The 89187-nt window shown below is 69.7% G+C and carries 83 protein-coding genes, 2 tRNA genes and 2 pseudogenes; 61 read left to right on the top strand and 26 right to left on the bottom strand.

What is annotated here, in order from left to right; all coding sequences use genetic code 11:
* The first annotated feature begins 358 nt into the window (after nucleotides 1–358).
* Complete coding sequence (locus JD276_RS06815; RefSeq protein ID WP_200114909.1) at nucleotides 359–817, top strand: helix-turn-helix domain-containing protein; 459 nt, start codon at nucleotides 359–361, stop codon at nucleotides 815–817.
* 34 nt (nucleotides 818–851) lie between these two features.
* On the opposite strand, the pseudogene JD276_RS06810 reads toward JD276_RS06815, so the two are convergent.
* From JD276_RS06810 to dnaA, 13 genes and pseudogenes are all read right to left on the bottom strand, one after another.
* A pseudogene (locus tag JD276_RS06810) lies at nucleotides 852–1118 on the bottom strand (integrase core domain-containing protein); the annotation flags it as partial.
* A 127-nt stretch (nucleotides 1119–1245) separates the two neighbouring features.
* Nucleotides 1246–2211, bottom strand: a pseudogene (locus tag JD276_RS06805) (IS256 family transposase); the annotation flags it as partial.
* 113 nt (nucleotides 2212–2324) lie between these two features.
* Nucleotides 2325–2987, bottom strand: a complete 663-nt coding sequence (locus JD276_RS06800) for an IS3 family transposase (RefSeq protein ID WP_200114908.1) — start codon at nucleotides 2985–2987, stop codon at nucleotides 2325–2327.
* Complete coding sequence (locus JD276_RS06795) at nucleotides 2984–3298, bottom strand: transposase (protein WP_200114907.1); 315 nt, start codon at nucleotides 3296–3298, stop codon at nucleotides 2984–2986. Before JD276_RS06795 ends, JD276_RS06800 begins: the two co-directional genes overlap by 4 nt.
* Nucleotides 3299–3906: 608 nt before the next feature.
* Nucleotides 3907–3979: transfer RNA gene (locus JD276_RS06790), tRNA-Ala, on the bottom strand.
* 40 nt (nucleotides 3980–4019) lie between these two features.
* Nucleotides 4020–4093 (bottom strand) — tRNA-Ile (locus JD276_RS06785).
* A gap of 72 nt (nucleotides 4094–4165) precedes the next feature.
* The gene (locus tag JD276_RS06780; RefSeq protein WP_200114906.1) at nucleotides 4166–4573 is read right to left on the bottom strand and encodes a DUF3566 domain-containing protein; all 408 of its coding nucleotides are present in this window, start codon (nucleotides 4571–4573) and stop codon (nucleotides 4166–4168) included.
* A complete protein-coding gene (gene gyrA / locus JD276_RS06775) occupies nucleotides 4566–7097 on the bottom strand; it encodes a DNA gyrase subunit A (RefSeq protein ID WP_200114918.1) in 2532 nt (843 codons plus the stop codon). The genes JD276_RS06780 and gyrA overlap by 8 nt, the downstream gene beginning before the upstream one ends.
* Before the next feature lie 25 nt (nucleotides 7098–7122).
* Nucleotides 7123–9120, bottom strand: a complete 1998-nt coding sequence (gene gyrB, locus JD276_RS06770; protein WP_200114905.1) for a DNA topoisomerase (ATP-hydrolyzing) subunit B — start codon at nucleotides 9118–9120, stop codon at nucleotides 7123–7125.
* Nucleotides 9121–10319: 1199 nt separating this feature from the next.
* The gene (locus tag JD276_RS06765) at nucleotides 10320–10661 is read right to left on the bottom strand and encodes a DciA family protein (protein ID WP_233615429.1); all 342 of its coding nucleotides are present in this window, start codon (nucleotides 10659–10661) and stop codon (nucleotides 10320–10322) included.
* Between the two features lie 146 nt (nucleotides 10662–10807).
* Nucleotides 10808–12010, bottom strand: a complete 1203-nt coding sequence (recF, locus tag JD276_RS06760; RefSeq protein ID WP_200114903.1) for a DNA replication/repair protein RecF — start codon at nucleotides 12008–12010, stop codon at nucleotides 10808–10810.
* Nucleotides 12011–12017: 7 nt separating this feature from the next.
* Complete coding sequence (gene dnaN / locus JD276_RS06755; protein ID WP_200114902.1) at nucleotides 12018–13160, bottom strand: DNA polymerase III subunit beta; 1143 nt, start codon at nucleotides 13158–13160, stop codon at nucleotides 12018–12020.
* 446 nt (nucleotides 13161–13606) lie between these two features.
* The gene (dnaA, locus tag JD276_RS06750) at nucleotides 13607–15043 is read right to left on the bottom strand and encodes a chromosomal replication initiator protein DnaA (protein WP_200114901.1); all 1437 of its coding nucleotides are present in this window, start codon (nucleotides 15041–15043) and stop codon (nucleotides 13607–13609) included.
* Between the two features lie 498 nt (nucleotides 15044–15541).
* Between dnaA and rpmH the strand changes: the two genes are divergently transcribed.
* The 10 genes from rpmH (at nucleotide 15542) to JD276_RS06700 (ending at nucleotide 22116) form a co-directional block, all read left to right on the top strand.
* On the top strand, nucleotides 15542–15679 hold the full coding sequence (rpmH, locus tag JD276_RS06745) for a 50S ribosomal protein L34 (RefSeq protein WP_200114900.1): 138 nt from the start codon (nucleotides 15542–15544) through the stop codon (nucleotides 15677–15679).
* Nucleotides 15680–15696: 17 nt separating this feature from the next.
* Entirely contained in the window at nucleotides 15697–16059 is a 363-nt protein-coding gene (gene rnpA / locus JD276_RS06740; protein WP_200114899.1) for a ribonuclease P protein component, read from the top strand.
* Nucleotides 16056–16418: a membrane protein insertion efficiency factor YidD gene (gene yidD, locus JD276_RS06735; protein ID WP_200114898.1), complete on the top strand. Its 363-nt coding sequence runs from the start codon at nucleotides 16056–16058 to the stop codon at nucleotides 16416–16418. Before rnpA ends, yidD begins: the two co-directional genes overlap by 4 nt.
* 8 nt (nucleotides 16419–16426) lie before the next feature.
* A complete protein-coding gene (gene yidC / locus JD276_RS06730) occupies nucleotides 16427–17377 on the top strand; it encodes a membrane protein insertase YidC (protein ID WP_200114917.1) in 951 nt (316 codons plus the stop codon).
* 7 nt (nucleotides 17378–17384) lie between these two features.
* On the top strand, nucleotides 17385–17888 hold the full coding sequence (locus JD276_RS06725; RefSeq protein ID WP_307866492.1) for a Jag family protein: 504 nt from the start codon (nucleotides 17385–17387) through the stop codon (nucleotides 17886–17888).
* A gap of 63 nt (nucleotides 17889–17951) precedes the next feature.
* On the top strand, nucleotides 17952–18596 hold the full coding sequence (gene rsmG / locus JD276_RS06720) for a 16S rRNA (guanine(527)-N(7))-methyltransferase RsmG (protein ID WP_200114896.1): 645 nt from the start codon (nucleotides 17952–17954) through the stop codon (nucleotides 18594–18596).
* Between the two features lie 146 nt (nucleotides 18597–18742).
* Nucleotides 18743–19699: a ParA family protein gene (locus JD276_RS06715; protein WP_200114895.1), complete on the top strand. Its 957-nt coding sequence runs from the start codon at nucleotides 18743–18745 to the stop codon at nucleotides 19697–19699.
* A gap of 2 nt (nucleotides 19700–19701) precedes the next feature.
* Complete coding sequence (locus JD276_RS06710; protein ID WP_200114894.1) at nucleotides 19702–20781, top strand: ParB/RepB/Spo0J family partition protein; 1080 nt, start codon at nucleotides 19702–19704, stop codon at nucleotides 20779–20781.
* A 172-nt stretch (nucleotides 20782–20953) separates the two neighbouring features.
* Entirely contained in the window at nucleotides 20954–21598 is a 645-nt protein-coding gene (locus JD276_RS06705; protein ID WP_200114893.1) for a hypothetical protein, read from the top strand.
* Between the two features lie 68 nt (nucleotides 21599–21666).
* Nucleotides 21667–22116: an SRPBCC family protein gene (locus tag JD276_RS06700; protein ID WP_200114892.1), complete on the top strand. Its 450-nt coding sequence runs from the start codon at nucleotides 21667–21669 to the stop codon at nucleotides 22114–22116.
* A gap of 162 nt (nucleotides 22117–22278) precedes the next feature.
* Here the strand turns inward: JD276_RS06700 and trxA are convergent, their stop codons facing one another.
* The 3 genes from trxA to JD276_RS06685 form a co-directional block, all read right to left on the bottom strand.
* Nucleotides 22279–22680, bottom strand: coding sequence for a thioredoxin (gene trxA / locus JD276_RS06695; RefSeq protein ID WP_200114916.1), 402 nt, complete (start codon nucleotides 22678–22680; stop codon nucleotides 22279–22281).
* Complete coding sequence (gene trxB / locus JD276_RS06690; RefSeq protein WP_200114891.1) at nucleotides 22677–23633, bottom strand: thioredoxin-disulfide reductase; 957 nt, start codon at nucleotides 23631–23633, stop codon at nucleotides 22677–22679. Before trxB ends, trxA begins: the two co-directional genes overlap by 4 nt.
* 125 nt (nucleotides 23634–23758) lie before the next feature.
* Nucleotides 23759–26140: a DUF6049 family protein gene (locus tag JD276_RS06685; protein WP_200114890.1), complete on the bottom strand. Its 2382-nt coding sequence runs from the start codon at nucleotides 26138–26140 to the stop codon at nucleotides 23759–23761.
* Nucleotides 26141–26181: 41 nt separating this feature from the next.
* On the opposite strand from JD276_RS06685, the gene JD276_RS06680 reads away from it, so the two are divergent.
* From JD276_RS06680 to JD276_RS06640, 9 genes are all read left to right on the top strand, one after another.
* The gene (locus JD276_RS06680) at nucleotides 26182–27690 is read left to right on the top strand and encodes a CCA tRNA nucleotidyltransferase (RefSeq protein ID WP_200114889.1); all 1509 of its coding nucleotides are present in this window, start codon (nucleotides 26182–26184) and stop codon (nucleotides 27688–27690) included.
* Between the two features lie 210 nt (nucleotides 27691–27900).
* A complete protein-coding gene (locus tag JD276_RS06675) occupies nucleotides 27901–28692 on the top strand; it encodes a PIG-L family deacetylase (RefSeq protein ID WP_200114915.1) in 792 nt (263 codons plus the stop codon).
* A gap of 281 nt (nucleotides 28693–28973) precedes the next feature.
* Nucleotides 28974–29336 (top strand): 30S ribosomal protein S6, encoded by a 363-nt coding sequence (gene rpsF / locus JD276_RS06670; protein WP_200114888.1) that lies wholly within the window; start codon nucleotides 28974–28976, stop codon nucleotides 29334–29336.
* Between the two features lie 3 nt (nucleotides 29337–29339).
* Nucleotides 29340–29876 (top strand): single-stranded DNA-binding protein, encoded by a 537-nt coding sequence (gene ssb, locus JD276_RS06665; protein ID WP_200114887.1) that lies wholly within the window; start codon nucleotides 29340–29342, stop codon nucleotides 29874–29876.
* Between the two features lie 53 nt (nucleotides 29877–29929).
* On the top strand, nucleotides 29930–30190 hold the full coding sequence (rpsR, locus tag JD276_RS06660) for a 30S ribosomal protein S18 (RefSeq protein ID WP_200114886.1): 261 nt from the start codon (nucleotides 29930–29932) through the stop codon (nucleotides 30188–30190).
* 14 nt (nucleotides 30191–30204) lie between these two features.
* The gene (gene rplI / locus JD276_RS06655; protein ID WP_200114885.1) at nucleotides 30205–30654 is read left to right on the top strand and encodes a 50S ribosomal protein L9; all 450 of its coding nucleotides are present in this window, start codon (nucleotides 30205–30207) and stop codon (nucleotides 30652–30654) included.
* Nucleotides 30655–31134: 480 nt separating this feature from the next.
* Complete coding sequence (dnaB, locus tag JD276_RS06650; protein ID WP_200114884.1) at nucleotides 31135–32511, top strand: replicative DNA helicase; 1377 nt, start codon at nucleotides 31135–31137, stop codon at nucleotides 32509–32511.
* A gap of 100 nt (nucleotides 32512–32611) precedes the next feature.
* The gene (locus JD276_RS06645; protein ID WP_200114883.1) at nucleotides 32612–33208 is read left to right on the top strand and encodes a hypothetical protein; all 597 of its coding nucleotides are present in this window, start codon (nucleotides 32612–32614) and stop codon (nucleotides 33206–33208) included.
* Nucleotides 33209–33242: 34 nt separating this feature from the next.
* On the top strand, nucleotides 33243–33539 hold the full coding sequence (locus JD276_RS06640) for an ABC transporter ATP-binding protein (RefSeq protein ID WP_200114882.1): 297 nt from the start codon (nucleotides 33243–33245) through the stop codon (nucleotides 33537–33539).
* A gap of 24 nt (nucleotides 33540–33563) precedes the next feature.
* Here JD276_RS06640 and JD276_RS06635 read toward each other — a convergent pair whose 3' ends face one another.
* The 3 genes from JD276_RS06635 to JD276_RS06625 form a co-directional block, all read right to left on the bottom strand.
* Nucleotides 33564–34421, bottom strand: a complete 858-nt coding sequence (locus tag JD276_RS06635) for a siderophore-interacting protein (protein ID WP_200114881.1) — start codon at nucleotides 34419–34421, stop codon at nucleotides 33564–33566.
* A gap of 131 nt (nucleotides 34422–34552) precedes the next feature.
* Entirely contained in the window at nucleotides 34553–35938 is a 1386-nt protein-coding gene (gene purB, locus JD276_RS06630) for an adenylosuccinate lyase (protein WP_200114880.1), read from the bottom strand.
* A gap of 88 nt (nucleotides 35939–36026) precedes the next feature.
* Nucleotides 36027–36920: an Lrp/AsnC family transcriptional regulator gene (locus tag JD276_RS06625; RefSeq protein WP_200114879.1), complete on the bottom strand. Its 894-nt coding sequence runs from the start codon at nucleotides 36918–36920 to the stop codon at nucleotides 36027–36029.
* 239 nt (nucleotides 36921–37159) lie between these two features.
* Here JD276_RS06625 and JD276_RS06620 point away from each other — a divergent pair, with 239 nt between their 5' ends.
* The 7 genes from JD276_RS06620 (at nucleotide 37160) to JD276_RS06590 (ending at nucleotide 43032) form a co-directional block, all read left to right on the top strand.
* Nucleotides 37160–37939, top strand: a complete 780-nt coding sequence (locus JD276_RS06620; RefSeq protein WP_307866491.1) for an amino acid ABC transporter ATP-binding protein — start codon at nucleotides 37160–37162, stop codon at nucleotides 37937–37939.
* Entirely contained in the window at nucleotides 37929–39077 is a 1149-nt protein-coding gene (locus tag JD276_RS06615) for a TIM barrel protein (RefSeq protein WP_200114878.1), read from the top strand. Before JD276_RS06620 ends, JD276_RS06615 begins: the two co-directional genes overlap by 11 nt.
* Nucleotides 39078–39176: 99 nt before the next feature.
* Complete coding sequence (locus JD276_RS06610) at nucleotides 39177–40034, top strand: transporter substrate-binding domain-containing protein (RefSeq protein WP_200114877.1); 858 nt, start codon at nucleotides 39177–39179, stop codon at nucleotides 40032–40034.
* A 52-nt stretch (nucleotides 40035–40086) separates the two neighbouring features.
* Nucleotides 40087–40815 carry an amino acid ABC transporter permease gene (locus JD276_RS06605; protein ID WP_200114876.1) on the top strand — a complete coding sequence of 243 codons (729 nt, stop codon included), beginning with the start codon at nucleotides 40087–40089 and terminating at the stop codon, nucleotides 40813–40815.
* Nucleotides 40812–41588 carry a BtpA/SgcQ family protein gene (locus JD276_RS06600; protein ID WP_200114875.1) on the top strand — a complete coding sequence of 259 codons (777 nt, stop codon included), beginning with the start codon at nucleotides 40812–40814 and terminating at the stop codon, nucleotides 41586–41588. Before JD276_RS06605 ends, JD276_RS06600 begins: the two co-directional genes overlap by 4 nt.
* Nucleotides 41585–42088, top strand: coding sequence for an ureidoglycolate lyase (locus JD276_RS16315; RefSeq protein ID WP_200114874.1), 504 nt, complete (start codon nucleotides 41585–41587; stop codon nucleotides 42086–42088). The genes JD276_RS06600 and JD276_RS16315 overlap by 4 nt, the downstream gene beginning before the upstream one ends.
* Nucleotides 42085–43032, top strand: a complete 948-nt coding sequence (locus JD276_RS06590; protein WP_200114873.1) for a carbohydrate kinase family protein — start codon at nucleotides 42085–42087, stop codon at nucleotides 43030–43032. The genes JD276_RS16315 and JD276_RS06590 overlap by 4 nt, the downstream gene beginning before the upstream one ends.
* A 45-nt stretch (nucleotides 43033–43077) precedes the next feature.
* On the opposite strand, the gene JD276_RS06585 is transcribed toward JD276_RS06590, so the two are convergent.
* Nucleotides 43078–43512, bottom strand: a complete 435-nt coding sequence (locus tag JD276_RS06585; RefSeq protein WP_200114872.1) for a phage holin family protein — start codon at nucleotides 43510–43512, stop codon at nucleotides 43078–43080.
* Between the two features lie 472 nt (nucleotides 43513–43984).
* On the opposite strand from JD276_RS06585, the gene JD276_RS06580 reads away from it, so the two are divergent.
* The 10 genes from JD276_RS06580 to JD276_RS06535 all read left to right on the top strand — a co-directional run bounded on the left by JD276_RS06580 (nucleotide 43985) and on the right by JD276_RS06535 (nucleotide 55620).
* Nucleotides 43985–44974: a hypothetical protein gene (locus JD276_RS06580; RefSeq protein WP_200114871.1), complete on the top strand. Its 990-nt coding sequence runs from the start codon at nucleotides 43985–43987 to the stop codon at nucleotides 44972–44974.
* A gap of 132 nt (nucleotides 44975–45106) precedes the next feature.
* Nucleotides 45107–46252, top strand: a complete 1146-nt coding sequence (locus JD276_RS06575) for a histidinol-phosphate transaminase (protein WP_200114870.1) — start codon at nucleotides 45107–45109, stop codon at nucleotides 46250–46252.
* 107 nt (nucleotides 46253–46359) lie between these two features.
* On the top strand, nucleotides 46360–47559 hold the full coding sequence (locus tag JD276_RS06570; protein ID WP_200114869.1) for a thiamine pyrophosphate-dependent enzyme: 1200 nt from the start codon (nucleotides 46360–46362) through the stop codon (nucleotides 47557–47559).
* Nucleotides 47560–47561: 2 nt separating this feature from the next.
* Nucleotides 47562–48689, top strand: coding sequence for an alpha-ketoacid dehydrogenase subunit beta (locus JD276_RS06565; protein WP_200114868.1), 1128 nt, complete (start codon nucleotides 47562–47564; stop codon nucleotides 48687–48689).
* 27 nt (nucleotides 48690–48716) lie between these two features.
* Entirely contained in the window at nucleotides 48717–50060 is a 1344-nt protein-coding gene (locus JD276_RS06560; RefSeq protein WP_200114867.1) for a dihydrolipoamide acetyltransferase family protein, read from the top strand.
* A gap of 120 nt (nucleotides 50061–50180) precedes the next feature.
* On the top strand, nucleotides 50181–50819 hold the full coding sequence (locus JD276_RS06555) for a GntR family transcriptional regulator (RefSeq protein WP_200114866.1): 639 nt from the start codon (nucleotides 50181–50183) through the stop codon (nucleotides 50817–50819).
* Nucleotides 50816–52354 (top strand): MmgE/PrpD family protein, encoded by a 1539-nt coding sequence (locus JD276_RS06550; protein ID WP_200114865.1) that lies wholly within the window; start codon nucleotides 50816–50818, stop codon nucleotides 52352–52354. The genes JD276_RS06555 and JD276_RS06550 overlap by 4 nt, the downstream gene beginning before the upstream one ends.
* Before the next feature lie 93 nt (nucleotides 52355–52447).
* Entirely contained in the window at nucleotides 52448–53347 is a 900-nt protein-coding gene (gene prpB / locus JD276_RS06545) for a methylisocitrate lyase (RefSeq protein WP_200114864.1), read from the top strand.
* Nucleotides 53348–53397: 50 nt separating this feature from the next.
* Complete coding sequence (locus JD276_RS06540; protein WP_200114863.1) at nucleotides 53398–54585, top strand: bifunctional 2-methylcitrate synthase/citrate synthase; 1188 nt, start codon at nucleotides 53398–53400, stop codon at nucleotides 54583–54585.
* A 39-nt stretch (nucleotides 54586–54624) separates the two neighbouring features.
* Nucleotides 54625–55620, top strand: coding sequence for an MBL fold metallo-hydrolase (locus tag JD276_RS06535; protein ID WP_200114862.1), 996 nt, complete (start codon nucleotides 54625–54627; stop codon nucleotides 55618–55620).
* Between the two features lie 99 nt (nucleotides 55621–55719).
* On the opposite strand, the gene JD276_RS06530 is transcribed toward JD276_RS06535, so the two are convergent.
* On the bottom strand, nucleotides 55720–56793 hold the full coding sequence (locus JD276_RS06530) for a cation diffusion facilitator family transporter (RefSeq protein ID WP_200114861.1): 1074 nt from the start codon (nucleotides 56791–56793) through the stop codon (nucleotides 55720–55722).
* A 398-nt stretch (nucleotides 56794–57191) separates the two neighbouring features.
* On the opposite strand from JD276_RS06530, the gene JD276_RS06525 reads away from it, so the two are divergent.
* From JD276_RS06525 to JD276_RS06475, 11 genes are all read left to right on the top strand, one after another.
* Nucleotides 57192–58202 carry an SIS domain-containing protein gene (locus tag JD276_RS06525; RefSeq protein ID WP_200114860.1) on the top strand — a complete coding sequence of 337 codons (1011 nt, stop codon included), beginning with the start codon at nucleotides 57192–57194 and terminating at the stop codon, nucleotides 58200–58202.
* The gene (locus JD276_RS06520) at nucleotides 58202–59134 is read left to right on the top strand and encodes a PfkB family carbohydrate kinase (protein ID WP_200114859.1); all 933 of its coding nucleotides are present in this window, start codon (nucleotides 58202–58204) and stop codon (nucleotides 59132–59134) included. The genes JD276_RS06525 and JD276_RS06520 overlap by 1 nt, the downstream gene beginning before the upstream one ends.
* Nucleotides 59131–60765 (top strand): Na+/H+ antiporter NhaC family protein, encoded by a 1635-nt coding sequence (locus JD276_RS06515; protein WP_200114858.1) that lies wholly within the window; start codon nucleotides 59131–59133, stop codon nucleotides 60763–60765. The genes JD276_RS06520 and JD276_RS06515 overlap by 4 nt, the downstream gene beginning before the upstream one ends.
* Before the next feature lie 59 nt (nucleotides 60766–60824).
* Nucleotides 60825–61913 (top strand): LacI family DNA-binding transcriptional regulator, encoded by a 1089-nt coding sequence (locus JD276_RS06510; protein ID WP_200114857.1) that lies wholly within the window; start codon nucleotides 60825–60827, stop codon nucleotides 61911–61913.
* 22 nt (nucleotides 61914–61935) lie between these two features.
* Nucleotides 61936–63168, top strand: a complete 1233-nt coding sequence (locus tag JD276_RS06505; RefSeq protein ID WP_200114856.1) for a glycosyltransferase — start codon at nucleotides 61936–61938, stop codon at nucleotides 63166–63168.
* Nucleotides 63169–63376: 208 nt separating this feature from the next.
* Nucleotides 63377–64630, top strand: a complete 1254-nt coding sequence (locus tag JD276_RS06500) for a cupin domain-containing protein (protein ID WP_200114855.1) — start codon at nucleotides 63377–63379, stop codon at nucleotides 64628–64630.
* A gap of 2 nt (nucleotides 64631–64632) precedes the next feature.
* Nucleotides 64633–65685 carry an aldose 1-epimerase family protein gene (locus JD276_RS06495; protein ID WP_200114854.1) on the top strand — a complete coding sequence of 351 codons (1053 nt, stop codon included), beginning with the start codon at nucleotides 64633–64635 and terminating at the stop codon, nucleotides 65683–65685.
* The gene (locus JD276_RS06490; protein WP_200114853.1) at nucleotides 65682–67175 is read left to right on the top strand and encodes a sugar ABC transporter ATP-binding protein; all 1494 of its coding nucleotides are present in this window, start codon (nucleotides 65682–65684) and stop codon (nucleotides 67173–67175) included. The genes JD276_RS06495 and JD276_RS06490 overlap by 4 nt, the downstream gene beginning before the upstream one ends.
* On the top strand, nucleotides 67172–68179 hold the full coding sequence (locus JD276_RS06485; protein ID WP_200114852.1) for an ABC transporter permease: 1008 nt from the start codon (nucleotides 67172–67174) through the stop codon (nucleotides 68177–68179). The genes JD276_RS06490 and JD276_RS06485 overlap by 4 nt, the downstream gene beginning before the upstream one ends.
* The gene (locus JD276_RS06480; RefSeq protein ID WP_200114851.1) at nucleotides 68176–69231 is read left to right on the top strand and encodes an ABC transporter permease; all 1056 of its coding nucleotides are present in this window, start codon (nucleotides 68176–68178) and stop codon (nucleotides 69229–69231) included. The genes JD276_RS06485 and JD276_RS06480 overlap by 4 nt, the downstream gene beginning before the upstream one ends.
* Nucleotides 69228–70214: a sugar ABC transporter substrate-binding protein gene (locus tag JD276_RS06475; protein ID WP_200114850.1), complete on the top strand. Its 987-nt coding sequence runs from the start codon at nucleotides 69228–69230 to the stop codon at nucleotides 70212–70214. The genes JD276_RS06480 and JD276_RS06475 overlap by 4 nt, the downstream gene beginning before the upstream one ends.
* 88 nt (nucleotides 70215–70302) lie before the next feature.
* On the opposite strand, the gene JD276_RS06470 is transcribed toward JD276_RS06475, so the two are convergent.
* Nucleotides 70303–71304, bottom strand: coding sequence for a LacI family DNA-binding transcriptional regulator (locus JD276_RS06470; protein ID WP_200114849.1), 1002 nt, complete (start codon nucleotides 71302–71304; stop codon nucleotides 70303–70305).
* Nucleotides 71305–71307: 3 nt separating this feature from the next.
* Nucleotides 71308–72756 (bottom strand): amidase, encoded by a 1449-nt coding sequence (locus JD276_RS06465; protein WP_200114848.1) that lies wholly within the window; start codon nucleotides 72754–72756, stop codon nucleotides 71308–71310.
* A gap of 194 nt (nucleotides 72757–72950) precedes the next feature.
* On the opposite strand from JD276_RS06465, the gene JD276_RS06460 reads away from it, so the two are divergent.
* From JD276_RS06460 to JD276_RS06440, 5 genes are read left to right on the top strand one after another with little or no spacing between them, the layout of a single operon-like run.
* On the top strand, nucleotides 72951–74294 hold the full coding sequence (locus JD276_RS06460; RefSeq protein ID WP_233615427.1) for a metal ABC transporter substrate-binding protein: 1344 nt from the start codon (nucleotides 72951–72953) through the stop codon (nucleotides 74292–74294).
* A 60-nt stretch (nucleotides 74295–74354) separates the two neighbouring features.
* The gene (locus tag JD276_RS06455) at nucleotides 74355–75164 is read left to right on the top strand and encodes a metal ABC transporter ATP-binding protein (protein WP_307866490.1); all 810 of its coding nucleotides are present in this window, start codon (nucleotides 74355–74357) and stop codon (nucleotides 75162–75164) included.
* A 2-nt stretch (nucleotides 75165–75166) separates the two neighbouring features.
* On the top strand, nucleotides 75167–76054 hold the full coding sequence (locus tag JD276_RS06450) for a metal ABC transporter permease (RefSeq protein WP_307866489.1): 888 nt from the start codon (nucleotides 75167–75169) through the stop codon (nucleotides 76052–76054).
* A complete protein-coding gene (locus tag JD276_RS06445; protein ID WP_200114847.1) occupies nucleotides 76051–76902 on the top strand; it encodes a metal ABC transporter permease in 852 nt (283 codons plus the stop codon). The genes JD276_RS06450 and JD276_RS06445 overlap by 4 nt, the downstream gene beginning before the upstream one ends.
* Nucleotides 76899–77309, top strand: a complete 411-nt coding sequence (locus JD276_RS06440; RefSeq protein WP_200114846.1) for a Fur family transcriptional regulator — start codon at nucleotides 76899–76901, stop codon at nucleotides 77307–77309. Before JD276_RS06445 ends, JD276_RS06440 begins: the two co-directional genes overlap by 4 nt.
* Nucleotides 77310–77392: 83 nt before the next feature.
* Here JD276_RS06440 and JD276_RS06435 read toward each other — a convergent pair whose 3' ends face one another.
* Entirely contained in the window at nucleotides 77393–78046 is a 654-nt protein-coding gene (locus JD276_RS06435; protein ID WP_200114845.1) for an HAD family hydrolase, read from the bottom strand.
* Nucleotides 78047–78303: 257 nt separating this feature from the next.
* Here JD276_RS06435 and JD276_RS06430 point away from each other — a divergent pair, with 257 nt between their 5' ends.
* The 5 genes from JD276_RS06430 to JD276_RS06410 are packed head-to-tail and all read left to right on the top strand — an operon-like array spanning nucleotide 78304 to nucleotide 83172.
* The gene (locus JD276_RS06430) at nucleotides 78304–79443 is read left to right on the top strand and encodes an extracellular solute-binding protein (protein ID WP_200114844.1); all 1140 of its coding nucleotides are present in this window, start codon (nucleotides 78304–78306) and stop codon (nucleotides 79441–79443) included.
* Nucleotides 79444–79450: 7 nt separating this feature from the next.
* Nucleotides 79451–80416 (top strand): ABC transporter permease, encoded by a 966-nt coding sequence (locus JD276_RS06425; protein ID WP_200114843.1) that lies wholly within the window; start codon nucleotides 79451–79453, stop codon nucleotides 80414–80416.
* On the top strand, nucleotides 80413–81198 hold the full coding sequence (locus tag JD276_RS06420; protein ID WP_200114842.1) for an ABC transporter permease: 786 nt from the start codon (nucleotides 80413–80415) through the stop codon (nucleotides 81196–81198). The genes JD276_RS06425 and JD276_RS06420 overlap by 4 nt, the downstream gene beginning before the upstream one ends.
* Before the next feature lie 40 nt (nucleotides 81199–81238).
* Nucleotides 81239–82339 (top strand): ABC transporter ATP-binding protein, encoded by a 1101-nt coding sequence (locus tag JD276_RS06415; protein ID WP_200114841.1) that lies wholly within the window; start codon nucleotides 81239–81241, stop codon nucleotides 82337–82339.
* Nucleotides 82336–83172 carry an alkaline phosphatase family protein gene (locus JD276_RS06410; RefSeq protein WP_200114840.1) on the top strand — a complete coding sequence of 279 codons (837 nt, stop codon included), beginning with the start codon at nucleotides 82336–82338 and terminating at the stop codon, nucleotides 83170–83172. The genes JD276_RS06415 and JD276_RS06410 overlap by 4 nt, the downstream gene beginning before the upstream one ends.
* 135 nt (nucleotides 83173–83307) lie before the next feature.
* Here JD276_RS06410 and JD276_RS06405 read toward each other — a convergent pair whose 3' ends face one another.
* Both JD276_RS06405 and JD276_RS06400 read right to left on the bottom strand, forming a co-directional pair.
* On the bottom strand, nucleotides 83308–87168 hold the full coding sequence (locus JD276_RS06405; RefSeq protein ID WP_200114839.1) for an efflux RND transporter permease subunit: 3861 nt from the start codon (nucleotides 87166–87168) through the stop codon (nucleotides 83308–83310).
* A gap of 170 nt (nucleotides 87169–87338) precedes the next feature.
* Nucleotides 87339–88151 (bottom strand): SGNH/GDSL hydrolase family protein, encoded by an 813-nt coding sequence (locus tag JD276_RS06400; RefSeq protein WP_307866488.1) that lies wholly within the window; start codon nucleotides 88149–88151, stop codon nucleotides 87339–87341.
* 251 nt (nucleotides 88152–88402) lie between these two features.
* Between JD276_RS06400 and rpmB the strand changes: the two genes are divergently transcribed.
* From rpmB to rpsN, 3 genes are read left to right on the top strand one after another with little or no spacing between them, the layout of a single operon-like run.
* Nucleotides 88403–88639 (top strand): 50S ribosomal protein L28, encoded by a 237-nt coding sequence (gene rpmB, locus JD276_RS06395; protein WP_200114838.1) that lies wholly within the window; start codon nucleotides 88403–88405, stop codon nucleotides 88637–88639.
* Entirely contained in the window at nucleotides 88639–88806 is a 168-nt protein-coding gene (rpmG, locus tag JD276_RS06390) for a 50S ribosomal protein L33 (protein WP_200114837.1), read from the top strand. Before rpmB ends, rpmG begins: the two co-directional genes overlap by 1 nt.
* A 2-nt stretch (nucleotides 88807–88808) precedes the next feature.
* Nucleotides 88809–89114 carry a 30S ribosomal protein S14 gene (gene rpsN, locus JD276_RS06385; RefSeq protein WP_200114836.1) on the top strand — a complete coding sequence of 102 codons (306 nt, stop codon included), beginning with the start codon at nucleotides 88809–88811 and terminating at the stop codon, nucleotides 89112–89114.
* Nucleotides 89115–89187 lie beyond the last annotated feature (73 nt).

Genomic DNA, 89187 nt, shown 5'->3' with positions numbered 1-89187 from the left:
ACCGGGCGCGGTCGGGCACGCTGGGCGACGAGGTGGAAGCCGGCGCTGAACGCGTTCGCGATAGCCTTCGAAGGCCGAATCAACTAACGATGCGCTCGGCCAGATCCACCGTTAATCGGACACACCCTCCTGGGTGCATCATGCAGCTTATCCTGGGCGGGTTCAGGGGGTCGTGTGAACACCCTGAACTGCGAGGAGTACGGTCATGGGTGGTCAGCGACGCGTACGGAAAACGTTTCGGGCCCAGGAAGTCGTGTTCTGGGAGAGGATCCGGACGGGTGATTCCACGATGGGTGCGGCCGGGCATGCTGGGTTTCATGCATCTCATGGGGATCGGGTGTTCGCGCATGCTGGTGGGATGGCGCCGAAACAGTCTGCTGAGATCCATCCCCGGTATCTGTCCCTGCAGGAACGCGAACGCATCCTCGTGGGGGTCTCTCGCGGGGATTCGCTCCGGCAGATCGCGAGAGATCTGGGCCGGTCTTCGTCGACGGTGTGGAACGAGTTGCGGCGCAACCGGGGTGCTGGGCCGATGTATCGAGCGAAGCGGCGCACCCGTCCGCCGCGGTCGACCCAGTGGTACTCGCCGTCGTATGCGCAGCGACGGGCCGAGCAACGCCTGACGCGTCCGAAACCGGGGAAGCTGCAGGAGAATCCGCGGCTCGCGTTCGTGGTGACGGCACGGTTGAGGCTCGGGCATTCCCCGGTCCAGATCATGCGACGATTGCGTATGGACTTTCCCGACGACTCGTCGATGCATATCTCGCATGAAGCGATCTACCGGTCGATCTACGTGCAGGGCAAAGGCGAGCTCTGAAGCGCTCTGGGTTTAGTTCCGTCCTGGGTTCTGGTCAGTGCTCCGCGAGCGCGGGCTGACCGTTCATAGCGTAGTAGTTCTCCTCCGTCTCGATCGGGGTCTGGTAGCCGAGGCCTTCGTGCAGACGGCGGTTGTTCCACCACCACACGTATTCGAGCGTCGCGAGTTCGACTTCCCGAGTCGTGCGCCAAGGCCCATGTCGACGGATGAGCTCGGCTTTGTAGAGCCCGTTGACGGTCTCCGCGAGCGCGTTGTCGTAGCTATCGCCGACAGAACCGGTCGAGGGCATCGCACCGACGTCAAGTCCCTGGTGGTGGTGTAGCGGTTGGTGATCCTTCTGTTGACGGGCTATGTCAGGCGCTGAGCTCGAGCGCGATGTCGGCCATCACCTCTTGACCATTGTCGATAGCGAGGGTGAGGCGGCTCTTGGCGAGGATGTCCGCCCTGGCGGTGTCGAGGTGCTCGTGCGCGTCGGGCAGCTTCTCCTTGACGTAGTCGAGCAGCCGGTCGAACTGAGCGTGAACAGCATCGGCGTCGAGTTGGTCGTAGACCGAGTGGAGCATCGCTTTGACCGCTGGCCACATGGTCTTCGGGGTCACGGACATCAGGTTCGCCGCGTAATGCGTGCGGCAGCGTTACCAGACAGCCCCGGGCAGGTTCGCCGCGATCGCCTCTACGAGGCCATGGTGGGCGTCGCTGGTGACCAGGCGCACCCCGCCCAGGCCGCGGGCGAGGAGGTTGGCGAAGAAGCTGTTCCACGCCGCCCCGGTCTCGCTCGTCGCGTCCCGCAGGCCGAGGACCTCGCGGCGCCCGTCTACGTTCACACCGGTCGCGGTCAGCACGACGGCGTTGATGACGCGGCCGCCCTCGCGGACCTTCATGGTGAGCGCATCGGCGGCGACGAACGTGAACGGGCCGGCCTCATCCAGTGGCCGGTGCCGGAACTGGTCGACGTGCTCGTCGAGCTCGGATGCCATCCGGGAGACCTGCGATTTTGAGAGGGAGTGGATCCCGAGGGTCTTCACCAGCTTGTCCATTCGACGGGTGGAGACGCCGGCGAGGTAGCAGTCGGCGACGACGGTGATCAGCGCGGACTCGGCACGCTTGCGACGTTCGAGCAACCACTCCGGAAAGTAGGTGCCCTGCCGGAGTTTCGGGACGGCGACGTCGATGGTGCCGACGCGGGTATCGAGGTCGCGGTGCCGGTAGCCGTTACGCTGCGTCAGTCGGTCGGGCGAGGGCTTGCCCCATTCGGCGCCGATCACGGCGTCCGCGTCGGCGGACAGCAGCGCGTTGATCATCGTTTGCAGCAAAGAACGCATCAGATCGGGCGACGCGTCGGTCAGGGCTTCGCCGAGCAGGCCGGCAGGGTCGACAATATGAGGAGCGGTCATCGTGTTGATGCCTTTCGAGTGGGATGTGAGAGTCTCCTCGAAGGACCACATGGTGACCGCGCCTACATCGACGACGGGGCTGGCCACCGGGTGGTTACACCACACTACGGGCACTACTTCGCGCCGAGTTCACGCACGCGTTCGCTGTACACAATCGACATGTAGTTCGACCCATGGACCGAGTGATGCCTCACCCCGGCAAGATCCCCATCGGCTCCCCACGCCGCCATCTCGAGCGCCTGCAGCGGCAGCACCTCCGCTTTCAGCGTGGCTGCGACGCTCCAGCCCACGATCTTGCGGGAGAACACATCGGTGATGAACGCGACGTACGCAAATCCCGACCACGTCGCGACATAGGTGATGTCCGCTACCCAGAGGCAGCGTGGCGCGGGTGCGGTGAACACGCGATTCACGAGGTCGCCCGGGAGTTCCTGCCCGCGGCCAGAGCGCGTCGTGTAGACCTTTGCTCGGCGCGTGATCCCCTGGACTCCTGCGAGTCGCATCAGACGGGCGGTCTGATCCCGGCCGATCTCCCATCCCTCGCGCTGCAGCAGGGCGTGCATCTTCCGAACCCCGTAAACGCCATAGTTCTCAGCGTGCAGACGCTGGATCTCAGGCACCAGCAACTCGTCGCGCAACTGCCTGACCGAAGCCGGCCTGGTCTTCGCCGCCCGATAGCCACGTGAGGTGAGAAACCGACGAACCGCCGCGCCCAGGACACGGCAGATGAACTCGACCCCGAAACGATCACGATGCTCGTCGATGAACGTGATCATTTCGTTCGTGGGTGGTCGAGTTCCTTCGCGAAAAATATCGACGCGGCTTTCAAGACCTCGTTCGCTTTCCGCAGTTCCGCGTTCTCGCGACGCAGGCGCCGATTCTCCTCAGCGATATCGGTCGTGATGCCGGGCTTCGCCCCGGCATCCATCTGAGCCTGTCGGTACCAGGTGCGGAGCGCTTCGACACCGACACCGAGCAGACCGGCGACGTGCCGGACCGCGCTGGTCGGGTTCGGGTGATCAGGCAGAGCTTCGGTCACCATCCGGACCGCGCGGACCTTCACCTCAGGGTCGTATTTCTTGGGCATCTTGTTCCTATCCTCGTATAGAGATCGGAACTAAACCCAGAGCGCTTCAGTGGTGGCGTGCATTCGGGCACCTCACCAAAGAGCGCACCTTGCTGCGCAACGGGAACTTCGGGTTCACCCATGACCGGCTCCGCAAAGCCTGGCTCCTGGTCCGCACCGTGGTCCGGAAAGACTTGCTCTTTACCTACATCGTCTACGGGAACCCGCGCACCACCTCCCCGCTCGAGGGCGGAGTGAACTCGCAGCTGCGTGATCTCCTCAAACACCATCGCGGAATGAGCGAAGAACACCGCAGGCGGGCAGCGGAATGGTTCCTCACCCTCCACGAGCTCCCACTGGAAGACGCTCTCAACACAGCAGCTCCGGTGCCCCGGAGACCGCGGCCACCGGCCCCGGAAGAGCCCGACGGGCCGACCCTCTACAGCACCGGGCTCGACGCTGGTGAAGGACTCTGGACCCGTGCTGGCTGGGCCGGCCGAGGGTAAACACGCGCGGGGCTATCCACTATTTCTGGCCGGTAACCCGCGAGAGCCCGGCCGATGGCCGGGCTCTCACATGTGACAGATGACGCGACTCAGGTGAGACCTATGTCACGACTCATCACAGGGTGGATCCTGGGAGAATCGAACTCCCGACATCCTGCTTGCAAAGCAGGCGCTCTACCAACTGAGCTAAGGACCCGTGTGCTGTTGTGAAAGAAACCCTCTTGCGAGGGTTTCGGTGGGGCTACCAGGACTTGAACCTGGGACCTCTTCATTATCAGTGAAGCGCTCTAACCGCCTGAGCTATAGCCCCTTGACCAAGAAATGACTCTACCGGATGCGCGGCGAAAACCGAAATCGACGCCGCGCACCGGCGAGCCGCACCTCAGTTGCTGGTGAACCCGAGCTGGAACCCGCCCAGCACGCGCACCAGCAGGTTGTAGACGAGCGAGCCGATGGCGCCCAGCGCAGTGCCCACGATGGTGTTCAGGATCGCGACGACCACCGCGAAGCCGAGCACCTGGGGGAAGCCGAGGAAGTTCATCAGGCTGTTCTCTTCGCCCACGATGTCCATGAAGAGCTCGTCGACCTTGCCGAGCACGCCGGTCTGCAGCAGCACCGTGTAGATCAGGACCGTCGCGACGACGCTCACCACCGCCAGGCAGATCGACACCAGGAAGGAGAACTTCACAGCCGACCAGAAGTCGATGTAGACGAGCTTCAGACGCACCTGCTTCGAGGGCGCCTTCTTGCGGGTCTTGCTGGCCAGCTTGTCGGCGACAGTGTTACTCATTCACGTCTTCCTTGTTCTCTGCGTGCTCGTCCTGGAGCTCGGACTCCGCGTCGTCGAGACCGCGCTCCGAGTTTCGCGCGATGCCAATGATACGGTCACCCTCTGGGAATCGCGCGAAGACCACTCCCATGGTGTTCCGTCCCTTGGCGGGAACCTCTGCGACATTGGACCGCACGACCTTGCCGCTGGCGAGCACGACGAGCACCTCGTCGGTCTCCCCCACGATCAGCCCGCCGACCAGGTCTCCCCTCGCCTCGTCGAGCTTCGCCACCTTGATGCCGTAGCCGCCGCGCTGCTGCACACGGTACTCGTTCACGGAGGTGCGCTTCGCATAGCCGCCCTCGGTGACGACGAAGACGTAGCCGTCCTCCGTGATCCGCGAAGCGCGGAGCAGGCTGTCGCCCTCGCGGAAGTTCATGCCCCGCACTCCGCTCGTGGAGCGACCCATGGGGCGCAGCGCCTGATCCGACGCCGTGAACCGCACCGACATGCCCTGCTTCGAGATGAGCAGCACGTCGTCGGTGGCCTCCGCGATGAATGCGGAGACGAGCTCATCGCCCTCGCGCAGCTTGATCGCGATGATGCCGCCGGTGCGGTTGGTGTCGTACTCGCCGAGCGCGGTCTTCTTCACGAGACCATCGCGCGTGGCGAGCACGAGGAACCAGCCCTCGGCGAAGTCGCGGACGTCGAGGATCTGCGTGATCGTCTCATCGGGTGCGAGCGCGAGCAGATTGGCGAGGTGCTGCCCCTTCGAGTCGCGCCCGCCCTCGGGGATCTCGTAGGTCTTCGCGCGGTAGACGCGGCCCGTGTTTGTGAAGAAGAGCAGCCAGTGGTGGGTGGTCGTCACGAAGAAGTGCTGCACGATGTCATCGGCCCGCAGCTGCGCGCCCCTGACGCCCTTCCCCCCGCGGTGCTGGGACCGGTAGTTGTCGATCCTGGTGCGCTTGACGTACCCGCCGCGCGTCACCGTGACGACCATCTCCTCCTCGGGGATCAGGTCCTCCATCGACATGTCGCCGTCGAACCCGTGCAGGATGTTCGTGCGACGCTCATCCCCGTAGCGGTGGACGATCTCGTCGAGCTCCTCGACGACGATGCTGCGCTGCTCGGAGGGCGACGCGAGGATGCCCTCGTATTCCTTGATCTGAGCCTCGAGCTTCGCGGCGAGATCCAGGATCTTCTGCCGCTCGAGAGCCGCGAGCCGGCGCAGCTGCAGGCCCAGGATCGCGTCGGCCTGCAGCTGGTCGACGTCGAGCAGTCCCATGAGCCCCTCGCGGGCCTCGTCGACGGTCGGAGAGCGGCGGATCAGCGCGATGACCTCGTCGAGGGCGTCCAGCGCCTTGAGGTAGCCGCGCTGGATGTGCGCCTCCGCCTCCGCCTTCTTCAGACGGAACTCGGTGCGGCGGACGATGACCTCGACCTGGTGCTTGCTCCACGCGGTGATGAAGCCGTCGAGGGCGAGGGTTCGGGGCACGCCGTCGACGATCGCGATCATGTTCGCGCCGAAGTTCTCCTGCAGCTGAGTGTGCTTGTAGAGGTTGTTCAGCACGACCTTCGGGATTGCGTCTCGCTTGAGCACGATGACGAGCCGCTGACCGGTGCGGCCGCTCGTCTCGTCGCGGATGTCGGCGATCCCCTGAACCTTGTTCTCCTTGACGAGGTCGGCGATCTTCACGGCGAGGTTGTCGGGGTTGACCTGGTACGGCAGCTCGGTGACGACCAGACAGGTGCGGCCCTGCAGCTCCTCGATACTGACGACGGCGCGCATCGTGATCGAGCCGCGTCCGGTGCGGTACGCCTCCTTGATCCCCTTCGTGCCGAGGATCTGCGCGCCCGTCGGGAAGTCGGGGCCCTTGATGCGCTCCATGAGCGCCTCGAGGAGCTCCTCCTTGTTCGCATCGGGGTGCTCGAGGTGCCACTTCGCCCCCTCGGCGACCTCGCGGAGGTTGTGCGGGGGGATGTTGGTCGCCATGCCGACCGCGATGCCGACCGATCCGTTCACCAGCAGGTTCGGGAACCGGCTCGTGAGGACCGCCGGCTCCTGCGTGCGGCCGTCGTAGTTGTCGTGGAAGTCGACCGTGTCCTCGTCGATGTCGCGCACCATCTCCATGGCGAGCGGGGACATCTTCGTCTCGGTATACCGGTGAGCGGCGGCGCCGTCGTTGCCCGGGGATCCGAAGTTGCCCTGGCCCAGCGCGAGCGGGTACCGCATCGCCCACGGCTGCACCAGGCGCACGAGCGAGTCGTACACCGCGCCGTCGCCGTGCGGGTGGAACTGGCCCATGACGTCGCCGATGACGCGGGTGCACTTCGAGAACGCCTTGTCGGGACGGTAGCCGCCGTCGTACATCGTGTAGATCACACGGCGATGCACCGGCTTCAGACCGTCCCGGACGTCGGGTAGCGCGCGCCCCACGATGACGCTCATCGCGTAGTCGAGATAGGAGCGCTGCATCTCGAGCTGCAGATCGACCTGGTCGATCTTGCCGTGCACCGCCTCCCCCGGCTGCTCCGCCGCGTTCAGCTCTTCGGGCTCGGGGTTCTGGTTCTCAGATGTCAAGGAAACGCACGTCCTTCGCGTTCTGCTGGATGAAGGTGCGGCGCGCGTCGACGTCCTCCCCCATGAGGGTGGCGAAGATCTCGTCGGCGGTCGCCGCGTCGTCCATGGTGATCTGCCGCAGGGTGCGGGTCTCGGGGTTCATCGTGGTGTCCCACAGCTCTTCGTGGTTCATCTCGCCGAGGCCCTTGTACCGCTGCACTCCGCTCTCCTTCTGCAGACGACGGCCGTTCTCGGCGCCCGCGGACAGGCGGAGATCCCGCTCCCCGTCGCTGAACACGTACTCGTGATCCGCGTTGGTCCACTTGATCCGGTACAGCGGCGGCTGCGCGAGGTATACGTAGCCGAGATCGATGAGCGGGCGCATGTAGCGGAACAGGAGCGTCAGCAGCAGCGTCGTGATGTGCTGCCCGTCGACGTCCGCGTCGGCCATGAGCACGATCTTGTGGTACCGCGCCTTCTCGGGGTCGAAGTCCTCGCCGATGCCGGCGCCGAAGGCAGTGATCATCGCCTGCACCTCGGCGTTGTTCAGAGCGCGGTCGAGGCGGGCCTTCTCCACGTTCAGGATCTTCCCGCGCAGCGGCAGGATCGCCTGTGTCTCGGGATTGCGCCCCTGCACGGCGGAGCCGCCGGCCGAGTCGCCCTCGACGATGAAGATCTCCGAGATCGAGGGGTCCTTCGAGGAGCAGTCCTTGAGCTTGCCGGGCATGCCGCCCGACTCGAGCAGCCCCTTGCGGCGCGCGGTCTCGCGTGCCTTGCGTGCCGCGAGGCGCGCGGTCGCCGCCTGGATCGACTTCCTGATGATCTCCTTGGCCGAGGCTGGGTTGCGCTCGAACCAGTCGCCGAGCTGGTCGCCGACGACCTTCTGCACGAAGGCCTTCGCCTCCGTGTTGCCGAGTTTCGTCTTGGTCTGCCCCTCGAACTGGGGCTCTCCGAGCTTCACCGACACCACGGCGGTCAGTCCCTCGCGCACGTCATCGCCGGAGAGGTTGTCGTCCTTGTCGCGGAGCAGGTTCTTGTCCCGCGCATACCGATTGACGAGTGTGGTCAGTGCGGCCCGGAAGCCCTCCTCGTGCGTACCGCCCTCGTGCGTGTTGATGGTGTTGGCGTAGGTGTGCACGCTCTCCGAGTAGGAGGTGGTCCACTGCATCGCGACCTCTGCGGCGATCTTTCGCTCGGTGTCCTCGGCCTCGAAGGAGATGATCTCGTCGTGCACGAGATCCGCCTTCTTGGCCGCGTTGAGGTGCTGCACGTAGTCCTCGATACCGCGCTCGTAGAGGAACTCCTCATGCGGCGCCGGAGGCGCGACGAGTTCGCCTTCATCATTCTCGACGGGCTCCTGGGGGCGCTCATCGGTGATCGTGATCCTGAGGCCCTTGTTGAGGAAGGCCATCTGCTGGAAGCGCGTGCGCAGCGTCGTGTAGTCGAAGTCGACGGTCTCGAAGATCTCCGGGCTCGGCCAGAAGGTGATCGTCGTGCCCGACTCGTCGCTGGGCTCCCCCTGGGCGAGAGGCGCGTCGGGAACGCTGTCGGTGAACGACATGTTCCACGTGAAACCTTGACGCCTCACGCAGACTTCGAAGCGGGTGGAGAGCGCATTGACCACGGAGGAACCGACACCGTGCAGTCCGCCGGAGACCGCGTACCCGCCGCCGCCGAACTTTCCGCCCGCGTGGAGCACCGTGAGCACGACCTCCACGGTCGACTTGCTGGGATCGCTCGAGTGAGGGTCGACGGGAATGCCGCGGCCGTTGTCGACCACGCGCACTCCCCCGTCCTCGAGGATCGTCACGTGGATCGTGTCGCAGTAGCCCGCCAGCGCCTCGTCCACCGAGTTGTCGACGATCTCGTAGACGAGATGATGCAGACCCCGCGGCCCCGTCGAACCGATGTACATGCCGGGCCGCTTGCGAACCGCTTCGAGCCCCTCGAGCACCTGAATGGCGCCGGCGCCGTACTCTTCCGCAGCCGCGGCCTCTTCTGAACTCATGCCTTGATTAATCTCTCTGCCGTCGTCTCAGAGCGCAAATTCCACCCCGGATACTTCCGCCGTCCAGCTTATCAATGACAAGCCGTGAAAACGGCTTTTCCGGGCGGTTGAGGGGCATTCTTATCGGAGGGTCGTCCCCCGGGATGATCTCGTCTCCCGCAACTCCCCTTCGAGACGTCGGCATCGAAGCATCCGCTTCTGCCCGTACCGCCCGCCCCGCAGGACGTGCCCAGCGCTTCTCGACCCCGTGATCGGAGCACCCTCGGCCGCCCCCGTGCCCTGGTCGGAACCCGGATGCCCCTCGATGCGGTCACCACCCTCGGTGGCGCGTGTCACCGGCGATCGCGTGAGCTCGGCGCCGCACGAGCTCGGGATCCGAAGACCTCGAACTCCCGCATCCGCAGCCGGCGAGTCCACTGCCGGTACGTGGCGGACACCCCCCGAACCCGCCGCACGAGCCCGCTCCTGCGGCGTTCCTCCGACGGCGGTTCCCGATCCGAGCACTCCTTCGACCCTATCAGCGACGTGCTCGTCGTGACCCTTCCGGTGCGGCCGCCGAGGGCCCGTCGATGGCCACCGAAGCTGCTCCCCGCGCCCGGCAGCATCGATGGGCTCGCATCGAGGACCTCCGCTCATCATGGGCGACGGGAAGAGCCCGAACCGAGGATACGATCGGCACTCCCCTGAGATCGTGCCTGGAAGGGGCGGCCGAGAGTCTCGGCCCGAGCACGAGACGCGAGCTCCAAGTCGAAGTACGACGCCGGCGCGAGGCAGGCCTGCAGGAGCGGAACACCAAGTCGGACTGCAGGACCGGAACAGGAGATCGGACCGCAAGACCGAAGCACGCAGTCGGAGCGCGAGTCCGGAGCACCCGTTCCTCCCGAGTCGAGCCGGCCGCTCGAACGCCACCGGAACTCGCACGCACCGAATGCTCAGCCGAACTCTCCGACCTCGCGTCGTGCACCAGCACCTCCGTCGACCGACGCACCGGACACTCAGACCCACCGGACCCACGGCATCCACCGACACCCGCGGACCGCCGGACCCACGAGGCTTCCCGCGCCCGCCGAACCAACGTATCCGCCGCACCCACCGACACCACCGCACCCACCGACACCACCAGACCTACCGGTTGCACCGGCCACACGACAGACGCCACCAGAAAACACCAGGTCAGACGCCAGGAAACGTGGGCGCGTCTATCCGTAGGTGTCGCGGGGACCTCGCCCCTGAACGGATCGCGGTCCATGCCGCCAGCTGGGTGCGCCCGGCGCGAGAAAGCGCAGATCACGGATCCCCGTGTCGGGATACTCCTCCAGCACCCGTGTCAGCATCTCCGCCCGCAGTCGCCTGAGCTCCGTGGCCCACGCCGTCGAGTCACACTGGATCTGCAGAATCCCGTCCTTGAAGCCCACCACGGTCGTGTGCTCGGCCGTCGGGCTTCCCACGAACTCGTCCCACTCGGTGACGAGTCTCGCCTGATCCAACTCCCGGGTCCACCCCATATCGGCGGCCGTGCTCTCGAGAATGGAACCGAGCATTCGGGGATCCCGGCCGGCGCCGAACGCTCTCCCTCCGCTCCCCTCGCCATGCCGTCGCCGTTGCCGACGGCCGAACGGTATGCCCTTCCAGACGGATTTCGCATGCAGATAGGCTTCGCTCGCGAACCCGGGCTCACCGTGAGCGATCATTCCGCACCGCCCTCCGAGATCGGCGTCGTACGCACGCGACCTCCGTCGATGTATGTGCGATGCCAGAATACGTCGTCAGGAACGTCTCCCTCGACGGCCGCGGTGACGATCACCTGCTCGAACTCGCTCACCGCAGCCATCAGACTTCTGCGGCGACTGGAGTCGAGCTCCGCGAAGACATCGTCGAGGATGATGACGGGATCCCCTCCGGGAGACTCCTCACGGAGCAACAACGCGGTGGCCAGGCGAAGCGACAGGATGAACGACCACGACTCGCCGTGACTCGCGTACCCCTTCACCGGAAGGCCGTTGAGCATGAAGAGAGCATCGTCGCGGTGCGGCCCCACGAGGGTGACTCCCCGATCCAGTTCCTGCGATCGCACCGCCCGGAGTGCAGAGGCGAACTGCTCGGCGATCGTTTCACGTGAAACATCCACGAGCGCAGCAGCTCCCCCATCGAGTGCATCGGCCGCTGTTTCACGTGAAACGTCCGACCGGAGGGTGTTCGTCGTGGACTCACTCAACCCGATGGTCGGTCGATGATCCTGATCGACCAGCACTGAGTAGCTCCGCCTCAGGGGCTCCCCCAATTCGGCGACGAGCCCGCGTCTGGCGTGCATGATCCAACTGCCGTACTCGATGAGCTGAGCATCCCAGACATCCAGTGTGGCATCCACGGCAGCACGCCCGCCACCCCGGGCGGACTTCAAGAGTGAGGTGCGCTGTCGCAGAACACGCTCGTAATCCGCGATCACGCCCGCCGCAGCTGGAGACCGTGAGATCAGCGCATCATCGAGGAACCTCCGTCGACCAGAGGGGTCGCCTCGGACGATGGTGAGATCCTCAGGGGCGAAGAGCACCGTCCGAAACCACCGCGTCAACTCACGCGGGCGCACGGCGTTGCGATTGACCTGTGCGCGGTTCGGGCGGTCTCGATTGAGCTGCAGCTCGAGCAGCACATCCCGACCGGAGGCCTCCACCCGCATTCGCGCGACTGCAGCCTCCGCCCCGGCGCGGATGAGCGCGGCATCTCCGGTCACCCGATGCGAACGGAGCGTGGCGAAGTATCCGATCGCCTCGACGAGATTGGTCTTCCCCTGACCGTTCCGCCCCACGAGCAGGTTCGGGCCGGGCTGCAGCTCGAGCTCCGCTGCTCGATAGTTTCGATAGTCGGCGAGCGAGAGATGGGCCACCCGCATCTGATCCCTACCTCAGCAGCAGGTTCGGCTGCAGCAGATAGCGGAAGCTCTCCTCGTCGGCTTCGTCCTTGCTCCGCTGGCTGGTGATGAGCACCGGCCCGGGCTTACCGGGGTTGTCGGTGCGGGTGAAGGCGATGCGGGCGAACTCGGAGTGGGTCGACCGAAGCCCGTCGAGCAGGAACTGGGGCTTCAGCGAGACCACCATCTCGTCGCCGACGAGGTGCGCGTCCACGGTCTCGACCGCCTGGGCGCTTTCGGTGCCGGCGGCCTCGAGCGTCACGGTCCCCTCGGCGAAGGAGAAGCGCAGCGCCGCCTCACGCTCGAGGACGAGCCCCACGCGGCCGACCGCCTCGATCAGATCAGCGGTGCTGACGACGGCGTAGTTGTCGACGCTCTCGGGGAACAGGCGGCCCACCGGCGGATAGTTGCCCTTGATGAGCAGCGATGTGACGGTCTTCCGTCCACCGGAGAATGCGACGAGCTCTCGCTCGCCGTCCTTCACGATCGCGAGCTGCACCTGACCGTCGCCGGAGAAGGTCTTGCCGACCTCGGTCACGATCTTCGAGGGGACGAGAGCCGTGAGCGACTCCTCCCCTGCACGGTTCTCCCAATCGATTCCGCGCGTGGCGACGCGATACCGGTCGGTCGCCGTCAGCGTGAGCGAGTTCTCATCGACTTCGAACTGCACACCGGTGATGACCGGCGTGACGTCGTCCTTCGAAGCTGCGAGGGAGACCTGGCCCACGGCCTCCGCGAACACATCAGCCGGCACCTCGCCCGATACCGTGTCGATCCGCGGGATCTGCGGGTACTCCTCGACCGGCATCGCAGGAAGGCTGAACGAGGCCGAACCGCAGCGCACCTGCACGCGGTTCTCCAGGAGCGACAGCTCGACGTCGGCGTGCGGGAGGCGCTGCGCGATCTCACCCAGCAGGCGACCCGAGACGAGGGCACGACCGGGCTCGGAGACCTGAGCGGTCACGCTGGTGCGGGCCGAGACCTCGTAGTCGAAAGAGGAGATCGTCAACTCATCGTCGGAGGCTTCGATGAGCGCACCGCTGAGCAGCGGCTGCGTGGGACGCTGCGGAAGCAACTTGACCGCAAACGACACGGCCTCATTGAACACGTCTCGATTGACGGTGAAACGCATCGCAACTCCTCGAGCTGATGGCGTCCCGCGCGCACGGAACGCCCGGACTGGGCCTGACAATCTTTGCATATTCCCGGGAGCGAAGCATCCGGAGACTTGTCAGCCGCTCGAACGATCCGTTCCGTCGGGCCCGGTTTCGCTTCGGTGCATCGCGTGATGGAATGCCAGATTTTTGTCAGAGAACTGTTAACGGTGTTAACAGTTGTGGACACTGTGGATAACTCGGCCGATCTCATGCTGCGTAAGGGAACTACACACCTGTGAGTTGTTGGCCGAACGTGAATTGATGAGGATCGTTGGAATGACGCGAAAGTTGTGAGGTCCAGCGGTCTCCACAGGCCCGCCCTCGTCATCCACAACTCGGGTCGAGTTGTCCCCAGTTATCCACAGATCCACCAGGAGTTGTGGAGAATGTCCACGCCCGGCGCGCCGACTTCCGGTGGGCCCTAGCGGGAGCCCTGCTTGATGCGGGTGGTCAACTCGGTGACCTGGTTGTAGATCGAACGCCTCTCGGCGATGAGCTGCGCGATCTTCTTGTGCGCGTACATCACGGTGGTGTGATCCCGACCGCCGAACAGCTGACCGATCTTCGGCAGCGAGAGAGGGGTGAGCTCCCGGCAGAGATACATCGCGATCTGGCGGGCCGTGGCGATCTGCTGAGCGCGGGACGGCCCGTAGAGCTCGTCGATCGAGAGGTCGAAGTAGTCGGCCGTGCGGCTGATGATGTCCGAGGGCTGCACCTCGTTGTCCTCGTCGAGCGTGATGAGATCCTTGAGCACCGTCTGCACGAGCGTCATGTCGATGCGCTGCTGATTCAGGCTCGCGAAGGCCGTCACGCGGATGAGGGTGCCCTCGAGCTCCCGGATGTTGGAGGTGAACTTCGAGGCGATGAACTCCAGGATGCTGTCGTCGATCTCGAGGCTCTCCCGCTGGGCCTTCTTGCGCAGGATCGCGATCCTGGTCTCGAGGTCGGGAACCTGGATGTCGGTGAGCAGCCCCCACTCGAAGCGCGAGAGCATGCGCTCCTCGAATCCGCGCAGCTGCTTCGGCTGCACGTCGCTCGTGATCACGACCTGCTTGTTGTGGTCGTGCAGGGTGTTGAAGGTGTGGAAGAACGCCTCCTGCGTCTCCGCCTTGCCCTCCAGGAACTGGATGTCGTCGACGAGCAGCAGATCGACGCTGCGATACCGCGTGTGAAAGGCCGCACCCTGGTTGTTGGCGATCGAGTTGATGAAGTCGTTCGTGAAGTCCTCGGAGCTTACGTAGCGGACCCGGATCTCGGAGAAGAGCTCCCGGGCGTAGTGGCCGATCGCGTGCAGCAGGTGGGTCTTGCCGAGACCGGAATCGCCGTAGATGAAGAGCGGGTTGTAGGCGCGGGCCGGGGCCTCCGCGACCGCCACGGCGGCCGCGTGGGCGAAGCGGTTCGACTGACCGATGACGAAGCTGTCGAACCGGTACTTCTCGTTCAGGCGGCTGTCGGCCTCGTCCGAGGCGCGATGGCGAGCGAGAGGCTCGTTGACCGGCCGGACCGCCTCGGCGTGGAGCGGCTCGTGCACCGGCGCATGCTGCGCGGGCGACGACTTCAGGTCGCCGGGGTCGGGATCGATCGAGGGCTGCACGTCGGGATCCACGAGGACGATGAAGTTCTCGATCTCCTGGGCTTCCGGGATCTGCGCGATGGCGGACATGATCGACGGACGCAGCTGACCCTCGAGGAGCTTGAGCGTGAACTCGTTCTGCACGGCGAGGTACAGCATGCCGGCTCCCACGCCGCGCGGGACGGCGAGAGCGAGCTGGGCGCCCTTCGCCGGGCCGACAGCCGGGTTCGCCATCACGGCCCGGGTGGCCTCTGCCCACACCCGCTCTACTTCGTCCTCGGTCAATTGCCCATCCCGGCTTCGTTCTGCGTGGTCGTCTTCGAGATGTTATCCCCAACCTCATCCACAGAGAAAATCGCCGAAACGCCTGTGTTTACCAGCGATCTCCGAGCCGAGGGGAACCTCTGCGCCCACGTTAGCCACAGTTTTGTCCACAGGCAAGTCCCACGATTCGAAGCGGCTGGGCGACCACGAGGCGCCCACCGCATACACGGCGAGACGCGGCGTGACGCGGCGTGGCGGAGCAGGCGGGAGCGCGGATCCGCCCATCGCGCTGCGGCGTGCGGACCCGTGCGCTGCGGCGCTCGTACATTGACGAGAAGCCGTTTTGCGCGTAGAGTAAATACCTTGTATGGGCGGCAGCCGCTCTGGTGCACCGCATCAGCGCGCGCTGCGGGACGGCGCGGGGCGTTGTTCCTCGTGCAACACACGCTGCCCAGATCCGACTTCCCTGGTCGCCCCGAGCGTCAGGGATCAATTCCCATAAGTCACGGAGTCATCACTATGAGCAAGCGCACGTTCCAGCCCAACAACCGCCGTCGCGCCAAGGTGCACGGTTTCCGCGCCCGCATGCGCACCCGCGCCGGCCGCGCCATCATCGCTGCGCGTCGCGGCAAGGGCCGCTCGAAGCTCACCGCGTAATCCTCCCGGATCCCGTCGTGCCCGCGAGGCAGCATCGAGTCACGCGGGGTGACGACTACCGGCGCATCGTGCGAACCGGACGCCGCGTGGGCGGTGCGTACTGCATCACCCACGCGGTTTCGCGTATCCAGGGCGAGCCCGCCAGGTTCGGGTTCATCGTCTCCAAGGCGATCGGCAACGCCGTGACCCGCAACCTGATCCGGCGCAGGATGAAGACCGTCGCCGATCGCCGGCTCGCCGACGGGCTGAGCGGGGTCGACATCGTCTTCCGGGCCCTCCCCGCCATCGCAGACGCCCCGTTCGGCGAACTCGAGCGCGAACTGAACCGCGCGATCGACCGGGCCTGCCGCCCCTCGGCCGAGGGGCGGTCGTCGCGATGAGGCCCGCAGCCGGAGCCGCTCCCGCCGCGGTGCGCGCGCCTCGGGGGATCCTCGAGGGCCTAGCTCTGGAGGCCTGGCTGCTTCCGCGCAACGCGGCCATCGCGGTGATGCTGGTCTACCGACGTGTGATCTCACCGCTCTACGGCCAGGTGTGCAGGTATCATCCATCGTGTTCCCGGTACTCTCTAGAGGCGTACCAGCAGCGAGGTCTCGTCCTCGGTCTCGTCCTGACCGCGTGGCGACTGCTGCGCTGCAATCCCTTCAGCGCCGGCGGTGTGGATGACGTGCCGCCTCAGCGCCGCCCGCGTTTCATGATCAACTCCCGCGGTTTCGTCCGCCCCGTCCCCCGAAAGGCCTGACCGCCATGATGGCATTCTTCGAGACCATACTCTGGCCGCTGCGCTGGCTCGTCGAGCTCGTGCTGTGGGCGTGGCACTGGCTCTTCACCACGCTGGGGATGGACGCGGACTCCGGCCTCACCTGGGTGCTCTCGATCATCGGCCTGGTGATCGTGGTGCGCTCCGCCCTCATCCCGGTCACCGTGCGGCAGATCAAGTCGCAGCGCCGCATGATGGATCTCGCGCCCGAGATGAAGAAGATCCAGGCGAAGTACAAGGGCAAGAGCGACCAGTTCTCGCGCGAGGCGATGAGCCGCGAGACCATGGCGCTCTACAAGAAGCACGGCACCAACCCGTTCGCCTCGTGCCTGCCGATCCTGATCCAGATGCCCATCTTCTTCTCGCTGTTCTACGTGCTGCGCCACGCGGCGGAGAACACCACGGGCATCGGCTTCATGACGGCGGATCTGACGCAGAGCTTCAACGCCGCCTCGCTCTTCGGCGCGCCGCTGAAGATGACCTTCACCCAGGGCTGGGAGTCGGGTCAGTGGACGGTCGTGATCCTGCTCGGGATCATCGTGGTGCTGATGATCGGGTCGCAGTTCTTCACGCAGCTGCAGATCATGTCGAAGAACGTGTCGGACGAGACGAAGAACTCGCCGATGTACCGTCAGCAGAAGATCCTGCTCTACATCATCCCCTTCGCCTTCCTCTTCTCGGGCGTCGCCTTCCCCCTCGCGCTCAACATCTACTGGTTCACCTCGAACCTCTGGACCATGGGACAGCAGTTCATCGTCATCCAGAACATGCCGACCCCCGGCAGCGAGGCGTGGCGGGCGCGCCAGGCCAGGCTGAAGGCCAAGGGTAAGCTGACCGATGAAGAAGAGGCCGAGATCGACCGGATCGAGGGCAAGAAGGCCCAGCAGGGTCAGCGGCAGCAGCCCGTCAGCGCGAAGCGCGCCAAGAAGAAGAAAAAGTGAGGATGCCGTGAGCACCGAACGCGTTGTGACGAACCAGGCGACCGAGGAGCTGACGCTCGAGGAGCTCGAGGCGGAGGGCGACCTCGCCGCGGACTACATCGAGGGGCTCCTCGACATCGCCGATCTCGACGGGGATCTCGACATCGACGTGGCCAACGGCCGCGCCTACGTCTCCATCACCGGCGGCGGCGAGGATCTCGACCGCCTCGCGGCTCCCGATACCGTGCAGGCGATGCAGGATCTGACCCGTCTGGCGGTGCAGGGCAAGACGGGCCGTTTCTCCCGCCTCATCCTGGACGTCGCGGGATCCCGGGACGCTCGCGCCGCGCAGCTGCGGCAGATGGTCGACTCCGCGGTCGCTCAGATCGCAGCGGGCCGCGATCGCGTCGCCCTCGAGCCGATGTCCTCCTACGAGCGCAAGCTCGTGCACGATCTGGTGGCCGAGCGCGGTTACCACTCCGAGTCGACCGGCGAGGGTCGGGATCGGCGTCTGGTCATCAGCCAGGCCTGATCCAGCCGCGCCTCACCGACGCGCTGTTTCACGTGAAACGTCCTCGCTCGAAAGGGAAGCCTCGTGGTTGAATCCACCGCCGCCGTGGAGGCGGAGCCCGCGGCCGCGGCCGAGCTCGCGGGGCCGAGGATCGACGTGCTGCGGAGTTTCGCCGACGATCTCGGTCGGCGCGGTGAAGAGCTCGGCCTCATCGGTCCGTTGGAGCCGCCGCGTCTCTGGACGAGGCATCTCCTCAACAGCGCCGTTCTCGCCCCGCTGATCCGCGACGGAGCGAGGGTGGCCGACATCGGCACCGGCGGGGGAATGCCGGGGTTGGTGCTCGCGATCGTGCGGCCCGACGCGCGTTTCCTGCTGATCGAGCCGATGGAACGCCGATGCAACTGGCTGAACGAGCAGATCGAGCGGCTGCGGCTCGACAACGTCGAGGTGCGTCGAGGCCGTGCGGAGGAATTCCACGGGGCGTTCGAGGTCGACCAGGTGACCGCGCGAGCGGTCACGGCCCTCCGCAAGCTGCTGCCGCTCACCGCTCCCCTGCTCCGGGACGGCGGCGAGATGCTGTTCCTCAAGGGAACCTCCGTCGAGAACGAGATCGCCGCCGCGGAGAAGACGCTGCGGAAGCACCGGGTCAGCGACGTCTCGGTCGAAGAGCTCGGCGGCGGTCTGCTCTCCGAGACCACCCGAGTGCTCCGGGCCAGGGTGCGCGCCTAGCCCCAGGGCCTCAGGGTGTGCCGTGTCGGTGGTCAGGTCGTAAAGTAGAACGAGGTCCGGACGATGTCGCGGACCAGCGCGGCGACCCGAGCGGCCGCCGCGGCGAGAGCACGTGAGAAGACACCGAGTACAGGCACGAGGAGCCCATGACTGAAGCCGAGAAGACGCTGGTGGGCGACCACCTGGCGGACAAGGTCCGCCGTCGTCGCCGGCTCGAACAGACGGTCTCCAGCCTCCCCGAGCAGACCCGGATCATCACGGTCTCCAATCAGAAGGGCGGCGTCGGCAAGACCACGACCACCGTCAATCTCGCGTCGGCGCTCGCGCGCCGCGGCGCCACGGTGCTCGTGATCGACCTCGACCCCCAGGGCAACGCCTCGACCGCGCTCGGCGTCATGCACCGACCGGAGGTGACGAGCGTCTACGACGTTCTGCTCGGCGACAGCAGTCTCGAGGACGCCCTCCAGCCGACGACGGATCACGAGCGCCTCTTCTGCGTGCCCTCCACGATCAACCTCGCCGGTGCGGAGATCGAGCTCGTCTCGCTCGTCGCCCGCGAGCAGCGGCTCCGTACGGCGGTCGAGACCTTCCTGCGCGAGTCCGATCGCACGTACCACTACGTCTTCATCGACTGCCCTCCCTCCCTCGGCCTTCTCACGGTGAACGCGTTCGTGGCCGCGCAAGAGGTGCTGATCCCGATCCAGTGCGAGTACTACGCCCTCGAGGGCCTGAGTCAGCTGCTCGGCAACATCCAGCTGATCCAGAAGCACCTCAACCCGACGCTGCGAGTCTCGACGATCATGCTGACCATGTACGACGCGCGCACCAATCTCGCGCAGGAGGTGGCGCACGAGGTGCGTGCCCACTTCCCCACAGAGGTGCTGAACGCCGTGATCCCGAGATCCGTCCGGATCTCCGAGGCGCCGAGCTACGGCCAGACCGTGCACGCCTACGACGCCGCCTCGATCGGCGCCCTCGCCTATCTCGAGGCGGCAGCCGAGATCGCCGAGCGCAGCCCCGACGGCGCGGAATCGCCGGAGAAGGCCGAGGCGGCCGGCGGCTTCGCGACCGCGACCGACACCCCCACCACTGAAGGAGCATGACGATGGCGACGAAGAAGCGGAGCGGCCTCGGGCGCGGCATCGGAGCGCTCATCCCTCAGACCTCCACGAGCGGCGAGCGCCCGGTCGACGTGTTCTTCCCGGCGAACGGCGGCGCCCCCGCAACCGGGGCGGCGGCATCGGTCGTGGCCGAGGCGGAGGCGGAGGCCGCCGCGGCGGGCGTCGCCGACGCTGCTGAGACGCGGGCCGCCGGATCGGGACCGGCCGAAGACGCCGATGCCGGCGGCGACGAGGAGCTCCGCGAGGTTCCCGGCGCGACGCTGACCCGGCTCGACGTGGACGACATCGTTCCCAACCGCGTGCAGCCGCGCACCGAGTTCGACGAGGAGGCGCTCGAGGAGCTCACGCACAGTGTGCGGGAGTTCGGCGTGTTCCAGCCGATCGTCGTCCGCCCGCTGGAACCCGCTCCGGCCGAGGGAGAGCCGCGCTACGAGCTGATCATGGGCGAGCGCCGCCTCCGGGCGAGCAAGCGCGCGGGCCTCGAGACGATCCCCGCGATCGTCCGCAGCACCGCTGACGAGAACATGCTCCGCGACGCGCTGCTCGAGAACCTGCACCGGGCCGAGCTCAACCCCCTCGAAGAGGCGTCCGCCTACCAGCAGCTCCTCTCCGACTTCGGCATCACCCAGGAGCAGCTCGCGGCCCGCATCGGACGTTCGCGTCCCCAGATCTCCAACACGATCCGCCTGCTCCGTCTGCCCGAGCCCGTCCAGGCCCGCGTGGCCGCCGGCGTGCTCTCGGCGGGGCACGCGCGCGCGATCCTGTCGCTCGACGGCGATGTCGAGGCCATGCAGGGCCTCGCCGAGAAGATCGTCAACGAGGGGCTCTCGGTGCGCGCTGCGGAGGCCGCCGCGAACGAGGCGCCGAAGCGCAAGCTGCCCAGGCCCCGCGCCGGCGGTCGGCAGGCGCAGCTCAACGAGATCGCCGAGCGCCTCGGCGATCGCTTCGACACCCGGGTCAACGTCAAGCTCGGAGCGAAGAAGGGGCAGATCATCATCGACTTCGCGACCATCCAGGATCTCAAGCGGATCCTCGCCGAGCTCGACGACCCCGGTTTCGCGTAGGTCGAAGGTCCCGAGAGGGGCGCGTTCCTCGAGAGGCCGCGTTCCTCGAAATCGATCGTTGGTCGCCGAGGCCGACCGCTTCGGCGTCACCGAAGCGGTCGGCCTCGGCGCCGCGATGGCGTGCGGCTCTCCGCGCAGGCCCCTCTTCCACAGCTGTGGTTGAATGAGCACCATGGATCAGGGCACCGTGGCTCGGAGAACGCTGGCGTTCACGCCGATACTCCTCCTGCTCGGAGGATGCTCGGTCGCCCCGGCCCCAGACGTCGAGCCGGCCGAGCGAGATGCGGGAGCCGCCCAGGAGAGCCTCGACACCACCTCACCGGAGACGCGGGTCGAGCCGAGGGGAGAGTTCCCGGAAGGCCCAGCCCCCGCCCCCTGGCAACCGGGGGATCCCGCCCCGGCTTCGATCCCGCAGCGTCTGTTCGAGGAGAGCGATGTGGACCCTGCCTCGCTGCATCGTGTGGGTCACGCCTCGGGTGTCGAGGTGTGGGCCGCGACACGAGCGGTCGATGGCAGTCCGTGCGGGATCTGGGTTCCCACGGGAGGATACGGGACCGCGTTCAGGTGTCAGGATGCCGACGACTTCGCGGCGCACGGCATGGGACTCGTCGGCAATCTGCGGGACGAGACGCGCGGCGAGTATTCGGTCGACGTCTATCTGCTGCCGGAGGACGCGAGGGCCGGCGGTATGGAGATCAGCGGGTTCCACAGCGTCGGAGAGCGGCTGCTCATCAGGAGAGCACCGGCGGTCACCTCGCGAATCGAGGTACCCGTGCGGGATGGATCCCGAACGATCGTGGTGCAGGTCATGGGATGAGACCGGCGCTCTGCCGGCGGCCGGGTCCGACGTTCGACGGGCCGGTGGTTTCGTGATTGACTGGCGTCATGGACGATGAGGTGAAGGTGGTTTCCGCCGAACGAGTGATCGCAGCGAGCCCGGAGGCCGTCTTCGAGCTCATCGCGGATCCCGAGCAGCAGCCGCGCTGGGACGGGAACGACAATCTGGCGGCCGCGGAACCGGGGCAGCGCGTGCGCGGAGTCGGCGACGTCTTCACGATGCGGCTCACGATGGGCGAGGACCGCGAGAACCACGTCGTCGAGTTCGAGGAGGGCCGGCGCATCGCGTGGCTTCCGGCGCCGGCGGGGGCGGAGACGCCCGGGCACCTGTGGAGATGGGAGCTCGCCCCCCTCGCCGACGGCCGCACCCTCGTCAGGCACACCTACGACTGGCGCGGGCTCACCGATCCCGACCGCGTGAGCACGGCGCGGGCGACCACGGAGTCATCGCTCCACGCCTCGATCGATCGTCTCGCCGCCCTCGCCGAGCAGGGGTGAGGCTCCGCTTTCGCTCGGGACGATCTTCCCGAGCCAAAGCGGCGGGGTGCTCCGGGCCGGGCGCGCATCGGGGCCGCGTGGCGCGACGCAGGAGCGACGCGCGAGGGTCCCCGTCTCAGCGCCCCGCCGGATGCACCCCGCCGCGGGAGGGAGACGAACGGACTAGATGATCCCGTTCAGGTGCTCCTCGATCATGGGCTTCGGCATCGCGCCGATGATCTCGCGCACCTCTTCCCCGTTCTTGAAGACCTTCATGGCGGGGATCGACGTGATGCGGTACTGAGCGGCGAGGCCGGGGTTCTCATCGACGTTGACCTTCGCGATGCGGAGCTTGCCCTGCTGCTCGGCGGCGATCTGGTCGAGCACGGGCGCGACGGCGCGGCACGGACCGCACCAGGCGGCCCAGAAATCGACGAGCACGGGCACGTCGCTCTGCAGCACCTCCTGGGCGAAGGTGTCCTCGGTGACGATGGTGGCTTCTGACATGGTGTTCACTCCTTGGGGATGTTGCCCGGTCGCGGCCGGGACGTAGCGGTTCGGGGCGCCCTCCGAGAGGGCGGTCAGACGCCAACGGCGACGGCCGCGTTCCGGCGCTCTGCGGCTGCGGCGAGGTAGTGCTCGGCGTCGAGGGCTGCGACGGTGCCCGAGCCGGCGGCCGTGATCGCCTGCCGGTAGGTGGGGTCGACGACGTCCCCGGCGGCGAACACGCCCGGCACCGAGGTGCGCGACGAGCGCCCCTCGACGGCCACGGTCCCCTCCTCGGTGAGGTCGAGGATGCCGTGGACGAGGTGCGTGCGGGGGTCGTTGCCGATGGCGATGAAGAGCCCCTCGATCCCGAGCTCGCTCTCGGCGCCGTCGACGGTGCTGCGCAGCGTCAGCCCGGTGACCTCGTTCTCACCGTGGATCGCGGCGACCTCCGAGTTCCAGACGAACTCGATCTTCTCGTTGTCGAAGGCGCGCTGCTGCATGATCTTCGACGCCTTGAGCTCGTCGCGGCGGTGGATCACGTACACCTTCGAGGCGAAGCGCGTGAGGAACGTCGCCTCCTCCATCGCCGAGTCGCCGCCGCCGACGACGGCGATCGTCTTGTCGCGGAAGAAGAAGCCGTCGCAGGTGGCGCACCACGAGACGCCGTGGCCCGACAGGCGATCCTCGTCCGGGATCCCGAGCTTGCGGTAGGCGGAGCCCGTGGCGAAGATCACGGCGTGCGCCTCGTGCACTCTGCCGTCGCCCGTGGTGACGCGCTTCACGTCGCCCTCGAGGTCGAGTGCGGTGACGTCGTCGTAGACGACCTTCGTGCCGAAGCGCTCGGCCTGCGCCTGGATCTTCTCCATCAGCTCGGGCCCCTGGATCCCCTCGGGGAATCCGGGGAAGTTCTCCACGTCGGTCGTGTTCATCAGCTCGCCGCCCGGCTCGACCGAGCTGGCGAACAGCACCGGTTCGAGGCCGGCGCGCGCGGCGTAGATACCGGCGGTGAGGGCCGCGGGGCCGGAGCCGATGATGATGATCTGATGCATGTCACTCCTTGAGGACGGGCGCGTCGGCGATTGGGTACGGAGGCTACAACCCATCCTAGGGTCGGCTCATTCCCGTTCCCTCGGCGTCCGCGGCTGGTCCGGCGGGCTCTCGGAGGCGCCGCGAGCTAGCCCGCGGCGGTCGCGGGGTCGCGCGGGGATGCGGGATCCTCCGGAGACGGCGGATCCTCCTCCGTGTGCCCCGTGCGGCCGCGGTGCCTGATGCTGCGCCAGATGCCGAAGCCGAGCAGGAGGGCCGCAGCGCCGCCGAGGGTCCACAGCGCGATCGACTCGACCGCGCTGCTGATCGAAAGGGGCACGAGCGCCGATGCGAAGCGGTGCTCGCCCGATGCGTCGGCGAGCGAGATGAGCAGACCGGAGTCGCCCGAGGAGACGCGGCTGTGCACCGGCACGAGCACGGTCTGGCTGCCGTCGGCCGGCACACGGGTCGCCTCGACGCTCGGCTCCTGCACGGTGACGGCCGCGGATGCGGGCGCGACCTCGGCGGTCACGATCGCGTCGAAGGGCAGCGAGTTGCGCACCTGCACGGGCACGTGCGACGAGGTGCCCACGAGCTGCGTGTGCTCGGTGCTGATGACGCGCACCCCCTCGAGGAGCTCGTCGTCCCGGTTGCCGAACCGCTCGGCGACGCGCGAGAAGTCGACGTCGGCGTAGCGCGTGGACAGCAGCTGGAGCAGGCGCGCCCGCTGGTACCCGGTGAGATACGAGGGCTCCTCGAGCACCGGTGCGAGATCCGCGACCTGCTGCTCGCGGCCGAGCGCGCTGCGCAGCAGCTCTCGGCGGTCCTCCAGGGTGGCGCCGGATTTCAGAGAGGCGGTCCCCTCGCTCTGATCCGCCGCGGCGACGGGCTCCACCCAGTCGAAGGAGCCGAGCTGGGTGAGGATGAGCGCGGGGTCCTCCGCCTCGGCGATGGCGGCGCGGTCGATCGACACCGCGAGTCCCGGCACGCGCTCCTCGGCGGCCAGTGCGAGCCGTGCGGAGGCCTCGGCGAGCCCCGCCTCGCGCTCCGCCTCCGTCGGCGCCTCGACGGCGATGCGGATCGCGTCGTCGACGACGGCGTCGGTGATGAGGCCGTCGAAGCCGTTCACGCGCGCCCGGGGGCCGCCGGCGTGGGTCACGTTCTCCGAGCTCAGCACGACCGCCTCGGTGCCACTGTCGCGCAGCAGCTGCAGCGTGGCGTCGTCGACCTCCCCGGCGGCGGGCCAGGCGGTGGGCGTGCCCGTCGGCCAGTCGAGGAGCTCCTCGAGGGAGGGGAGCGCCTCGTCGGGATCCGGGCTCTCGCCGCCCTCGTCGGTCGGCTCCTCCGCGGTCCCCTCCCCGTCGGCGCCCGGCGCATCGGCCTCGCCGGCGCTCTCGGAGCCGTCCGAGCCCTCGCGCGAGCGCTCTCCGGATCCGGTGCCCTCGGACCCGGCGCCCTCCGAGCGGGTCTCCTCGTCCGGTCCGGTCTCTCCGGAATCAACCCCCTCGCCCGCACCGTCGCCGGTCTCCGACTCCGCCGCGGGGAACGATCCGAAGCGGGTGACGAAGTCGAGGTTCTCCGGCTGCAGCAGCTCGTCGAGGCCGAGCGCGGCCTGGGCTGCGGGATCGGCGTCGGCGAACTGCAGGAGGAAGACGGGGAGCCGGCTCTCCCGGAGGCGCTCGAGCAGGCGGGTGGCGGATTCCGGGGCCTCGGCGCCGTAGGCGCGGACGCCGGCGATGATGCGCGGGTCGAGCGCGATCGTGGAGCGCTCCCTGATGGCGGCGTCGAGCAGCGAGTCGAGGCGCGGCGCCAGATCCTCGAGCTGGGGCCGCGTCGGCATCGTGCGCACCTCCTCGGGCAGCACGAACGGGACAACGCTGCTGAGACGGAGCCGGTCGTCGGTGCCGGGGCCCCGCCAGACCAGCGGCGAGACGGCCTGGGCGAGCATCTCGGGGGCGGCCTCGTCCGCGTCGTCGCCCGGCGCCGGAGTCACGCCCGGATCCTGCCCCTCGGACGCGGCCGAGAGGGTGGCGCGCATTAGATACACGCCCGCCGGGTCGCTGATGGTGAGGGGCAGATCCTCGCGGGAGACGGGCAGCGTGAGGTGCTGCTCCTCCCCCGCCTCGATCTCGCGGATCTCCACGCTGCCGACCCGTCGCACCATGTCGGGGAACTCGGCGTCCAGTTCGTCGGCGCCGGTGATGCGCTGGGGCCGGATCTCGATGTCCACCGTGCCGGCCGGCAGCGCCTCCTCGCCGGCGTTGCGCACCAGGACGTTGAACTCGTAGTCGTCGGCGCCCTCCTCGAGCACGGCGTCCGCCGGGGAGACGACGAGCTGGGGCGCACCCTCCGCGGCCGCATCGACCTCTGCGGCCTCGGCGATCCGCGGGGTCTGCGCGGCGACCGCCTCGCCCGCGCCCGCGTGGTCCGCGGCGAGCAGCACGCCGGCCACGAGCGCCGCGAGTGCGGTACGGCCGAATCGGCGCGCGATCTGCGGCGCCGGACGACGGCGTGCGGACGGACGGGGCATGGGGCCAGTTTAGGAGCCCGGCGGGCCGCTACCCTGGAAGGATGCGTCCGATCGCCGAGTCCATGGCCGCCCTCGCCGCCATCGCCGAGTCCCCCGCCGTGCACTCGCTCGCCGAGGCCTTCGCGGCTGAGGGGCACGAGTTCGCCCTGGTCGGCGGCCCCGTGCGCGACGCCCTGCTCGGCCGCGCCGTCACGGACCTTGACTTCACGACCTCGGCGAGGCCCGACGAGACGCGGGAGATCCTGGACCGCCTGACGAAGAACGTGTGGGACGTGGGCCGCGACTTCGGCACCATCGCGGCCAGGCTGCACGACGAGACCGTCGAGATCACCACATACCGCGCCGAGGTCTACCGTGAGCACTCCCGGAAGCCCGAGGTCAGCTACGGCGACACGATCGAGGGGGATCTCGTGCGCCGCGACTTCACCATCAACGCGCTCGCCCTGATGCTGCCCGAGATGCGACTCGTCGACGTCGGTTCGGCGTCGGGCAACGGCGGCGGCGTCGACGACCTGCTGGCCGGCCGCATCCGGACGCCCGGGTCGGCGGAGAGCTCCTTCACCGACGACCCGCTGCGCATGCTGCGCGCCGCGCGGTTCGCGGCGCAGCTCGGCTTCGCGGTGGTCCCCGAGACGCAGGAGGCGATGGTCGAGTTCGCCGACAGGCTCGGGATCGTCTCCGCCGAGCGGATCCGCGACGAGTTCGTGAAGCTGCTCTCGGCGGACGACCCGGTGCCGGGGATCCGGCTGCTCGTCGAGACGGGCCTCGCTGAGCTCTTCCTGCCGGAGCTCACGGCGCTGGTCGCCACGCAGGACGACCACGGCCGCCACAAGGACGTCTACGAGCACAGCCTGACGGTGCTGCAGCAGGCCATCGCGCTCGAGCGCTCGAGGCGCCCGGGCGAGGCGCCCGACGTGGTGCTGAGGATCGCGGCCCTGCTGCACGACATCGGCAAGCCGGCGACCCGGCGCTTCGAGCGCGGCGGCGTCACCTTCCACCACCACGACGTGGTCGGCGCGAAGCTCGCCAAGAAGCGCCTGCGCGAGCTGCGCTTCGACAACGACACGGTGAAGCGCGTCGCGCGCCTCATCGAGCTGCACCTTCGCTTCTTCGGGTACAGCGACCAGCAGTGGACGGACTCGGCGGTGCGGCGCTACGTGCGCGACGCCGGTTCCGAGCTCGAGCGCCTGCACATCCTCACGCGAGCCGACGTCACGACCCGCAACCGCCGCAAGGCCGAGCGGCTCGAGCACGCGTACGACGACATCGAGCGCAGGATCGCAGAGCTCTCCGAGGCCGAGGAGCTCGCGGCGGTGCGGCCCGAGCTCGACGGCCAGCGGATCATGGAGCTGCTCGGCATCGGCCCAGGGCCGGAGGTGGGCCGGGCCTACCGGTTCCTGCTGGAGCTGCGGCTCGACGAGGGGCCGATCGGCGAGGAGGCCGCCGTCGAGCGCCTGCGGGAGTGGTGGGCGAGCGAAGGCGGAGGCGGAGCCTCTGCCGCGAGCCCAGCGCCGCCACTGCGGCGGCCCACGGAGCGAAGCGAGGGGTAGGGCGAGCGGAGGCGGAGGCGGAGCCTCTGCCGCGAGCCCAGCGCCGCCACTGCGGCGGCCCACGGAGCGAAGCGAGGGGTAGGGCGAGCGGAGGCGGAGTGCCCTCCGTATTCGGATGAGAGCCGTGTTTCGGATGATTTCGGGTGAATTCATCCGAAATACGGGAGAGAGCCGAATCATGGGACGGTGAGAGGAAGGCGAGTGACAGATATGAGCGGTCGGGATCCTGAGACCTGGTTCGGCGGTGCGCCGCGTGTGCTGTTCGTGCATGCGCATCCGGACGACGAGACGATCGCGACGGGGGGCACGCTCGCGGCGCTCGCCGCCGCGGGCCGGGAACCGCTGCTCGTGACGCTGACCCGCGGCGAGCGGGGCGAGGTCGTGGCGGGGCCGCTCTCCGCCCTCGCCGGCGCGCACGGGCTTCCGGTGGTGCGCCAGAACGAGCTGAAGACCGCGCTCGGCATGCTCGGCGTGGAGCGCCACGCGTTCCTCGGGGCCCCGCCCGCGCGCGTCGAGGGGCTGCCGCCCACCATCTACGAGGACTCGGGGATGGCGTGGGGCGAGGACGGCCGCGCGACCGCGGGAGACGACGCGGGCGAGGACGCGCTCACCCGTGTGCCCGCCGTCGAGGCGCTGAACGATCTGCTGGCCGCAGCGAACGAGGCCGGGGCCGGGGCGGTGGTCAGCTATGACGACGGGGGCGGCTACGGCCACCCTGATCACGTTCACGCGCACCGCCTGGCTCGCGCCGTCGCGCACGCGCTCGATCTCCCCTTCTGGGCGATCGTGCCCTCGGGCGGGTCCGCGGAATCCGCGGGACCTGCGGGAGCCGAGGGGTACGAGGCGCACGACGTCGAGCCCTGGCTCGACCGGAAGGTGGCGGCGCTGCGCGCTCACGGCACGCAGCTCGTGGTCGACGGGGACGACATCGTCCACGTCGGCGGGCAGCGGGAGCCCGTCGGCCGGGTGGAGGCGTTCCGCCTGCTCGATCCCGCCGCCTGATCCCCTCACCCGCTCTCCGCCCGCATCCGTCGCGAACCTCCGTGGCTGCATCGAAACTGCGCGGGTTTCGATGCCATCACGGAGGTTCGGTGCGACGGAGCATCTCCGGGTCGCGGCGGTCGTCGATATGCCCGGCGCCTCTCGCGGAATCGCGCGGAGATGTTAGTATGGACAGGTTGTCCGGGCTCAGCGCACTCTGCGCGCGGTGCGGGCACGATGCACAAACACCCTCCTGCCACAGAAATCCTGTGGCCGTGAAGTCCGAAGGAGGTGGGTCAGTAATGCATCCGTACGAACTCATGGTCATCCTCGATCCCGGTATCGACGAGCGCACGGTGGCCCCCAGCATGGACAAGTTCCTCGGGGTCATCCGCAACGCGGGCGGCGAGATCGAGAACGTGGACATCTGGGGCAAGCGCCGTCTCGCCTACGAGATCAAGAAGCAGTCCGAGGGCATCTACGTCGTGGTGAACTTCACGGCGAGCTCCGAGGCCACCGACGAGCTCGACCGCCAGCTGGGCCTCAGCGAGGCCGTGCTGCGCACGAAGGTGCTCCGCGCCGACGAGCTCATCGCCCAGCGCGCCGCTCAGTCGAAGCGCGACCAGGCCAAGGCCGCCCGCGCGGCCGCGAAGCAGGGCGCCTAGTCCATGGCCGGCGAGCCGCTCATCACCGTGGTCGGCAACCTCGTTGCCGACCCCGAGCCGCGTGTCAGCCAGGCGGGCAAGTCGTGGGTGACCTTTAGGATCGCCTCGACGCCGCGCGTGCGCGACCGTCAGTCCGGTGATTGGTCGGACGGCGAGGCGCTCTTCCTCGGCTGCCGCGCCTTCGGCGAGTACGCCGACAACATCGCGAGCTCCCTCACCAAGGGGATGCGCGTGATCGTGCAGGGCCGGCTGACGCAGCGCAGCTACACCGACAACCAGGGCCAGCAGCGCACCTCCCTCGACCTCGAGGTCGAAGAGGTCGGGCCGACCCTCCGCTGGGCCTCCGCCCAGGTGACCCGCGGTCAGTCGCGCGGTCAGGTCGGCGGCTTCGGCGGCTCGGGAGCTCCCGCAGGCCAGTCCAGCTGGGGTCAGCCCGCAGCTCCTCAGGGGAACCGGGGGAACGACAACCCCTGGACGAACTCCGGGCAGGGCGCGGGCAACGACTTCGGCGGCGGTTTCGACGACGAGCAACCCTTCTAGACAACTTCTCGCCCTCGTCTGCACGGGGGCACATCACGAAAAGAGACCAGTAAATGGCAGGCAAGTCCAGCGGCGCAGGCCGCAAGCCGGGCCGCGGCAAGAACGCGAAGGCCGCCGCGCCCGCGAAGAAGCAGACCGTCGGCGTCATCGACTACAAGGATGTCGCGACGCTCCGCAAGTTCATCTCTGAGCGCGGCAAGATCCGCGCCCGCCGCATCACCGGCGTGTCAGTGCAGGAGCAGCGACTGATCGCGAAGGCCGTGAAGAACGCCCGCGAGATGGCTCTCCTCCCCTACGCCGGTTCCGGCCGCTAAGGAGTTAGAGAATCATGGCGAAGGTAATTCTCACGAATGAGGTTCAGGGCCTCGGTTCCGCGGGCGACGTGGTCGATGTCAAGAACGGCTACGCGCGCAACTACCTGGTCCCCCAGGGCTACGGCGTGCACTGGACCCGCGGCGGCGAGGCCCAGGTGGCCCAGCTCCGCGCGGCTCGCGAGGCTCGCGCCCTGGCTTCGGCCGAGGACGCGCAGGCGCTGAAGGCGAAGCTGCAGGAGGGCAAGATCCGCGTGTTCGCGAAGACCGGCAACGGCGGGCGCCTCTTCGGCTCCATCAAGCCGGCCAGCGTCGCCGCCGCGGTCTCCGAGGCGGGCATCGGCGAGATCGACAAGCGCAAGATCACGCTCCCGGCCATCAAGTCGACGGGCGAGTACACCGCGACGATCCACCTGCACGAGGGTGTCGACGCAGAGGTCACCCTCCAGGTGATCGCCCAGCGCTAGTCGCTACCGCTCGCGGGGCGGTGGTTCCTTCGGGAGCCACCGCCCTTTTGCGTGTTCCGACGCGCTTCGCCCGTCGTTCACGCGCCGGGCGCCTCGCAACGGCTCTGAGCGGGCGTTTCCCGGCCCTGCGACGGTGGATAACCGGCCCGGTCGGAGGGATTTCACGGGTGTAGTTCTCCACAGGAGTCGCCTGGGAGGGAGCTTCAACCCTCACCTTAAGGTTGAATAACTTCACAAGCAGAATCCCGATAAAGGCCTGGTCAGGGCGCATTTCCCACTTCAGTTTCCACTTCTGTCCACACGTTATCCCCAGTTTTGTGAATAACTCGCCGGATGAATCCACGAGTTTTCCACCAAGTTATCCACAGGCTGATTTGACGACGTTTGGCGAGGTCGCCAGACGGCCCTACCGTGAATGTCAGTAGTCGGGTGTCTGATCGGTGAACGACCCCGTCGCACCCCTCGAGAAGGAGTTACCGAGTGTCCATCGCTCACCTGGGCATCCCCGATCTGCAGGCCGAGGATCCCGCGCGCGGCCACGAGCGCACCCCGCCGTACGATCTGCTCGCCGAGCAGAGCGCCCTGGGCGGCATGCTCCTGTCGAAGGACGCCGTGGCCGACGTCACCGGCCTCCTCAAGGGCAACGACTTCTACGTGCCGAAGCACGAGGTGATCTACGAGGCGGTGCTCGCGCTCTACTCCCGCGGCGAGCCCACGGACGTCATCACCGTCACCGACGAGCTGACGAAGACGGGCGATCTCCAGCGGGCCGGCGGCGCGGAGTACCTGCACACCGTCACGAGCATCGTGCCGACGGCGGCCAATGCCAGCTTCTACGCGGAGATCGTCGCCGAGAAGGCGCTGCTGCGCCGCCTCGTCGAGGCGGGCACGCGCATCGTGCAGATGGGCTACGCGGGCGAGGGCGAGGCGATCGACCTCGTGAACGTGGCCCAGTCCGAGATCTACGGCGTCACGGGCGCGGCCCAGACCGAGGACTACGTGCCGCTGGTCGACGCGGTCGGCGCCGCCGTGCAGGAGATCGAGAAGGCCCAGATGTCGCAGGACGGCATGATGGGCGTGCCCACCGGCTTCTCGGAGCTCGACGAGAAGACGAACGGCTTCGCGGGCGGCCAGATGATCATCGTCGCGGCGCGTCCCGCGATGGGCAAGTCGACGCTCGCCCTCGACATCGCGCGGCACGCCTCGGTGCACGCGGAGGCCGCGACCGTGTTCTTCTCGCTCGAGATGGGTCGGGCCGAGATCGCGATGCGCCTGCTCGCGGCCGAGGCCACGATCCCGATGCAGACGCTGCGCAAGGGTGCACTGGATCAGCGCGACTGGGCGAAGCTCGCGGCCACGACCAACCGCGTCAACGAGGCGCCCCTGTTCATCGACGACAGCCCGAACCTGACGCTGGTGGAGATCCGCGCGAAGTGCCGGCGGCTGAAGCAGCAGCACAACCTCCGCATGGTCGTGATCGACTACCTGCAGCTGCTCTCGAGCGGCAAGAAGTCCGAGAGCCGCCAGCAGGAGGTCAGCGAGTTCTCGCGCGCGCTCAAGCTGCTCTCGAAGGAGCTCGACGTGCCCGTGGTTGCGCTCTCGCAGCTGAACCGAGCCTCCGAGCAGCGCGCCGACAAGATGCCGGCCATCAGCGACCTCCGCGAGTCGGGCTCGCTCGAGCAGGACGCCGACATGGTGATCCTGCTGCACCGCGAGGCGGCGGGCGACCGCGACAATCCGCGGGCCGGCGAGGCCGATCTGATCCTCGCGAAGCAGCGCAACGGCCCCACCGGCACCGTGACGGTCGCCTTCCAGGGCCACTACTCGCGCTTCCAGGACATGCCGAGCGGCATGTAGCCGAGCGGCGCGCGGGCGGGGCGCTCCGGCTCGCCCCGGTGAGCGAGTTCGCAGCGGCGAAGGGTAGACTCGGAGAGGCGAAGAAAGGGGTTCGGACGTCATGGTGTCTTCCGAGAGCACTGCAGGGCGTTCGACGCACCCGGATTCCCCTCGCGGCGCGAAGCTTACCCGCGCCCTCCTCCTCCTCGCGGCGGGCCTCGTCATCGCCTTCACCGCGACCATGCACGAGCAGGTCGGCTTCGACCGGGCCATCGTCGGGATCTCCCTCGGCGCGATCGCCGCCGCGCACCTGCACGCCTGGATCGTGGCGGGCAGCGGTCGGCGCGACGCCGTGACCCTGCTGCTCGCCCTCGCCGCCCTCGTCTCGGCCCTGATGCTCACGACGCTGCAGACGCCCATCGCCTTCGCCGTGCTGGTCGCGGCCTGGGCGCTGTGCAGCGGGGTGCTCGAGTTCCTCGGCACGACGCTGCAGCTGCGGGATCGCCGCGACTCGATCCTCATGGGCGCCACCGGTCTCCTGCTGGCGCTCCTCGTGATCCTGGTCCGCGAAGACCAGGTCGCCGTGGTCGGCTTCTTCGGCGCGTACGGGATCGTCGCGGGCGTGTTCCTCGGCATCTCGGCCTTCGACGGCCGCGCCGTCCGCGCGGAGCAGCGAGCGGACGAGGCGATCGATCCCGCCGCCGCTCCGCAGAGCTGACCCAGACTTCAATCCGATCCGACGAGAGCACAACATGACCGAGCCCACACCGCCCGCCGACGCCGAGCAGAACCCCGTGACGCCGTCGCGCCGGGATCGCCTGCGCCCGCTCGAGCTGCTCGGCTTCTCGGGCGTGCTCGCCGTGTTCGCGGGCCTGGTCGTGCTCATGACCACGCGGGACATCGTGCTGGCCGCCGTGTTCGCTGGAGCGGGCTTCATCGTGAGCGTCATGATGGTCGCGCTCGTGGGTCTCGGCAAGAAGCCCAGCGCAGAGGACCTCGAGGCTCGGAAGGATCTCCGGGGGCCCGACGACGGCACGAACTGGCACTGACCGGATCGAGCCCGGCGCGCCCGCTCAGTCGTCGGGGTCGGCGGGATCGATGGGTGCGTGGTGGTCGAAGGCGACCATGCCCCGCTTCCAGTAGCCGCTGATCGCGTACTGCTCACGGGGCAGCCCGAGTTCGTACTTCAGCAGCTTCCGCAGCGGGATCAAGCGCCCCGCCTCGCCCGAGGCGACCACGAAGGTGCCCTCGTCGACGCCGAAGTCGCGCACCGCCCCTCCCAGATCGCCGAAGACCTCGTACACCTCGGCCGCCCGGCCGCTCAGCTCCCTCAGATAGGCGTCGGCCCAATCGAGGTCGGCCGGGTGGAGGTCGGCGAGCACCTCCACGGTCGTACCCTCCGGCGCCTGCGCGATCCAGCGAGCCGCCGAGGGCAGGGCACTCGCGTCGGCCACGCACAGGATCCGGTCGGCCGCCGCCGGCACGCCGCGCGAGCCGCGGGGGCCCACCGCGACGAGTCGGTCGCCGGCCGCTGCGGCCTCGGCCCACGCGGACGCGGGGCCGGGATCCGGGTGCCGCAGGAAGTCGACGTCGACGAGGGTGCCGTCGCTCTCGGGGTCCACCCGCACGTTCAGCGGCGTGAAGTCACGGGCGAACATGGGCGCCTCGGGCCTCACGATGCCGTCCTCGCCCGGCCCCGCCGGAGCGGGCGCGACGAGTTCCCCCGTGATGGGGTGCGGGAAGAAGAGGCGCACGTGATCGCCCGGCCCGGTGGAGACGAAGTCGTGCAGCTCCGGACCGGAGAAGGTGACGCGGATGAACGCGTCGACCGGCCGGGCGGTCTCGGCCACGTGCACCTCGCGCGCGGTGAAGCGGTGGCGACGCCCGGCCCGCGCGAAGCGGTCGCGGGGCTGCGGATCCTGCTCGGACATGGGACGTCCTCTCTTCGGTGTTGTCAGTCTCGTGGGCGATCGCGGTGCGGCCGGGCGGGGGCGCGTCGCGCGGATCCGGCACGGTCGAGATCTCGCGACGCGGCCCCCTGCGCGGCGATGACGCCCCGGACCTAACGCTTGAGGTAGTCGACGAGCCGCACGGCGTCGCCGATGTACGTCGAGGGGGTGAGGGCGAGCAGCCGACGCTTCGCCTCTTCCCCGATCTCGAGGCCGCCCACGAACTCGACGAGCTCGGCCTGGCCGATCCGGCGATCCCGGGTCAGCTCCTTGAGCACGGCGTACGGATCGGCGATGGTCGAGCGGCCCGCCGTCACCTCGGCGCGGATGACGGTCTGGATCGCCTCCCCCAGCACCTCCCAGTTGGCGTCGAGGTCCGCGGCGAGCACCTCGGGCGCCGCGTCGATCTGGCCGAGCCCGCGGCGGATGTTGTCGAGCGCGAGCACCGAGTGGCCCAGGCCGACGCCGATGTTGCGCTGCGCCGAGGAGTCGGTGAGGTCGCGCTGCCAGCGGCTCGTCACGAGCGTGGCCGCGAGGGAGTCGAGGATCGCGTTCGAGAGCTCGAGGTTGGCCTCGGCGTTCTCGAAGCGGATCGGGTTGACCTTGTGCGGCATGGTCGAGGAGCCCGTGGCGCCCTTGACGGGGATCTGGCGGAAGTAGCCGATGGAGATGTAGCTCCAGATGTCGGTCGCCAGATTGTGCAGGATCCGGTTGGCGTGGGCGACGCGGGTGTAGAGCTCCGCCTGCCAGTCGTGCGACTCGATCTGGGTGGTGAGCGGATTCCAGTCGAGGCCGAGGCCCTCGACGAACTCCTGGGACACCCGCGTCCAGTCGGTGTCGGGATCGGCCGCGAGGTGCGCGGCGAAGGTGCCGGTCGCCCCCGAGAACTTGCCGAGGTACTCGATATCGTCGATCTGGTTCAGCTGGCGCTCGAGGCGGTGCACGAACACCGCGAGCTCCTTGCCGAGCGTGGTCGGCGTGGCGGGCTGGCCGTGCGTGCGGCTCATCATCGGCAGCTCGCGGTACTGCTCGGCCTGGCGCGCGATCTCGGAGATCACGGTCTCGAAGGCCGGTCGCCAGACCTGCTGGATCGCCTGCTTGACGGTGAGGGCGTACGAGAGGTTGTTGATGTCTTCGCTGGTGCAGCAGACGTGCGTGAGCTCGGAGACGGCGTCGAGACCCTGCCGCGACAGCTGCTCGCGCACGAGGTACTCGACGGCCTTCACATCGTGCTGCGTCGTCGCCTCGATCTCGGCGAGCCGGTCGATCTCGGCCTGCCCGAACCCGGCCGCCCAGGCGCGGAGCTCGGCGAGCTGCGACTGGTCGAGGGGCGTCGCCCCCAGCAGCGAGTGGGAGGTCAGGTAGGCGAGCCACTCGACCTCGACGTGCACGCGAGCCTTGTTGAGCCCCGCCTCCGAGAGGAAGTCGCCGAGGGGCGAGACGGGGGCGCGGTAGCGTCCGTCGAGGGGGCTGATGGGCTGCGGGGGCAGTGTCGTCATGTGCGGGTCTCCGGAGTGTCGGGGGCGGATCGCGGGCCGCTGTCCATTCTCCCATGCTCCCGCCCGGGCAGGCCGGGGGCGGGAGACGTTACTCGTAGCTCTCCCGGAACACCTCGAGATGCATCCACGAGGTCACGCTGCCGACGTCGTCGAGCATCCGGATCTCATCCAGCACGGTGTGGAGCGCGTGCGGTGTCGCCCCCGAGAGCGTCATCACGATGTCGAAGTGCCCCACCGAACGGGCGACGAACTCGACCGCGGGGATCGCGCACAGCGCCTCGACGAGTCCGTGGCCCTCGCCGCACAGTCTGAGGCTGGCTCCGAGCTGCATGCGCGGGGTGACCCCCGGCTCCTGCAGCTCGCAGGTGATCCGAAGCCTTCCGCTGTCCGTCAGCCGTTTCACCCGCGCACGGATCGCGCCGATCGACAGCCCGACCTCGCGGCTGAGCTCGCGGTAGGGCATCCTGCCGTCGGTGCGCAGCAGCGAGATGATGCGGGTGTCGTGGTCATCGGGGGTGTGAAAGGCGCTTGCGTCGGTGTCTCCGCCCGTGCCTCCGCCCGTGTCGAACCGGCTCTTATGGATCTGGAGCAGCTGCGAGTTCACGGTCTCGCGCACGCCGGGCAGCGCGCGGATGCGCATCAGGAGGTCTGACAGATGGTCGTCGTCCTCCGCGCTCACCTCGACGACGACGTCGCAGTTGCCGGCCACCGAGGTGATGAACGTCGTCTCGCGGAAGGCGCGCAGCCCCTCGATCACCGGGGCCACCGAGCCGTCGACCCAGATGAGCACGTCGCAGAATGTTCGGATGCCGAGCAGCGCCGGATGGACATTGGCGATGATGCGCATCTCCCCGCTGTCCAGCAGCGCGTGCATGCGCTCCTGCACGCGGCGGCGCGGCAGCTGCAGGCGGCGGGCCAGCTCGCTGACGGAGAGGCGCCCATTGTCGCGCAGTGCATTGATGAGTGCTCCGTCGAACTCCATCGTCATCGCCCTTCGTCACCGATTCGTTATAAAGAATCTTCAGTTGGGAAGTGAGCAGTTTTACAGTATAGGAGCCTGTGAAGCACGTCAATTGTGTTCTATCTGGTCCATTCTGCGAAAAATGACGCGACTGAGCCAGGATCACTGCATCTATGCTCTCGACGGCGGTGTCCTCCGCCTCTACTGTTGAGTCGTCGCCCCGGTCCTGCTCGGGGCGATCGATACCCGAAGGAGGGCCCGTGGACGTCACCGCCGAATCACCGCCCCTGCTCGACGCGCGGAATCTGCACAAGAGCTACGGCGACAAGGCCGTGCTGCGCGGCGTCGATCTCTCCATCCGACCGGGCCAGGTCAAGGCGATGCTCGGCCCCAGCGGTTCGGGGAAGTCGACGACCCTGCGACTCATCAACCTGCTCGAGCGGGCCGATGCGGGCACCATCGAGATCGACGGAAAGCAGCTGGGCTTCACGGGAAGAGCCGACGCGCCCCGCCCCGCGCCCGAGCGCATCCTCGCCAAGCAGCGTCAGGTCGTCGGCATGGTGTTCCAGCAGTTCAACCTGTTCCCGCACCTGAACGCGGTCAGGAACGTCATGAGCGGGCTCACCACCGTGCGCCGCGCCTCGCACAAGGAGGCCGAGGAGCGAGCGGTGATGATGCTCGAGCGCGTGGGTCTCGGCGCCCACGCCCACAAGTACCCCTCGGAGCTCTCGGGCGGTCAGCAGCAGCGTGTCGCGATCGCCCGCGCTCTCGTGATGGATCCGAAGCTCATGCTCTTCGACGAGCCGACCAGCGCGCTCGATCCGGAGCTCGTCGGCGAGGTGCTCCGGGTGATGGAGGATCTCGCCCGCGAGGGCATGACCATGCTCGTGGTCACCCATGAGACCCGTTTCGCGCGGCGGGTGGCCGACGAGGTGGTGCTCTTCGACGAGGGCGTCATCGTCGAGCAGCAGGAGCCCGAGGGCTTCTTCGAGAACCCGCGGAACAAGCGCACGAAGGAGTTCCTCCGCCATGTGCACTGATCTGCCCGGCGTCGCCGAGTACGTCACCTGCCGACCGGACGACCTCACCGCCGCAGGAGAGGCCATCCGGATCCGCGGCATACGAGGTTCCGAGGTCTTCATGGCCGACCTCAAAACGCGGACGCTGCCGCTCGCCGACGACGAGGAGGAGCGCGCCGAGCTGCTCGCGCGACTCCGCGCCGCGAAGACCCGCCGGATCCACGCCTCGTACTGGGCCGCACCGACGGCCTTCGTCGGCAACGTCGGATTCGGCGAGCTGGTGGGACGGTTCGCCGGACTCGAGCAGCTGCGCGAGTACTTCGGCGATCTCACCGGCGAGCACATGTTCTCGCGCTGGCGCGACGAGTACGCGCTCGCCCGCGATCTCGGAGCCGACGCCTACGTCTTCCACCTCATCGACTACATGCCGGTCGACGGGGCCTGGGAGTTCACGGTCGACCGCCGGGTCGTCCTCGACGCCATGATCGTCCTCGTGCAGCGGTTCCTGCGAGTGCTGGACGATCACGGGCTCGTCGACGAGGATTCGCCGATCATCGAGCTCGAGAACGCAGGTTGGGGCCTCGAGTTCGGCGCCCAGACCGCCGACGACTTCGCTGAGGTGCTCGCGCGGGTCTACGACCGGACGGGGCGTCTGCGCATCGGGTGGGATCTCAACCATCTGCTGCACGCGACGGGCACCTCCGGCGGACGCGGGGCGTTCCTCCTGCCCGAGGCCGAGCTGACCCCCTCGATGCGCGAGATCGAGGAGCAGGCGGATGGCGACATCGAGGTGCTCTCCGCCATGTGGATCAGGCGGAACGTGCTCGATGCGCGACTCGTCGACCGGGTCTCGGCGATCCACCTCTCCGACTGCACCCCCAAGGATTTCGAGTACTTCCGCAACGGCGTGCTCGATGAGGCGTACGCGGTGGAGGGCGGCCGGGAGGCCCAGCAGGAGGAGGGGCTCCGCATCGTCCTCGACCACTACGACAACCATGTGCCGCTGGGGGACGGGGTGCTCGGCGGTTCCGACGTCCGCGACATGCTCGCGAGCATCGCCGAGCGGCACGAGCTCATGCTGCTGCACGAGCTGAAGAACTCGAGCGATGTGTGGGCCGAGCTGGACCGTCAGCGAGCCGGGCTGCTCGGCTCCGGCTGAAGGCGGCGCCGGGTGGGCCGCGCCGACCGACGCGCTCGTTGCCCGGCAGCACGAGAGGCGCTCACCGCACTGAAACCAGAAGGAATCGAAGGAGATACCATGCAACACCGCAAGAAGGCACTGCTCGGCATCGCCGCGGTCTCCGCGCTGACCGCCACCCTGGTGGCCTGCAGCTCGGGAGCTGACGAGGCCGGCGATGGAGAGGGCCCTGCCGGGCTCAACAACCCCGAAGTGCTCAACGCCTGCGTCGCACTGAGCTACGAACCGCTCGAGTACTACGAGAACGGGACGAGCGGCGAGGTGATCGGCTGGGACGTCGACGGCGTGCGCGAGGTCGGGAAGCTGCTCGGAGTCGAGACCAAGGTCAACGTCATGGACTTCGACGGCCTGATCCCGGGGCTGCAGGCCGGCAAGTGCGACGTCGCCTGGTCGGGCATGTACGTCAACGAGGAGCGCACGCAGGTCGCCGACGCCGTTCCGGTGCTGCGGACGGGCACCCAGGCGGTGCTGCGGAACGAGATCGCCGAGAAGGTCGCGGAGCCCCTCGACCTCTGCGGTCTCAAGCTCGCCGCGCAGACCGGGACCGAGGACGAATCCCACGTGAAGGAGGTCAGCGAGCAGTGCGTCGCTGAGGGGAAGCCGGAGATCGAGGTCACCGGCTACCCGGGATCGGTCGATGCGATTCCCGCGATCCGCAGCGGCAAGCTCGACGGGCTCGTGGACACCACGGTGCTCGCCGCCACGCTCGGTATGAAGAACGACGACCTCACCCCGGTCCCGGGGCTCTTCCCCGCCGACTACTGGTTCGGGGCCTACACCGACAAGGGCAGCGAGTTCTCGCCCGTGTTCGAGGAGGCCGTTCACACGCTCATCGAGAACGGAACCCTCCAGGAGCTCGCCGAGGAGTACGGACTGAACCCCGACGACGTCGCCGAGGTGGACACCCAGGCGCTGTAACCGATCGGGTGCCCCGTGCGGAAGCGCGGGGCACCCCCCGAGTGAGGTTGAAATGAGCTTCGATCCGTCCACCTTCTGGGAGCAGTTGAGCTCCCCGGTCTACCTGCAGGGAGCCCTCATCGCGGCCCTGGTCGCGCTCGGCAGTCTCGTGCTGGCGGTCGCCATCGGCCTCGTCATGGCGCTCCTGAAACGATCGCAGAGCAAGGTCGCTCTCGCCTCGGCGAACACGTACCTGTGGTTCTTCCGGGCGATGCCCTCGATGCTGCTGCTCGTCATCTGCTGGAACGCGCTGCCGCAGCTCTTCCCCCTGTTCCGGGGCGAGTGGTACACCCCGTTCGTCGCGGCGATCCTCGCCCTCGGCGTGAGCGAGGCGGCCTACGTCGCCGAGATGCTCCGCTCGGCGCTCATGGCGGTCGATGACGGACAGCGCCTCGCGGCCCGGGCCCTCGGCATGACGCCGATCCAGGCCTTCTTCAAGGTCGTCGTGCCGCAGGCCACTCGGATCGCGATCCCTTCGCTCGGCAACGAACTCGTGGCGCTCTTGAAGCTCACCGCGATCGCGAGCGTCATCTCGCTCCAGGAGCTCATGCGGGTCGCGACCATCGGCGTGCAGGCGACCTTCCGGTACGCCGAGTACTACGCCGTCGCGATCATCTACTACCTGGTCATCGTCTCGCTCATCATGCTCGCGCAGAGCGTGCTCGAGAAGCGCTTCAGGTGGACCTCGCAGCAGGCGAGGGCGAGGGCGACGGTCAAGGCGAAGGAAGGGGTCGGACTGTGAACGAGGTCGTGCGAGCCGAGACCGCGCGCGCCGCGTGGGAGGAGCTGTTCCCGACGCCGAAGGCCGTCCTCGCGATGCTCCACCTCGGCGGCGACGACGCCGCGGACCGTCTGCACCGCGCGCGCGAGGAGGCGAGGATCCTCGCCCACGGCGGAGTCGATGCGGTGATCGTCGAGAACTACTTCGGCGATGCGGACGATGCGAGGCGCGCGCTCGAGGCGCTCTCGACGGCATCGGAGCTCGGGGGCACGGTCATCGGCCTCAACGTGCTGCGGGATCACCGTCTCGCCTTCGCGCTCGCCGCCGAGTTCCCCGTCGGCTTCGTGCAGATCGACTCGGTCGCGGGACATCTCGCCGCCGATGCGGACCTCGAGTACGCGGCTGAGCTCGCCGAACTCCGCGTCGCGAGCCCGGCGCTCGTGTTCGGAGGAGTCCGCTTCAAGTACCAGCCGGTCGAATCCGGTCGCTCGGAGGAGGAGGATCTCATGCTCGGCGCGAGGCGCTCCGACGCGATCGTGGTGACCGGGGAGGGGACGGGCGTAGAGACCGATCTCTCGAAGATCCGGCGCTTCCGGAGCGTCCTGCCCGAGGAGTTCCCGCTGATCGTCGGCGCGGGCGTCACGGACGGGAACGCGGCGGAGCAGTTCCGCTACGCCGACGGTGCGATCGTCGGGAGCTTCTTCAAGGACAGCTACCGCGACACGGGCGTCGTCGACGCCGAGCACGTCGCGCGATTCATGACCGCGGTCGACGCGGTGAGGGCCTCGCTGTGAGCGCGGCCCGGAGCGTCTCCGCAACCATCCCCGATGCGGAGTCGTTCGCGCCGTACGGCCGCGTCCACGTGCTCGACGCGGGAGAGGGCCCGGGACTGGTGCTGACGGAGGGCGACGGCTGGGTCGACGCATACACCCGGGATCCGCTCACTCGAGAGGTGCCGAGCCTCGGTATGACCAGGGCGCCGGGCATGCCCTTCGCGAGCGCCCGCATGGAACGCCACCGCAACGTCGAGGAGGCGCTCGTGCCGGCGGGCTCGCCGCTCGTGCTCGCGGTGGCGGAGCCGACCGGCACCGCTGCTCCGCGCGCCGAGAACGTGCGCGCCTTCGTCATCCCGTGCGGAACCGTCGTCGTGCTCGACCCTGGGGTGTGGCACGACGCGTGCCGGGGTCTCGACGGGCCGACCGGCTACTTCTGGCTCGCATCGTGCGTCGACTCGGGCTCCTCGCCCTGGACCGCGATCGAGGGCGGGCCCGTCGCCGTGCGGGTGGATTCATGAGGCGCGATGCGCCGGCCGTGTTCGTCGGCGACGTGGCCCTCGACGAGTACTTCGAGGCGGACACCTGGGTGATGCCCGGCAACAAGGCGCTCATCCGGACCCTGGACAGCTATGTCGGCGGCAGCATCGCGAACGCCGCACGGGTGCACGCCGGCTTCGGCGGAGCGACGGAGTTCGTCTCCCTGCTCAACCGCGGGGAGCTGACCGCGCGAATGCTCGCAGCGCTGGAGCGCGGCGGGGTCGGGGTGCCGCGCATGCTGTACGACGAGACGATCGGGGATCCGCGGAACCTGATCTTCCTGGTGGAAGGGGAGCACATCGTGTTCACCCCGGACGTCGATGACCGGCCCATGCGGATTCCGGCGGAATCGCTCGGCGAACTCGCCCGGCCCGGCTACCTGTACACGACCCTCAACCGGGCCGAACGGCTCCGCTGCGGGGCCGCCGACGCCGTCTCGGTGCTGCAGACGCTTCGCGGCTCCGGACGTCGGCTCGTGTTCGACCTCGACGTCGAGGGTCTCGAGGACGGGGATCTCGCCCTGCTCCGCGGTGCGCATCTCGTGATGATGAACGACCGAGGCTTCGAGAAGTCCTTCGGCGCCGACGGTGCAGAGGCCGATGTCCGGGCGTGGTTGGACGACAACGAGGTGGAGGTGCTGCTGCGCTCGCAGGCGGCGGCCGGCGCCACGGGGTACACGCGCGAGGGGACCCACGTCGTGTCGGGCTATCGCGTTCCCGTCGTCGACGTGACCGGAGCCGGGGACACCCTGGGCGGAGCCCTGGTGTTCGCGCTGGGAGAGGGCTGGCCGCTGCAGCGCGCGATGGCGTTCGCGGTGGCCGCGGCGTCCCGTTCCGTCATGCACATGGGACCGAACGGCGGCATCGCGACCGTCGACCAGGTGCAGAGGTTCGCCGAGGAGTTCGGCGTGCAGCCGTCGGTCTGACGGTCGAGCGCCCGGCCGGTGTCGACTGGCCGCGCCGCGCGGGGCTCAGTCGCGATCCCGGCGCTTGCCGGTGCCGAGCAGGGCGTTCATCAGGCCCGAGAGCACCGACATCACGAGGGCCGCGAGCACGCCCCACCAGAAGCCGTCGACGACGAGACCGAAGCCCGCGAGGTCCGAGAGCCACGCGACGACCGCGAACATGAGCCCGTTCACGATGAGGCCGAACAGCCCCAGCGTGATGATGTAGAGCGGGATCGAGACGAATCGCACGACCTTGCCCAGGGTGCCGTTCACCAGACCGAACACGAGGGCCACCAGGATGAGGGTGACGATGTAGCCGAAGCGGTAGTCGGCGGTCGGATCGAGCGGGTCGTCGCTGATCGGCCGGATCCAGACGCCGTTCTCGCCGCTGCCGCCGACGATGAGCGTGGTGAGCCACAGCGCGAACGCGCTGACGAGGACACGGATGAGTGAGCGCATACCACCAGTCTGGCACCGGAGGCGGCGAGAACCCAGGGCCGGCGCGCTGCTTGCTAGGCTGACGCGTGTTCGAGCCCTGCCGAGATCGCCCGCGCAGGTGCGGTTCGAGAAGGGAAGCCCGTCAGCGATGGACCAGTCGACACCCTCCTCCTCGGGCGAGCGTCCGCTGCCGGCCGCACCCCCGCCCCCTCCGGAGGAGCCGCGGCCGCAGCCCTCGACGGCGCCCGGCTCGGCGCCTCCCCCTCCGCCGGTATCCGCGCCGAGCCCGGTCTCTGCGCCGAGCCCGGTACCTGCGTCGAGCCCGGCGTCCGTTGCGAGCGCGACCCATGCCGGTGCGGCCGGTGCACCTGCCGCGCCCGGTGCGCCTGCCCTGCCCGGTGCGCCGACCCCGGTCGACGCGTGGTCCCCGGGTTCCGGGTCAGGCGGCTCGCCCCCCGCGACGCCGATGATCCCCCAGGGGGAACGGCGGCCGATGACGCGCAGATCCAAGACGGCGCTGATCGTGGTCCTCGCCCTCATCGGTCTGCTCGCGCTGGTCGGCGGCGGCGGCGCCCTGGTGCTGAGCACGATGAACCAGTCGCGGGATCCCGCTGCGGCGGTCGAGGAGTACCTCTTCCATCTGGAGCAGGGCGAGGCCGAGCGCGCAAGCCGGCTCGTCGATCCGGGCCTCTCGAAGACCGAGCGCGCGCTGCTCGCCGACGACGTGCTCGGCGGCGCGATCGAACGGATCGAGGTGGAGTCGGTGGAGACCGTCTCGCGGGACGGCGACGGTGCGCGGGTGCGGGCCTCGATGAGGCTCGGCGACGAGCGGTTCGAGCACACCTTCGACGTCGAGCACGGCCCCAAGGAGCTCCTCTTCCTGGACACCTGGGTGCTCGAGGAGCCGCTGCTCGCCGAGGTGGGGGTCGAACTCGCGGTCCCCTCGGGATCGCCTGACCTCGGCGCTGCGACGATCGCTCTGGGCGGCGCCGACCTCGGCGTCTCCGAGACGGGGGCCGCGACCGCGCACGTCTACCCCGGCGTCTACGAAGTCTCCGCGGAGGCCGGGGAGTACGCGCAGATCGTCGTCGACGGCGAGACCGTGACCGCGCTCCCCGAAGAGACCGCCCGGGTCGAGGCGACCGTCGAGCCGAGCGCGGCCCTGGGAGAGGCGATCCTGACCCAGGTGCAGGATCTCGCGGATCGCTGCGTGACGGTGATCACGAACATGGAGCCCGAGTGCCCGTCGCTCGTGCAGAACACGCGCCTCGACGAGATGACCGTGACGCACCGGGCGGCGGGGTTCGAGCACCTGGACTTCACGCGGTTCTCGACCGAGGAGATGGAGTTCGGCGTGCGCGACGTGCCGAGCGGCTCGGGGTCGAGCGCGGAGCTGCGCACCCGGAGCTACTCCCTCGAGGGGTGGATCGAGTGGGAGGACGGCGAGCCGCGGATGGTCGACCCCTGGTTCTCCGGTCGATAGCGCACTCTGCGTCTGCCCCTGCTCCGTCCTGTCCGTCCTGCCCTGTCCGTCCTGTAGCGGAAGATCTGCCGTCAGCGGAACCGAGATCGCGGTTCCGGAGCCGCATCCGCCGCCCGGATACACTGAGCTGCGATGAGCGACTCAGCAACTCCCCCCGTCCGGCTGCGCCCCGAGGTGCTGGCCGTGCCCGCCTACCGGCAGGGCGCGGCGCCCACGAAGCCCGGGTTCAAGCTGTCGAGCAACGAGAACCCGTTCGACCCCCTGCCGAGCGTGCTCGCGGCGCTCCAGGGCCGGGGCGACGTGAACCGCTACGCGGGTGCGGCCATGCCCGAGCTCCGCGAGCTGATCGCCCGGCGCTTCGAGGTGAGACCCGACCGCGTGCACCTCGGGGCGGGATCCGTGGCGATCCTCTACCAGCTCGTGCACGCGGCAGCCGGTCATGGCGACGCCTACCTGCACGCCTGGCCGAGCTTCGAGGCGTATCCCGCGCTCGGCCTCGCCTCGGGCGCCGAGGCGATCCGCGTGCCGCTGAACGCGCGCGCCGAGCACGACCTCGACGCCATGGCCGAGGCCATCACGCCGAGCACGCGCGTGATCCTGCTCTGCACCCCCAACAACCCGACGGGCCCCGCGATCCGCCGCGACGCCTTCGACCGCTTCATGGCGCGCGTGCCCTCCGACACCCTGGTGGTGCTCGACGAGGCCTACCGGGAGTTCGTCACCGACCCCGAGGCGGTGCGCGGCGAGGACGTGCTCGCACTGCACGAGAACCTCGTCGTGCTGCGCACCTTCTCGAAGGCGTACGGGCTCGCCGGCCTCCGCATCGGCTACGGGATCGGGCACCCCGCGATCCTGTCGGCGGCCGCGACCGCCGCGATCCCCCTGTCGGTCACCGGCCTCGCCGAGACCGCCGCCCTCGCCTCCCTCTCCCCCGACGCCCAGGCCGAGAGCGCCACCAGGATCGCCGAGATCGCCGAGCGCCGCGACGAGCTGGTGCGCGGGCTGCGAGGCCTCGGGCTCGACGTCCCGGACGCGCAGGGCAACTTCGTCTGGATCCCCGAGGTCGCCGGTGCCGCCGGCGATTCCGGTGCCGCCGGTGCCGCGACCGCCGGATCCGCGCGGAGGATCGACACCCTGGCGCTCGCCGCCGCGTTCGCGGAGGCCGGCACGCTCGTGCGCCCCTTCCCCGGTGAGGGTGTGCGCATCTCGGTGGGCGAGACCGAGAGCCTCGCCGAGGTGCTGCGCATCGTGCGCGGCTTCCTCTCCGCAGCGGGCTAGGGGGCGCGGGGGCGACCCGCGGGCGGGAGCCGGGGCGGCGACTCGCATCGCGGGCGGGCGCGCGCATATCCCCTGAACGACGGACGCGCTCATTACACTTGATCGGGATGAGCGAGCAAATCATTGACACCCCGCTGCCCGGCGACGGCCTGCGCGGCGCGGATCCCGACCCGATACGCTTCCTCGACGACGAGGGCGGGTACGCGCCGTCCGCCACCGCGGCCGAGTACGCGGCCGAGCTCGACGGCATCGGCGCTGAGGAGTTCAAGCAGTGGTACCGCGACATGGTCGCGACCCGGGCCTTCGACACCGAGTGCACGCACCTGCAGCGGCAGGGGCAGCTCGCGCTCTGGGTGCCGAGCGTCGGGCAGGAGGGCTGCCAGGTCGGCCTCGGTCGCGCCGCAGAACCGCAGGACCACATCTTCCCCGCCTACCGGGAGCACGCGATCGCGCGCATCCGCGGCGTCGGCTTCCTGAACGTGGCCGCGCAGTTCCGCGGCCTCACCCACGGCGGCTGGGACGTGACCGACCCCGCGAACGGCAACTTCCACCTCTACACCCTCGTGCTCGGCGCCCAGACGCAGCACGCGACGGGCTTCGCGCTCAGCCAGGTGCTCGACGCGAAGCGGCGCGCGGGCGACACGGCCCTCGACGCGGGCGAGGCGGGCACCGCGACCGGAGAGGCCACCATGGTCTTCTACGGCGACGGCACCACCAGCCAGGGCGACGCGAACGAGGCGCTCATCTTCGCCGCGAGCTACCAGACCCCCGAGGTCTTCGTCGTGCAGAACAACGGCTGGGCGATCTCCGTGCCCGTGGCCCGGCAGTCGCGCACCCCTCTGTACCGCCGGGCGCTCGGGTTCGGGCTGCGCAGCGTGCAGATCGACGGCAACGACCCGCTCGCGGCCTACGCCGTGGGCCGGCGTTTCCTGCGCCTCGCCCGCGAGGGGCACGGCCCGGGCTACATCGAGGCCCTCACCTACCGCATCGGCGCGCACACGACGAGCGACGACCCCACCCGCTACCGCGAGAACGCGGAGCTCGAGGCGTGGCAGCGGCGCGACCCCATCGCGAGGCTCGAGGGCCACCTGCGCTCGCTCGGCGTCGAGGACGCGTTCTTCGAGGAGGTGCGCGCCGAGGCCGACGCCGAGGCCAAGCGGGTGCGCGACGCGATCCTGCACCTGCCGGTTCCCGAGCCCGACTCGATGTTCGCGCACGTCTACTCGGAGCCGCACCCCCGCATCGAGGAGCAGCGCGAGTGGCTCGACCGCTACGAGTCGTCGTTCGCGGAGACCGAAGGAGCATGAGCATGAGCACGGAACAGAGCGTCCAGGCCCCTCGGCAGGCTCAGGATTCGGCCGCGGATCCGGTCGCGGAGTCGGTCGAGCGTGCCGCGCAGCGCATCGGCCCCGTCGCCGAGCCCGCGTCCGTCGAAGCGACGCCCGTGAACCTGCTGACCGAGCGCACCACCCTGCCGATCGCACGGGCGATCAACGAGGGGCTGCGGGCGGCGATGGCGGCGGACGAGCGTGTGATCCTGATGGGCGAGGATATCGGCCCGCTCGGCGGCGTGTTCCGCGTCACCGACCGGCTGCAGGCCGACTTCGGCTCGGCCCGGGTGCTCGACACGCCGCTGGCCGAGGCGGGGATCATCGGCAGTGCGATCGGCCTCGCGATGAACGGCTACCGCCCGGTCTGCGAGATTCAGTTCGACGGCTTCATCTTCCCCGGCTTCAACCAGATCGTCACCCAGCTGGCGAAGATCACGAGCCGGCACGACGGCAAGGTGCCGATGCCCGTCGTGATCCGGGTGCCCTACGGCGGTCACATCGGCGCCGTCGAGCACCACCAGGAGAGCCCCGAGGCGTACTTCGCCCACACCCCCGGCCTGCGCGTGGTCGCGCCCTCGACGGCGAACGACGCGTACTGGATGATCCAGCAGGCGATCCAGTCGCCGGATCCTGTGCTGTTCTTCGAGCCGAAGGCGAAGTACTGGCAGAAGGGCGAGGTCGATCCGGCCGCCGCTTCCGCGCCGCTGCACGCCACGAGGATCGCGCGGACGGGCAGCGACGTGACGGTCGTCGGCTACGGCGCGATGGTGACGACGCTGCTGCAGGCCGCGGAGATCGCCGGCGGCGAGGGCACCAGCCTCGAGGTCGTGGATCTGCGCAGCGTCTCCCCCATCGACTACGAGCCGCTGCTCGCCTCGGTGCGCAAGACCGGCCGTCTCGTCGTCGCCCAGGAGGCGCAGGGCGGAGCCAGCGTGGGCAGCGAGATCGCGGCCCACGTCGCCGAGGAGGCGTTCTACTCCCTGCAGGCCCCCGTGCTGCGGGTCTCCGGCTACGACGTGCCCTTCCCTCCCGCGAAGCTCGAGGGCGTCTACCTGCCCGACGCCGACCGCGTGCTCGAGGCCGTCGACCGCACGATGCACTACTGATCCCCCCGCCACGAGCTTGGAGCAACGATGAGCGACATGACCTTCCCCCTCCCCGACGTCGGCGAGGGGCTGACCGAGGCGGAGATCGTCACCTGGATGGTCGCGCCAGGCGACACCGTCTCGCTCAATCAGGTGATCTGCGAGATCGAGACCGCGAAGTCCCTCGTCGAGCTCCCGTCGCCGTTCACGGGCGTGGTCACCGAGCTGCTGGCGGAGATCGGCGACACCGTGCCCGTGGGCGAGCCGATCCTGCGCGTGCGCACCGAGGACGCGACGCAGGACGCGGGCACGGGGGGCGACGCCGGCACGACGACCGGCGATTCCGAGGAGACCCGCGACGCCGTGGCCGACGCGGCCGCGAGCGTGGAGCACGAGGACTCCGACGAGGGCGGGGCCGTGCTGGTCGGCTACGGCACGGCGGGCGCGGTGCGCTCGCGCCGACGGCGCGGCGGTGAGCCGCTGCTGGCGGGATCGCCCATCCACCGGGCTCCGATCCCGGTGGCCGAGGCCTCTCCCATCATCGCGAAGCCGCCGATCCGCAAGCTGGCGAAGGATCTCGGCGTCGACCTCGCCCAGATGGCCGGATCCGGGATCGCGGGAGAGATCCTGCGCGACGACGTGGTGCGGCAGGCCTCGCAGGCCAGCCTGTTCCGCAACATCGCCACGCCGGAGCCGTCGGAGGCGCGCGAGGAGCGGATCCCGCTCAAGGGCGTGCGCAAGATGACCGCGCAGGCGATGGTCGCGAGCTCCAACGACGCGCCCCACGTCAGCGTCTTCACCGAGGTCGACGCCACCCGCACCATGGAGTTCGTCAAGCGGCTCAAGAGCTCCACCGACTTCGCGGGCGTCAAGGTGTCGCCGCTGCTTATCTTCGCGAAGGCGATGCTGTGGGCGATCCGGCGCAACCCCGAGATCAACTCGACCTTCACCGAGACGGAGATCATCCGGCACAACTTCGTCAACCTCGGCATCGCCGCGGCGACCCCCAGGGGGCTCATCGTGCCGAACGTCAAGGAGGCGCAGGATCTCAGCCTGCTCGAGCTCGCGAAGGCGATCGAGCGGCTGACCATCACCGCGCGCGACGGGCGCACTCCCCCGGCCGACATGCAGAACGGCACGATCACGATCACCAACATCGGCGTGTTCGGCATGGACTTCGGCACGCCGATCCTGAACCCGGGCGAGTGCGCGATCATGGCGATGGGCACCATCCGCGAGAAGCCGTGGGTGGTCGACGGCGAGGTGCGGCCCCGCATGGTGACCACGGTGGGCGGATCCTTCGACCACCGCATCGTCGACGGTGACGTCATCTCCCGCTTCGTCGCCGACGTCGCCTCGGTGCTCGAGGAGCCCGCACTGCTGCTCGACTGAGAGTTGCGGGCCGCCCGTGCGCCCTGTGATTGTATACGGTGCCGGGATCATCACCTCGCCTCTTGGGTTTTTCCTCTCGGTGTGTATACACTGAGGGGGAAGAGGTGAGGAGGCCAGCCGATGCGCGCCAGTGACCGCGCCTATGTGACGCTCCTCGACGAGATCCAGAGCGGAGCGCTCGCGCCCGGCACGGTGCTCGGCGAGGTCGAGCAGGCGACCCGGCTCGGCGTCAGCCGCACCCCGCTGCGCGAGGCGATCGGCAGGCTCGTCGCCGACGGACTCGTGACCCAGCAGTCGCCGCGCGTGACCGTCGTCACCGACTTCGATGCCGACGACATTCGCGCGCTCTTCGAGGCGCGACGCGCCCTCGAGACGATGATGGCGAGGCTCGCCTCGGCCCGCGGCGACCGTTCCGCGTTCCGCGCCCTCTCCGAGGAGTTCACGCGGGCGCACCTCGACAGCGATGAGGCCATCGAGGCCTACTACGCCCTGATCGCCCGGTTCGACGCGGCCCTCGACGCCGCCGTCGACAACGCGTACCTCACCTCGGCCCTGCGCACGATCCGCACCCATCTCGTGCGCGCGCGGCGCCTGACCAGCGACAATCGCGGTCGCATGCAGGCCTCGGCAGACGAGCACGCGCTCATCGCCTCGGCGGTCGCTGACGGGGACGCGGAGCTCGCCGCCCACGCCACCCACGTACATCTGCACAACGCACTGACCGCCATTCTCACGTCTCTCCCGGAAGGAAACCGATGACCGTCAATCACCACGTCCGCGTCTACAAGAGCGAAGAGGATCTGCCCCGCGAGGAGCAGCTGGCCTGGAAGATCGCGGAGGTCGCGACCGACCCGGTGGAGGTCGAGGCCGACGTCGTCGACATGATCATCAACCGCATCATCGACAACGCGTCGGTCGCCGCGGCGTCGCTGGGCCGCGGTCCGATCGTCGCCGCCCGCGCGCAGGCCCTCTCGCACCCGGTGTCCAACGGGGGCGACGGATCCGCGATCTTCGGTCTGCCGAGCACGGGGGAGGGCGCCCGGAAGTCGAGCCCCGAGTGGGCCGCCTGGGCCAACGGCGTCGCCGTGCGAGAGCTCGACTACCACGACACCTTCCTCGCGGCCGAGTACTCGCACCCGGGCGACAACATCCCGCCGATCCTCGCCGTCGCCCAGCACGTCGGCAAGGACGGCGCCGCGCTGATCCGCGGCATCGCGACCGGCTACGAGATCCAGATGGACCTCGTGCGCTCCATCTGCCTGCACAAGCACAAGATCGACCACGTCGCCCACATCGGCCCCTCGGCGGCGGCCGGCATCGGTACGCTGCTCGGCCTCGACACCGAGACCATCTACCAGGCCGTCGCGCAGGGCCTGCACACCACCACCGCCACCCGCCAGAGCCGCAAGGGCGAGATCTCGACGTGGAAGGCGCACGCTCCCGCGTTCGCCGGCAAGATGGCGGTCGAGGCCGTCGACCGCGCGATGCGCGGCCAGACCTCGCCGAGCCCGATCTACGAGGGCGAGGACGGCGTCATCGCGTGGATGCTCGACGGCCCCGACGCCTCCTACCAGGTGCCGCTGCCCGCACCGGGCGAGGCGAAGCGCGCGATCCTCGACTCCTACACCAAGGAGCACTCGGCCGAGTACCAGGCCCAGGCCTGGATCGACCTGGCCCGCAAGCTGCACAACGAGCGCCCCGAGCTCGCGGATCCCGCCAACATCGCGGCGATCGTGCTGCACACGAGCCACCACACGCACTACGTGATCGGCTCGGGCGCGAACGACCCGCAGAAGTACGACCCGAAGGCCTCGCGCGAGACGCTCGACCACTCGATCCCGTACATCTTCGCGGTCGCGCTGCAGGACGGCGGCTGGCACCACGTCGACTCGTACGCCCCGGAGCGCGCCGGCCGCGCCGACACGGTCGAGCTGTGGCACAAGATCACCACGGCCGAGGACGCCGAGTGGACGCGCCGCTACCACTCCGAGGATCCCGACGAGAAGTCGTTCGGCGGCCGCGTGGAGATCGAGCTCGCCGACGGCACGAAGCTCGTCGACGAGATCGCCGTCGCCGACGCCCACCCGCTCGGCGCGCGCCCCTTCGCCCGCGAGCAGTACATCGCCAAGTTCCGCACCCTCGCCGAGCCAGTGCTCGAGGAGGCGGAGATCGAGCGCTTCCTCGACCTCGTGCAGCGCCTGCCCGAGCTCACCGCGGACGAGGTGCGCGAGCTGAACATCGTCGCGAAGGCCGGCGCGATCGATCTCGCCGCAGCGCCGCAGGGCCTCTTCTGATGCGCGGCTCCCCGGGCCCGCCGGCGGGGGAGCGCCGCTCCTCCTCCCGGCCGGCCCGGGGAGCGAACACCCCTCCATCGAAAGGACGAACCGATGCTCTACAGTAAGACCTCGGCCGCCGACAAGCGCCGGAACCTGCGCGAGCGGCTCGCCGGCGGGGAGCTGCTGCGCTTCCCCGGCGCCTTCAACCCGCTTTCGGCGCGCCTGATCGAGCGCAAGGGCTTCGACGGCGTCTACATCTCCGGCGCCGTGCTCGCCGCCGACCTCGGCCTGCCCGACATCGGGCTCACCACGCTCAGCGAGGTCGCCGGTCGCGGCAAGCAGATCGCCCGCATGACCGAGCTGCCGGCGATCATCGACGCGGACACGGGGTTCGGCGAGCCGATGAACGTGGCGCGCACCATCCAGGAGCTCGAGGACGCCGGCCTCGCCGGCTGCCACATCGAGGACCAGGTGAACCCGAAGCGCTGCGGCCACCTCGACGGTAAGGCCGTCGTGGACGAGAGCACCGCGGTCAAGCGCATCCGCGCCGCCGTCGACGCCCGCCGCGACGAGAACTTCCTGATCATGGCCCGCACCGACATCCGCGCCGCCGACGGCATGGACGCGGCGGTGGACCGGGCGAAGGCGCTCGTGGACGCGGGCGCGGACGCGATCTTCCCGGAGGCGATGCGCACGCTGGAGGAGTTCGAGCGGATGCGGCAGGCCGTCGATGTGCCGCTGCTCGCGAACATGACCGAGTTCGGCAAGAGCGAGCTGTTCTCCTCGCAGCAGCTGGCCGACGTGGGCATGAACATCGTGATCTGGCCCGTGTCGATGCTGCGGATCTCCATGGGCGCGACCGGCCGGGCGCTGGATACGCTGAACGAGGAGGGGCGTCTGACCTCGAAGCTCGAGGAGATGCAGCACCGGGCGGATCTGTACGAGCTGATCGACTACGAGGACTACAACCACTTCGACACGAGCGTGTTCAATTTCACGGTCGAACGCTAGCGTCGGATCCCGGACACGGACTTCACGCGCAGCCAGCAAAGGAGCGAATCATGGCGGAAGCAGACATCAAGAAGGGCCTCGCGGGCGTCGTCGTCGACTACACGGCCGTCTCCAAGGTCAACCCCGAGACGAACAGCCTGCTGTACCGCGGGTATCCGGTGCAGGAGCTCGCGGCGACGCAGCCCTTCGAGGCCGTGGCCTATCTGCTGTGGCACGGGGAGCTGCCGACCGACGAGCAGCTGGCCGAGCTGCGGGCCGAGGAGCGCAGGCACCGGGCGCTCGCCGACAACGTGAGGGCCGCGATCGATCTGCTGCCGCTCGACGCGCACCCGATGGACGAGGTGCGCACCGCGGTCAGCGTGATCGGGGCGTCCGACAACTCGGGTTCGGGATCGGTGCTCGACGCCGCCGGCAGCCCTGAGGAGAACCTGGAGCGCAGCATCCGCCTCTACGCGGCGCTGCCCTCGATCGTGGCGTACGGCCAGCGCCGTCGCCGCGGGCAGGAGATCGTCGAGCCGCGCGACGATCTCGACTACTCGGCGAACTTCCTCTGGATGACGTTCGGCGAGGAGGCCGACGAGGTCGTCGTCGACGCGTTCAACCGCTCGATGATCCTGTACGCGGAGCACTCCTTCAACGCCTCCACCTTCACGGCGCGGGTCATCACCTCGACGCTCTCCGACCTGTACTCCGCCGTCGTCGGCGCGATCGGCGCCCTCAAGGGCCCGCTGCACGGCGGCGCGAACGAGGCGGTGCTGCACATCATGAGCGAGATCGGCTCGGCCGACAACGTGGTGCCGTGGCTCGACCAGGCGCTCGCGGAGAAGCGGAAGATCATGGGCTTCGGGCACCGCGTCTACAAGCGCGGCGACTCGCGCGTGCCGACCATGAAGGCGGCGCTCGACACGCTGATCGAGCACTACGACCGCCCCGACGTGGCGGAGCTGTACGCGAAGCTCGAGAGCGAGTTCGTCTCGCGCAAGGGCATCTACCCGAACCTCGACTACCCCTCCGGCCCCGCGTACAACCTGATCGGCTTCGACACGCTCACGTTCACGCCGCTCTTCATCGCCTCGCGCGTGACGGGGTGGACGGCGCACATCATGGAGCAGACGGCGTCGAACGCGCTGATCCGCCCTCTGTCGGCCTACAACGGCGCCGACGAGCGCCACATCGAGGGGTACGTGCCCGACGCGGCCGAGCTCGAGGCGCAGGAGCGTCCGGAGGAGTCGGCGTAAGCGGACGCGGAGCGTTCGCGCCGGCGGACGGAGGGCACGATGCGGGTGACGAGTGAGGCGCAGCGCGCCGCCTTCGTGCGCGGCGAGATCCCCGCGCCGGAGGAGGTGCGGCCCGGGATCCTCGCCGTGGCCCTGCCGATGCCGGGGGAGACGCTGCACTACTCGCTCGTGTACGCCGTGGACGGCGGCGACGGGTCGGCGCACCTGATCGATGCGGGCAGCGACTCGGAGGAGAACCTGCTGCTGCTGGGCGCCGCGCTGCGCTCGGCGGGCTTCGGGATCGAGGACATCGCCTCGATCACGCTCACGCACCTGCACCACGACCACTCGGGACTGACCGCTCGGCTGGTCGAGGCCTCCGGCGCCCGGGTGCGCATGCATCGGACCGACGTCGAGGCGATCCGGTCGGGCGCGGCGCTGATGGAGCCGGATCTGCTCGAGGCGGCGCTGCGGAGGTGGCGGGTGCCCGCGGATCGCCGGGGGGAGCTGCGCGAGGCGGCGGGACGCGGCGTGGTGGACGTGCCCGCATTCGAGGTGTCGCAGGCGTTGACCGGGGGAGAGGAGGTGCGCCTCGGCCGGAGGAGGCTCCGCGTCCTGCACACCCCGGGCCACACGCCGGGGCACGTCTCCCTCGTCGACGACGCCTCGGGGGTCGTCTTCACGGGCGACCACGTGCTGCCGGCCATCAACCCGGGCATCGGCCTCGGGGGCCGCGCGCTCGGGGACGATCCGCTGGGCGACTACTCCGCGTCGCTCGCCTCGGTCGCCGCCCTCGGCGAGGTCGAGGTGTGCCCCGGCCACGGCTTCCGGTTCGCGGGAGCGCGGGAGCGGGCGATCGAGATCGCCGAGCACCATCGCTCGCGCGGGGCGGCGGTCGCCGAGGTGGTCGCGGGGGAGTCGGACCTGCCGGTGTGGGAGGTCGCGTCGCGCCTCACCTGGAGCTACGGCTGGGAGAACCTGCGGGGGAGCAGCCTGCTCTCGGCCCTCGGGCAGACCGAGATGCACCTCCAGCGGGTGCGACGCGCCGGGCGCTGATCGCAGATCGGTCCGTCCTTCCGAGACCGGCCGTTCCGATACCACGACAGCGGTCGGTCCCGGGGTGCGGGCGGTCTCAACGGTCGCGGCCGGCGCCCTCTACGCGTGCAGCTCGTCCTCGTGCCGCGCGTGCCGCGCCGGCTCGAGCTGCAGCGTCACGTGCGAGGTGTCGAAGTGCTCGCCCAGGCAGGCGCGCAGCTCGTCGAGGATCGCGTGGTGGCCGAGCCGGTCCCACGCCTCGTCCGAGACGGTGACGTGCGCCGAGAACGCCGGCACCCCCGAGGTGATGGTCCAGGCGTGCACGTCGTGGATCTCGACGACCCCCGGCACGGCGAGCATGTGATCCCGGGCCTCGTCGACGTCGATGTGCTTCGGCGCCGCCTCGAGCAGCACGTCCACGACGTCGCGCAGCAGGCTGACGGCTCGCGGGAAGATCAGCACGGCGATGAGGAGCGACGCGATCTGATCGACGACGTTCCAGCCGGTGAGCAGGATGATCACGCCCGCGACGATGACCGCCACCGAGCCGAGCAGGTCGCCGAGCACCTCGAGGTAGGCGCCGCGCACGTTCAGGCTCTCCTTCTGCCCCGACTGCAGGATCAGCAGCGACGCGAGGTTCGCGATGGCGCCGATCACCGCCGCGACGAGCATCGGCACCGATTGGATCTCGACCTCGCTGCCGAAGCGCCGGATCGCCTCGACGAAGATCACGACGGCGATGACGCCGAGCACGATCCCGTTGGCGAGCGCCGCCAGCACCTCGACGCGGAGGTAGCCGAAGGTGCGCTTCGAGGTCGCGGGCAGACCCGCGATGAGGCTCGCGACGAGCGCGATCGCCACGCCGGTGGCGTCGGTGAGCATGTGCCCGGCGTCGGCGAGCAGCGACAGCGATCTCGAGACGAGCGCGCCGGCCACCTGCACGAGGAAGATCCCGAGGGTGATGCACAGCACCAGGATCAGGCGCGTGCGATGCTTCCCCGTGGCGGTCGCCGCGCCGTCGAGGCCGTGACTGTGCGAGTGCCCGCCTCCGTGGCCCTGTCCGCCGGATCCCGAGCGGCCGCCCGCAGGCCCGGCCACCGCGGGCCCCTCGGGGTGGCCCTCGCTGAAGTCGGTCTCGCAGGCCGAATCGGCGGGCTCGGGCGTCTCGTCCGGTCGATCGTCTGCTGTGGGCATTCTCCGCACTCTACTTCGCTCTTCCCCGTCCGTCTCCGCCGTTCGTGGCCTCGGAGCCGACGAGGGACGGGATCCACGTCGGGGATCCTCCTGCACCCACCTTATACCTGAGGGGGGTATCGAGCGCAAGACCCGCGCCCGCGCCGTCTCTCGACGCCGTCCCACCCGCGCCCGCGCCGCCCCTCGGCCCTGGCCCGTCGCCTCCCGACCCCGGTCCGTCGCCTTTCAGCAGCGTCCGCCCGCACCCCCGCTCGGGGCACTGCCTCCGCGCTTGTGGCGAGCACGTCTTCGTGACACTATTGGTACCGGTTCCAAATTGGGACCGGTACCAAACTTGAATTGCGATTCCAGGCAGCGCTGCCGAGCCCGAGGGCGGACGGCGCGATGAAAGGACCAGAATGCTCGGCTTCGACGCAGACCTCTACCAGCGCGTGATCGGCGGGGCGGCTGCGCTGCGCCCCCGGATCGACGCGATCGTCGACGAGGTCACCGCCCAGGGCTACGACTCGATCTTCCTCATCGGCTCCGGAGGCTCCTACGCCGCCATGTGGCCGTATGAGCACGTGATCACCCGGCTGTCGACCGTGCCGGTGCGATCCGCGATCGCGGCGGAGCTGGTGGTCACGGGCGATCCGCGACTCACGGAGCGCTCGATCGCCGTGTTCTCCTCCCTGTCGGGCACGACCCGGGAGACCGTCGCCGCGCTCGAGTACTGCCGTGAGCGCGGCGTCACCACCATCGCGCTCACCGGCTACGCCGACTCGCCGATCGCCGCGGCCGATCACGTGCTGGTGAACTGGGCCGACGACGAGACCGCGAGCGAGTCGGTCGACATCCAGATGCTGCTGCTCACGGCGGCCCTGCTGAACCGCCGGGGGGAGTTCGACGAGTACGAGCGGCTGGCCGATGAGCTCTCGGACCCGACCCCGCTGCTCACCGCCGTCCAGCGGCAGGCCGACCCGATCGCGGAGGCCTTCGCGAAGCGGCACGCCGAGACCGGGTACCACTTCCTCGTCGGAGCCGGCAACCTGTGGGGGTTCACCTACAACTACTCGATGTGCATCCTCGAGGAGATGCAGTGGCTGCACACCACGCGGGTGCACGGCGCCGAGTTCTTCCACGGGTCCCTCGAGCTGATCGAGCGCGACACGAGTCTGATGCTCTTCGTGGGCGAGGACGAGACGCGGCCGATCATGGACCGCGTGCGCAGGTTCGCCGAGACCTACAACGACGAGACCACCGTGATCGACACCGCCGACTATCCGCTCGAGGGAATCTCCCCGCAGTTCCGCGGCCTCGTCGCGCCGATCGTCGTCGACGCGATCACGATCCGCTTCAGCAAGCACCTCGAGGCCGCCCGCAACCACGATCTCACCACTCGCCGTTACTACCGCAAGGTCGAGTACTGATGCCCTCGGCAGGGCGCGCCGCCGTTCCGGCCGCCCGCGCCGGTACGTCGGCCGACCGCGCCGGTAGGCCGGCCGGTCGCCGCGTCGTCGGCTTCGGCGACAACGTCGTCGACCGCTTCGTCGACCGCGGCGTGCTCTACCCGGGCGGGAACTGCGTCAACTTCGCGGTGTTCGCCCGCCGGATGGGCGTCGAATCCGCCTACCTGGGCGTGTTCGGCACCGACGACGCGGCAGCGCATATCAGGGCGGCGCTCGCCGATCTCGGCGTCGCCACCGACCGCTGCGCCGTGCGGGAGGGCGAGACGGGCTGGTGCGACGTGCGCGTCGTCGACGGGGATCGCATCTTCGGCGACTGGGCCGGAGGGGTCGTGCTCGACCGCCCGTTCGAACCCGATCCCGCCGACCTCGACTACCTCGCGGAGTTCGACCTCGTGCACCTGGGCCCCTACGCCGCACTCGAGGGATCCCTCCCGGCCCTTCGGGAGCGCTGTCCGCTCGTGTCCTTCGACCTCTCCGACGAGCCCGAGCAGCGGGATCCCGCGTACCTGGATGCCGTCGCCCCGCACGTCGACCTCGCGATCGTGTCGGCGGCGGAGCTCGCCTGGGACGAGGCGGAGCGGCTCGCGCGGGACGTCCACGCCCGCGGTGCCGCGCTCTGCCTCGTGACGCGCGGGGTCGAGGGCTCCGGGCTCTTCGACGGCGAGACGCTGCATCGCGCGGACGCGGTGCGGGTCGAGGCGCTCGACACCATGGGGGCGGGCGACGCCTTCATCACCGCCTTCGCGCTCACCCTGCTCGACCAGGGCTGGGCCAGGGGCCTCATTCCCGAGGCGGAGACCATCAACCGAGCGCTCGCCGCAGCCGCGGCGTTCGCCGCCGAGCAGTGCTCCGCCGAGGGAGCGTTCGGCTACGCAAAGGAGATCGTGCAATGACGCAACTCGCCGACACCGCCGCGGAGGCCGCCGCGCCCACCGCTACGGACACCGCACCCGCCGGGACCGCCACCGCCGCCGCCGAGGCGACCGGCGCGGAAACCGCCCCCGGTCGCACGGAGGATCACGAGGCGCCTGCGGGAGGCGCCGGCTCGGGGTTCACGCCGCGCATGCGCACGATCGCGGGATACTCGGGTCTCTCCGCGATCGTGCTCCTCAGCCTGCTGGCGCCCTCCGGCGAGGGCGCCGATTACGGATGGTGGAGCCTGCTGCCCGCCGTCACCCTCTTCGGCTTCATCCTCACGACGCACCGCGTGCTCGAGGGGTTCCTCTGGAGCGGCGCGCTCGCGACGTTCATGGTCTTCCGGGGATCCTTCGCGACCGCCTGGATGGACGCGCTCTACGGTCAGCTGACCGATGTCGACAACATCTCGCTGCTCGTGCTCCTCACCGCCATCGGCGGCCTCATCGGCGTCTTCGAGCAGATGGGCCTCGCTGCGTCCTTCGCGCGTGCGGCCTCGAAGCTGGCCCGCGGCCCCCGCGCCGCGGGGCTGACGACCGCCGTCTCGTCGATGCTGCTGAGCAACGACAGCTACCTCTCCGCGTCCGGCGTCGGCGTGAGCATGTCCCCGCTGAACCAGCGCTACGGGCTTCCGAGAAGCTTCACGGCCTCGATCCTCCGCTCCACGGGCGAGCCGGCGACGACGCTGAACCCGATCGGCTCGACCACCGCGCTCATCGCGGGGCTCGTCGTCGCGGCCGGCTACGGGGCGAGCGAGATGGGCGTCTACCTCGAGATGCTGCCCTTCCTCTTCTACTCCATGGCGGCGGTGCTCATCGGCCTGCTGCTCGGAGCGCGGATCATCCCCGTCTTCGGGCCGCTGCGACGGGATGTCGCCGCGGAGCGGGCGGAACGGACTGAGCAGGCTGAGCGGACTGAGCGGGCGGCACGGGCCTCGACGGAGGGGAGCCGGGCGTCCGCGGAGCCGCCGGCCGACGGCCGCAAGCTCCCGAACTTCCTGAACTTCCTCGTACCGGTGGCGGTCGTGATCCTCGCCACGCTCCTCCTGGGTCAGATCCAGCTCGGGTTCATACTCGCCATCGTGATCACCGGCGTGCTGCTGGTGCTCCAGCGCCACACGACCATCGCGGGCTACGTCGACGCCGTGGTCGACGGGATGAAGGACATCTTCTCCCTGGTGCTGCTGATGGCGCTGGCGTTCGTGCTCGTGCACGGCATCTCGATGCTCGGCTTCACCGAGTTCATCGTCGACAACGTCTCGGGCGTGATCGCGCCGCAGTGGCTGCCGCTCATCATCTTCGCCGTCTTCGGCGCGACCGAGATGCTCGTGACGTTGAACTGGTCGCTGTACATCCTGCTCACGCCCGTGCTCGTGCAGCTCTCCACCCAGATCGGTGCGAGCACGCCGGCCACGGTGGCGGCGCTCCTCTCGGCCGGAACCTTCGGCATCGCAGCGGCGATCTCCTCGGACGTCGGGCTGCTCACCGCGAGCGCCACCCGCGTCCCGCTCTACCGCCACTGGATCACGAATCTGCCCTACCAGCTCATCGCAGCGGCGATCGGCGCCATCGGCTTCGCCGCGATCGGGCTGCTCGGGGTGGCCGCGTGAGCGAGCGCCCGAGGGGGCCGGGCCCAGCGGCGCGGCCCCGGGCCCAATAGAGTGAAAACGTGACGAATCCGGATCCGAGTCGGCCGACCCTCTCCGAGGTGGCCCGCCGCGCCGGCGTCGGCCGTTCCTCGGCGGCCCGCGTGCTCGGCAACTACGGTTCCGTGAGCGAGCACACGAGAAGGCGCGTTCTCGTCGCGGCCGCGGAGCTCGGGTACGAGACGAACGAGCTGGCCAGGAGCATGAGCACCGGCGTCACCATGACCATCGGCGTGGTGCTCGCCGACATCGCCAACCCCTTCTTCGCCGCGGTCTTCCGCGGCATCTCGGACGCGGCGCGGGCCGCGGGGTACGGCACCCTGCTCGTCAACTCCGACGAGGATCCCGAGCTCGAGGACGAGGCGGTGCGCCTGCTCGTCGGAAAGCAGGTCGACGGCATCATCGCGGCGCCGGCGGGCGGAGCGCACGCTCCCGCGGCGGCGCTGCGATGGGCGCACGAGCGAGGCACCGCGGTCGTGCAGGTGGACCGCACGCTGAACGGGTTCGACGCCGACGCCGTCGTGATGGACAACCGCGACGCCGCGAGGACGGCGGCGGAGCGGTTGATCGCGGCCGGGCACCGGCGGGTCGCGCTGGCGTGGGGTCCCGCCCGGCAGGGCCGCGGCGCCGTCACCGCCGACCACCTGCGGGAGTGGGCGGGGAGCTCCGAGATCTCGAGCGTCGGCGAGCGCTACCTGGGGTACGCCGCAGCGCTCGAAGCCGCCGGCATTCCGCTCGATCCCGCCCTCGTCATGACGGGCGAGCAGACGATCGAGGGGGTGCGGAGGTTCGCGAGACGCGCGCTGGCGGGCGAGGGCCGGCCCACCGCGTTCATCGCCACGGAGGTCGACGCGGTGATCGGCGTGCTCGCCGAGGCGCGCGCCGCCGGACTGGTGCTTCCGGCGGACCTCTCGCTCATCGGCTTCGACGACTCGCCATGGGCCTCGGTGCACGACCCGCCCATCACCACGCTGCGACAGCCCGTGCAGCGGCTGGGCGAGCACGCCGCGGAGATCCTCATCGCCCGCCTGGGCGGGGACCGCCGGCCGAGGGTCGTCGATCACCTCGCCTCCGAGACCGTCGATCAGGGATCCGTCGCGCCGCCGGGCTGAGCGGAGCCGCTACGCTCGGTGCATGCCCCCCAGCGCCGGATCCCTTCGCATCGCCTTCGTCGTGCTGCACACCTCGCCGCTCGACGAGCCGGGCACCAAGGACGCGGGCGGCATGAACGTCGTCGTCCGCGCCCAGGCGGCCGAGCTGGCCAGGGCGGGGCACCGCGTCGAGCTCATCACCCGCCGCAGCGACCCCGGGCTGCCGGATGCCGTGGAACTCGCGGAGGGGCTCACGGTGCGCCACCTCGACGCGGGACCGGCGCGCCTGCTCTCGAAGGGCGAGCACGAGTCGCTCATGGAGCCGTTCGGGCGCGCGCTCGGGGAGCACCTGCGGGTGGATCCGGTCGACGTGCTGCACGCCGAGCACTGGTTCTCGGGCGTCGCCGCGCTTCCCGTCGCGCGCGAGCTGGGCGTGCCGCTGGTGCAGAGCTTCCACAGCATCGCGGCCGAGCCGGGAAGCCCGCTGACCGAGGGGGAGCGCCCCGAGTCGCCCGGGAGGATCTCGGGGGAGCGGCGCCTCGCGGCGGAGGCCGATCTGCTGGTCGCCGTCAGTCTCGCCGAGCGGGACACGATGCTGGAGCGGCTCGGGGCCGATCCCGAGCGCGTGCGCGTGGTGCCGCTCGGCGTCGACACGGCCCTCTTCCGGCCCTGCGAGCCGGGAGAGTGCGCGGAGCGCCGCGCCTGGATCGAGCACGGCGGCAGCCCGGAGGTGCTCGTTGCCGGCCGACTGCACCCGCTCAAGGGGTTCGATCTCGCCGTCGCCGCGGTCGCCGCCATCCCGCCCGGCCGACGCCCCGCGCTGCGGGTGATCGGGGCGCCGCCGCCGGACGGCGACGACTACGTGCGCGAGCTGCACACCGCGATCGCGGAGGCCGGCATGCTCTCGACCGTCGCCTTCGACGGGGCGCTGCGTCGAGCCGAGCTCGCCGAGCGGCTGCGCCGCGCCGCGATCGTGCTCATGCCGTCCCATTCCGAGACCTTCGGCCTCGTCGCGCTCGAGGCCTCCGCGTCGGGGGTGCCCGTCGTCGCCCGCGCGGCCGGCGGGCTGCGCGAGGCCGTGATCGACGGCGAGACGGGCGTGCTGATCGACGGCGACGACCCCGAGGTGTGGGCCGCGGCGATCGCGCACCTGCTCGGCGACGAGGAGCTGGCGAGCCGCATGGGCGCTGCCGCGAGGCGGCACGCGCTGAACCGAGACTGGGCCGCCTCCGCGGCGCAGCTGCTCGAGGCGTACCGGGAGCTGCTCGCCGGCTGAGCCGCGGCCCCCGCCGGTCCCCGCCGCGAACTGCCGGCCCCCGTCGCGAGCCCGCGGGAGAGGGCGCATCGCCCCCGGCCCCGGGTGCGGATCGCCCTCTTGCGCTCGGCATGCGCCTCTGTTAGGTTCATTGAAACATTAATGGTTCAATGAACCTAACGATGAAGCTGCAGAACGAGCGCGGCGCAGAGACACGAAGGAGTGGAAGATGGCACAAGCCGGCCCCTACGCAGGAGTCACCGGGTCCGAGGCCGCGATCGAGCGGGCGATGAACGAGGCGGGCGGCATCCTCCGCCTCGCGCCGGCCTGGGTGCCGCGCGCGTTCTGCACGCCGGGCCGCAGGATCCGCCTGCACCAGGACGACTACTTCCCGCTCGGCAAGGAGCGCGGCGGCATCGACGAGCGCTGGCTCGCGAGTGCGGTGCGCGCCGACAACGGTCCGCTCACCGATCCCTTCGAGGGGCTCAGCCTCGTGCTCGATCCCGAGGGGGGCGTGATCCCCCTGGACGAGTTCATCGCGCACGCGAAGGGTGATGCCATCGGCGGTCTCTGGGACAGCCACGGGCTGTGGCCGATGTATTCGAAGTTCTTCGACAACGAGTTCCCGCTGCCCTTCCACATCCATCACCGCGACGAGCACGCCGCGCTCGTCGGCAAGCCGGGCAAGCCCGAGGCCTACTACTTCCCGCCGCAGATGAACAACCACGGCGGTCGGTTCCCGTACACCTTCTTCGGCCTGCATCCGGAGGTCACGAAGGACGAGCTCCGCGAGAAGCTCGCGGCGTTCCTCGCGGGCGGCGACAACCGCATCACCGAACTCTCGAAGGCCTACCGCATCACGCCGGGGACCGGCTGGGACGTGCCCGCGGGCGTTCTGCACGCCCCCGCGAGCATGTGCACCTACGAGCCGCAGTCCGCGTGCGACGTGTTCGCCATGACCGAGTCCTGGTCGAACAACCGCGAGGTCCCCGACGAGCTCCTCTGGAAGGACGTGCCCGAGGATCGCGTCGGCGATCTCGACTTCATCCTCGAACTCGTCGACTGGGAGCGCAACGTGGATCCGGAGTTCTGGAGCCACCGCTTCACCCCTCCCGTCGAGACGGTCGAGAGCCGCACGGGATCCCCCGAGTTCGTCGAGTCCTGGATCACCTACCGCTCACCAGCGTTCAGCGCGAAGGAGCTCACCGTGGCACCCGGGGGCACCGTCAGGGTCGCGGATCGGGACGCCCACGGCCTCATCGCCGTCGCCGGTCAGGGCCTCCTGAACGGGCTTCCCGTCGCCGCGATCTCGAGCATCCGATACGGTCAGCTCTCGAGCGACGAGTTCTTCATCACGTCGGCCGCCGCGGAGGCCGGGGTGACCGTCACGAACACCTCGACGACCGATGATCTCGTGCTGCTCAAGCACTTCGGCCCCGGCAACCGGCAGCTCGACGCAGAGCGCGCCGAACTCGGGTTCTGAGCATGGCCGGGGCACCTCTCCTCTACGGACGGCCGCCGGCCGAGGCCCGGCGTCGCATGGGCACCCTCAGGCAGCTCGCGGGGATCGACGACCTGGTCGAGACCCAGGGCGCCGCGCGGGGCGCGCGCCGGCTGACCCTCACCTCCGGCGGCGGGCTCACGGTGAACGTGCATCCCGATCGAGCGCTGGACCTCGGGGCCGCGAGCTATCGCGGCGTGCCGATCGCCTGGCAGTCGCCGACGGGCTTCGCGGCGCCCGGCCGCACGGTCGACCGCGGCACCGAGTGGCTGCGGACGTTCGGCGGCGGACTCCTCGCGAGCTGCGGGCTCGACACCTTCGGCCCCGCGAGCACCGATGAGGGCGTCCACTACCCGATGCACGGCCGCATCGGCAGCGTTCCGGCGACCGTCACCCGCACCGAGACGACCGACGACGAGCTCATCGTCGAGGGAGAGGTGCGGCAGACCGCGGTGTTCGGCGAGAACCTCCTGCTGCGACGGCGGATCCGGGTTCCGATCGGCGGATCCGGCATCATCGTGGAGGACCGCGTCACGAACGAGGCGTCGACCCCCGCCGGGCACATGGTGCTGTACCACGCGAACCTCGGGTGGCCGCTGCTCGACGACTCGGCCGTGCTCGCGATCCCGTCGAACTCGGTCGCCCCCCGCGACGCCGCGGCGGAGGCCGGCATGGCCGACTGGTTCGACATCTCCGGGCCTGTCCCGGGGTACGCGGAGCAGGTCTTCACGCATGACTTCACGGGCTGCGGCGACGCAGAGGTCTCGGTCGACAACCCCGACATCGACCTCCGGGTCGCGATCCGCTTCGACTCCGAGACCCTCCCCGGCCTGCACCAGTGGAAGATGCTGGGGGAGGGGCACTACGTGCTGGGCCTCGAACCCACGAGCATCGACTGGAGCCGCGGCCGGGCGGCCGCGCGTGAGGCCGGGACGCTGCCCTACCTCGAACCGGGCGAGAGCGTCTCCTATCGCGTCGAGTTCCACTGCGGCCCGAGCAGGATCCCGAACGCCTCCGTCGAGAGGAGCGACGCATGAGCGCGGCCCTCGAGATGCGGGGCATCTCCAAATCGTTCCCCGGCATCCGCGCGCTCTCCGACGTCGATCTCGTGGTCGAATCGGGAGAGGTGCACGCGATCGTCGGCGAGAACGGCGCGGGGAAGTCCACGCTCATGAAGATCCTCGCGGGCGTGTATCAGCCCGACGAGGGAACGATCCTGCTCGGCGGCGAGGAAACCCGCATCTCGGGCCAGCTCGACGCCCGCAGGCGCGGCATCGGGATGGTCTATCAGGAGCTGAACCTCGTGCCCGACCTCACCGTCGCCGAGAACATCGCGCTCGGGAGAACCCCCTCGCGCTTCGGGATCCTGCAGCGGCGCCGACTGCACGAGGAGGCCGTCGCGGTGCTCGAGGCGCTCGACGCCCGGATGGACCCCTCAGCGATCCTCGGCTCTCTCACGGTGAGCCAGCAGCAGATCGTCGAGATCGCGAAGGCCTACGCGCTGCGTCCGAGCATCATCGTGCTCGACGAGCCGACCTCCTCGCTGAGCGAGCACGAGGCGCAGGCCCTCTTCCGCGTCGTGAGGCGCATGCGCGAGGAGGGCATCGCGATCATCTACATCAGCCATCGCCTCCGCGAGGTGCTCGACCTCGCGGACCGGGTCACCGTGCTCAGGGACGGCCGGCAGATCGAGACGCGCGAATCGAAGGGGCTCACCGCCGGCGAGATGATCCGGCTCATGGTCGGCCGCGATCTGACCGACGTCTTCCCGAAGCGCGACGTCCCGATCGCCGAGACCGTGCTCGAGGTCGAGGGGCTCACCCGGGCCGGCGCCTTCGAGAACGTCTCCTTCGAGGTGCGCGCGGGCGAGATCGTGGGGCTCGCGGGGCTCGTCGGCGCGGGCCGCACGGAGGTGGCGCGCGCCATCTTCGGTCTGGACCGGGCGCAGGCGGGCACGGTCCGCGTCGACGGAGCCGAGGTGCGCGCCCGTACGCCGGGCAAGGGCCTGGCGTCGGGGATCGCCTACGTTCCCGAGGATCGCAAGCGCGACGGGATCGTGCCCTCGGCGTCGATCAAGGACAACATCTCCCTGCCCGTCCTCGGCAGGCTCTCGGCGGGGGGCTGGATCTCCCGCGGGAAGGAGCAGCGGCTCGCGAAGGAGCAGGTGGCGGCGCTGGGCGTCTCGCCGCCCGTCATCGACAGGCCGGTCGACACGCTGAGTGGCGGCAACCAGCAGAAGGTCGTCATCGCGAAGTGGCTCGCGGCACGCCCCAGGGTGCTGATCCTCGACGAGCCCACGCGCGGCGTCGACGTCGGAGCGAAGGCGGACATCCACGAGATCATCGGCGAACTCGCGGCGGCGGGCACCGCGATCCTGCTCATCTCCTCGGAGCTGCCCGAGGTGCTCGCGGTGAGCGACCGCATCGTCGTGCTCCACGAGGGCCGCGTCTCTGCGGAGCTCGGGCGTGCGGAGGCCGATGAGACGAGCATCATGCACGCAGCGACAGGAGAGGCGGTGACGGCGTGAGCGCCACAAGACTCGACACGACGCACACGGGAGTGTCGGGAAGGAGCCGGGTGACACGGGCGAACCTCGCGGCGCGCGCGGTGCCGCTCATCGGCATGCCGCTCGGCATCGTCCTGCTGCTCGTGGTGGGCGCGATCCTCTCGGATCGCTTCCTCACCCTCGGCAACCTCGTGAACGTCCTCATCAACATCTCGATCCTCGGCGTCATCGTCGTCGGCATGACGCTCGTGTTCATCACACGAGGGCTGGCCGACCTCTCGGTTCCCGCCACGGTCGCAGTGGGGGCGATCCTGACGCTCGGCCTCCAGCCCGCGATCGGGACGCTGCCCGCAGCGCTCGTCGCGATCCTGGCCGCGCTCGCTGCGGGGTGCGTCAACGGCCTGCTGATCGGCTACGCGAGGATCAACCCGGTGATCACCACCCTCGCCGTGAGCACGATCGTGCTCGGCATCGCGCAGTGGAGCGTTGGGGGCGTCATCGTCTACGGCTCGGATCCGGCGGCGCAGGCGTTCCTCAACGGCCGCGTGTTCGGGATCCCGGTCATCGTGATCGTGTTCCTCGTCGTCGCGGTGGCGGGGCATCTCGTGCTCTCCCGCACGACGCTCGGACGGTGGATCTACGCTGCGGGCAGCAACCCCGACGCGACTCGGGCGAGCGCCGTGCCCCTGGCCCGCACCCGCGCCTCCGCGTTCGTGCTGACGGCGGGCCTCAGCGGCCTGGCGGGCGTGCTCCTCGGCGTCACGCTGCAGACGGCTAGGCCCGGTATCGGCGCCGGCTACGAATTCGACGCGATCACGGCGGTGGTCGTCGGAGGGATCAGCCTGCTCGGCGGATCGGGCAGCATCCCCCGTGCACTCGGCGGTCTTCTCTTCGTGGCGATCCTCAACAACATCCTCGTGCTGCAGGGCGTTCCGACCCCCGTGCAGGGCATCGCGAAGGGCCTGCTCATCGTCGGAGCGGTCTCGCTCGACATCTACCTCCGTCGGAAGGGAGGCCGCTCATGAAGGCCGCGTCATCGGTGCAGGGCGGCTGGACGCTCGCGCTCCTCGGGCTCGTGCGCTACCGGGTGGTGGTCATCCTCGTCGCCACGCTCGTGATCGCCGCGTCCTTCGTGCCCGGCTTCTTCGAGGCCCGCACGCTCAGTCTCGGGCTGGACCGCGCGGCGACGATGGGACTCATCGCGATCGGTCTGACGGTCGTGCTCATCGCGGGTCAGCTCGATCTCTCCGGCGGAGCGATCCTCGCCCTCTCGAGCATCGCGGCCGTCGGCCTCCAGGGCCAGCTCGGCCAGTTCCCAGCCGCCCTGGTGGGGGTCGGCGTCGGGCTGGCGGCGGGCTGCTTCAACGCACTGCTCGTGGCCGTGCTGAGGATCAACTCGCTCGTCGCCACGCTCGCCTCGATGCTGCTCTTCCGGGCGATCTGCCACCTCATCACCGATTCGCGGCCGGTGAGCGGCACCGATCCCTTCTTCGGGATCCCGCTCACTCAGCCGCTCGTGTGGACGCTGTCGGCACGCGTGACGATCTTCCTCGTGCTGCTGCTCCTGCTCCACCTCTGGCTCACGCGCGCCGTCGTCGGCCGGAACCTCTTCGCGGTGGGCAGCAACGCCGCGAGCGCGTCGGCGAGCGGGATCCGCTCGCGCTGGTACCTGTTCGGGGCCTTCGTGTTCAGCGGTCTCATGGCGGGTATCGCCGGCGTCACGTTCGGCATCGCCTCCAACACGGGCTCGCCGGTCTTCGGCGACACGATCGTGCTGACCTCCATCGCTGCCGTGGTGATCGGCGGGACGCGCCTCGAAGGCGGTGTCGGCTCGGCGCTCGGCACGCTCGGCGGGTTGCTCACCCTCGCCGCTCTCACCACCGCGATGGAGTACCAGAGCATCCCCGCCTACGTGCAGGACATCGTGACCGGCGCGATCCTGCTGCTGCTCATCCTCCTCGACCGGCTCACCCACTCGAAGCGTGGCGTCGATGTCTCGCTGACCACGCTCGCCCGCCGGCTCTCCCGCACGAGCGCCGGCTCTCAACCGAAGGAAATGGAAAGGACGATCCGATGATCAAGAAGATGCTGTTCAGCGGGACGGCGCTCGCAGCGGCGCTGCTGCTCGCCTCCTGCTCGGGCGGCGGCGCTGCCGACGGCGGGTCGAGCGGCGATGCCGCCGACGGCGACGGCAAGGAGATCTGCTACATCACGGCAGCGGAATCCCACGCCTACGCCACGCCCGCGAACAAGGCGTTCCAGGAGGCGGCCGACGAGGCCGGGGCCAAGGTGACGATGCTCAGCCAGGACTTCGACGTCCAGACCGGCACCGAGCAGCTCACCACCTGCATCGGGCGCAACCCCGACGGCATCGTGCTGTGGCCGCTCGATCCGCAGGCGTACATTCCCGGGCTGATCCAGGCCCAGTCGGCCGGGATCCCGGTCGTGCTCATCAATACGCCGATGGACGACGAAGCGCTCGACCTCGTCGAGAGCTTCACCGGCCCCGACGTGTACGAGGAGGGCAAGCTCTCCGCGGACGCCATGATCGAGGCGCTCGGGGGCGAGGGGAAGGTCGTCATCATCGGCGGCCAGGCGGGGAACGCCACGACGACCGGGCGCACCGACGGCTTCACCGATCAGATCGAGGCCGAGGGGGCCGACATCGAGGTGCTCCAGACGGTGAACGCCGACTTCGATCAGCAGAAGGCGCTCGTGGCGAGCCGCGACCTCATCACCCGGTTCGGCGACGACATCGACGGCGTCTACGCGAACGACGACACCATGGCGCGGGGCTTCCTCGACGCATGGGCCGAGGCCGGCAGGGACATGGATGCGATCCCTCCGGTCGTCGGCATCAACGGTCAGCAGGACGCCTTCGAGTCGATCAAGGCGGGGCAGTTCTACGCCACGATCGTGCAGTCGCCGGTCGAGGACGGCAAGCTCGCGCTGGACACGATCATCAAGGCGGCGAACGGTGAGCAGGTCGATGACCGGCTCCCGATCCCGCTCACGGTGGTGACCGCGGAGAACGTCGACTCGGAGGAGCCCGCCTTCTAGAGTCCCGCTGCGGGGCGACCGGGCCGGCGCCTGGTCGCCCCGCAGCACCTCTGCGACCGGCGCCTGGTCAAGCACCTGCGGCGCCGCGTCACGCCGATTCGCGCACCACGAGGTCGGGTTTCAGGACGATGTGGTTCGCCTGCGGCAGCGGGCCCGGCCGGTCGATGAGGCGGATCATCATCTCGACCGCCGTGCGGCCCAGGAGGGTGCGCGGTTGCGAGATCGTCGTGAGCGGCACCGCGCCGAGCCGCGCCCACTCGATGTCGTCGTAGCCGACGACCGCGATGTCGTCCGGCACCCGGAGGCCCGCGCGGAGAAGCTCCTGCACGAGACCGAGCGCGAGCATGTCGTTGGCGCAGAAGACGGCGGTCGGGCGCTTATCCTCGGGCCGCGCCGCGAGGAGCGCGCCGAGCCGGCGTCCCTCCTCCACGGTCCAGGAGGCGGATCTCACGAGCTCGAGCGTGATGTCCCCGTCCGAGCGGTCGACCACCTCGCGCGCGCCCTGGTAGCGGAGCTCCACCTTGGGGGATCTGTGGGGGTGGCCGAGGAAGGCGATGCGGCCATGGCCGCGATCGACCAGGTGCCTCGCGGCGAGCCTTCCGCCCTCGCGATCGTCGACGACGACCGACCACACGTCGCGGTCGTCTCCGACGCGGTCGACGAACACCATGGGCACGCCCCGATCCTTCAGCATCTCGAGTCGCGAGCTGTTCTCGTCGACGGGGGAGATGATGATGCCCTGCACCCGTTGCTGCACGAGCAGATCGAGGTTGTGCGATTCGCGGACGGGATCGTAGGCGCTGTTGCAGAGCACGACGCCCAGATCGTTCTCGCGGCACACCTCCTCGGCGCCGAGCGCGACGTCGAGGAAGAAGGGGTTGCCGAGCTCGGCGGCCGCGATGCCGATGGTCCGGGTGCGGCCCGGGCGGAACTGGCGCGAACGCTGGTCGGGCACGAAGTCGAGCTCGGCGATGGCCTGCATGACGCGTTCACGGGTCTCGGCCCGCACGTAGGAGGGACGGTTGAGCACGTTGCTCACCGTGCCGTATGAGACGCCTGCGAGACGTGCGACGTCGCGGATCGTCGCCATGGGCTACCGCTCCGCCGGGTTCGAGCACTGGTTCATTGAACAATCGTATCCCGCTCGGGGGCGAGGAGCTGAACGCTCCCGGTCTGCCCCCGCCGCGAGCTGGGCGGCGAGCTGCAGCAGCAGCGCCTCGCCCCCCGAGCGGCCGATGAGCTGCACGCCCATGGCCTGCCCCGAGGGCAGGCGCAGCACCGGTACGGCGACCGCCGGCAGGCCCGCGACGTTCACCATCGAGGTGTAGGGGGACCACTCGCACTGCAGGCGGTAGTCGTCGTCGGGAGGGAGGCCGAGGAACGCCCCCACCCGGGGCGGAAGCATCGTGAGACCGGGGGTCAGCACCGCGTCGTAGTGACCCCACTGGTGGGCGGCGTCGGCGGCGAATGCTCGCAGGCGGGATCCGGCCTCGCGGTGCTCACGGTCGGTGCGGGCGAGCGCGCGCTCACGGAAGGCGCGGGTCAGCGGGGAGAGCAGGCGCTCGGATCCGGCCTCGATCTCGAGCCGCGCCAGGCCCGACGTCCAGGAGACGGCGAAGGCTTCCGGGTAGGAGGGGTCGTAGTCGATGTCCGCCTCGTCCACGCGATGCCCTCGCTCCAGGAGGCCGTCGACCGCGAGCTCGAACGCTCGTCGCGCCTCCGGGGCGAGCGCGACGGGGAACGCAGACGCGAAGGGGGAGGCGGTGCTCGCCCCGATGCGCAGCCCTGTCAGGCTCTCGGCGCGCCGCACCGCCTCGAGCGAGGGCTCGTGCTCCGCGCCCCGCATCGCGTCGAAGAGCAGCGCCGCGTCGGCGGCGTCGCGGGCGAGGGGTCCCGAGACGGTCAGCTTCGGAGCGCCGAAGGGATCCCGCGCGCCCCGGGCGAGGTCGCTCGGCACGGCGTCGAGCCCCGGCTTCAGCCCCACCAGACCGCACGCCAGCGCGGGGATGCGGATGGAGCCCCCGCCGTCGCTCGCGGGGGAGAACGGCAGGAGCGCGGCCGCGACGGCCGCGGCGGCGCCTCCCGAGGAGCCGCCCGGGGTTCTCATCGGGTCGAGCGGATTGCGGGCCGGCGGGGCGACCAGGTTCTCCGAGTAGGCGGTGAGACCGAACTCGGGAACCTGCGTCTTGCCCAGCGAGATCGCGCCGGCCCTCCGCAGCCCCGAGACGAGCGGGTCGTCGGCCTCTGCGACCCGGTGCGGCACCGCGGCGCTGCCGTGCGTCGTGGGCGCCCCCGCCACATCGATCAGATCTTTGTGCGCGATCGGCACGCCGTGCAGGGGCGCGTCGCCCGCGGTCTCCGCCCTGCGCCGGTCGGCCGCGTCGGCCTCGGCGAGCGCGGCCTCCGCCGTCACGGTGACGAAGGCGCCGAGATCCTCGCGCTCGGACACTCGTGCGAGGTGCGCCTCCACCGCCTCGCGCGCCGTGATCTCGCCCCTGCGCAGGGCGTCGCGCAGGCCGAGCGCCGTCTCGGGAACCCGCATGCCTCCACCCTATGCGGCCTCTCCCTGTGCGGCTTCCCCTGCCGCCAGCGGTGGATCTGCCCCCAGCGGAACCGAAACCGGGGTCTGCGTTCCTCTGGCGGCAGATTCACCGCGGGAGCGCGGCGCCTCTTGTTGCGAAGCGTTCTCACGTGGAGCTAGACTGATACTCATTCTCACTTAGAAGGAACCGCTTCTTGAACGCTTCGCATCTCTCCCGTCCCTCTTCGCCCGCGACCGGCGCATCCGCTGTCTCGGACGCCGCCTCCGGGCTCGGCTCCGAGACCGGCGCGGCTGGGCGCATCCCATCACGCGCCTCGCGCGCCTCGTCGGTACGCGCCTCGTCGGCACGCGAATCCGAGGCCGCACGCCGGCCCGTGCACCGCCGACCGGCTCGCGCTCGTCTGCTCTCCGGCGCGGCGCTCGCCGCGGGAGCGGCGCTCGCGCTCGCCGGCTGCTCATCGCCGGGAGGCGCGGCGGACGGCTCGGGTGACCGGCTCAAGGTGGTGGCGACGACGACGCAGCTCACCGACTTCGCGGGCGAGATCGGCGGCGATCAGATCGAGCTCACGGGCCTGCTCACCCCCGGCGCCTCCGCTCATCACTTCGACCCCGCCCCCGCGGATCTCCTCGCGCTCGGGGAGGCCGACGTGCTGATCGTGAACGGCGCGGGCCTCGAGACCTTCGTCGACAGCGCCGTGGAGGCGTCCGGGTTCGATGGCACCGTGATCGACGCGAGCGAGGGCATCGACCTCGCGGAGGCGAAGGAGATCACGGCAGAGGCCGAGGGCGAGGCCGGCCACGCCGAGGAGGAGCACGAGGGCCACGCGCACGCCGACGCGGAAGAGCACGAGGGCCACGACCACGCCTCCGAGGGGGACGACGCGCACGCCGACGACGCGCACGCGGAAGAGGGCCACGCGGACGCCCACGCCGAGGAGGGTCATGACGAGCACGACCACGACCACGGCGACCTCAACCCCCACATCTGGACCTCTCCCCGCTACGCCGAGGGCATGGCGTCGATGATCGCGGGCGACCTGGCGAGGGTCGATCCGGATCACGCCGACGACTACACCGAGCGGGCCGACGCGTACGTCGCGAAGCTGCAGGATCTCGACGCCTGGATCGCGGCGCAGTTCGAGCGGGTGCCCGAGGCGGATCGCGTGCTCGTGAGCGGGCACGACTCGATGCGCTACTACCTGCACGACTACGGCATCGAGTTCGCCGGATCGATCCTGCCGAGCTTCGAGGACAACGCCGAGCCGAGCGCCGCTGACATCGACGCGCTGGTCCAGGCGATCCGGGAGCGCGGGGTGCAGGCGGTCTTCGTCGAATCCTCGATGAGCCCGAAGCTCGCGCAGACGATCGCCAAGGAGGCGGGCGTCGAGGTGGTCGACGCCGAGTCGCTCTACACCGACTCGCTCGGCGCGTCCGACTCGGACGGCGACACCTACATCGACGCCACGGTGCACAACACCCGGGTGATCCTGGAGGCCTGGGGCGTCACCCCGGATCCGCTGCCCGATTCGCTGCAGTAGTCGAGCCCGGTGACGGTTCGCGATCCCGCTGCGCAGGAGGCCAGGGTAAGCTCCGAGACTGTGTCAGAACAGCAAGCGATGCCGAGCGCGGTTCCGGCCGTCTCGCTGAGAGACGCGGCGTTCGGCTACGAGGGCCGTACCAGGGTGGCGGGCCTCACCGCCGACTTCCCCGCGGGCAGCGCCGTCGCGCTCATCGGCCCCAACGGCTCGGGGAAGTCGACGCTGCTGCGCGGCGTCCTGGGCCTCGCCGACCTCACCGCCGGCGGCGTGCGGGTGCTGGGGGAGAGCCCGGCCAGGGCACGACGGTGGGTCGGGTCGCTGCCGCAGGCCGACACCCGCGACGTCGAGCTGCCGATCACCCTCCGCCAGGCGGTGACGATGGGGCTCTACCGCTCGCTCGGACCGCTGCGCCCCGTCGGCCGCGAGGGGCGGCGGGCCGTCGACGCGGCGCTCGAGCACGTCGGGCTCGGCGGGCTCGCCGGCCGCCGCTTCGGCGAGCTCTCCGGCGGCCAGCAGCAGCGCGGGATCCTCGCGCGGGCCCTCGTGTCCGATCCGAAGCTGCTGCTGCTCGACGAGCCGTTCAACGGCCTCGATCGCGAGAACCGCGAGGTGCTGCTCGGTCTCGTGCGCGAGCTGCGGGCCGAGGGCCGATCCGTGATCGTCTCGACCCACGACCTCGAGATCGCCCGCGAGACCTGCACGCACGTGCTGCTGCTCTCGAGCGGGCACAGCGACGACGCCCCGGGCCACCCCGCCGCGTTCGGCCCCCTCGACGAGGCGCTCACCCTCGAGGCGGTCGCCCACGCGTTCCAGGACGCCACCGTCGAGCTCGATCACCACACCGTGACCACCTCGCGCGAAACGGAGTAGGAGTGGGCAGCGACTTCGGCCTCCTCGAGGTGTTCGCGCTCCCGTTCATGTGGCGCGCGCTGCTCACCGTCGCCGTGCTCGCCGGCGCCGCCGGGGTCGTGGGGCTCTTCGTGAGCTTCCGCGAGCTCGAGTTCGTGAGCGACGGCCTCGTGCACGCCGTCTTCCCCGGTCTCGTCGTGGGCGCCACCCTCGGGGGCACCGCCGGCCTGCTCCCCGGGGCCGTGCTGGCGGCGGTCGCGGCCGCCGTGCTGTTCACCGTGCTCGAGCGCCGCGGCGGGTCCGACGCCGCGATCGCCGTGGTGCTGACGGGGCTCTTCAGCCTGGGCGTGGTGCTGGTCTCGCGCCAGGAGGGGTACGTGTTCCAGCTGCAGGAGCTCCTCTTCGGCAGGCTGCTGACGGTGACCGAGGCGCAGCTCTGGCAGATCGTGGTCGTCGCGATCGTCGCCGTCGCGATCGTCGGGTTCGGCTGGCGGGCGCAGCTCTTCCGGGCCTTCGACCCCGCCGGCTTCGCCGCCGCGGGGTTCCGGCCGCTCGCCACCGACCTGATGCTCGGGATCGCGGTCGCGCTCCTCGTCGTCGCGGGCGTGCAGGCGCTCGGCGTGCTCATGGTGATCGCCCTTCTGACGGTGCCGATGGCCGCCGCGCGTCTCGTCTCGCGGCGCTTCGCGCTGCTGATCCCGATCGCCGTGCTGGTGCCCCTCTTCGCGGGCGCGCTCGGCCTCAGGCTGTCGTTCGAGTGGTCGGTCGGCACGGGCGCGACGGTGTCGCCCGGGGCGGTCGTGGTGCTGATCCTCGTCGGCCTCTACGCGCTCGCCGCGGCGTTCCGGCTCGTGCCCGCGGTGATCCGCGGGGCGACGGTGGGCGGTCGAGCCGGGATCGGGGCGCCGTGAACTACCTGGTCCTCGCCGCCCTCGAGATCGGGCTGCTGGGTCTCCTCTCGGGGGTCGCCGGCACGCTGATCGTGCTGCGCCGCAGATCCTTCTTCGCCGTGGCGCTCAGCCACGCCACCTTCCCCGGCGGGGTGCTCTTCGCCATCGCGGGCTGGAACCTGCTGCTCGGCCAAGCGCTGTTCGCGCTGCTGCTCGTCGCCCTCATGACGGTGCTCTCACGGGTGCCGGGCCAGGGCCGGCAGGTGGCCAGCGGGGTGGTGCTCTCCTTCGGCTTCGCGCTCGGAACGCTGCTGTCGAGCCTGAACCCCGGACTCGGCGTGCCGGTCGAGGCGCTGCTCGTCGGCTCGCCGCTCTCGGTGACGACGAGCGATGTCGCGGCGACCGCCGCGGTGCTGATCGCCGCGACGATCGCCATGCTCCTCTGGGGGCGGCGGATCCTGTTCCACACATTCGACGCGGTCGGCTTCCGCGCCGCGGGCTTCCGAGCCTGGCCGGTCGAGCTGGTCGTCACCGGCGTCGTCGCCGCCGCCGTGGTCGTGGCGATGCCCGCGGTGGGCGCGATCCTCGGGGTCGCGATCCTCATCGGACCGGCGGCCGCCGCGCGGCTGGTCGCCCCGCGTCTCAGCTGGGTGCCGCCGATCGCCGCGGTGCTCGGCGTGGGATCCGGCTTCGTCGGCCTGTGGGTCTCCCGGCAGTTCGGGGTGGCAGCGGGCGGCGCGATCGGCTGCACGGTGACCGCGGTGTTCCTGCTGGCGTTCCTCGCCTCCTCGCTCGCCGCGACCGCCCGGAGGGCGCGGAACTTCGCTACGGTGGAGGCAGCATCCGAGGAAGAGGGAGCGATCGCATGAACCAGCCCAGGCGCAACACGTGGCAGCGCGAGGCCGTGCGAGCCGCTCTCGCCGAGGCGCGCGGTTTCGTCAGCGCGCAGCAGCTGCACCAGACCCTGCGAGAGGACGGCTCCACGATCGGTCTCGCCACGGTCTACCGCGCGCTCTCGAGCCTCGCCGAGAACGGCGACGCCGACTCGATCCAGTCGCCGGAGGGGGAGAACCTCTTCCGCTCCTGCGCGACCGAGGGGCACCACCACCACCTCGTCTGCCGCAGCTGCGGCGACACGAGGGAGCTGGAGGCGGCGGTCGTCGAGGAGTGGTCCCGCCGCGTCGGCGCCGAGCACGGCTTCGCCGAGATCGAGCACGTGGTCGACCTCTTCGGCCTGTGCGAGCGCTGCCGGGCGCGCGCCGCCGCGGCGTCGTGACCTCCGGCATCCAGGCTGCGCCATAGGGGCGTTCTCGCGACCTTCCTCCTCGTGAACCGGGGTTGCGAGCGCGGTCGACGGTCCTAGAGCGCGAGGCCGCGGAGCAGCAGGGCGGGTTCGAGCGCGTCGATTGCGTGCGGCGTCCGCGCGAGGAGCTCCTCCTCTGGCACGGTGCCGCGGACGGCGATCGTCGCGATCCCGGCGCCGAGGGCCGCAGCGATCCCGGCGCGCGAGTCTTCGAAAGCGACCGCGCGATCGGCGTCGACGTCGAGCAGCTCGATCGCGTGCTCGTACCCCTCTGGCTCGGGCTTCGATCGGGCTACGTCTTCGAACGCGACGACGGCGTCGATCAGGGGCAGTAGCTCGGCCTGATTCAGCGCGGGAACGACGATGTCCTTGCTCGCCGCGGTGACGACGGCGATGGCCTTGCCCTGTGCCCGCGCCTCAGCGACGAAGGCTCGCGCCTCCTCGGAGATCGGGCTGTTCTCGCGCACCCGCTCGAGGTAACGCCGGTTGAAGGTATCGACGAGCGCATTGATCCGCGCCTCGCCGACCGCCAGCGTACGAAACATGTGCTCCTCGGTGTGGCCGGCGAACTCGGAGTAGTAGCGATCCCGATCGATGACGGCACCGAGCTCGTCCCGGGCGACCTCGATGAGGATCTCCGCCAGCAGTTCCTCGTCTTCCGAAAGCGTGCCGTTGAAGTCGAGCAGCAGCGCCTCCGCATCGGCGATCAAGGAGGTTACGCGGTCCTCCGGTCTGCGTGGTGGAAAGGGGACCGGGGACGCGCCCTGGGCGGAAGAAACGGATGGGACGAGCGATGCGGCTGCGGGCACTGCGGTCTCCTCTCGATGAGTCCTCGCGAGCCTAACCGCCCGAGAAGAACACGAGATGAAGCAGTGTTCACCCTCCCGTCACCCCGGCGTCAAGCCCGGGTCACGCGGGGGAACCAAGCTGTTCCGAGGTAGCACTCAGCACAGAGAAGGACGGTATCTTGCCTCACATCAATCGTGGTTCCGCAATGCGCGCCCTGGGCGCGGGCGTGCTCGCACTCGGCCTCGTAGGCCTGGTCGGCTGCTCCGGCAGCGCCGAGGCCGGAGAGACCGCAGACCTCGGATCTTCGCTCGAGGAGATCACCGAGCTCGCGGAGGCCGAGGGCAAGGTGCACCTCATCGCCTACCCCGAGGAATGGGCCAACTACGCAGAATCGTTCGACATCTTCACCGAGAACACCGGTCTCGAGGTCGAGGTGTCGAGCCCCGGCGCGTCGAGCGCGGAGGAACTCGAGGCCGTGCGCAACCTGCGGGGCCAGGCGACCCAGCCCGACATCCTCGACATCGGGGCGACCTTCACCCAGCAGGCGATCGACGAGGAGCTGGTCACGCCGTACAAGCCCTCCACCTTCGACGAGATCCCGGACAACCTGAAGGATCCCGACGGCAACTGGACCGCCGCCTACTACGGCGTCATGAGCATCGGCGTCGACGCGAAGAAGGTAGACGTGCCCGAGAGCTGGGAAGATCTGAAAGATCCTCAGTACAAGGGCAAGATCTACATGGGCGACCCGCGTTCGGGCGCTTCGCAGCTGGCGGCTGTCTTCGCCGCGAGCCTCGCGAACGGCGGTTCGGTCTCGGACATCGGCCCCGGCATCGATTTCTTCGCTGAGCTTGCCGAAGGCGGCTATCTGGTGTTCGGCGAGACCGGCTCGCAGGCGCTCGCCACAGGTGAGGCCGCCGTGATGCTCGACTGGAACTTCAACTTCCCCGGCATCGTCGACGAGATGGAGATGGCGGGCGTCGACCTGCAGGTCGCGACGCCCGGCGATGGCGTCTTCGGAACCTACTACGCGCAGCCGCTGACGGTCGACAGCCCCCAGCCCAATGCCGGGGCACTGTGGATCGAGCACCTGCTGAGCGACGAGGGCGCGATCGCCTACGCGAAGTCGGGAGCGATCCCCGCCCGCTACACCGCGCTCGTGGAGAAAGACGCGATTCCCGCCGACGTGCTCGAGTTGCTGCCTCCCGCCGAGATCGTGGAGCAGATCACCTTCCCGTCCCCGGAGGAGAACGAGGCGGCTACCGAGCTGATCACATCGGACTGGGGCACGAAGGTCGCCGGAGCGGCGGAGTTCTGAGCCGACCATGACCTCGACAGTCATCGCTCGGGATCCCGGCGAGCAGTCGCCTGCCGCCGGGTTGAGACCTCAGGGCACAGCGACTGGAGTGGGCGAGCCGGAGGTCCGGACCGTGGATGCCGCGTCCCGCTTCGATCGCCTCGTCGGCCTGCTCGGCGCCCTGCCGTTCTTCCTCTTCGTCTTCCTGTTCCTCGTCGTCCCCGTCGGCGTCACCATCGTGAAGGCGTTCATCGGGGCCGACGGCGGGTTCACCCTCGACAACTTCGCCCAGCTGGGCGAGGCTCAGTACGCGAACGCGTTCGTCAACTCCGTGAACCTCTCCCTCGTCACCTCGCTCATCGGCGGGGCACTCGGGCTGGTGCTCGGCTGGGCGCTGACGACCGCCACGAAGCCGGCCTGGCTGCACCAGGCGGTCACCGCACTGTCGGCGGTCGCTTCGCAGATGGGCGGCCCGCCGCTCGCCTACATGTTCCTCGCGTTCATGGGCGCGCAGGGGATCCTGACCGTCTGGCTGCAGGGGCTGCTCGGCTTCTCCCTCAATGACGTGATCTCCCCCGGGTCCTTCTGGGGGATCGTCGTGGCCTACCTCTACTTCCAGATCCCCCTGATGGCGGTGCTCTCCATATCCGCGCTGCAGGGTGTGCGCAAGGAGTGGCAGGACAGCGGGACGAGCCTCGGTGCGAGCCGTGCTCGGATCCTCTTCACCGTCACCCTGCCGATCCTCTCGCCGTCCCTCGTCGGCGGCCTGCTGCTGCTGTTCGCCAACGCGTTCAGCGGGTACGCCGCGGCGTACGCGCTCGCCGGCGGCGGCGCGAACCTCGTGCCGATTCTCATCGGCTTCTTCCTGTCGGGCAATGTGCTCACCAATCAGGGGCTCGCCTCGGCACTCGTCACCGGCATGGTCGTCATCATGCTGGTCGCGGTGGGCCTGCGGGTGCTCCTCCTCAAGCGTGCTACGAGGTGGCAGCAATGACGGGCAGACGATTCGCTCCGCAGATCGTGCTGACGGCGTACCTGATCGGCGCCGTCGCGCCGCTCATCGCCGTCGGGTACTTCGGCTTCTTCAACGTGCGCGACGGCTTCACGCTCGCACCGCTCATGCAACTGCTGGGCAACGATTCCGCGCTGCAGCCGATCCTGAACACCGTGATCCTCACCGTGCTGACGGTGCTCATCGGCTACGCGCTCGTGATCCCGAGTCTGGTGTGGATGCACCTGCGCACCCCGAAGCTGCTCGGCATGGCCGAGACGGTTTCGCTGCTGCCTTACGTGATCCCCGCGATCGCGCTCGTCGGTGGCGTGAACCTCGTGCTGCGTCCGATGTTCCCGGGCTTCTTCGTCAGTCTGTACAGCCTGGTGCCGTTCTACATCATCATCACGCTGCCGTTCATGTATCGGACGATCGACTCGGGTCTGCGATCCCTCGACCTGCGAACGCTCATGCGGGCGAGCGAGAGCCTCGGGTCCGGCACCCTCGCCACCTTCTTCAAGGTGGTACTCCCCAACCTGTGGCCGGCGATCGTCTCGGGCTCGCTGCTGGTCGTGATGATGGCCTCCGGCGAGCTGGTCATGGCGCAGCTGATGCTGCACAAGACGTTCCCCACCCTGCTGATCGAACTGGGCCAGTCGCAGGTGCGGCTCGCCGCGGCGCTGAGCTTCATCACGATCGTCGGATCGTGGGCGCTCATGGCGCTCATGGTCGTCGCCGGGCGCGGCAGGAACGCGACCGCGCGCGCGACCCAGTTCGCGATCTGACACCCCACGCACGCAACGACGAAGAATCGAAGGTTTTCCGATGACAGATACGCGCACGCCTCACGCCGAGGCGCACAGCCTGGAGCTCACCGACCTCCTCAAGGTATACGGCGACAAGACCGTGCTGCGGTCGATCGATCTCGACGTGCGGCCCGGCGAGTTCGTCAGCCTGCTCGGCCCCTCCGGCTGCGGCAAGTCGACCGCGCTCAAGATCATCGGCGGATTCGAGCGGGCCACCTCGGGCACCGTGCACATCGGTGGTGTCGACATGACGCGCACACCGGCGAAGGATCGCGGCACGGGCATCGTCTTCCAGCAGTACTCGCTGTTCCCGCACATCACCGCAGCGCAGAACATCGAGTTCGGCCTGAAGGTGCGGCGCATCGGCAAGGCGGAGCGCGCCGCCCGCGTCGAGGAGCTGCTCGCGATGGTCGGCCTCGAGGAGCACGGCGGCAAGTACCCGCACCAGCTCTCCGGCGGTCAGCAGCAGCGCGTCGCCCTCGCCCGCGCGCTCGCCGTCGCCCCGCGGATCCTGCTGCTCGATGAGCCGCTCTCCGCACTCGACGCCAAGGTGCGCGAGCGGCTGCGCGAGGAGATCGTGCGCATCCATCGAGATCGCGGCACCACCACGATCATGGTCACCCACGACCAGGAGGAGGCTCTCGCAATGGCTGACCGCGTCGCCGTCATGCACGAGGGCGAGATCGTGCAGTTCGACACTCCGCACGAGATCTACGCCAACCCCGAGCCGGACTTCGTCGCAGGCTTCATCGGGGTCATGAATCGGCTCGTGCCCGAGCAGGTCACCGGCACGAGCGTTCGGATCTTCGGCGAGATCCTTTCGCGCGACGCCGTGACCATCGACGCCGGCGGCGTGCTGCTCATGAGGCCCGAGGACCTGGAGATCGAGGCGCGCACCGATGGTCGCGACCTCGTGACCGACCTCACACTGCGCGGCGGTGTGACGAGCGCGACCGTGCTGCTCGAGGATCTGGCGCAGAGTGTGCGCGTCGACATCTCGACCGGCCGCGCCACCGAGCTGAGCACGGGGGATCGCGTGCGCGTCTCGGTCGCACGCCGCTTCGTGGCGGAGGATGCCGTCGAGGTGCGGATCGGCGATGCCGGGGGGCGAATCGCATGACCGCGAAACTGTTGTTGATCGGCATCGACGGGCTGCGCATCGACCGCGCGTTCGGCACGGGGCTCGCGCCGACGCTCGACATGCTCGCTGCGGAGGGGCACTTCCTGCGCTCCACGGTCGAAGGGCCGACGATCTCGGGGCCGAGCTGGGCGACGATCCTCACGGGCGCTACGCACGAGGAGCACGGGATCGACGACAATGCCATGATCGGCCACCGCCTCGCCGAGTGGCCCGACTTCCTGACACGGGCCTGGCAGGCGGATCCGTCGGTCACGACCTACGCCGCGGCCGGCTGGCCGAACCTCACCGATCCAGCGGGGTTCGGTCCGATCGTGCGGCTGCGTCAGGATCAGGTGAACGAGGGACGGCACCACGTCATCAGCTTGAACGGCGAGCTCTACGGCTACCGCACGATCGATCCCGAGATCGCGGCCCGCGCGCGCCTCGCGATCGGCCACGCCGGGCCCGACCTGTCCTTCGTGTACTTTTGCCAGACCGATGACGCCGGGCATTACTTCGGCGTCTTCACGCCCGAGTACGATGAAGCGGTCAACTCCAGCGACCAGCGCGTCGCGACGCTGCTCGAGGCCGTCGACTTCCGGGTGCGCGAGTACGACGAAACCTGGATCGTCGCCGTCACCACGGACCACGGCCACGTCGACGCCGGAGGTCACGGAGGGACGAGCGAGGAGGAGACCCAGACCTTCCTCCTGACCGCGGTGCGCGGCGGTGCGCTGCCGGCAGAGTTGCCCGATCGACTCGCCCCGCACGAGTTCACCTCGTGGCTGACGGAGCTACGGGCTCGTCTGGCGGCTGCGGTGACCGTCGCCTGAATGCGCGCTCGCGGCGTCCGCGCAGCCCGCATCTCCGCGTCCCGCGTCCTGATACCTCCGCAAGGGGACCCGTTTCGGGGTTTCGACCCGCTCGAAACCCCGAAGCTCGACTCCTTGCGCGGAGTCCCGGCGAGCTCAGGCCTCGGCGCCGGCCGCGCCCTCCGCGCCGCGTGCGGCCGAGCGATCCTTTCGCATGCCGCCTCGCAGGGCCTGCTGCTCCTCCCGCCGCTCGGTCCGCAGATCCTGCCGGCGCCGCTGCCTGACGATCCGCTTCGCCCGCCGCCTGGTGCGCCGCATGACACCGCGGTCGTGCCTGCGCTCGACCATCGTGTAGAGGATCGGCACGAGGATCAGGGTGAGCAACGTGGACGACACGAGCCCGCCGATCACCACGATGGCGAGCGGCTTCGAGATGAACACGCCGCCGCCGGTGAGGCCGAGCGACATCGGCACCAGCGCGAAGATCGTCGCGGCCGCCGTCATGAGGATCGGCCGTAGACGCAGCCGGGTGCCGTGCTCGACGGCCTCCTCGAGCGAGGCGCCGCTCGCTCGCAGGCGGTTCACGAGGTCCATGAGCACGATGGCGTTGGTCACCACGATCCCGATCAGCATGAGCAGCCCGATGAGCGCCGGCAGCCCCAGCGGCGTGTTCGTGATGAGCAGTCCGAGGATCGCGCCGGTGGCCGCGAACGGGATGGAGATGAGCAGCACGAGCGGCTGGCGGAAGCTGCGGAACGTCGCGACCATCACGATCAGCACGAGGCCGATCGCGGCGAGCATCGCGGCACCCAGCTGGGTGAAGGCCTCGTCCTGCTCCGCGGTGACGCCGCCGACCTCGAAGTTGACCCCCGCGGGCAGCTCGGTCTCGTCGATCGCTGCCTGCACGGCGGCGTTCGCCTGCTCCAGCCCGCCCTGCTCCGGGGTGACCGTCAGTGCGACCTGGCGCTCGCCGTCGGCGCGGGTGATCGTCGGCGCGGTGAGCTCCTCCTCGACGGCGGCGATGTCGCCGAGCCGGATCGCGGTGCCCTGCAGGTCGGCGATCGCCTTCTGCCGATCCTCGGCCTCTCGCTGCTCGGCGAGCTGCTGCTCGGCCTGGGCCTGCTGCTCGTGCCCCTGGCTGATCTGCTCGTCGATCCCTTCGATACCCGATCGGGCGCCCGCGATGGCCTCCTGCAGCATGGCGAGCTGCTCCATGCGCTCCTGCTGGGCGCGCATCATGGCGTCCTCGCTGGGGGTCAGGATCGGGCCGGGCACGACCGGTGTGCTCTGCAGCTCCGTCAGCTGCCGGTTCAGCTCGCCGAGCTGCGTCACGAGCTCGGAGCGCTGCACGGCCGCGTCGTTCAGCTGCTCCGCCAGTTCGGCGTCGCTCTCCCGTTGCTTCTCGGCGGCCTTCGCGTCCGCTTCCGCCGTCAGCTCGTCGGTCGCGCGCTTCTGCGCCTCCGCGGTCTGCTGGGGAGTGACGGGCAGCAGGATCTCGCCGAGCTTGTCGGCGGTGCGCTCGGCGCCGGGCGTGCGCAGCACGATGCCGCGCTCGCGCCCCTCGAACATCATCTGCCCGACGGGGGTTCCCTCCAGCGCCTCCTGGATCGTGCCGGAGATCGTCGCGCGGTCGAAGCCCAGCGCGGCCGCCTTCACCTCGTCGAGGCGCACGCGCACGACGGGCTGCTCGCCGGCCAGCTCGCTCTTCACGGACCGCACGCCCGACGCCTCGAGCAGGCGCTCCTCGAGCAGGTCGCTCGCCTCGCGCAGCGCGGCCGGGTCGTTGCCGCGGATCTGCAGCTCGATGCCGCCGGATCCCGCCGCGAAGGAATCCTGAGTGAGCAGCTCGAACTCGCCCGCGTCCTCCATGCCGTCGAGCTTCTTCTGCACCGCGCCCTCGATGGTGGGCGCGTCGGCGCCCTCCTCGAGTTGCAGGCTGTACGAGATCTCAGCCGGTTCGCCGGCGCTGCGCGAGCCGATCGGGATGGTGGTCGTCACGTCGCGCACTCCCTCGATGCCACCGAGCTCGCGCTCCACGGGCTCGGCCGCGGCCACCAGGTCCACCCCGGCGCCCGAGGCCCCATCATCAGATGCGGCCTCCTCGTCCGCCGCCGCCGCGTCCGAGCCGCTCGCGGGAGTCTGCGTCAGCTGCAGGCTCTCGGCCCCGGAGGATCCGAGGAAGTCGGTCGGGATCATGAAGCTCATCATGATCGTCGCGGCGAGCAGCGCGCCCGAGGCGAGCACGGTGATGACGGGGTGGCGGCGGGTCGCGTTCAGCGTCGGCATGATGGCTCGCTGCAGCCGATCCGGTGCGGTGTGGATCTCGTGCAGCTCGGAGTCGGGGTCGCTCTCGGCGGCGGTTGCGGTCGCCGTTGCGGCACGCGCGTGATCCCGGTCGACCGCGCCCTGCACCGTCGTTGCCGGCAGCACCGCGGTTGCTGCGCCGGTGTCGACCGCCTCGGGATCCCGAACCGCACCGTCGGCGGTACGGCCGCCCACGGCCCCGGATCCGTCGGAATCGGGCGCCGCGGCCCGGGAACTGCGACGTCGCGGCCGGCCCCGCATGAACCAGTAGGCGAGCACCGGCACGATCGTGAGCGCGACGAACAGCGAGGCGAGCAGCGCGATGCTGACGGTCACGGCGAAGGGCCGGAAGAGCTGCCCGGCGAGGCCCGACACGAACGCGATCGGCAGGAACACGGCGACCGTCGTGAGCGTCGACGCGGTGATCGCGCCGGCGACCTGGCGCACGGATGCCACGACGCCGGCGGGGGTGAGCTCGCCAGGCCCCTTGCGGCGACTGATGTTCTCGATCACCACGATCGAGTCGTCGACGACCCGGCCGATGGCGATCGTCAGCGCGCCGAGCGTCAGGATGTTGAGGGTGTTGTCGCTCCACAGCAGACCCGTCAGCGTGATGAGCAGTGAGAGCGGGATCGATACCGCCGCGATGATCGTGGAGCGCCAGGATCCCAGGAACGCGAGGATCACGAGCACCGCGAACAGCAGGCCGAGCCCGCCTTCGACGGAGAGGTCGTGGATCGACTGCTCGATGTAGGGGGCCTGGTCGAAGATCGTCACGAACTCGGCCTTCAGCTGCGGGGCGAGGCGGTCGAGCTCGGCGTTCACCGCGTGCGAGATGTCGACGACATTCGCGCCTGAGGCGGGGAAGACCTGCAGCGTGAGCGCGGGCTTGCCGTTCACGCGGGAGATCGTGTCGGCCGGCACGGTCTCGACCGCCACGTCCGCGAAGTCGGAGAGCAGCACCGAGCCCTCCTCGACGGGGAACGGGAGCGCTGCGATGTCCTCGACGCTGCCGAGCGAGCCGCCGACGGTGACCGACATCGGCCCCTCGGGCGACTCGGCGCGGCCGGCGGGCATCGCGGCGCCGTGCGATTCGAGCGTGGGGCCGATCAGCGAGGGATCGACCCGCAGCCGATCGACATCGGCCGGGCGCAGCGAGATCGCGATCCGCTCCTCCTCGCGGCCGTCGAGCGTCACCTTCTGCACGCCGTTCACGCCCTGCAGAGCCGGGAGGGCCGTCTGCGCGAGGGCGTCGTCGAAGCCCTCCTGCTCGCCGCTCGTTCCGGCGCTGAGCATCATGGCGGGCATCTCGTCGGTGCCGCCGGAGAACACCTCGACCTCCGTGCCCTCGGGGAGCGAGGCGCGTACCGTGTCCGCGGCGGCGCGAACTGCGCGCAGCGTCTCCTCGTCGTCCTCTTTGAACGGCCACTCGACCGTGATGTCGGCGAGGCCGTTCGACGTGTTCGACGTGACCCGCGTCACCCCGGGCACCGCCTGCAGCGCCGCCTCCGTCGGCTCGGTCACCGTTCGCGCCATCTCCTCGGGGGCGAGCCCGTTCGACTGCGCGGAGACGAAGGCCATCGGCGCCTGCATCGGCGGCATCAGCTCCTGCTTGAGGCTGCTCATCGCGAAGACTCCCGCCAGCGCCACCCCCAGCGTCAGGAGTCCGACGATCAGGCGATTGGCCAGGCTGGTGCGGGTGAGGAAGGTCATGGTGCCTTTCGAGACGGCGGGCGTCGCCGACGCGGGTGCTGCCCCGCCTCCCGAGGTGGCGGGAGGCGGACGGCGTTGCGCCCGCTCGGCGGTAGATGCTTCCAGCCTGGCCGGGGCCCATCGGCCCCCGCATCAGCCCCAGGTACTATCTCGCCGCTTCGGCGTCCGCCTCAGGGATGATCCCGCAGCGGTTCCACCCATACCCAGTCGGGATGCTTCGCGGTGCGGCCGTCGCCGCTGGAGCGTCCGGTGAGACGCCGTCGGATCCAGGGCAGCACGTGCTCGCGGGCGTAGCGCAGCTGCTCGCTCCGGCCAGGGGGAGGGATCGACGCGGCCTGGATCACCCACTCCGCAGGGGCCTCGTAGCCGAGGGCGCGCAGCACGTTCGAGGCGACGCGGCGGTGGCCCACCGGGGCGAGGTGCAGCCGGTCGTGCGACCAGTACTGCCGGCCCGCCAGCTCGGCATCGCTCCAGTTGTCGGCGAAGGGGATGCCGAAGGTGTCGGCCAGTTCACGGGCGGATCGTACGAGCGCGTCCCCCTTCCTGCGCACGCGCTCGCCTCCGGGCAGCCCGCCCGTGGGGTTCGCCCCCGCGAGCAGCAGGGGCTCGGCGCCCGAGTCGAGGATCCGCTGCAGCGCACGTCGGGTCTCGGTCGCGATCCACTCCAGGTCGGTGCCGGGACGCAGCATGTCGTTGCCCCCGCCGTTGAAGCTGACGAGCGTCGGCGCCGGATCCAGCGCGAGGGCGGGCTCCAGCTGCTCGGCGATGATGGGGCCGAGCAGGCGCCCCCTGATCGCCAGGTTCGCGTACTGGATCGGCTCGCCGGCCGCCTGAGCGAGCCCCTGCGCCACGAGGTCGGCCCAGCCGCGCACGGTGCCGTCGGGCTGCTCGTCGCCGACGCCCTCGGTGAAGCTGTCGCCGATCGCGACGTACCTGATGCGCGCGTGCTCCGGTCGCGCCTCCTTCTCTGCCTGCTCTGCCACGGATCCAGCCTAGAACGCGACTCCGAGTGCGGTCGGGAACATGACACGGCCCGCCGTGTGAGCCGGAATGCGAACGACACGCCCGGCTTGCGCATCGGTGCGAATCTGGGCTAGTATCGATCTTTGGCTGTGCGAAGTCCCATCGTGCAGACCGCGCGGGTGCGACACCACGGCGAGAGCCGGGCGGCGATCTGTGCAGACAAGAAATCTTGGGTGGGGCCGTCCGGCCTCACGGTATGAGAGGAAACACCATGGCAGCAGTGTGCCAGGTGACAGGCGCCGTTCCCGGCTTCGGTCACAACATCTCGCACTCGCACCGTCGCACCAAGCGCCGGTTCGATCCGAACATCCAGAAGAAGACCTACTTCGTGCCCTCGCTCGGCCGCAAGGTGACCCTCACCCTGTCGGCTAAGGGCATCAAGGTGATCGACGCCCGCGGTATCGAGGCAGTGGTCGCCGACCTGCAGAAGCGTGGGGTGAAGATCTAATGGCAAAGCAGCAGGACGTCCGTCCCATCATCAAGCTCCGTTCGACGGCGGGCACCGGGTTCACGTACGTGACCAAGAAGAACCGTCGCAACACCCCCGACCGTCTCGTGCTCAAGAAGTACGACCCGGTGGTCCGCAAGCACGTCGACTTCCGAGAGGAGCGCTAATCATGGCGAAGAAGAGCATGATCGCGAAGAACAAGCAGCGTCAGGCGATCGTCGACCGCTACGCAGAGCGTCGCGCCGAGCTGAAGAAGGCCCTCATCGATCCGAACGGGACCGACGAGAGCCGCGAGGCCGCCCGCGTCGGCCTGCAGAAGCTGCCCCGCAACGCGTCGCCGGCGCGCGTGCGCAGCCGCGACGTCATCGACGGCCGCCCCCGCGGCGTGCTGTCGAAGTACGGCGTCAGCCGTGTCCGCTTCCGCGACATGGCCCACCGCGGCGAGCTGCCCGGCATCACCAAGTCGTCCTGGTAACGGCTCGACTGCAGAAGCGGGGCGGGGGCCCGCGGGGGGGGGGGCCGGCGGGGGGTTGGCCCCCCACACGGAG

The sequence above is a fragment of the Leucobacter chromiisoli genome (assembly GCF_016522505.1).
GTDB classification, from domain to species: Bacteria; Actinomycetota; Actinomycetes; order Actinomycetales; family Microbacteriaceae; genus Leucobacter; species Leucobacter chromiisoli.
This window is presented reverse-complemented; position numbering and strand designations above follow the sequence as displayed.

What these genes read in the sequence shown, in the direction of transcription:
- JD276_RS06815 (WP_200114909.1), top strand. Translation starts at nt 359, where the DNA reads ATGGCGCCGAAACAGTCTGCTGAGATCCATCCCCGGTATCTGTCCCTG.
- JD276_RS06800 (WP_200114908.1), bottom strand. Translation starts at nt 2,987, where the DNA reads ATGATCACGTTCATCGACGAGCATCGTGATCGTTTCGGGGTCGAGTTC.
- JD276_RS06795 (WP_200114907.1), bottom strand. Translation starts at nt 3,298, where the DNA reads ATGCCCAAGAAATACGACCCTGAGGTGAAGGTCCGCGCGGTCCGGATG.
- JD276_RS06780 (WP_200114906.1), bottom strand. Translation starts at nt 4,573, where the DNA reads ATGAGTAACACTGTCGCCGACAAGCTGGCCAGCAAGACCCGCAAGAAG.
- gyrB (WP_200114905.1), bottom strand. Translation starts at nt 9,120, where the DNA reads ATGAGTTCAGAAGAGGCCGCGGCTGCGGAAGAGTACGGCGCCGGCGCC.
- JD276_RS06765 (WP_233615429.1), bottom strand. Translation starts at nt 10,661, where the DNA reads ATGCTCGGTTCCATTCTCGAGAGCACGGCCGCCGATATGGGGTGGACC.
- recF (WP_200114903.1), bottom strand. Translation starts at nt 12,010, where the DNA reads ATGCGGGTGGCCCATCTCTCGCTCGCCGACTATCGAAACTATCGAGCA.
- dnaN (WP_200114902.1), bottom strand. Translation starts at nt 13,160, where the DNA reads ATGCGTTTCACCGTCAATCGAGACGTGTTCAATGAGGCCGTGTCGTTT.
- rpmH (WP_200114900.1), top strand. Translation starts at nt 15,542, where the DNA reads ATGAGCAAGCGCACGTTCCAGCCCAACAACCGCCGTCGCGCCAAGGTG.
- yidD (WP_200114898.1), top strand. Translation starts at nt 16,056, where the DNA reads ATGAGGCCCGCAGCCGGAGCCGCTCCCGCCGCGGTGCGCGCGCCTCGG.
- yidC (WP_200114917.1), top strand. Translation starts at nt 16,427, where the DNA reads ATGGCATTCTTCGAGACCATACTCTGGCCGCTGCGCTGGCTCGTCGAG.
- JD276_RS06715 (WP_200114895.1), top strand. Translation starts at nt 18,743, where the DNA reads ATGACTGAAGCCGAGAAGACGCTGGTGGGCGACCACCTGGCGGACAAG.
- JD276_RS06710 (WP_200114894.1), top strand. Translation starts at nt 19,702, where the DNA reads ATGGCGACGAAGAAGCGGAGCGGCCTCGGGCGCGGCATCGGAGCGCTC.
- JD276_RS06705 (WP_200114893.1), top strand. Translation starts at nt 20,954, where the DNA reads ATGGATCAGGGCACCGTGGCTCGGAGAACGCTGGCGTTCACGCCGATA.
- JD276_RS06700 (WP_200114892.1), top strand. Translation starts at nt 21,667, where the DNA reads ATGGACGATGAGGTGAAGGTGGTTTCCGCCGAACGAGTGATCGCAGCG.
- trxB (WP_200114891.1), bottom strand. Translation starts at nt 23,633, where the DNA reads ATGCATCAGATCATCATCATCGGCTCCGGCCCCGCGGCCCTCACCGCC.
- JD276_RS06685 (WP_200114890.1), bottom strand. Translation starts at nt 26,140, where the DNA reads ATGCCCCGTCCGTCCGCACGCCGTCGTCCGGCGCCGCAGATCGCGCGC.
- JD276_RS06680 (WP_200114889.1), top strand. Translation starts at nt 26,182, where the DNA reads ATGCGTCCGATCGCCGAGTCCATGGCCGCCCTCGCCGCCATCGCCGAG.
- JD276_RS06675 (WP_200114915.1), top strand. Translation starts at nt 27,901, where the DNA reads ATGAGCGGTCGGGATCCTGAGACCTGGTTCGGCGGTGCGCCGCGTGTG.
- rpsF (WP_200114888.1), top strand. Translation starts at nt 28,974, where the DNA reads ATGCATCCGTACGAACTCATGGTCATCCTCGATCCCGGTATCGACGAG.
- ssb (WP_200114887.1), top strand. Translation starts at nt 29,340, where the DNA reads ATGGCCGGCGAGCCGCTCATCACCGTGGTCGGCAACCTCGTTGCCGAC.
- rpsR (WP_200114886.1), top strand. Translation starts at nt 29,930, where the DNA reads ATGGCAGGCAAGTCCAGCGGCGCAGGCCGCAAGCCGGGCCGCGGCAAG.
- rplI (WP_200114885.1), top strand. Translation starts at nt 30,205, where the DNA reads ATGGCGAAGGTAATTCTCACGAATGAGGTTCAGGGCCTCGGTTCCGCG.
- JD276_RS06645 (WP_200114883.1), top strand. Translation starts at nt 32,612, where the DNA reads ATGGTGTCTTCCGAGAGCACTGCAGGGCGTTCGACGCACCCGGATTCC.
- JD276_RS06640 (WP_200114882.1), top strand. Translation starts at nt 33,243, where the DNA reads ATGACCGAGCCCACACCGCCCGCCGACGCCGAGCAGAACCCCGTGACG.
- JD276_RS06635 (WP_200114881.1), bottom strand. Translation starts at nt 34,421, where the DNA reads ATGTCCGAGCAGGATCCGCAGCCCCGCGACCGCTTCGCGCGGGCCGGG.
- purB (WP_200114880.1), bottom strand. Translation starts at nt 35,938, where the DNA reads ATGACGACACTGCCCCCGCAGCCCATCAGCCCCCTCGACGGACGCTAC.
- JD276_RS06625 (WP_200114879.1), bottom strand. Translation starts at nt 36,920, where the DNA reads ATGGAGTTCGACGGAGCACTCATCAATGCACTGCGCGACAATGGGCGC.
- JD276_RS06615 (WP_200114878.1), top strand. Translation starts at nt 37,929, where the DNA reads ATGTGCACTGATCTGCCCGGCGTCGCCGAGTACGTCACCTGCCGACCG.
- JD276_RS06610 (WP_200114877.1), top strand. Translation starts at nt 39,177, where the DNA reads ATGCAACACCGCAAGAAGGCACTGCTCGGCATCGCCGCGGTCTCCGCG.
- JD276_RS06605 (WP_200114876.1), top strand. Translation starts at nt 40,087, where the DNA reads ATGAGCTTCGATCCGTCCACCTTCTGGGAGCAGTTGAGCTCCCCGGTC.
- JD276_RS06590 (WP_200114873.1), top strand. Translation starts at nt 42,085, where the DNA reads ATGAGGCGCGATGCGCCGGCCGTGTTCGTCGGCGACGTGGCCCTCGAC.
- JD276_RS06585 (WP_200114872.1), bottom strand. Translation starts at nt 43,512, where the DNA reads ATGCGCTCACTCATCCGTGTCCTCGTCAGCGCGTTCGCGCTGTGGCTC.
- JD276_RS06580 (WP_200114871.1), top strand. Translation starts at nt 43,985, where the DNA reads ATGACGCGCAGATCCAAGACGGCGCTGATCGTGGTCCTCGCCCTCATC.
- JD276_RS06575 (WP_200114870.1), top strand. Translation starts at nt 45,107, where the DNA reads ATGAGCGACTCAGCAACTCCCCCCGTCCGGCTGCGCCCCGAGGTGCTG.
- JD276_RS06570 (WP_200114869.1), top strand. Translation starts at nt 46,360, where the DNA reads ATGAGCGAGCAAATCATTGACACCCCGCTGCCCGGCGACGGCCTGCGC.
- JD276_RS06565 (WP_200114868.1), top strand. Translation starts at nt 47,562, where the DNA reads ATGAGCACGGAACAGAGCGTCCAGGCCCCTCGGCAGGCTCAGGATTCG.
- JD276_RS06560 (WP_200114867.1), top strand. Translation starts at nt 48,717, where the DNA reads ATGAGCGACATGACCTTCCCCCTCCCCGACGTCGGCGAGGGGCTGACC.
- JD276_RS06555 (WP_200114866.1), top strand. Translation starts at nt 50,181, where the DNA reads ATGCGCGCCAGTGACCGCGCCTATGTGACGCTCCTCGACGAGATCCAG.
- JD276_RS06550 (WP_200114865.1), top strand. Translation starts at nt 50,816, where the DNA reads ATGACCGTCAATCACCACGTCCGCGTCTACAAGAGCGAAGAGGATCTG.
- prpB (WP_200114864.1), top strand. Translation starts at nt 52,448, where the DNA reads ATGCTCTACAGTAAGACCTCGGCCGCCGACAAGCGCCGGAACCTGCGC.
- JD276_RS06540 (WP_200114863.1), top strand. Translation starts at nt 53,398, where the DNA reads ATGGCGGAAGCAGACATCAAGAAGGGCCTCGCGGGCGTCGTCGTCGAC.
- JD276_RS06535 (WP_200114862.1), top strand. Translation starts at nt 54,625, where the DNA reads ATGCGGGTGACGAGTGAGGCGCAGCGCGCCGCCTTCGTGCGCGGCGAG.
- JD276_RS06530 (WP_200114861.1), bottom strand. Translation starts at nt 56,793, where the DNA reads ATGCCCACAGCAGACGATCGACCGGACGAGACGCCCGAGCCCGCCGAT.
- JD276_RS06525 (WP_200114860.1), top strand. Translation starts at nt 57,192, where the DNA reads ATGCTCGGCTTCGACGCAGACCTCTACCAGCGCGTGATCGGCGGGGCG.
- JD276_RS06520 (WP_200114859.1), top strand. Translation starts at nt 58,202, where the DNA reads ATGCCCTCGGCAGGGCGCGCCGCCGTTCCGGCCGCCCGCGCCGGTACG.
- JD276_RS06515 (WP_200114858.1), top strand. Translation starts at nt 59,131, where the DNA reads ATGACGCAACTCGCCGACACCGCCGCGGAGGCCGCCGCGCCCACCGCT.
- JD276_RS06505 (WP_200114856.1), top strand. Translation starts at nt 61,936, where the DNA reads ATGCCCCCCAGCGCCGGATCCCTTCGCATCGCCTTCGTCGTGCTGCAC.
- JD276_RS06500 (WP_200114855.1), top strand. Translation starts at nt 63,377, where the DNA reads ATGGCACAAGCCGGCCCCTACGCAGGAGTCACCGGGTCCGAGGCCGCG.
- JD276_RS06495 (WP_200114854.1), top strand. Translation starts at nt 64,633, where the DNA reads ATGGCCGGGGCACCTCTCCTCTACGGACGGCCGCCGGCCGAGGCCCGG.
- JD276_RS06490 (WP_200114853.1), top strand. Translation starts at nt 65,682, where the DNA reads ATGAGCGCGGCCCTCGAGATGCGGGGCATCTCCAAATCGTTCCCCGGC.
- JD276_RS06480 (WP_200114851.1), top strand. Translation starts at nt 68,176, where the DNA reads ATGAAGGCCGCGTCATCGGTGCAGGGCGGCTGGACGCTCGCGCTCCTC.
- JD276_RS06475 (WP_200114850.1), top strand. Translation starts at nt 69,228, where the DNA reads ATGATCAAGAAGATGCTGTTCAGCGGGACGGCGCTCGCAGCGGCGCTG.
- JD276_RS06470 (WP_200114849.1), bottom strand. Translation starts at nt 71,304, where the DNA reads ATGGCGACGATCCGCGACGTCGCACGTCTCGCAGGCGTCTCATACGGC.
- JD276_RS06465 (WP_200114848.1), bottom strand. Translation starts at nt 72,756, where the DNA reads ATGCGGGTTCCCGAGACGGCGCTCGGCCTGCGCGACGCCCTGCGCAGG.
- JD276_RS06440 (WP_200114846.1), top strand. Translation starts at nt 76,899, where the DNA reads ATGAACCAGCCCAGGCGCAACACGTGGCAGCGCGAGGCCGTGCGAGCC.
- JD276_RS06425 (WP_200114843.1), top strand. Translation starts at nt 79,451, where the DNA reads ATGACCTCGACAGTCATCGCTCGGGATCCCGGCGAGCAGTCGCCTGCC.
- JD276_RS06420 (WP_200114842.1), top strand. Translation starts at nt 80,413, where the DNA reads ATGACGGGCAGACGATTCGCTCCGCAGATCGTGCTGACGGCGTACCTG.
- JD276_RS06415 (WP_200114841.1), top strand. Translation starts at nt 81,239, where the DNA reads ATGACAGATACGCGCACGCCTCACGCCGAGGCGCACAGCCTGGAGCTC.
- JD276_RS06410 (WP_200114840.1), top strand. Translation starts at nt 82,336, where the DNA reads ATGACCGCGAAACTGTTGTTGATCGGCATCGACGGGCTGCGCATCGAC.
- JD276_RS06405 (WP_200114839.1), bottom strand. Translation starts at nt 87,168, where the DNA reads ATGACCTTCCTCACCCGCACCAGCCTGGCCAATCGCCTGATCGTCGGA.
- rpmB (WP_200114838.1), top strand. Translation starts at nt 88,403, where the DNA reads ATGGCAGCAGTGTGCCAGGTGACAGGCGCCGTTCCCGGCTTCGGTCAC.
- rpmG (WP_200114837.1), top strand. Translation starts at nt 88,639, where the DNA reads ATGGCAAAGCAGCAGGACGTCCGTCCCATCATCAAGCTCCGTTCGACG.
- rpsN (WP_200114836.1), top strand. Translation starts at nt 88,809, where the DNA reads ATGGCGAAGAAGAGCATGATCGCGAAGAACAAGCAGCGTCAGGCGATC.